Source organism: Bacteroides sp. RTP21281st1_H5_RTP21281_210402, assembly GCF_040918965.1.
In the GTDB taxonomy this organism is placed as follows: Bacteria; Bacteroidota; Bacteroidia; order Bacteroidales; family Bacteroidaceae; genus Bacteroides; species Bacteroides congonensis.
This window is the reverse complement of the sequence record NZ_JBCOWR010000001.1, coordinates 553,118-668,460: the sequence shown is the minus strand read 5'-3', so window position 1 is coordinate 668,460 and position 115,343 is coordinate 553,118. Positions and strand designations below refer to the sequence as shown.

87 protein-coding genes and 2 tRNA genes (2 of these 89 running past the window's edge) are annotated in these 115,343 nt (G+C 44.3%); 63 read left to right on the top strand and 26 right to left on the bottom strand.

The genetic code is table 11. From position 1 onward, the window contains the following. The 12 genes from traM to AB5443_RS02595 form a co-directional block, all read right to left on the bottom strand. A protein-coding gene (gene traM, locus AB5443_RS02650; RefSeq protein ID WP_368113163.1) for a conjugative transposon protein TraM crosses the window boundary here: on the bottom strand, window positions 1-309 show its 5' end (the start). 1,008 nt of this gene lie to the left of the window's left edge; the window shows 309 of its 1,317 coding nt (coding positions 1-309); its start codon is at window positions 307-309; its stop codon lies off the left edge, out of view. Next, window positions 287-583 (bottom strand): TraL conjugative transposon family protein, encoded by a 297-nt coding sequence (locus tag AB5443_RS02645; RefSeq protein ID WP_368113161.1) that lies wholly within the window; start codon window positions 581-583, stop codon window positions 287-289. Before AB5443_RS02645 ends, traM begins: the two co-directional genes overlap by 23 nt. 4 nt (window positions 584-587) lie before the next feature. Beyond that, complete coding sequence (traK, locus tag AB5443_RS02640) at window positions 588-1,211, bottom strand: conjugative transposon protein TraK (RefSeq protein ID WP_004309966.1); 624 nt, start codon at window positions 1,209-1,211, stop codon at window positions 588-590. A 128-nt stretch (window positions 1,212-1,339) separates the two neighbouring features. Then, a complete protein-coding gene (traJ, locus tag AB5443_RS02635) occupies window positions 1,340-2,335 on the bottom strand; it encodes a conjugative transposon protein TraJ (RefSeq protein WP_016278348.1) in 996 nt (331 codons plus the stop codon). Between the two features lie 19 nt (window positions 2,336-2,354). Then, window positions 2,355-2,981 carry a DUF4141 domain-containing protein gene (locus AB5443_RS02630; RefSeq protein WP_007653045.1) on the bottom strand — a complete coding sequence of 209 codons (627 nt, stop codon included), beginning with the start codon at window positions 2,979-2,981 and terminating at the stop codon, window positions 2,355-2,357. A gap of 11 nt (window positions 2,982-2,992) precedes the next feature. Further along, window positions 2,993-5,506, bottom strand: coding sequence for a TraG family conjugative transposon ATPase (locus AB5443_RS02625; protein ID WP_368113159.1), 2,514 nt, complete (start codon window positions 5,504-5,506; stop codon window positions 2,993-2,995). Further along, on the bottom strand, window positions 5,503-5,910 hold the full coding sequence (locus AB5443_RS02620) for a DUF4133 domain-containing protein (RefSeq protein WP_368113157.1): 408 nt from the start codon (window positions 5,908-5,910) through the stop codon (window positions 5,503-5,505). Before AB5443_RS02620 ends, AB5443_RS02625 begins: the two co-directional genes overlap by 4 nt. Next, on the bottom strand, window positions 5,900-7,708 hold the full coding sequence (locus tag AB5443_RS02615) for a reverse transcriptase domain-containing protein (RefSeq protein ID WP_368113156.1): 1,809 nt from the start codon (window positions 7,706-7,708) through the stop codon (window positions 5,900-5,902). The genes AB5443_RS02620 and AB5443_RS02615 overlap by 11 nt, the downstream gene beginning before the upstream one ends. A gap of 618 nt (window positions 7,709-8,326) precedes the next feature. Beyond that, on the bottom strand, window positions 8,327-8,623 hold the full coding sequence (locus AB5443_RS02610) for a DUF4134 domain-containing protein (protein ID WP_004309970.1): 297 nt from the start codon (window positions 8,621-8,623) through the stop codon (window positions 8,327-8,329). 164 nt (window positions 8,624-8,787) lie between these two features. Next, complete coding sequence (locus AB5443_RS02605; RefSeq protein WP_368113154.1) at window positions 8,788-9,450, bottom strand: hypothetical protein; 663 nt, start codon at window positions 9,448-9,450, stop codon at window positions 8,788-8,790. A gap of 2 nt (window positions 9,451-9,452) precedes the next feature. Further along, a complete protein-coding gene (locus AB5443_RS02600; protein ID WP_368113153.1) occupies window positions 9,453-9,881 on the bottom strand; it encodes a DUF3408 domain-containing protein in 429 nt (142 codons plus the stop codon). 1 nt (window position 9,882) lies between these two features. Continuing rightward, complete coding sequence (locus tag AB5443_RS02595; RefSeq protein WP_368113152.1) at window positions 9,883-10,665, bottom strand: ParA family protein; 783 nt, start codon at window positions 10,663-10,665, stop codon at window positions 9,883-9,885. A gap of 560 nt (window positions 10,666-11,225) precedes the next feature. Between AB5443_RS02595 and mobA the strand changes: the two genes are divergently transcribed. From mobA to AB5443_RS02530, 13 genes are all read left to right on the top strand, one after another. After that, on the top strand, window positions 11,226-11,648 hold the full coding sequence (gene mobA / locus AB5443_RS02590) for a conjugal transfer protein MobA (protein ID WP_032535946.1): 423 nt from the start codon (window positions 11,226-11,228) through the stop codon (window positions 11,646-11,648). Continuing rightward, on the top strand, window positions 11,633-12,901 hold the full coding sequence (gene mobB / locus AB5443_RS02585) for a conjugal transfer protein MobB (RefSeq protein WP_368113151.1): 1,269 nt from the start codon (window positions 11,633-11,635) through the stop codon (window positions 12,899-12,901). The genes mobA and mobB overlap by 16 nt, the downstream gene beginning before the upstream one ends. An 18-nt stretch (window positions 12,902-12,919) precedes the next feature. Next, window positions 12,920-14,929, top strand: coding sequence for a conjugal transfer protein MobC (gene mobC / locus AB5443_RS02580; RefSeq protein ID WP_059026292.1), 2,010 nt, complete (start codon window positions 12,920-12,922; stop codon window positions 14,927-14,929). Between the two features lie 58 nt (window positions 14,930-14,987). Then, window positions 14,988-16,334, top strand: coding sequence for an RNA-binding domain-containing protein (locus tag AB5443_RS02575; protein WP_368113149.1), 1,347 nt, complete (start codon window positions 14,988-14,990; stop codon window positions 16,332-16,334). A 295-nt stretch (window positions 16,335-16,629) separates the two neighbouring features. Next, window positions 16,630-17,934 carry a DUF4099 domain-containing protein gene (locus AB5443_RS02570; RefSeq protein ID WP_368113148.1) on the top strand — a complete coding sequence of 435 codons (1,305 nt, stop codon included), beginning with the start codon at window positions 16,630-16,632 and terminating at the stop codon, window positions 17,932-17,934. A gap of 26 nt (window positions 17,935-17,960) precedes the next feature. Further along, entirely contained in the window at window positions 17,961-20,048 is a 2,088-nt protein-coding gene (locus AB5443_RS02565; RefSeq protein ID WP_368113146.1) for a DNA topoisomerase 3, read from the top strand. Between the two features lie 306 nt (window positions 20,049-20,354). Then, on the top strand, window positions 20,355-21,239 hold the full coding sequence (locus tag AB5443_RS02560) for a radical SAM protein (RefSeq protein WP_059026296.1): 885 nt from the start codon (window positions 20,355-20,357) through the stop codon (window positions 21,237-21,239). Between the two features lie 10 nt (window positions 21,240-21,249). Continuing rightward, a complete protein-coding gene (locus AB5443_RS02555) occupies window positions 21,250-21,672 on the top strand; it encodes a DUF1934 domain-containing protein (RefSeq protein WP_025833756.1) in 423 nt (140 codons plus the stop codon). A gap of 19 nt (window positions 21,673-21,691) precedes the next feature. Then, entirely contained in the window at window positions 21,692-23,035 is a 1,344-nt protein-coding gene (gene asnS / locus AB5443_RS02550) for an asparagine--tRNA ligase (RefSeq protein ID WP_368113144.1), read from the top strand. 18 nt (window positions 23,036-23,053) lie between these two features. Further along, window positions 23,054-23,899 (top strand): RteC domain-containing protein, encoded by an 846-nt coding sequence (locus tag AB5443_RS02545; RefSeq protein ID WP_173012380.1) that lies wholly within the window; start codon window positions 23,054-23,056, stop codon window positions 23,897-23,899. A 219-nt stretch (window positions 23,900-24,118) separates the two neighbouring features. Further along, the gene (locus AB5443_RS02540) at window positions 24,119-24,478 is read left to right on the top strand and encodes a helix-turn-helix domain-containing protein (protein WP_004294815.1); all 360 of its coding nucleotides are present in this window, start codon (window positions 24,119-24,121) and stop codon (window positions 24,476-24,478) included. Then, window positions 24,441-26,495: a bifunctional DNA primase/helicase gene (locus tag AB5443_RS02535; RefSeq protein WP_059026300.1), complete on the top strand. Its 2,055-nt coding sequence runs from the start codon at window positions 24,441-24,443 to the stop codon at window positions 26,493-26,495. Before AB5443_RS02540 ends, AB5443_RS02535 begins: the two co-directional genes overlap by 38 nt. Before the next feature lie 414 nt (window positions 26,496-26,909). Next, entirely contained in the window at window positions 26,910-27,431 is a 522-nt protein-coding gene (locus tag AB5443_RS02530; protein ID WP_368113143.1) for a dihydrofolate reductase family protein, read from the top strand. Here AB5443_RS02530 and AB5443_RS02525 read toward each other — a convergent pair. Then, the gene (locus tag AB5443_RS02525; protein WP_025836259.1) at window positions 27,428-27,805 is read right to left on the bottom strand and encodes a helix-turn-helix domain-containing protein; all 378 of its coding nucleotides are present in this window, start codon (window positions 27,803-27,805) and stop codon (window positions 27,428-27,430) included. The genes AB5443_RS02530 and AB5443_RS02525 overlap by 4 nt on opposite strands. Before the next feature lie 172 nt (window positions 27,806-27,977). On the opposite strand from AB5443_RS02525, the gene AB5443_RS02520 reads away from it, so the two are divergent. Continuing rightward, window positions 27,978-28,877 (top strand): radical SAM protein, encoded by a 900-nt coding sequence (locus tag AB5443_RS02520; RefSeq protein ID WP_368113141.1) that lies wholly within the window; start codon window positions 27,978-27,980, stop codon window positions 28,875-28,877. After that, entirely contained in the window at window positions 28,877-29,791 is a 915-nt protein-coding gene (locus tag AB5443_RS02515; protein ID WP_368113139.1) for a dihydroorotate dehydrogenase, read from the top strand. Before AB5443_RS02520 ends, AB5443_RS02515 begins: the two co-directional genes overlap by 1 nt. A gap of 359 nt (window positions 29,792-30,150) precedes the next feature. Here AB5443_RS02515 and AB5443_RS02510 read toward each other — a convergent pair whose 3' ends face one another. Together AB5443_RS02510 and pulA are read right to left on the bottom strand one after the other, a co-directional pair. After that, entirely contained in the window at window positions 30,151-31,224 is a 1,074-nt protein-coding gene (locus AB5443_RS02510; RefSeq protein WP_024986212.1) for a mechanosensitive ion channel family protein, read from the bottom strand. Window positions 31,225-31,267: 43 nt separating this feature from the next. After that, window positions 31,268-33,235, bottom strand: a complete 1,968-nt coding sequence (pulA, locus tag AB5443_RS02505) for a type I pullulanase (protein WP_277131118.1) — start codon at window positions 33,233-33,235, stop codon at window positions 31,268-31,270. A 323-nt stretch (window positions 33,236-33,558) separates the two neighbouring features. On the opposite strand from pulA, the gene AB5443_RS02500 reads away from it, so the two are divergent. The 9 genes from AB5443_RS02500 to AB5443_RS02460 all read left to right on the top strand — a co-directional run bounded on the left by AB5443_RS02500 (window position 33,559) and on the right by AB5443_RS02460 (window position 44,387). Beyond that, window positions 33,559-35,007, top strand: a complete 1,449-nt coding sequence (locus AB5443_RS02500) for an alpha-amylase (protein ID WP_277131116.1) — start codon at window positions 33,559-33,561, stop codon at window positions 35,005-35,007. Between the two features lie 84 nt (window positions 35,008-35,091). After that, window positions 35,092-36,852 carry an AraC family transcriptional regulator gene (locus tag AB5443_RS02495; RefSeq protein ID WP_283139934.1) on the top strand — a complete coding sequence of 587 codons (1,761 nt, stop codon included), beginning with the start codon at window positions 35,092-35,094 and terminating at the stop codon, window positions 36,850-36,852. Window positions 36,853-36,920: 68 nt separating this feature from the next. After that, window positions 36,921-37,283: a DUF488 domain-containing protein gene (locus AB5443_RS02490; RefSeq protein WP_277131112.1), complete on the top strand. Its 363-nt coding sequence runs from the start codon at window positions 36,921-36,923 to the stop codon at window positions 37,281-37,283. A gap of 84 nt (window positions 37,284-37,367) precedes the next feature. Further along, entirely contained in the window at window positions 37,368-38,600 is a 1,233-nt protein-coding gene (locus tag AB5443_RS02485; protein ID WP_277131110.1) for a Cof-type HAD-IIB family hydrolase, read from the top strand. Beyond that, complete coding sequence (locus tag AB5443_RS02480) at window positions 38,597-39,703, top strand: isochorismate synthase (RefSeq protein ID WP_277131108.1); 1,107 nt, start codon at window positions 38,597-38,599, stop codon at window positions 39,701-39,703. Before AB5443_RS02485 ends, AB5443_RS02480 begins: the two co-directional genes overlap by 4 nt. A gap of 27 nt (window positions 39,704-39,730) precedes the next feature. Further along, the gene (gene menD, locus AB5443_RS02475; RefSeq protein ID WP_022140109.1) at window positions 39,731-41,398 is read left to right on the top strand and encodes a 2-succinyl-5-enolpyruvyl-6-hydroxy-3-cyclohexene-1-carboxylic-acid synthase; all 1,668 of its coding nucleotides are present in this window, start codon (window positions 39,731-39,733) and stop codon (window positions 41,396-41,398) included. Between the two features lie 3 nt (window positions 41,399-41,401). Further along, entirely contained in the window at window positions 41,402-42,226 is an 825-nt protein-coding gene (gene menB, locus AB5443_RS02470) for a 1,4-dihydroxy-2-naphthoyl-CoA synthase (protein WP_022140108.1), read from the top strand. A 31-nt stretch (window positions 42,227-42,257) separates the two neighbouring features. Next, window positions 42,258-43,292 carry an o-succinylbenzoate synthase gene (locus AB5443_RS02465; RefSeq protein ID WP_277131105.1) on the top strand — a complete coding sequence of 345 codons (1,035 nt, stop codon included), beginning with the start codon at window positions 42,258-42,260 and terminating at the stop codon, window positions 43,290-43,292. Window positions 43,293-43,301: 9 nt separating this feature from the next. Further along, window positions 43,302-44,387 (top strand): AMP-binding protein, encoded by a 1,086-nt coding sequence (locus AB5443_RS02460; RefSeq protein ID WP_277131103.1) that lies wholly within the window; start codon window positions 43,302-43,304, stop codon window positions 44,385-44,387. Between the two features lie 92 nt (window positions 44,388-44,479). On the opposite strand, the gene AB5443_RS02455 is transcribed toward AB5443_RS02460, so the two are convergent. Both AB5443_RS02455 and AB5443_RS02450 read right to left on the bottom strand, forming a co-directional pair. Beyond that, window positions 44,480-44,782 (bottom strand): hypothetical protein, encoded by a 303-nt coding sequence (locus tag AB5443_RS02455; protein WP_277131100.1) that lies wholly within the window; start codon window positions 44,780-44,782, stop codon window positions 44,480-44,482. Window positions 44,783-45,118: 336 nt separating this feature from the next. Next, on the bottom strand, window positions 45,119-45,682 hold the full coding sequence (locus AB5443_RS02450; protein ID WP_195661918.1) for an RNA polymerase sigma-70 factor: 564 nt from the start codon (window positions 45,680-45,682) through the stop codon (window positions 45,119-45,121). Between the two features lie 183 nt (window positions 45,683-45,865). On the opposite strand from AB5443_RS02450, the gene AB5443_RS02445 reads away from it, so the two are divergent. The 15 genes from AB5443_RS02445 (at window position 45,866) to AB5443_RS02375 (ending at window position 69,019) form a co-directional block, all read left to right on the top strand. Beyond that, window positions 45,866-46,786 (top strand): FecR family protein, encoded by a 921-nt coding sequence (locus tag AB5443_RS02445; RefSeq protein WP_022140102.1) that lies wholly within the window; start codon window positions 45,866-45,868, stop codon window positions 46,784-46,786. A 253-nt stretch (window positions 46,787-47,039) separates the two neighbouring features. Then, on the top strand, window positions 47,040-50,336 hold the full coding sequence (locus tag AB5443_RS02440) for a SusC/RagA family TonB-linked outer membrane protein (protein ID WP_022140101.1): 3,297 nt from the start codon (window positions 47,040-47,042) through the stop codon (window positions 50,334-50,336). Window positions 50,337-50,360: 24 nt separating this feature from the next. Next, window positions 50,361-51,962 carry a RagB/SusD family nutrient uptake outer membrane protein gene (locus AB5443_RS02435; RefSeq protein ID WP_277131097.1) on the top strand — a complete coding sequence of 534 codons (1,602 nt, stop codon included), beginning with the start codon at window positions 50,361-50,363 and terminating at the stop codon, window positions 51,960-51,962. Window positions 51,963-52,002: 40 nt separating this feature from the next. Continuing rightward, complete coding sequence (locus AB5443_RS02430; RefSeq protein WP_277131095.1) at window positions 52,003-52,947, top strand: endo-beta-N-acetylglucosaminidase family protein; 945 nt, start codon at window positions 52,003-52,005, stop codon at window positions 52,945-52,947. A 23-nt stretch (window positions 52,948-52,970) separates the two neighbouring features. Next, entirely contained in the window at window positions 52,971-54,179 is a 1,209-nt protein-coding gene (locus AB5443_RS02425) for a DUF1735 and LamG domain-containing protein (protein ID WP_022140098.1), read from the top strand. Window positions 54,180-54,193: 14 nt separating this feature from the next. After that, entirely contained in the window at window positions 54,194-55,852 is a 1,659-nt protein-coding gene (locus tag AB5443_RS02420; RefSeq protein WP_022140097.1) for a DUF1735 and LamG domain-containing protein, read from the top strand. A 108-nt stretch (window positions 55,853-55,960) separates the two neighbouring features. Beyond that, window positions 55,961-56,692 (top strand): DUF1573 domain-containing protein, encoded by a 732-nt coding sequence (locus tag AB5443_RS02415; protein ID WP_277131093.1) that lies wholly within the window; start codon window positions 55,961-55,963, stop codon window positions 56,690-56,692. A gap of 23 nt (window positions 56,693-56,715) precedes the next feature. After that, window positions 56,716-59,064, top strand: coding sequence for a glycoside hydrolase family 3 N-terminal domain-containing protein (locus AB5443_RS02410; protein ID WP_277131141.1), 2,349 nt, complete (start codon window positions 56,716-56,718; stop codon window positions 59,062-59,064). 117 nt (window positions 59,065-59,181) lie between these two features. After that, window positions 59,182-59,721 carry an RNA polymerase sigma-70 factor gene (locus tag AB5443_RS02405; RefSeq protein ID WP_277131091.1) on the top strand — a complete coding sequence of 180 codons (540 nt, stop codon included), beginning with the start codon at window positions 59,182-59,184 and terminating at the stop codon, window positions 59,719-59,721. 47 nt (window positions 59,722-59,768) lie between these two features. Further along, window positions 59,769-60,758 (top strand): FecR family protein, encoded by a 990-nt coding sequence (locus AB5443_RS02400; RefSeq protein ID WP_277131089.1) that lies wholly within the window; start codon window positions 59,769-59,771, stop codon window positions 60,756-60,758. 174 nt (window positions 60,759-60,932) lie between these two features. Continuing rightward, complete coding sequence (locus AB5443_RS02395; protein WP_277131086.1) at window positions 60,933-64,238, top strand: SusC/RagA family TonB-linked outer membrane protein; 3,306 nt, start codon at window positions 60,933-60,935, stop codon at window positions 64,236-64,238. Window positions 64,239-64,260: 22 nt separating this feature from the next. Beyond that, a complete protein-coding gene (locus tag AB5443_RS02390; protein WP_073348196.1) occupies window positions 64,261-65,862 on the top strand; it encodes a RagB/SusD family nutrient uptake outer membrane protein in 1,602 nt (533 codons plus the stop codon). A gap of 25 nt (window positions 65,863-65,887) precedes the next feature. Next, complete coding sequence (locus AB5443_RS02385; protein ID WP_368113131.1) at window positions 65,888-66,838, top strand: glycoside hydrolase family 18; 951 nt, start codon at window positions 65,888-65,890, stop codon at window positions 66,836-66,838. Between the two features lie 19 nt (window positions 66,839-66,857). Further along, window positions 66,858-67,982, top strand: coding sequence for a DUF1735 and LamG domain-containing protein (locus AB5443_RS02380; protein WP_277131081.1), 1,125 nt, complete (start codon window positions 66,858-66,860; stop codon window positions 67,980-67,982). Window positions 67,983-68,011: 29 nt separating this feature from the next. Then, window positions 68,012-69,019 (top strand): Ig-like domain-containing protein, encoded by a 1,008-nt coding sequence (locus tag AB5443_RS02375; protein ID WP_277131079.1) that lies wholly within the window; start codon window positions 68,012-68,014, stop codon window positions 69,017-69,019. A 71-nt stretch (window positions 69,020-69,090) separates the two neighbouring features. Here AB5443_RS02375 and AB5443_RS02370 read toward each other — a convergent pair whose 3' ends face one another. After that, window positions 69,091-69,567 (bottom strand): Dps family protein, encoded by a 477-nt coding sequence (locus AB5443_RS02370; protein WP_022140087.1) that lies wholly within the window; start codon window positions 69,565-69,567, stop codon window positions 69,091-69,093. Window positions 69,568-69,704: 137 nt separating this feature from the next. On the opposite strand from AB5443_RS02370, the gene AB5443_RS02365 reads away from it, so the two are divergent. After that, the gene (locus tag AB5443_RS02365; protein ID WP_277131076.1) at window positions 69,705-70,631 is read left to right on the top strand and encodes a hydrogen peroxide-inducible genes activator; all 927 of its coding nucleotides are present in this window, start codon (window positions 69,705-69,707) and stop codon (window positions 70,629-70,631) included. Between the two features lie 51 nt (window positions 70,632-70,682). Here the strand turns inward: AB5443_RS02365 and AB5443_RS02360 are convergent, their stop codons facing one another. Further along, window positions 70,683-71,597, bottom strand: a complete 915-nt coding sequence (locus tag AB5443_RS02360) for a DMT family transporter (protein WP_044655614.1) — start codon at window positions 71,595-71,597, stop codon at window positions 70,683-70,685. A 125-nt stretch (window positions 71,598-71,722) separates the two neighbouring features. On the opposite strand from AB5443_RS02360, the gene AB5443_RS02355 reads away from it, so the two are divergent. After that, window positions 71,723-72,403, top strand: a complete 681-nt coding sequence (locus AB5443_RS02355; RefSeq protein WP_022140084.1) for an MIP family channel protein — start codon at window positions 71,723-71,725, stop codon at window positions 72,401-72,403. 131 nt (window positions 72,404-72,534) lie between these two features. Here AB5443_RS02355 and AB5443_RS02350 read toward each other — a convergent pair whose 3' ends face one another. Beyond that, complete coding sequence (locus tag AB5443_RS02350; protein WP_277131072.1) at window positions 72,535-73,254, bottom strand: NigD-like protein; 720 nt, start codon at window positions 73,252-73,254, stop codon at window positions 72,535-72,537. Between the two features lie 176 nt (window positions 73,255-73,430). Between AB5443_RS02350 and AB5443_RS02345 the strand changes: the two genes are divergently transcribed. Further along, window positions 73,431-73,979, top strand: a complete 549-nt coding sequence (locus AB5443_RS02345) for an RNA polymerase sigma factor (protein ID WP_044656479.1) — start codon at window positions 73,431-73,433, stop codon at window positions 73,977-73,979. A gap of 6 nt (window positions 73,980-73,985) precedes the next feature. Further along, window positions 73,986-75,254: an outer membrane beta-barrel protein gene (locus AB5443_RS02340; RefSeq protein WP_277131069.1), complete on the top strand. Its 1,269-nt coding sequence runs from the start codon at window positions 73,986-73,988 to the stop codon at window positions 75,252-75,254. Between the two features lie 534 nt (window positions 75,255-75,788). Here the strand turns inward: AB5443_RS02340 and AB5443_RS02335 are convergent. Continuing rightward, the gene (locus tag AB5443_RS02335) at window positions 75,789-75,950 is read right to left on the bottom strand and encodes a hypothetical protein (protein WP_167511812.1); all 162 of its coding nucleotides are present in this window, start codon (window positions 75,948-75,950) and stop codon (window positions 75,789-75,791) included. A 246-nt stretch (window positions 75,951-76,196) separates the two neighbouring features. Here AB5443_RS02335 and AB5443_RS02330 point away from each other — a divergent pair, with 246 nt between their 5' ends. The 10 genes from AB5443_RS02330 to AB5443_RS02285 all read left to right on the top strand — a co-directional run bounded on the left by AB5443_RS02330 (window position 76,197) and on the right by AB5443_RS02285 (window position 88,731). Further along, on the top strand, window positions 76,197-76,793 hold the full coding sequence (locus AB5443_RS02330) for an RNA polymerase sigma-70 factor (protein ID WP_277131067.1): 597 nt from the start codon (window positions 76,197-76,199) through the stop codon (window positions 76,791-76,793). A 67-nt stretch (window positions 76,794-76,860) separates the two neighbouring features. Next, on the top strand, window positions 76,861-77,841 hold the full coding sequence (locus AB5443_RS02325) for a FecR family protein (protein WP_277131065.1): 981 nt from the start codon (window positions 76,861-76,863) through the stop codon (window positions 77,839-77,841). 162 nt (window positions 77,842-78,003) lie between these two features. Further along, a complete protein-coding gene (locus tag AB5443_RS02320; RefSeq protein WP_073348205.1) occupies window positions 78,004-81,423 on the top strand; it encodes a SusC/RagA family TonB-linked outer membrane protein in 3,420 nt (1,139 codons plus the stop codon). 12 nt (window positions 81,424-81,435) lie between these two features. Next, complete coding sequence (locus tag AB5443_RS02315; protein WP_277131063.1) at window positions 81,436-82,782, top strand: RagB/SusD family nutrient uptake outer membrane protein; 1,347 nt, start codon at window positions 81,436-81,438, stop codon at window positions 82,780-82,782. A gap of 21 nt (window positions 82,783-82,803) precedes the next feature. Further along, on the top strand, window positions 82,804-85,335 hold the full coding sequence (locus tag AB5443_RS02310; RefSeq protein WP_277131061.1) for a glycerophosphodiester phosphodiesterase family protein: 2,532 nt from the start codon (window positions 82,804-82,806) through the stop codon (window positions 85,333-85,335). 11 nt (window positions 85,336-85,346) lie between these two features. Next, window positions 85,347-86,267 carry a glycerophosphodiester phosphodiesterase family protein gene (locus AB5443_RS02305; RefSeq protein ID WP_277131139.1) on the top strand — a complete coding sequence of 307 codons (921 nt, stop codon included), beginning with the start codon at window positions 85,347-85,349 and terminating at the stop codon, window positions 86,265-86,267. Window positions 86,268-86,283: 16 nt separating this feature from the next. Then, on the top strand, window positions 86,284-87,639 hold the full coding sequence (locus AB5443_RS02300) for an MFS transporter (protein WP_277131059.1): 1,356 nt from the start codon (window positions 86,284-86,286) through the stop codon (window positions 87,637-87,639). A 195-nt stretch (window positions 87,640-87,834) separates the two neighbouring features. Then, window positions 87,835-87,999: a hypothetical protein gene (locus AB5443_RS02295; protein ID WP_159436792.1), complete on the top strand. Its 165-nt coding sequence runs from the start codon at window positions 87,835-87,837 to the stop codon at window positions 87,997-87,999. A 68-nt stretch (window positions 88,000-88,067) separates the two neighbouring features. Continuing rightward, complete coding sequence (locus AB5443_RS02290; RefSeq protein ID WP_073348209.1) at window positions 88,068-88,361, top strand: type II toxin-antitoxin system HigB family toxin; 294 nt, start codon at window positions 88,068-88,070, stop codon at window positions 88,359-88,361. A 4-nt stretch (window positions 88,362-88,365) separates the two neighbouring features. Then, a complete protein-coding gene (locus tag AB5443_RS02285) occupies window positions 88,366-88,731 on the top strand; it encodes a type II toxin-antitoxin system HigA family antitoxin (protein ID WP_073348210.1) in 366 nt (121 codons plus the stop codon). An 890-nt stretch (window positions 88,732-89,621) separates the two neighbouring features. Here AB5443_RS02285 and pflA read toward each other — a convergent pair. Continuing rightward, a complete protein-coding gene (gene pflA, locus AB5443_RS02280) occupies window positions 89,622-90,350 on the bottom strand; it encodes a pyruvate formate-lyase-activating protein (RefSeq protein WP_277131055.1) in 729 nt (242 codons plus the stop codon). A 14-nt stretch (window positions 90,351-90,364) separates the two neighbouring features. Continuing rightward, complete coding sequence (pflB, locus tag AB5443_RS02275; RefSeq protein ID WP_044654502.1) at window positions 90,365-92,593, bottom strand: formate C-acetyltransferase; 2,229 nt, start codon at window positions 92,591-92,593, stop codon at window positions 90,365-90,367. Between the two features lie 238 nt (window positions 92,594-92,831). Here pflB and AB5443_RS02270 point away from each other — a divergent pair. Further along, a tRNA-Ser gene (locus AB5443_RS02270) sits at window positions 92,832-92,916 on the top strand. A 79-nt stretch (window positions 92,917-92,995) separates the two neighbouring features. Next, window positions 92,996-93,083 (top strand) — tRNA-Ser (locus tag AB5443_RS02265). 81 nt (window positions 93,084-93,164) lie between these two features. On the opposite strand, the gene nuoE is transcribed toward AB5443_RS02265, so the two are convergent. Genes nuoE through AB5443_RS02250 form a run of 3 tightly spaced genes read right to left on the bottom strand, consistent with a single transcriptional unit; the run spans window position 93,165 to window position 97,349 of the window. Beyond that, on the bottom strand, window positions 93,165-93,641 hold the full coding sequence (nuoE, locus tag AB5443_RS02260) for an NADH-quinone oxidoreductase subunit NuoE (protein ID WP_044653929.1): 477 nt from the start codon (window positions 93,639-93,641) through the stop codon (window positions 93,165-93,167). 18 nt (window positions 93,642-93,659) lie between these two features. Continuing rightward, complete coding sequence (locus tag AB5443_RS02255; protein WP_277131042.1) at window positions 93,660-95,426, bottom strand: NADH-dependent [FeFe] hydrogenase, group A6; 1,767 nt, start codon at window positions 95,424-95,426, stop codon at window positions 93,660-93,662. Between the two features lie 15 nt (window positions 95,427-95,441). Next, window positions 95,442-97,349 carry an NADH-quinone oxidoreductase subunit NuoF gene (locus tag AB5443_RS02250; RefSeq protein WP_277131039.1) on the bottom strand — a complete coding sequence of 636 codons (1,908 nt, stop codon included), beginning with the start codon at window positions 97,347-97,349 and terminating at the stop codon, window positions 95,442-95,444. A 162-nt stretch (window positions 97,350-97,511) separates the two neighbouring features. Between AB5443_RS02250 and AB5443_RS02245 the strand changes: the two genes are divergently transcribed. The 8 genes from AB5443_RS02245 to AB5443_RS02210 all read left to right on the top strand — a co-directional run. Beyond that, entirely contained in the window at window positions 97,512-100,268 is a 2,757-nt protein-coding gene (locus AB5443_RS02245; RefSeq protein WP_277131037.1) for a heparinase II/III family protein, read from the top strand. A 240-nt stretch (window positions 100,269-100,508) separates the two neighbouring features. Then, the gene (locus AB5443_RS02240; RefSeq protein WP_022136956.1) at window positions 100,509-101,054 is read left to right on the top strand and encodes a DUF3575 domain-containing protein; all 546 of its coding nucleotides are present in this window, start codon (window positions 100,509-100,511) and stop codon (window positions 101,052-101,054) included. Window positions 101,055-101,084: 30 nt separating this feature from the next. Then, the gene (locus tag AB5443_RS02235; protein WP_277131036.1) at window positions 101,085-103,118 is read left to right on the top strand and encodes a carboxypeptidase-like regulatory domain-containing protein; all 2,034 of its coding nucleotides are present in this window, start codon (window positions 101,085-101,087) and stop codon (window positions 103,116-103,118) included. Window positions 103,119-103,137: 19 nt separating this feature from the next. Next, window positions 103,138-105,501 carry a membrane protein gene (locus tag AB5443_RS02230; protein WP_044654377.1) on the top strand — a complete coding sequence of 788 codons (2,364 nt, stop codon included), beginning with the start codon at window positions 103,138-103,140 and terminating at the stop codon, window positions 105,499-105,501. Between the two features lie 202 nt (window positions 105,502-105,703). Next, window positions 105,704-109,816, top strand: a complete 4,113-nt coding sequence (locus AB5443_RS02225) for an ATP-binding protein (protein ID WP_368113126.1) — start codon at window positions 105,704-105,706, stop codon at window positions 109,814-109,816. Between the two features lie 192 nt (window positions 109,817-110,008). Then, window positions 110,009-111,421, top strand: a complete 1,413-nt coding sequence (locus tag AB5443_RS02220; protein WP_277131033.1) for a glycosyl hydrolase family 28 protein — start codon at window positions 110,009-110,011, stop codon at window positions 111,419-111,421. A 409-nt stretch (window positions 111,422-111,830) separates the two neighbouring features. Further along, complete coding sequence (locus AB5443_RS02215; RefSeq protein ID WP_022136962.1) at window positions 111,831-112,349, top strand: sigma-70 family RNA polymerase sigma factor; 519 nt, start codon at window positions 111,831-111,833, stop codon at window positions 112,347-112,349. Between the two features lie 43 nt (window positions 112,350-112,392). Continuing rightward, window positions 112,393-115,343: the 5' portion of a TonB-dependent receptor gene (locus tag AB5443_RS02210; protein WP_301424291.1), read on the top strand. The gene runs 301 nt beyond the window's last position; the window shows 2,951 of its 3,252 coding nt (coding positions 1-2,951); the start codon lies at window positions 112,393-112,395; the stop codon falls past the right edge of the window.

Below are 115,343 nucleotides of genomic sequence, written 5' to 3'. Positions count from 1 at the left end.
TTTGCGGCTTATCATCGCTTGTTCGTATGCCTTTTGCTTGTCGGCTATAATCTCGTCCTCTGCGGGCAGGGGTATGTCGGCGTTGAAGCCGCCCACGCTTTCCATGTTCACGTCCTCTTTGCCGGAGGGGGCGAATATCAGGTACATGCACCCGGCAAAGGCAAGGAACATCAGCGGGAAGACTATCATTTTCCTGCGCTGCTGTACCTGTTGGGGTGTCAGTTCCCGTTTGGGCTTCTTTTCCTTTTCAGGCTTCCCGTCCGTCTGCGGCACGGTCGTGCCGTTCTCATTCTTCTGTACTTCTTCCATGTTCCGGTCTGTTTAAGGGGTTGATACTGTTGATTGTGTCATTGCCTTGCAATGACAGTTGTTTGATATGTTCTATTTGCAGCCGCCTGCCGTCCCGTTTCCCGATATTGTATATTGATGAAACGGTGATGTAGATAGACAAGCCGCCGAAAAAGAAGAACATCACGAGGATAACCGCCAGCCTTTTGCCCGGCGTAATCCGTCCGCACATTCGGCGCAGTCGGTCGTCCGCCCAGTCCTGCACCTTTTCGATGTAATTTCGTTTTCTCTCCATAAGGCTATCTCTTGACGGTTTGCAAATCCTTGTTCTCGGTAATGGTGAACGCTTCGATGATGAAGCCGTGCGGGTTGTTGTCGCTCCGTGTGGCATTGAGCAACCGGCACGAGGTCACAAGGCTTCTGACCGTCAGGCTGCTTTCCCGGACAATCAACTGGCGGGCATACGTGTTCACCTTGTAGGGGTACTGGTCGAAGTCGCACTTCACGCTGTCAATCTCCACCGTCTGCGTGACGTTTCCGGAAATCACCCGGTTGTAGTAGCCCTTTTCCGCCAAGTCCTTGTAATAGTTGAAAGCGGTCTTATCGGCGAGGAACAGCGAGCGTTTGATGTTGCTTTCGATAGCCCCCTTGTCGGGCGATAACGTGAAGAAAAGTTCGTGGAAACGCCGCACGTGCGATTTGGCTTCAACGGGTCTGTTCTGTGCCATGTCCTGCGAGAGTGCCAGCATCAGGCTTTTGCCGTTGTCGAGGACGTATATCTTCTGCCGCTGCTTTTCGGCGAAGCTGTACGAGTTCCACACGGCAAAGCCCGTCACCAGTGCGCACAGGCAGATGAATACCAGTGCAAAGAGCCGGATTTGCCGGAAACTCGTTTCGATGTTCGTTAATGATTTAAATTCCATTTTCTTGTATGTTCTAAATAATGTTTTTAAAATCTTTCTATTGCAACCCCTTTGTCAAGGCAGCTACCAAGAGGTTGTCAAAGTAGCTACCAAGTGACGGTCAAGGTAGCTACCGAGTGGAAACCGTCTTATTTGAGTAGTTTCCCGGCTACTTTCCCGGTTGCCGCACCCGTCACAGCCCCGGCGATTGCCCCTGCCCTTGTAACGTTGCGGCTGTAAGCCGATGTACCGCCAGCAGATACCACCCAGCCAGCCACCGAGGGAATGGTGAAGTAACCCACGATGCCGATTATCATAAAGATTACATACACGGTGCTGCTCCCGTCAGGAATGAAATTCGGGTCTGAAAGTTCCTGAATGTCCTTTTGGAGCATCAGCGTTTGTATGCGTGCCAGCACGCTGCTGAACAAGTCCGATACGGGCAACCACAGGTAAATGGAGATATAGCGTGAAATCCACTGGGTCAGCGTGCTTTGGAAACCGTCATAGACGGAAATCGCAAACGCCAGCGGACCCAGTATCGAAAGCACAATCAGGAAAAACGTGCGCAGCGTGTCTATAATCAGCCCCGCCGCCTGAAAGAGCATTTCCAACAATTCCCTGAACCAGTCCCGGACGGACTTCTTGATATTGTAAGCCGCCCTGTCCATGTACATACCCGTCATAGTCACCATGTCGGAGGGCGACCAGCCCAGTTCTTCCAGTTGTCGGTCAAATTCCTCGTCCGATGCGAGGTAAGCCGTTTCGGGGCTTCGCATCAGGGCTTCATATTCCAGTCGGTCTTTCTGCGCCCGGTACTCGTTCATGTCGAAAGTCTGCGTTTCCATAAGCTGGTTGCACCCTTTCACCACTGGCGACAGCACCGTGTTGATAGTCCCCAACACGAAAGTTGGAAAAAACATGATGCACAGCCCCAGCGCAAAAGGGCGCAGGAGCGGGTACACGTCTATGGGTTCGGCACGTGCGAGCGACTGCCACACTTTGGCGGCTACATAGAACAGCGCACCCAGCCCGGCTATCCCTTTGGCTACCCCCGTCATGTTGCTGCACAAGGGCATCATTTCATCGTACAGCACCCGCAACACTTGGTGCAGGTTGTCAAAATCCACTGCTGCTAATAACATAGGCATACCGATTTATATGTTACCAGTAGCGTTCATCCGCCGAGCCGTAGAGAGCCAGCACCCGGTCGGTGTCGTTTTTCTTCTTTGCCCGCAGGTAGGACACGGATATGTTCTTGCGGGTGTAGTAGTTCACGAGGTTGCGGTAGTTAAGCAAACTTCGATAAGCGTTGTCGATGATTGCCAGCCGTTCGGCATCCGTCAGCGACATACCCGTGATGTTCACTACATTTTTCAAGTCCTGCAACACGTCCGAGCTTTCCGACATCAGTTTGGCATAGCCGAACGATATTGCGGAAAGTTCGTCAGGCGTGAAATTCGGGTCTGCCAGCATGTTTTGGAAGTTGCGCACGTAGATTTCGGAGATTTCCGCCACCAGTTCAATGGACTTCTTCACCTTGACACCGCCCTTTACCACGTCATGCACCGCTTTGAGCGCATCGTAATATTTTTTACCCTGCTGGAAAATCTTCTGCGCTTCCATGAAGCCGTCCAGCGTGTTCTTGGCAGTGGTGGAAGTCTGCACTATCTGCTTGGTGGTGTTGATGATACCCTGTGCCAAGTTGCCGGGGTCTGACACCACCCACTGTGCGGATGCCTTGCCGATGAAGCAAAGGCATACCGCCATAAGGAGAATTGTTTTCTTCATGTTCCTAATTTTTAAGTTGTTGATGATTGGGGATTACGTTTGCTTTCCGCAAGCCGCTTGATAGCCAGTTCAAGGTTGCCGCCCAGCTTCTCGGCGAGGGCGAACAGTTCCATTTTCTCGCTTTCCTCTGTCGTGAACGTGTAATATTCTTCCAACGAAACTTCCGTGGCATATACCGCCGACTGCGTGCCGCCCAGCGAGAAGAAAACTTCCTTGTACTTCCGTCCGGGGTGGTTCGCCATGTTGATAGACAATATTTGCGAACGCTCCTTGTCGGTCAGTCCGAGCAGGTTTTGTATGCTGTCGAACTTGTTGAGATATTTTCGCTGGTCTAACAGGATTTTGCAATCGGAGTTGTTGATGATACTCTCTTTCACTATGGGCGAGGAAATAATATCTTCCACTTCCTGCGTTACCACAATCGCTTCCCCGAAATACTTCCTGACGGTTTTGTACAAATATTTTATGTAGTCCGCCATGTTTGCCGATGCAATCGCTTTCCACGCTTCCTCGATTAGTATTAACTTTCTTATACCCTTTAACTTGCGCATCTTGTTGATGAACGCTTCCATGATGATGATAGTCGTTATCGGGAATAAAATCTTGTGGTCTTTGATATTATCCAATTCAAAGACAATGAAGCGTTTATGCAGCAAATCCAGCTCCTTGTCGGAGTTCAGCAGGTAGTCGTATTCACCGCCACGATAGTACGGTTCAAGCACGTTCAGGAAATTGTCAATGTCAAAATCCTTTTCCCTGACGTTCTTCTGTTCAAGGTGTCGGCGGTAATCATCCCGGACAAACTCGTAGAACGTGTTGAAACAGGGCGTTACCGATTTGTCCCCCGTGATACGTTCGATATAGGCACTTACCGCATTGGACAACGCCACTTCTTCCGACCGCTTGGGGGCTTCATCGTCCCGCTTCCATAAAGTAAGGATAAGCGTCTTGATACTCTCTTTCTTCTCGATGTCAAATACCCCGTCTTCGACATAGAACGGGTTGAACGCTATCGGGTTCTCGTTGGTGTAGGTGAAATAAATCCCGTCCTCGCCGTGCGTGCGGTTGTGGATAAGCTGGGACAGCCCCAAGTAACTGTTACCCGTATCTACTAATAGCACGTGCGCACCCTGCTCGTAATACTGGCGCACCATGTGGTTGGTGAAGAAAGACTTCCCGCTACCACTCGGCCCAAGTATAAACTTGTTGCGGTTGGTGGTGATGCCTTTCTTCATGGGCAAATCCGATATGTCGATGTGCAGCGGGCGACCGCTTACCCTGTCCACCATTTTGATGCCGAACGGCGAAAGCGAACTCTTGTAGTTCGTTTCTTCCACGAACAGGCAGAGAGCCTGCCCCAAGAACGTGTAGAAACTTTCCTCTGCGGGGAAATCCGCCTCGTTGCCGGGTATGCCCGCCCAAAAGAGCGTTGGCGTATCGACCGTGTTGTGGCGTGGCTTGCACTCCATTAGTGCAAGCTGGCTTCCCACATCGTTGCGTATGCGTTTGAGTTCTTCCCGGTCATCGCTCCATGCCATGACGTTGCAGTGGCAACGCACCGAGATAAGCCCCTTGCTATGCGCTTCGTTCAGGTACTCGTCTATCCACTCCTTGTTCACTTGGTTGGCACGGGAGTAGCGGGAGAGCGATTGCATATTCCGGGCGGTCTGCTCGAAGTTCTTCAGGTTTTCGGCGTGGTCGTCTATGAAGATGAACTGGTTATAGACGTGGTTACACGACAATAGCACGCCCACCGGAGCGGCGAATGATAGTCGGCAGTCGCTCCGGTCAGTGGACAGCTTCTCAAATCGGCAGTCCGTCCCGACCTTTCCGGGCAAATCTTCCACGTCCGAAAGCGTGTGCAGGCACAGTATATCGTCCCCGACACGCATTTCTTCCGGGTACAGCCCGATGTCTTTCAGGCAGGTAGTGTCGGTTTGCGAGAGCGAGAAGTATTTCTCGATGATGCCCGCCTTTCCGTCCTGCCCGGTGATTTCCGATGCCGCCAGCCGGGTAAGCGTGACAAACCCGCTGTCGTTCATGATGCGCTCGAACTGCCCGACCGCTTCGATGAACTTTGCCGCCGCTTCCTTGTCGGCTATCTCCTGCGGGACAATCCTGCCCCGGCAGAGGGTGGAGAAGTCGCTCTGTCGGCGGCTTCTCTCCCTTGTCGTTTTCGTCAGGAACAGGTAGCAGTAATGGTTCAGGAACGGGCGTTCATTGAAGTGCCGTTCAAAACTCCGGGACAGGAAACTAAGCTCGTCCCTTTCCGTGTCGGGCTGGTAGTTCTCCTTGATGAAGAAGTCCTGCTTGTGTACTATGGAGTAGTCGGGCAGCACCTTTATTGCCTTGTACCATGCCGAATGTATGGCTTCGTACTCGGCACTGGTGACGGTGAACAGTTCGGGCAGTTCCACGCTGAAAGCCACCGTTATGTCTGCATCTTTTGAAATGATGCAGCCGTTCTCCACCGCCAAAAGTGGAAATTTCCTTTCCAGCGTGGTAGCCTTTAATGTATTCCTCATGTTCTTTCTTCCTTTCTTCTTTTGTGGTTGAACAGCCGGGGTATCGCCTTTCGGCTGATAATGAAGCGTGGGTGTCTTTTGCGTGCGGCTGCTTTCATCAGCCCGTGCGTGCCGTACCGTGCGTTGAGCCGGAACGTCTGCCACACGAGCAGCAGCGAAGCCGACACGATGAAACCGATACATAGCCACTGGTTCACGCCTGCCATGAACAGGACGATGAACACCACGAAGACGGCGAGCAAGCCGCCGCAAAAGATAAAGAGGTACTGGCTTTTTAACCGTAGGCTAAGTACCCGGCGCCTTGTCGTATTACTACGGTAGGTTTCCAAGAACTCGCCTCCGAACCGTACGTACACGTCTCCATGTATACGGCTCTCCATTAACATATTCAGTCTATCCACCATGATGTATCTTTTTATGGCAAGGGATACAGACAGCCAATGTCTTCCTCCGACGTCCAATCATTTGGATTTCCCAAGGCTTTTTGCCTTTCAGGTCTTTGAGTTTTTTGACATGATGGATTTCAATATTCCCTTCTGAACCGCATAATTCACATTTACTCGCTTTCAACCGTTCCGTAAGACTGGTATAAGCTGTATTGTAAATTGTGTTTGCCAGATTATCACAATTTGATACTGTTGCGGTGGTTTTACGCTTAAAGCTACCGTTGAAGAAAACTCTCATTTTCCTTTCCCCTTTCTTATTTTCATAGAATACTGCAAAATCCTTGTTATAGCGGTATTTGGCTATGATTCTGCGAACAGATATACGGTACTTTTTTGCAAAAGTCTTATACATACTGTATTGCATGATATATTTGAAAGAGTTAAGATGTGAACTGTTATTAGCAATAGAATAGTAGTTTGTAAAACCTCCTATTTCTGCATTGTAAGCGTCCAATATCTCAAGGTCGTCATTATGAAGCACCTTTGACCTGCTAATCGGTTTCCATTTCTCTTTATTTTCAATTTGATGAATTCTCATCACTTCGTAATAGAGAAGTTTTTTCTTCATAGCTTCCATTGGCATTTCTAATACTACCTTTTTACCATACACTTTAATCAGATTTCCAGATTTCTCACCTCTTTTGGTCATATCAGAGAACTTCCGAACATAGATTTCATATCCGAGGAATTTAGCATGTTCATTACCATGTGTTATCAAAGTTTTTTTCTCTGAAAGGGTAAGTTTCAGCTTATCATAGAGGAAGTTTTTAATATCCTCTTTGATTGTTTCGCTGTCTGCTTTACTCCCAATGACACCGATAATAAAATCATCCGCATATCTCACATACTTAATCCTTTTGTAATTCTCGTCCATCTCATCGACAGAGGGTATCAATCTTTTTTTCTGAATACATCTTATCGCTGTAATCAGTTCTTTCCGAGTAACTTCATTCTCGGTTTTCTTTAGCTTTGTGCCAAGCCACCAAATTTTTCCGGAATATCTTTTGTACTCTGGGTTCATTTTCCGTTTTATGCCTTTATCAAACTTTTCGGCATATTCTTTCATATACTTATCCAGTTTATCCAAGTATATATTAGCCAGAATCGGACTAATAATACCTCCTTGTGGTGTTCCGCTGTACGTTTTATGAAAGACCCAATCTTCGATATATCCAGCTTTTAAGAACTTTCTAATCAACCGAATAAAACGTTCATCAGCGATACGTTCTTTGAGGATTCCAATAAGTACATCATGGTTGATGTTATCGAAAAATCCCTCAATATCGCCTTCGACAAACCATTTGGTTGCAGTGAAGTTTTTCTGTACTTGTATTAACGCAGTATGGCAACTTCGTCTGGGTCTAAAGCCGTGAGATGTATTTTCAAAATATTCTTCGTACATTGCTTCTAACATCATTCTAATTACCTCTTGCACTAATTTATCATCGAAAGATGGTATTCCGAGAGGACGTAGTTTCCCGTTCTTCTTTGGAATATACGTTCTTCTCGCCGGATTTGGTTGGTACGATTCGTTTTTAAGCGCACCAATCAATTTTTCAATACGTTTAAGGCTCATTCCGTCGATTGTATTACCGTCGGAACCTGCCGTCATATTTCCGGGCTTACTCTGTATATTATTGTAAGCCAGCAGAAACATGTCTGCATTGTAAAGAACCCTGTAGAGCCGTTCAAATCTATAATCCGAACATTTGCTATGCTCTGAAAGACTGTTTAATACTTTTTCTGGACTTCTCATGTCTCTCACATTTTCCGTTAATTGTATTAAAGATGTTAACTGCTTCCCTTCGCCATGTACGAGGCTTTCCCTCGCTCGGACTACTACGGAAGCTCCGTTACCGTGCCGGATATTCAGAAGCTAAACTTCATAGCCTTTCGGCATTCCGGTTTAGGTAATCCCCGTTTAGCTCTATGGCAACATAGCTTTGATAGATTGTCGGATACGACTTTCGTCCTTTACTGCTTATTGCAGTCGCGCTGTAACCTGTTCTGCTTCCAATTCTCAAAGGAGGAACTAAAAGTGTTACAGTATGGCGTTAATAACTACCTTCCGCCACAGTTCCGAGTTATACCGCTTGGACTATCGTTCAATCAATCCAGACTTTATCCTCATATCTATCGTTTCATCTCCTGATTCAGTCGCATATTGGTAGTTATATGACTTATCAGTTTATCGGCATGCTACACTCCCTGTCCGGTTTCCCTTTCAGATAAGCCGATTGATGATAGGCTATCGAACACTCGCCTAACGTCTTGCTATTGACGTATTTGCCAAAGAACCTCTACGGGCGCACCCTTGAACTCCACCGGCTTCCCGATACCCCTGTTTACCGGATATTCAGACATAGCCGTTGGTTTAGAGGAAGAACGACCGCAGGATAGTGGCGGCGACAATTAAAAAGATGCACGCCCCGAACCAACTGGCGGCAGTCTTTGAGGTGTCGGGGTCGCCGCTCGAAAATTTGTTATATACTTTTACCCCTCCAATCAAGCCGCAGACCGCCCCGATTGCGTACACCAGTTTTGTTCCGGGGTCGAAATACCCTGTGATTAGGTTCGTGGCTTCGGTGATGCCCGCCTGCCCGTTGCCCTGTGCGTAGGCACTTACCGCAGCGGCAAGGATAGCCGCCGACAAAAAGATTTTCTTTCTCATTGTGATTTGTTTTTTATGCCGGGCGGCGGGTGGGAAGTCCGCCTTTCCCGGCTGGTGAATAATTTGAAATTTTAGTGGTCGGGGATAGTCCCGTTTGTCTGTTTGGTTTTCAGGTTGCCAATCAACCGTAGTCACGTTGCTTCATATTGTTACACATTATTATATTACAGGAAATCGTTCATGTCGAACGCTTCGTGTTCCTTGCTTGTATTGCCAGCTTCGGCAGGGACAGCAGCCGTAGCCAGTTCCGCTTCGTTGCGTCCCAGCAGTTCCGCCACCTTTGCCAGCCCGCCGTTGATGTTCTCCACCACCGCATCGTAGAGGTTCGTTCCCTCAATGCTTGCCAGCGTCCCGGCGGCTTGCCGTTGTTCAACTTCGGTGGGGTTGTCGGCGTTCGCCGTGCGTACCGCTTTGCCCAGTTCGTCAAAGCTCACGCCCGTAGCCCGCCCGGTATCATCGTCACCGTCCATGTACCCGGCTATTTCCTCGTCCTCGTAGTCGGGTTCGTCATTCTCGTAACCGGGCGTTTCTTCCGCTTCGGGTGCTGCTTCCGAAATGTTTTCTTCCGGCTGTCCGTCAGCTTTCGGCGCAAAAATAGTATCATTTTCAGCCGCTTGCGGGATGTGTCCCGATTTGTCCTGCGCTGTCCCGATTAGTCCGCCCTTGTATCGGCTTTCACCTATCAGTGTGTAGCCTGAAACCCCGTTTCGTGGAAGTGGCGCATCATCCGTTCTGCCCGGTGATGTCCGGCTGTCCGTGTAGCGATACCACAGCCATAGGGCGATATAGTACACCAAAAGCCCGGTAAGTATGCAATAGATTACCATAGTTAGACTGGCTTTTGGAAGTTGCTTTCGTACAGGGTGTTTATCTCGTCTTGGTACTGCTCGAAGTGGCGCAGCAGAATGTTTTCCACGTAGCTGCTTACCGTCACCTTGCGCCCGCCTATCACCGTCACGATACGCATCAGCTTCTCGTGGGTTGTGCGGCTCACGTACAAAGGCTGTCGGTCGGTCAGTTCCACTTTCTGAAAGTAGGTTTCCCGGTAGTCACCCGAACCGCCCTTGCGCCTGCGGTTTGTCGTTTTCTCCACCCGCACCGTTTCAGTCTGCCGTCCCTCGTGGGCGGTTCCCGTTTCGCCGCCGGGCTGCGGTGCATCATCTGGCTGGCTCTCCCGCTTGGCGGGTACGCCTTGCGAGATAAGTTCTTTCATGAAATCCTCGTCTATCTGCGGCATCCTGCCGCTTTGCTTTGCCATATCATTGTAATTTGGTGTAGTACACTATTTCGGTTATCAGTTCTTCCAAGTTGCTTCCCCTTACCAGCGGGCGGCTGGCGGGAAAGAGCGTGGAGCGGAACACCGCCTTTTTATCCGCCACCAGTTCTTTTTTGTAGCGTTTGGTATCGGGGATAAAGGTTTTCATCAGCGGCAGTTCCAGTTCCTTAATGGTTTTGTCATAGGCGGTGTAAAGGTCTGTTTTCTCCCGCCCGTCCACCATGTTCCAAAAGAGGTACAGCCCGGCAAGTCGGCAGGCTTCATTCTTCACTAATAGCTTTTGGATAGCCATTGCGAACGACAGGCTGCTTTCCAGCACCACCTTGTCGGCGGAAATGGGGGTGAAGATGTAGTCCATGCCCGCAAGGGAGTTTATCACGCCCTCGCTGTTCACCGTGCCGGGCAGGTCGAAAAAGACAATATCCGGCACGTGTCCGGCGGCTATATATTCGTCAGCCGTTGCAATCGCCTTTTCGGGCGAACTGCACAGTACCGGGTAGGCTTTCTTCCCCAGCCGGGTAAACTGTTCATACGCCATGCGCTTGTAATCTTCATCCGCCCCGACCTGCCCGGCATCCCGCTTGCGCATCCCGGCAATGGAGTGTTGCGGGTAGTCGCAATCGACCACCGCCACATCGTAGCCTTTGAGGTAGTAGAGGTAACTCGCCGCCAGCACGGTAAAGGTGGTTTTGCCGACCCCGCCCTTTTGGGTGGAAAAGGCGACATAAAGGGGTGTTTTCTCGTTTTCCATATTGCTTTCGTTCATTATTGGTTGATTTATTTATTGCTTTCAATCATTCATTCTTTCCATGTTGCAATCTTGAAATATTGAAAGATTGTTTTATTTCAATCTTGCTTTCCTGCTTTCATTCTTTCTTGAAATATTGAAATCCTGCAATCACGTTTTCTTGAAATCATGCTTTCAATCATTCTTGCTTGATTGAAATATGTCTTTCAATCTTTCTTTCAATCTTGAAATCCGATGCAAAAAAAGGGAGAAAAAACGTCCCCTGAAAACCTTGTCCCGATTTGTCCTGCACTGTCCCGATTTGTCCACCAACCGCCTATTTTACAGCATTATAAATCACCGTTACTTTGCAGCGGAGTAACGAACCGCAGGGGGCGCAGGTGTAAAACCGGGCTGGTGGACGCAGGGCTTACCGTTCCACGCTAACCCCAATCCGTCCGTGACGGATTTCGATTTTCGTCAGAAAATAGCAAGGTGTGTTTTGTATGCTACAAAACCGTTTTCCGTGCCTGAAAACGCCTTGCCCCTTGCGGGGGTAAAAATCACTCCGAAGTCGTAATTTTTTAATCCAAAGAAGCATGGAAACAAGAAGAACCAACAAGGGCGGTCGCCCCGCCCTCGCAGACCCGGCGAAGCATCGCCATGTCCTTTACCTGAACGACCGGGAGAACGCCCGCTTCCTCTCGCAGTGGGAGCAGTCGGGCGTCACGAGCAAGTCCCGTTTCATCGCCGCCCGGCTGTTCGGCGAACCGTTCCGGGTGGTGAAAGTGGACAAGTCGGCAGTCGAGTATTGCGCCCGGCTGACCGAATTTTATGCACAATTTAGAGCCGTGGCGGTCAATTACAACCAAGTTGTAAAAGCGTTGCACAGCAACTTTTCGGAGAAAAAGGCACTGGCTTTTCTCTATAAACTGGAGAAAGCGACCACTGAATTATCTATGTTGAACCGTCAGGTTATCGACCTGACAAACGAGTGCAAGGAATTATGGTTGCCAAAATAAGCACGGGCGGCAATATGTTCGGCGCACTGGCTTACAACCAAAACAAGGTGGACAGCGAGGAAGCAAAGGTGCTTTTCTCCAACCGGATGCTGTTGAGCGAGGACGGGAATTTCTCTATCGGCGGGTGTATGCGCAGCTTTGAGATGCAGATGCCCGTCCAGTTATCCACCAAGAAGCCGATACTTCATATCTCCATAAACCCGCACCCGGAAGACGTGCTGACCGACCGGCAGCTTTCCGACATCGCAAGGGAGTATATGCGGAAATTGGGCTATGGCGACCAGCCTTATCTGGTGTACAAGCATACCGACATCGACCGCCACCATATCCACATCGTGGGGTTGCGGGTGGACGAGAACGGCAAGCCGCTGAATGACAAGTTCGAGCATCGGCGCAGCAAGCAAATCACCCGTGAACTGGAAAGGAAATACAACCTGCACCCGGCAGAGCGAAAGGAACGTGCCGAACGTCCGGAACTTAAAAAGGTGGACTATGCAGCCGGGGACGTGAAGCACCAAATCGGTAATACCGTGAAAGCGGCTTGTTACGGCTACCGTTTCCAGTCGTTCGGGGAGTACAAGGCTTTGCTTGCCGCTTACAACGTGTGCGCCGAGGAAGTCAAGGGCGAGATAAACGGCAAGCCCTATCAGGGCATTGTCTATTCCGCCATGAACGACAAGGGCGAAAAGGCGGGCAACCCGGTAAAGGCTTCCCGCATCGGCAAGTCGGTGGGTTATGAAGCGGTGCAGCGCAGAATGGAGAAATCGGGCGAAGCAATCAAGAACGGGAAACTGAAAGAGCGCACCCGGAAGATTGTCGCCACTGCCATGCAGACCGCCCGCAGTCGCAGGGAACTGGAACAGCAGTTAAGGAAGCGGGGCATTGACGTGGTATTCCGTCAGAATGACAGCGGGCGCATCTATGGCGTTACGTTCATCGACCACGACAGCCGGGTGGTGCTGAACGGTTCACGCTTGGGCAAGGAGTATTCGGCGAACGTGTTCGACGAATGCTTTTCGGGCGAAACCGGAAAGATGCACCAGCCCGAAGTGTCAGCACCGCAGCAAGACCAATCCACGCATCAGGAACAGCCGGGCTTCACGCCGAAAGCCGACATCATTCCGGGCGTGGCTTCCGTGCTGGGAGCTTTCGGCGGATTGCTGGGCGGCGGTGCATCAGGCGGTGACGAGCCGCAAGACACCGTCCGCCAAAAGAGAAAGAAGAAAAAGAAGCGCACAAGGCGCATTGACTAACTTAAAAACATTACAATCATGCAACAGGAAGATGATTTGAGAGGGCTTGCACGGGTCATGGACTTTATGCGGGCTGTCAGTATTCTATTCGTGGGAATAAACGTGTACTGGTTCTGTTACTCCACCCTGAAAGAGTGGGGCGTGACCTTTGAAGTGATAGACAAGATACTGTGGAACTTCCAGCGCACTACCGGGCTGTTCTCGTCTGTCCTTTGGACGAAACTTTTTGCGGTGGTGTTCCTCGCCCTGTCGTGCATCGGCACTAAGGGCGTGAAAGAGGAAAAGATAACATGGACGAAGATACATTGCAGCCTTGCGGCGGGTGTCGTGTTGTTTTTCCTGAACTGGTGGTTGCTGGAACTTCCGCTGCCACACACGGCGGATGCCGTGTTTTATATCGCCACGCTGTCGGCGGGCTATATCTGTATGCTCATGGCGGGTACATGGATGTCCCGGTTGTTGAAAAACAACCTCATGGATGATGTCTTTAACACGGAAAACGAAAGTTTCCAGCAGGAAACAAGGCTTATCGAGAACGAGTATTCGGTAAATCTGCCTACCCGGTTCTACTATAAGAAGAAGTGGAACAATGGCTATATTAACGTTGTAAACGTTTTTCGTGCGAGTATCGTGTTAGGAACGCCGGGCAGCGGGAAGTCATACGCAGTAGTAAATAATTATATAAAACAGCAAATCGAGAAAGGTTTTGCGATGTACTGTTATGATTATAAGTTTCCCGACCTTTCGGAAATCGCTTACAATCATTTACTTAACCACTTGGACGGCTACAAGGTCAAGCCGAAATTTTACGTTATCAATTTTGACGACCCACGCAAGAGCCACCGATGCAACCCGATAAACGCCAGCTTCATGTCGGACATTGCGGATGCTTATGAAGCGAGCTACACGATAATGCTTAACCTCAATCGCTCTTGGATAAGCAAGCAGGGCGATTTCTTCGTGGAAAGCCCGATTATTCTTTTGGCGGCTATAATTTGGTATCTCCGTATTTATCAAGGCGGTAAGTATTGCACGTTCCCCCATGCCATTGAACTGTTGAACAAGAAATACGCCGATGTGTTCACCATTTTGCGCAGCTATCCCGAACTGGAAAATTACCTTTCCCCGTTCGTAGATGCTTGGGAATCAGACGCACAAGAGCAGTTGCAGGGTCAAATAGCAAGTGCGAAAATCCCGCTTTCAAGAATGATTTCACCCGCCCTTTACTGGGTAATGACGGGCGATGATTTCTCGCTGGACATCAACAACCCGAAAGAGCCTAAAATTTTGGTTGTCGGCAACAATCCCGACCGCCAAAATATCTATTCGGCGGCACTGGGATTATATAATTCCCGTATCGTGAAGCTGATAAACAAGAAAGGGCAGCTTAAAAGTTCGGTGATAATAGATGAATTGCCCACGATTTATTTTCGTGGGCTTGACAATTTGATTGCCACCGCCCGAAGCAACAAGGTAGCGGTTCTGTTAGGCTTTCAGGATTACAGCCAGCTTACCCGTGATTACGGGGACAAGGAAAGCAAAGTAATCCAAAATACGGTGGGTAACGTGTTTAGCGGTCAGGTAGTCGGTGAAACGGCAAAAATCCTATCCGAGCGTTTCGGAAAGGTGTTGCAGAAACGGCAGAGCATGACAATCAACCAGCGGGAGAAGTCCACCTCGATAAGCACCCAAATGGACAGTTTGATACCCGCCAGCAAAATATCCAACCTCACGCAAGGTATGTTCGTGGGTGCTGTGGCGGACAATTTCGATGAACGGATAGAACAGAAGATTTTCCACTGTGAAATCGTGGTGGACAATGAAAAGGTGAAGCGGGAAACCGCTCGTTACGTGAAGTTACCGCAGATTATCGACTTCACCGACAAGGACGGCAACGACCGGATGCAGGAGGAGATACAAGCCAACTATGACCGCATCCGTCAGGAAGTCCGGCAGATTGTCGAGGACGAGATAACCCGGATTAAGAACGACCCGGAGTTATGCCACCTTATAAAAGAGGAAGAATAACCGATATTCTTTCCTGACAGACAGTATTTTTACTAATTTTGCAGACAAAGAAATGATTATGAACGAAAACCAAAATACGGAATGGAAAGAAAGCTGGCGTGACGAGTATCTGAAATGGATATGCGGCTTTGCCAACGCCACAGGCGGCAAGATATATATAGGTATGAATGACAACGGTAAGGTAGTCGGCGTTGCCGATGCCGACAAACTGCTGGAGGACATACCGAACAAAGTGCGTGACGTGCTGGGTATCATCGTGGACGTGAACCTGCTGGAAGAAAACGGGCTGAAATATATCGAGATTGACGTGCCGCCTTATTCCAATCCTATCAATTACAAAGGTCAGTACCACTATCGCAGCGGCAGCACGAAACAGGAGTTGAAAGGTGCGGCGTTGAACCGTTTTATCCTGCAACGTACTGGCAGGCATTGGGACGAGTTTCCCATAGAGTGGGCAGGCATAGAGGAACTTTCCCCCAACGCATTGAACCGTTTCCGCAAGGAAGCGGCGAGAAGCGGGCGTGTGGACGAAGATGTGTTGAAAGATACTACCGAAAACCTGTTGCACGATTTGCGGCTGATTGACACCCAAACCAACCGCCCGACCCGTGCCGCCTTGCTGTTGTTCCACCCCGACCCGGAACGGTTTGTAACCGGGGCGTATATCAAGATAGGTTTCTTCCGGGATGATAAGGGTAACTTGGAGTTTCAAGACGAGGTTCACGGCTCTTTAATGGAGCAGGTGGATAAGGCAATGGATTTGATAAAGACCAAATACCTGATTTATCACATTTCATACGAGGGCATTTCCCGGCGTGAAACACCGCAGTTCCCGGTGGAAGCTGTCAGGGAGTCACTGATGAATTGTGTGGCACATAAAGACTATGCCAGTGCCGTACCCATTCAGATTAGCGTGTTCCCCGACCATATCACCTTTTGGAACGCCGGGCAGTTGCCGGAAAGCTGGACGACTGAAAAACTTTTTGAAAGCCATCCGTCCTCTCCTTATAATCCGTTAATCGCCAACGCCTTTTTCAGAAGCGGGGATATTGAAAGCTGGGGACGTGGCTACAAGCGTATCTTGGAAGCTGTCAGCGCATACAAGTTGTTGCCGCCCAAACTTGAAATGTTAAGCGGTCTGATGATTACCTATTATACCGATATACGTTCGCAGCTATTGGCACAGCGGGTGGATGAAAGGTATATACCCATTATTGAGTATGCCGCCCAAAATGGAAGCGTTACCAATTCGGACGTTCAAAAAATATTGAACACCAACCGGACTACCGCATATCGTTTGTTACAACAAATGGAAGCGTGGCTGGAAATGCAGGGCGTTACTGGTAAAAGCACTTATTACACAATCAAAGGCTTGCCAAACGCTTCACAAACGCTCCAAAAATAAGCTGTATTTCAGTATTAATTTTGATATATAGCTCATTATTAGCCTATTGACAAAATAGCAAACGTTTCATAAACGCTTCACAAATGGCTCATCCAAAGAGAGTGATTAACTTCGCTCTCTTTTTTTTCGCCCTTTTCAATTCTGCGAATATTGCTCGCAGTAATTACCCCACCCGGACAATTTCAGACAACGCAGGACAAATTCGGACACCTCTTTCTGCCTATCCAAATATAGCATATTTAGTCGCTACCTTTGGGCGGGACTATTCCCGTAACCGCTAAAATTTCAATTATTTATGGCAAACAGAATGACCCCGCCCGCAGAGGGGCAGGAAAAAGACGTGCTGCTGGTCTTGGATAAACAGCAGGGAAAGGTGAGTGCCGTTAAGGGTATCGACAAGGAGGGCAATTTGCAGACCGTGCCGCCGACACACGGCGGCGAGTTCATGCAGGTGGACAAGAACAGCGATGTGTTCAGCAACTTCATTTCCAATTTCTTCCGCAAGTTCCAGGACACTTCCGGGCTGGAACTGTTCAGCGTCAAGGCTTCCGAAGCGGAGCAGGACGCAAAGGCAATCGAGGACAACCACCGCAACCCGACACCGGAGGGCGGCAAGCGGGCTGAAATGCTTCGAGTTCCGAAGCCCGACTTCCACGAGTTCAAGCAGGGCTACCGCTTCGACCCGGCAAAAATCGACTGGGAGAACCTGAAAAAAGTCGGCATCACCGCCGACACCCTGAAAAACACTAAGGACTTCGACCGGGTGATGCGTGGCTACAAGTCCCGCAACACCTACACCGTTTCGGGGACGGTGGGCGGCTTCTACCTCAAACCTACCGATGTCAAGCTGTCTTTCTATCAGGCAAAGGACGGCACGGTAGTACCCAAGCTGCACGGCGTGCAGCAGGACGAGAAACTGTTGCAACGCCCGTTCCATGAACACGGGTTCACCAAGCAGGAACAGGGCAACTTGCAAGGCACTGGCAACTTGGGCGGCATCGCCCGAATCAAAGACCCGAAAAGCGGCGAGCAAATCCCCGTGTTCGTCAGCCGGGACAGGTACACGCACGAACTGGAGTATATGCGGGCTGACAAGTGGAAATGCCCCGACACAATCTGTAACGTGCAAGTCAGCTCGGAGCAGAAAGCCGCCTTTGAAGCCGGGCAAGCGGTGAAAATGGAAAACCTGCAATTCAAGGACGGTACGAAGCGCAGTGCCTATTTGCAGGTCAGCGCAGTGGAGCGTGGCTTGGAGTTCCTGCCGAGGTCTGCCGTCCAGTTCTTGCAGCAGGGACAACAGCCCGCAGAGCAGCAGGTAGCCGGGATAAAGGACGGAAAGGGCGTTGAGTTCAACGGTCATGTGCAGCCCGGCGCACAGGGCAAATCCCCCGACAAGGTGCAGCCGAAAGACGTTACCCCCGCTGCCGAGAGCCGGACGCAGGTAGCGGTCAATTCGGAGGGCAAGACCAACGAAGCCACCAAGCAGGGCAAAGAGCCGTTGAAACAGGGTCAGGACAAGCCCACCGCCAAGCAGAAAGAGAAGCAGGACAAGAGCCTGAAAGCGGACAAACCCAAGAAGTCCAAAGGAATGAAAATGTAATATCCACCATTAAAAAGTAAAGAATTATGATTGCATTGATAGCAGAAAAGCCCAGCGTGGCAAAAGACATCGCCCGCATCATCGGGGCGACCCAGCGCAATGACGGTTATCTTTCCGGCAACGGTTATATGGTGACATGGGCGTTCGGCCACTTAATCCAGCTTGCCATGCCGGAAGCCTACGGCGTGGCGAACTTCCGCAGGGAGAGCCTGCCCATACTGCCGTCCGATTTCCAGTTAATCCCCCGTCAGGTAAAAGCGGAGAAAGGCTACAAGGCAGACCCCGGCGTGCTGAAACAGTTGAAAGTGATAAAGGAAGTGTTCGACCAATGCGACAAGATTATTGTCGCCACCGATGCCGGACGTGAGGGCGAATTGATACACCGCTACATCTATAACTATTTGGGCTGTACCAAGCCCTTTGTGCGCCTGTGGATAAGCAGCCTTACCGACAAGGCAATCCGTGAGGGGCTGGATAACTTGCAGCCGGGAGAATGTTACGATAACCTCTACCTCTCTGCCAAGTCCCGCAGCGAAGCGGACTGGCTGGTAGGGATAAACGCCACCCAAGCGTTGAGCGTAGCCGCCGGGCAGGGTGTGTTCTCGCTGGGCAGGGTACAGACACCCACGCTCGTGATGATATGCAGCCGCTATTTGGAGAACAAGAATTTCGTACCCGCCAAGTTTTGGCAACTCAAAATCCATACCGCCAGCGGGGGAATAAGCTTCACCGTCCAATCTACCGCCAAGTGGGAGCAACAGCCCGAAGCCATAGCCGCCCTGCAACGGGTAAAGGATGCCGGGCGGCTTTCCGTGAAATCCGTCGAGAGGAAAGAAGCCAGCCAAGAACCGCCGCTTTTGTACGACCTTACCACGCTGCAAAAGGAAGCGAACACGAAGCTGAACTTTTCGGCTGACAAGACGCTTTCCGTAGCACAAAGCCTGTATGAAAAGAAAGTGATGTCCTACCCGAGAACCGGAAGCCGCTATATATCGGAGGACGTTTTCGATGAAATGCCGGAGCGTGTCGCCCTGCTGGGGCAATACCCCCGCTTTGCCGGGTATGCCGCTGGGCTGGACGGCACACCCCTGAACCGCCGCAGCGTGAATGACGGCAAAGTGACCGACCACCATGCCTTAATCATTACCGAGAACCTGCCCGGCGAACTAACCAAAGACGAGCGGGCGGTTTACGAGCTGGTAGCCGGGCGTATGCTGGAAGCCTTTTCGGGCAAGTGCGTGAAAGACGTTACCACCGCCGTGTTATCGGCGGGAGATACCGATTTCACGGTAAAAGGGTCTGTGATGAAAGTAACCGGGTGGCGTGCCGTGTTCGGCGAGCAGGAAACGGGCGGGGATGAAGAAGCCGCCAGCTTACCGCCACTCCAAGAGGGCGAAAGCCTGCCGATTTCCAACGTGGAACTGTTGGAGAAGCAGACCAAGCCGAAACCGCTGCACACGGAAAGCAGCCTGCTTGCCGCAATGGAGAACGTCGGAAAGGAACTGGAAGATGCCGAACTGAAAGCCAGCCTGAAAGATGCCGGGATAGGCACGCCCGCCACCCGTGCGGCGATTATCGAAACACTGTTCGCCCGCCAGTACATCGTGCGTGAGAAGAAGAACCTTGTACCCACCGACAAGGGGCTTGCCGTTTACAAGATAGTCAAAGACAAGAAGATTGCCGATGTCGAAATGACGGGCATGTGGGAAACCGCCCTTTCCAAGATAGAAGCGGGAAGCATGGATGCCGACACGTTCCGGAAGGGCATCGAGGTGTACGCAACGCAAATTACCGCAGAACTGCTATCGGTGCAGCTATCTGTCGCTACTGGTGAAACCTGCCCCTGCCCGAAATGCGGCAGCGGGCGCATCCTGTTCTACCCGAAAGTGGCGAAGTGTTCCAACGTGGACTGCACGCTTACCATATTCCGCAACAAGTGCGACAAGCAACTGACCGACAAACAGATTGTCGAACTGGTGACGAAACGCAAGACCGGGCTAATCAAGGGCTTCAAGGGCAAGAACGGCAAGGCTTTCGATGCTTCGCTTGTGCTGGACGAACAGTTCAATGTCGGTTTTTCATTCCCCGAAAAGAAAGCGAAACCAAAGAAATAGCCTATCTTTGCTACTGAAATTTCATTGTGATAGGTTTTGCAACTTATAATAATTGAAATTTTAGTGGTTGCGCCCGGCGGGAACCGGGCGCATTTTCAAAAAACTTTTCAATTTTTTCTGTTATAACTTCCTAATATACAAAAAGAGTTACCTTTTTGTAACTATCTTACTGTCTTGTAACTTCTTTTTTTATACTAAGTATATTTATATCTTTGCAATCGAAAAAGATACTTAATATATCATGTTTACCGCATTGGTATATTTGTTTAGTGTCTAAATACATTATTAACTAATAAAAAAAGAATTATGCACTACACTGGAACTATTTGGCGACCGCCTTACGAAGCATACTCAATGCTCATTCAAGTAACGGCTGGATGTACTCACCATTCCTGCAAATTTTGTACTTTATACGAAGATTTACCTTTCAAATTTAGGCTATCACCAATTGAAGAGGTAAAATCGGATTTAAAGGAAGCAAGTTATTATTATAGACACGCACAAAGGGTGTTTTTCACAGGTGCAAACCCATTTGTACTTAGTGTGAATAAGCTTAAAACACTTGCGAAAATGGTACATCAATACTTTCCTGCTTGTCAGAGTATAGGGTGTTTTGCACGAATTACGGACATTACCCCTAAATCTGTTACAGAATTAAAAGAATTGCGAGAACTCGGATATGATGGAATTACAATCGGAGTTGAAACCGGATATGATGAATCTTTGATTTTCATGAGAAAGGGATTTCTATCAAAGGACATCATTGAGCAATGTAAGAAATTGGAAGAAGCAAATATTACCTATAACTTCTTTTATTTGACAGGAATTTATGGTAGTGGAAAAGGCAAGATGGGGGCAAAGGTAACAGCAGAAATTTTCAATCAGCTTCATCCGCAAATAATTGAATCTTCAATGCTTACAATTTATCCAACTTCTGAACTGTATAAGGAAATACAGGCTGGTAACTGGAAAGAAGAAACTGAAATTGAGAAGTTGGAGGAAATGAAGACTTTGATAGAAAATCTTAAAATTGATGCTCGATTTGTAACGGATGGGGCATCCAACTTAATTCAAGTTAGAGGCAATTTGAAAACAGATAAACAAAAAATGATTGCTTTTCTAAAACAACAAATAGCAGAGCAAGACGAAGCTTATTTGAGAAGCTATCGTGAAAATCTGCCACATCTATAAAATCTATCTAATGAAAGCGGATATTAGAGTTATAGTAAAAGGTGTTCAACAATATGCTGATTATATTGACGAGATAGTGACTAATGCTATTGGAAAATATTCTATTGTTAATGGTCTGCATATTGTTGAATATCGAGAACTATGTAAAGGTGGACATATCATTGAAAACAAATTGGTAATCAGTAATAAATCTGTTTGTTTATACCGAAGTGGAAGTTTGTTCTCTGAAATGTCTTTCATAGAGGGAGAATGTACGGAATCTGATTATATTAATACAGATGGAGAACTCAATGTAAAAATCAAAACATTGTCTTATCATCCTACAATTGGTGATAACAATATTCATATTGAGTTGAATTATGACTTATTCATAAATAACCAGTTCCTCTCGAATAACTCCCTTACCATATTTGTTAATGAAATGGCATTGTAAACTATAATATTATGACTTTATGAAAATAAGAATAATTGATTTGTTGAAAACAACTACCTATAATATTAATGTAAGCGTAAACGGCTGGGTACGAACGCATAGACAAAGTAAAAACATTAGTTTCATTGCAATAAATGATGGTTCAACTATTCATAATCTGCAAATTGTGGCTGAACATGAAAAGATAAAAAAAGATTTTCTTAAATTGGTAACTACCGGAAGTGCCATTCGGGTAGATGGTATGTTTGTACTATCTGCTGGAAATCAGCAGCATGGAGAAATAATAGCCCAAAATATAGTTTTATATGGCACTGCCGACCCACAGGAATATCCTTTACAAAAAAAAGGACACTCGTTAGATTTTTTGCGGAATATTGCTCATTTGCGGATGCGAACAAATATTTTTGGAGCGATATTTAGAGTTCGTCATAATTTAGCTTTTGCTATACATAAATACTTTCATGAAAAAGGTTTTTTCTATTTTAATACTCCCATAATAACTACATCTGATGCAGAAGGAGCAGGAAAATTGTTTGAAGTAACAACGGGTGATAATCAAGATTTTTTTGGTGTCCCGGCGAATCTAACTGTATCAGGGCAATTGGAGGGTGAACTGGGGGCTTTGGGATTAGGGGCTATTTACACATTCGGACCAACTTTTAGGGCTGAAAACTCGAATACTTATCGACATTTAGCTGAATTTTGGATGGTGGAACCCGAAATGGCGTTTATTGACATCAACGATAACATGGATTTAGCGGAGGACTTCTTGAAATATGTAATTCGCCATGCTATTGAAGCGTGTGAAAGTGATTTGATTTTTTTGAATAATACAGTAAATAGTGGTTTAATCGAAAGGTTACATTTAGTAGTAAATAACAAATTTGTTCGATTGCCATATTCACAAGCAATAGAAATATTGAAACAATCAAACAGAGAATTTGAAATTCCAATAGTGCAAGGCATGGATTTAAGCTCTGAACATGAACGTTTTTTAGTTGAAGAATGTTTTTGTTGCCCTATCATTGTTACGGACTATCCTAAAGAAATAAAAGCTTTTTATATGAAGTTGAATGAAGACGGTAAAACTGTACGAGCAATGGATATTTTATTTCCACAGATAGGAGAGATAATAGGAGGTTCCGAGCGTGAATCAGATTACCTGAAATTACGCCAGCGAATGGAAGAATTGGGTATGAATGTGAAACAATTATGGTGGTATCTTGAAACACGAAAGTTCGGAACTGTTCCTCATGCAGGATTTGGGTTAGGATTTGAAAGATTAGTGTTATTTGTTACAGGAATGTCAAATATTCGTGATGTGATACCATTTCCACGTACACCGAAAAATGCCAATTTTTAAATCTTTTAAGTTTGAACGGTGCAAAAATACATCAATGAAATATTACTTCGCATTAATGAAGAAATGGAATTGCGTGGTATTGATGAGAATGTCAATACAGAAGATGCATTATATATGATAGACGTTATACGTCCATTGTTTGAAAAATTGCGGGAAATGACTATCGCATACGAATTTCAGAGTGAACAAGAAGAAATTCATTTTTTCAAAGAAATAAAGCCAGATATTCTTGGTAGGTACATATTCTTTCATAAAGTTGTTAGAATTGAAATGAAACGTCCTATTGGCAGTGATGATGTACAGAGAGAATATCTTCATAGCCAATTAAATAGTCTGAAATATTTTTTTGACCAAAATCTTGATTTTTACCAGTATTACCGTTCAAGAGCAACGCATTTAGATACTTATTACTTTGTTCGATATAAAAGTAACTTTCGGTTATGTTTAGATTGCAATTTTTTGGATAAAGACCCTGCTTTTTCAACCGGTTTTGACTATAAAGTGGCAAAAATATTATCTAATGAAATGTTGCGCATATATTTAAATCGCCAGTTACAGTTATTAGATAGAAAAACGCAGATTGCGGAAATACGAACTTCGCTTTCAGATTTTAGTTTAAAATGGACTGGCTCGAAATCTGAAGCAATAGAATGGGGATATGGATTGTTTGCTGCAAAATCCTTGAATTATGGAAATGCTACGATAAAAGAAATTATGGCGTTTATCGAAGCAGCATTTGGCATTGAACTGGGAGATTACTATCGAACCTATTTAAGCCTTAAAAATCGAAAGAAAGACCGAACTGCTTTTTTCACATTCATAGTAGAGCAACTGCAAAAGCGTATGGATGATGATATTCTGTAGATAAAATATTTAGCCTATTAGAAAACTACCATGTTATTAGCAACTTGGTAGTTTTTCTTTTTATACAGACTGGCAATATGAATAGGACTGAAATATGCGATTTTCTCTGAAATTCACTCCAAAAGACATTGAAAATAATTTCAACCAAGTTGATATAATCTTGTATTTTTTATCTTACAGAAAGATGCAATTTTGCGGAAAATCAATTAGTTATCATTTATGGAAATAATAACATTCGAGTCCAAAGCCTATAAGGAACTGGACAACAAGATTACCGCTATTGCCGATTACATCTTCAACCATGCGGAAATGGCAAAGCAAAGTGAAGAAGATATGTGGGTGGACAGCTACGAGGTTTGCACGTTTCTGAAAATAAGCGAAAAGACCCTGCAACGCCTGCGAGTGTCGGGTACTATCGCCTATTCCAACATCAGGGGACGTTATTTCTACAAGGTCAGCGAGATACGTAGGATGCTGGAAGAACGCCTGATAAGGAGCAACAAGGAGAACATCGACAACCTGATAACCAACCACCAACTGTATGCTAAGGAAAGAGGAAATCTTAGAAAGAACAAGTAACGGGCTGGCGGTATTCAAACACTACCTGCCCGGCAACTGGCGCATAGGTCGCAACTTTCTTAACCCGCTGTACGAGGACAGCAAGGCTTCCTGCAACATCTACTTCGACCGTCATAGCGGTATGTATAAAATGAAAGACTTCGGTAATGACAGTTACAGTGGCGACTGTTTCTTCTTCGTGGGGCAGCTAAAGGGGCTGGACTGTAACCGGGCGGCTGACTTCGTGAAGATACTGGAGATTATAGACCGGGATTTGGACTTGGGGCTGGCTTCTGACACTCCGGTTTCCGTTTCTCCTGTAACCGTCCGCCGGGCAGTGCCGGACAAACCCGAAGAAACAACCGAAAAGCCTGTCAAGCCCTACCAGTTTCGGGAACAGAAGTTTCCGCTTGCCGAACTGGTGTACTGGCAACAGTATGGCATCACGCCCGAACTGCTGGAGCGTTACAAGGTCTGTTCGCTCCGGGAGTACCACAGTGAAACGGCAGAGGGGAAACCGTACACCTACACTTCATCGGTGGCAGAACCCATGTACGGCTATAAAGGCAAACAGCACATCAAGCTGTACCGCCCGTTCTCCACGCCCCGCTTCCTCTACGGCGGCAACTTTGGCGAAAACTACTGTTTCGGGCTGGAGCAACTGCCCGCCAAAGGTGACACGCTATTCATCACGGGCGGCGAGAAAGACGTGCTTTCGCTGGCGGCACACGGTTTTCATGCTATCTGTTTCAACAGCGAAACGGTAACTATCCCGCCTACGCTGGTTTATCGGCTAACATTCCGTTTCAAACACATCATCCTGCTTTTCGATATGGATAAAACGGGCAAAGAAAGTTCACGCAAGCAGGAAAAGCTATTGGAAGAATTTGGCGTGAAACGCCTGTTACTCCCACTTCCGGGAACGAAAGAGGAAAAGGATATTTCCGACTACTTCAAAGCCGGGAACACCCGTGAAGATTTCCTGAAACTTTTTATCGATTTTTTAGACAACCTGTATAGCGACACATTGATTATGCTAAAATCGTGCGAGATAGATTTCAACAACCCGCCCGCCAAAGCGCAAGAGATTATTTCGGCGGGTGACGTTCCGTTAGGAACACAAGGCAACCTGTTCGGCATTACCGGGGGCGAGGGAACGGGCAAGAGCAATTATGTAGCCGCAATTGTAGCGGGCTGCATCTGTCCGGCTGGTGCGGAAGTAGATACGCTGGGCGTACAGATAACCGCCAACGGCAGGCACAAGGCGGTTTTGCTCTATGATACCGAACAGTCGGAAGTACAATTGTTCAAGAATGTAAGCAACCTGCTGACACGCGCCAAACAGCCGGACAAACCCGATGAACTGAAAGCATTTTGTCTGACTGGTATGTCACGTAAGGAACGTTTACACGCCATAGTACAGAGCATGGATAAATTCTACTACCAGTACGGTGGCATCCAGTTGGTCGTCATCGATGGCATCGCAGACCTTGTTAAGAGTGCCAATGATGAAGCGGAAAGCGTGGCGGTGATAGATGAACTTTATCGGCTGGCGGGTATTTACAACACCTGTATTCTTTGTGTTCTGCATTTCGTTCCGAACGGCTTGAAGTTACGGGGACATTTGGGCAGCGAGTTGCAGCGCAAGGCGGCTACAATCCTTTCGATAGAGAAAGACGATGAACCCGCCCAGTCGGTGGTAAAAGCTCTGAAAGTAAGGGACGGAAGCCCGTTGGACGTTCCTTTGATGCTCTTTGCATGGGACAAGGAAGCGGGGATGCACGTGTACAAAGGGGAGAAACCCCGTGAGGAAAAGGAGAAGCGCAAGGAAAGGGAACTGGTGAATGTCGCACGTGACATCTTCGGTCGGCAGACACGCATCACCTATATAGACCTTTGCGAGCAGTTGCAGCAGGTCTTGGACATCAAGGAACGTACTGCAAAGAGTTATATCCGCTTCATGCGGGAAAGGGACATCATCACCAAAGACACGGCAAACCAAAGTTTCTTTGTTATAGGTTCATATAATCTTCAATAGAACATAACAACCCATAAACGTATGGACGAAACTTGTGTGGTTCATGTGTTTGTGTCCTGCCATGTTGTGATAACACGGCAGGATTTCTATTATTTGCAAGGTTATTCCAGTGATTTTTACTACTTTTGCAAAAGTAACATAAGAAAATAACGGCGATTGAACAGCTTCGGCTGTGATTTCGTCTTTATATATAACATATACGTTCGCCGAACGTCCCAATGCGAAAACTGGCACTTTTCAAAACGAGGGGATATTCAGCGCAGGATATGCTATGTTTTATCATAGCGTGGTCTTGCCTGTTCCTCGTTTGGGTATTGCCAGTACCTCGCATTGAAGCAGTGTAAGAGCCACGCTTCTTTTTGGGGGCATTGGCGGGCAGTTATCAAAGATTATTAACTGTTAAAACCAATATTTATGGGGCAGATAAAATCATTTATAGCACTATCTCTTGACGGTTTTATTGCGTCTGTCGATGGAGAATTGGATTGGATTCCACAAAGCGTAAGGGCGATACCTAAAAGTTTATTTGAAAATGCTTCTTGCTTATTAGTCGGTGCTAATACATACAATTATCTTTTTGAGCATTTAGATGGGCAGGTTTATAAAACAAAGCCTATTTATGTCGTTTCACATTCCGATTATAATATACTCCCCAATAGCAATATTTCATTTCTTACTGAAAAGCCATTGGATGCAATAAGAAGATTGAAGCAACACCATGAAATATTAGTCATAGGAAGTGCTAAATTATTAACGGAATTAATTCAATTGGAATTATTGGATGAAATAACTATTTGCCATATTCCGGTTTTTGTAGGAAAAGGAATAGGCTTTATCGGAGAAACATTTGGTTCTTATTGGCAGTTAGTAAAATGTCAATCAAATAAGGGCGTAATATTTGCGACCTACAACTATAAGAAAAAGCAGGATGGTTAACTATCCTGCTTTTTCTTTATTGATTCCATTTTATTACGATGTTTCAAGATTTCATCGGAATGTTCCAATGCCCATTGAATAATTCCATCTAAAGGCAGCATAAGACTTTCACCAAGTGGTGTAAGGCTATACTCTACTTTAGGAGGTATTTCGGGGTATAATTTACGATTTACCAACATATCCGCTTCTAATTTTTTCAATGCTGTAGTCAGCATCTTTTGAGATATGTTAGGAACATTGCGCATTAATTCATTAAAACGCATTGTCCCATTTTTTTGCAATAAGACCAGTATTCTTAAAGACCATTTATCACCAAAACGGTCTATAATGCCACACGCTGGACATACCGCTTCTCTATAATGATTTTCTTCCATATTTTTTTATCTTTAAATAATTGTCAATCAACAAGAGTTACCTTGTGGTAAGCATCTTACCTTTATGTAAGTTCTTTTTTTATACTAAGTAACTTTATATCTTTGTTTGCGCAAAAGTAACTAAATATATTGGAAATACAAAATTTGGTGTGATTATAAAATGGATAAATCAATGGAATTAAAAAGAATGCAATTTACTGGTTCTGTTTGGAGACCGCCTTACGAAGCAAATTCACTATTGCTTCAAGCCACTATAGGATGTTCACATCATAGGTGTAAATTCTGTAGTTTGTATAAAGACACGCAGTTTAGAGTTGCTTCCCGTAAGGAGGTTGAGAGGAATTTAGAAATAGCCCAGCTATATCAACCAAAAGCACGAAGAGTATTTTTAACTGGTGCAAATCCGTTTGTACTTAGCTTTGAAAAACTGAAAATACTTGCCACTTTAATAAAAATATATCTTCCGGAAGTGCAAAATATCGGCTGTTTCGCTCGAATTAGCGATATAAAACAAAAGACAATAGAGCAATTGATGGAATTACGTCAATTAGGATATGACCGGATTTCTATCGGGACAGAAAGTGGAGATGATATTACGCTGTCACAAATGAATAAAGGGTATTCTGTTATGGATATTGTTGAACAATGTCGAAAATTGGAGAATGCTGGTATTGAATATAATTTCACGTATTTGATTGGACTTGCAGGAAAGGGGCAAGGGGAGCGCAATGCTATTAATACGGCTGATACCTTTAGTTTGTTGCATCCGTATATTATCAATGTACTTTCTTTAACCGTATTTCCCGATACAGTTCTTTATGAGGAAATAGGAACGGGGACATTTGTTGAAGCATCGGAATATGAACGGATAGAAGAAATGGAAATGTTTATTGAACGATTCCAACCGTCTAATTGTGTTCATCTTTTAGCAAACACTGTATCTAATCCCATACCTTTTATTGGAGTTCTACCCAAAGAAAGAGAACGGATATTAAAAGAAATACAGTCCATTAAAAATAATTTCAGGGAAGAGGATTTAAGAGATTATCGTAAACGCATAAAATCGTTATAATGGCAAAATTAGAAACAAAAATAAGTGGTATTGATTTTAAAAATCCTGTAACAGCTGCATCGGGAACTTTTGGATATGGAACAGAGTTTTCAGATTTCTTTGATGTATCTTTATTAGGAGGAATATTTGTAAAAGGAACAACGCTATATGCGCAAGAGGGTAATCCGTACCCTCGAATGGCGGAAACTCCATCAGGAATGTTGAATGCAGTTGGGCTTCAAAATAAAGGTGTAGATTATTTTGTGAATAATATATATCCAACAATAAAAGACATAGATACAAATATGATTGTAAATGTTGGAGGAACGACCATCGAATCTTATGTAAAATGCGCAGAGAAAGTAGCCACATTAGATAAAATTCCGGCAATAGAGTTAAATATAAGTTGTCCGAATGTAAAACATGGAGGTATGGAGTTTGGAGTAACAACTAAAGGTGCAGCATCCGTTGTTAATGCAGTCAGACAGGTTTACAATAAGCCGTTGATTGTTAAGCTATCCCCAAATGTAACAAATATTGCAGATATTGCTAAAGCTGTAGAAGATGCAGGGGCAGACGCTATTTCTATGATAAATACAATTATGGGGATGGCTATTGACATAAATTCTCGTAAACCTATCTTATCTACTGTAACTGGTGGGTTGTCCGGCTCTTGCATCAAACCTGTTGCATTACGAATGGTTTGGCAAACATATAAGGCTGTTAAAGTTCCGATTATAGGTTTAGGTGGAATATCATCATGGCAAGATGCTATAGAATTTTTCCTTGCTGGCGCTACCGCTATTCAAATAGGGACATATAATTTTATAGACCCGACTATAAGCCTAAAAGTAATAAACGGCATCAATTCATATCTTGACGAAAATGGTTTTTCTGATATACAGGATTTGACAGGTGCATTAGGAGAGATTTAAGCCAAAATCTTAGTGCAAGGTGCAAGTATATATTTATATATATAGCTTGCACCTTGCACTAACCGCAGAATATTTATATTCAATGATTTGCATATTCCAAAAGAAAGTCATATCTTTGAACCCGAAAGTTAGGCAGACAAACAGCGGTCAAAGTCAGACAGGCTTAACGGTTGAAAATCGTTACTGTTTCGTTACCTATTTGAAATTTTGAAAGCAAAGTAGCTGATATATAAGCGGTTAGAGTCGTAGGTTCAAAACCCTCCCTCTCCGCTGAAATAGGATATAAAACAAATAAAGAGGATGTCCTTCAAAAGGCATCCTCTTTATTTGTTTTGCTACATAGCTAGGATAACTATCTTTTATTTTGAAATTTTGCCATTATCTTCCGGCTCATCTTTTTGTATATAAACCGTCCGTGTTGGAAAAGCAAACTCAAGTCCTGCCTTATTGAAAGAAGCCAGAATCTCCGTATTCATATTCGAAGTCACTCCTAATATATCCCCTTGCTTCTTAATATAGTAGATATACATGATACCTAGTGCGGAGTCGGAATATTCCGTAAAGACGGCAACCACATCCGATGGACTGGAAGATACATTTTCCACTTTTTGTGGAAGAGCTTTTAAAATTGCCAAAGCCTCTTTCATCTTTTCGGCAGTTGTGCCATACGTCAGTCCGAGATTCAGAACGACCCGTCGCATCGGTTCGGAAGAGATGTTGATGATAGAAGAGTCGGTAATCTTATAGTTCGGGATAGTGATGATACGTTTATCATAGTTCATAATTCTTGTGCTCCGGATGCCTATATCGATTACTGTTCCTTCGATACTGTCGAAACGAATGGTATCTCCGATATTGAAAGGCTTGTCTGTCAGAAGGGTGAAGGCACCGAACACATTCTTTACCGTGTCTTGTGCTGCCAAAGCGAATGCGATACCACCGATACCCAGGGTTCCCAATAATGCGCTGATATTTACTCCGACATTACTCAATGCCATCACAAGACCGATAATCCAGACAACAACCAAGATTGTCCTTTTAATAATCGGCAGCATTTTATTATTCTGACCGTCAGAACGGCGTCCCCAGTAAACTTGAAGCAAACCGCTGAACAAACGGGCGAATACCCAAGTGATATCCAATACAATCAGAATACGGTAAATGTTGTCTACTACTTTCACGAAGCTGTCCGGATATACCAAACGATGAATAGCTATCCAGATACCCAGCAGAATAATTGCAAACTTGAAAGGCGGTTCGAGAGAATAAAAGATAATATTATCCAGTTGATTCTTAGTCCGGTCTGTTAACGGTTTAAGTACTCTTTTGCTTAATAGCGTTATCAACTTTACAATAACAATTGCGGCAACAATAATAAGTATGGAAATGATCCAGTTCTGAACGGAATTTCCCCAAATTTCATATTCAAACATATTCGACTTGATTTTAATTATACATCATGATCATTATTTTAACTTAGTTTCTATACAGAATCAAGGCGGAAGAAGCCGCGATAGCTATATCGCCACCAGACAAATGCTCTTGGCTGTCCAATTTGATTTGTCCATCTTTGCAAAAAACTATCCAGTCTTGCTCGGGCAGGTGGACAATTGCTTCGTTCCGATTACCATTATAAGCTACTAATATTTCTTTCCATTCATCTCCATTAGCATATTCGCCCAATGTATAAGCAATTACACCGGAATCACCCGTGTCAAGGAAATGAAGCCATTGTTCCAATCCCTCTACTGTTGGAATACGAAAGGCGGGATGCGCTTTACGTAGTGCGATCAGTCCTTTTATATAGTCGAAAAAATCACGGTTCTTGGCTTTCAAAGCCCAGTCAATTTGGTTGACAGCGTCTGATGACTTGTAGCTGTTCGGTTCTCCTTGCTTATCTTGCATGATTTCTTCGCCACCACGGATGAAAGGGATTCCTTGTGAGGTCAGAAGTACTGTATGTATCAATTTGTCGATAGAGGGTAATTCCTCTTCAGCATGTTCGCCCTTTACGGATAGCCTCAATTTGTCTACCAAAGTGTATCCGTCATGGCACGACACGAAATTAATCATTTGCGAAGGAGCCCCGGCATAAGGACCATCACAATAAAGCAATCCGTCATAGTCTACCTGCGGGTGCTGCGTGCCGCCGACGATACCATATTTAACCGGTTCGAAATGCCCGTTTATATTTCCGGAGGCATATCCGGGTTCTTGTTCGTCGAAGGTACTTCCTTTCAGTCCGTCCCGAAACTCATCATTAAATACGGCAATACCTTCCATCCGTCCGACATTCTCCTTTACTGCCCGCTGCTCGAAAGGCAATGGGGAATCTGCTGCTACCCAACCTTCACCGTAAACGAAGATTGTCGGGTCAATTTTCAGCAGTTCCTCTCTCAAGTGGTTCATCGTTTCAATGTCATGTATCCCCATAAGGTCAAACCGGAAACCATCGATATGGTATTCTTTCGCCCAGAACTTTACAGATTCGATGATATAACGGCGAACCATTTCGCGCTCTGATGCTGTCTCGTTTCCGCAGCCGGACGCATTGGAATAAGACCCGTCAGGATTTTGACGGTAAAAATATCCGGGGACGGTCAGTTCGAAATTTGAATGATCGGTGGAAGCGGTATGGTTATATACCACGTCGAGTACAATGCGGAAGCCGTTCTGATGTAGGCTCTTCACCATTTCTTTAAACTCACGGATGCGGGTGACGGGATTAGCCGGGTCGGTGGAATAACTTCCATCAGGCACATTGTAATTTTTCGGGTCATATCCCCAATTATATTTATTTTCTTCCAGTCTCGTCTCATCTACCGTGGCGAAATCAAATGAAGGCAGGATATGGATATGTGTAACGCCCAGTTCTTTCAAGTGATCTAAGCCGGAAGTTTCCCCTTCGGGTGTCTTGGTTCCGGTTTCCGTCAGAGCCAGGAACTTTCCTTTATTCTTGATGCCCGAATTCGGATCAATACTAAAATCGCGATGATGCAATTCATAGAGAATAATGTCGGAATACATCTTCAGTTCGGGGGGCTGGTCGGACTCCCAATCTTCCGGATTCGTTTCATTCCAGTCGATTACAGCCGCACGGTTACCATTGATACCGACAGCTTTAGCCCAAATGCCGGGCGTTTCGTCCAGCCATTTGCCGTCTTTCTTTATTTGGAAGGTGTAGAAAGAACCTTTCAGGTCACGGTCGACATTGATACGCCAGGTACCATCCTCTGCCATGTCCATATCCAGTTGTTCTTCCTTTTCTTCACCTTCGCCGGCGGGGTACAGGTTTAAACGAACCCTGTCCGCGCTCGGCGCCCAAAGTGTAAAAACGGATTGTTCGGGTGTATAGACCAATTCGAGATCATTTCCATCATAGCATGGATATTTGTCATACGACTCCAATTGGTCTGCGGACGGATGATTTTTTAATTTTCTCATACATTCAATTTTATATTAATACTGTTTAAAATAATCAATGCCTATGTGGCGTAAATGAACTGGTATGTTCTTGTTTGGTATGATGAGAAACAACAGAACAAACAGAATTTATTGCTGTTATCCCGGTAAATATGGATATAAAAAGGATTATTAAGATATTTTTCGTCGTTGCATGAATCATACTCTTGAACTTTCTGCTGTTTAGCATTTGTTCGTTCGGTTTATGGACAAATTCCTACCATTTTGCTAATAATTCATACTTGTGAAGGAACTTTATTCTATTGCAACTTGTTTTATACTCGTCAATTTAAAAAAGATAGCATATGGAAAATGGTGTAATGATGCAGTATTTTGAATGGAATCTCCCGAATGACGGGAAGTTATGGAAACAATTAAAAGAAGACGCGTCGCATCTTCATGACATTGGTGTAACCGCAGTCTGGATTCCACCTGCTTATAAAGCCGACGAGCAGCAGGATGAAGGATATGCAACTTATGATTTGTATGACCTGGGCGAATTTGAACAGAAAGGGACAGTACGGACAAAGTACGGTACGAAGGATGAACTGAAAGAGATGATTGGCGAATTGCACAAATATCATATTGCGGTTTATCTGGATGTAGTGCTGAACCATAAGGCAGGCGGTGATTTTACCGAAAAGTTTATGGTCGTGGAGGTTGACCCCAAAGAAAGGAACAAGGCGTTGGGCGAACCGTATGAGATACAGGGCTGGACCGGATATAGCTTCCATGGACGTAAGGACAAGTATTCGGATTTTAAGTGGCACTGGTATCACTTCTCCGGTACGGGATTTGACGACGCCAAGAAACGTAGCGGAGTCTTTCAGATCCAGGGAGAAGGAAAAGCCTGGAGCGAGGGAGTGGACAATGAGAATGGCAATTATGACTTTTTGTTGTGTAATGATATTGATTTGGACCATCCTGAGGTTGTATCCGAACTGAACCGTTGGGGGAAATGGGTTACCGGTGAACTTGGACTCGACGGATTCCGGTTGGATGCTATCAAGCATATGAAAGACCAGTTTATCGCACAATTTCTTGATGCGGTGAGAAGTGAACGGGGAGATGATTTTTATGCCGTAGGTGAATATTGGAACGGTGACTTGGAAACACTCGACGCCTATTTGGAAACGGTAGGGCATAAGGTGAATTTGTTTGATGTCCCGTTACATTATAATATGTTTCAGGCAGCACAGGAAGGTAAAGAATATGATTTGCGGAATATCCTGAAGGATACACTGGTCGAACATCATTGTGATTTGGCTGTGACATTTGTCGATAATCACGACTCGCAGTTGGGAAGTTCGCTGGAGTCCCAAATAGAAGACTGGTTCAAACCGTTGGCATATGGTCTTATTCTCTTGATGAAAGATGGTTATCCTTGCCTGTTTTATGGGGATTACTATGGAATAAAAGGAGAGAAATCCCCGCATACCAAGATCTTGGACATATTGTTGGACGCCAGAAGAAAATATGCTTATGGCGACCAGGTTGAATATTTCGATCACCCCTCCACTATCGGTTTTATTCGCACAGGAGATGAGGAACATACGGGTTCGGGACTGGTCTTTTTGATGTCCAATGACGAAGCCGGCAGTAAAACGATGAGTCTGGGTGAAGGTCATAAGGGTGAGATATGGCACGAAATAACCGGAAGCATTCAGGAAGAAGTAACTTTGGATGAAGAAGGGAACGGTGAATTTTCCGTTGATGCCCGTAACCTGGCTGTTTGGGTAAAGAAGGCAATTTAGGTTGCTTAAAATTAAATTCCTTCTTGCACTTTTTATAGAAAATACATACCTTTGGATGCTGAATGATTAAACACGTAAGATTTTATGCGTTTTTGGGTATGTATTTTAGTGCTTTTATTTGTACACAATCAATTTTCGAGGGCTGATAAAACTATACATAGTGATTCTCTCTATACTGAAAAGTATATCAGGGATATTTATATCTCTGATTCTAAGCGAGCTCTGCAATTACTGGACGAAGCGGAGAACAGGAAAACAATATCTTTGCGGGTTATAAACGAATTGCGTAGTTTGTCATATAGTAATATGTATATGAACAAACTCGCGTTTATGTATGCGAAAAAAGCTTATCTGCTTGATTCCATATACCAGAAAGACCCGGAACACATGCTGAAAATGACAGTTTATTTGGCTGAGTTCTCGGCAATGATGAGCAAGTATAATGAAAGTATGCATTATGCATTAGAGGGAATCAGACAGGCACAAGAATTAGGAAACAGAGAGGCTAGAGCCAGATTGTTTTTCTGCATGGGAGAGAATAACTGGAGATTGTCTTTTAAAGACAAGGCATATGATTATTTCGATCGGACTATTGAATTGCTGCGCGGGTCGAAGGAGAAGCGTGAAATGATGCTGCTTTCATACTATTATGGGGCGAAAATGGGGTTTCTGATGAATGATTCCCGAATCGAAGAGGCTCTGGAAGTAGGTTTTGAACGTGAGAAACAGATTGAACGGCTCAAAGCATTGCCTCAAATCCCTGAAGCTTATGTGGACGGCCAATATAGTTATTTGTATTCCAAGCTGGCCTATATTTATTGCATGGAGAAGAAATATGGGCAGGCGGAACAATATTATCAGAAATACTTGTCAAAGAAAGAATCACATACTCCGGATGGAAAAATGTACTCGCTTCCTTATTTGATGCTTTCCGGACAATATGAAAAAGTCATAGATAATTGCAAAGATTTTAAGGAGCTGATGAGGACCCAACAAGACACTCTGAATGAACAATATCTGACTGTTCTCCGACATGAAGTGAAAGCATACTTGGGTATGCATAAATACAAGGAAGTAGCGGAGATACGTGAAACGATTTTAGCCATAACGGACAGCATCAATACCCGAGATAGGAATAATGCCGCATTGGAACTGAATGCAATATATGGCGCCTCAGAAAAAGAAGAATATATCAACGAACAGGCTTTTCAACTGAGAATCAGAAATATGACTCTCTGGTTCCTTGCATGTATTGTTGTGCTGACTTTGTTTATTGTATGGCGTTTGTGGCGTTTCAATCATATAGTCGAGTATAAGAACAGGACGCTTGCCCGGCTTATAAACGAGAAATTCGCCAATAGGAAAGACGGCAACCAGTTGTCGGAAGCATACGGACAGCAAGCTGTCATATCGGAGATAGAACCGGAATTAATCTCATCCGAAGAATTGGAAGAACTTTCGGACGACGAAACAGGTGAAGTCAGCGGGGAAGAAGAAGAGAACAGGAAGATATTTCAGGAATTGAATCAGATAGTCCTTCAGAAACAGTTATTTCTTTCATCGGAATTGTCAAGGGAAGACTTGGCGCATATAGTACATCTGAATAACGCACGTTTCGCCCGGATGATTCGTGAATGCACAGGGACTAACTTTAACGGGTATATCAATGAATTGCGTATTACTTATGCTATCAAATTGATGAAGCAATATCCCAATTATACGATACGTGCCATAGCGGATGAATCCGGATTCAACAGTACACCGATATTATATAATCTTTTCAAGAAAAAAACTGGCATGACACCCTACGAATTTAAGAAAGCACAGGATTCGCTTAGGGATTAAGAGTTCCCGGTAAACAATTCTCGGCTTTTTCGGTTTATTACTATAAAGTTAATTAAATAAATATAGTAATGTTACAAGTTAGGATAAAGCGAGTGTACGAGGATTTTTCAGAAACAGACGGATACAGAGTATTGGTAGACAAGCTATGGCCACGAGGCATTAAAAAAGAATGGCTGAAATGTGATTATTGGGCAAAAGACATAACACCGTCCGCTGCCCTGCGTAAGTGGTTCCACGAAGATATACCGGGACACTGGAATGATTTCTCCGTCCTGTATCAGAAAGAGCTGGACGCGTCTCAGGCAGTGACCGATTTTCTGTCCCTTATAAAGCCGCATCCGGTGGTGACACTCCTCTATGCATCTAAAGAACCCGTGTACAATCATGCCCGGATACTCCGTGATTATTTGGAAATGCGTCTGAAAGAGTGAAATTAAAGTAATTTTTATCTGTTTACGCTTTCTGTCGTTCACTCAATTTCCTACCTTTGTAATCTAAATCAAAATCGTGTAACCATGAAGTATAAATTATTGGTCCTGGATGTAGACGGAACACTGCTTAATGATGCGAAAGAAATTAGTAAACGTACACTGGCCGCCTTGCTGAAAATACAGCAGATGGGAGTACGTATCGTGCTGGCTTCCGGCAGACCGACTTATGGTTTGTTGCCGCTTGCCAAGTCTCTCGAACTTGGAAACTATGGTGGCTTTATCCTTTCTTATAACGGTTGCCAGATCATCAACGCACAGAACGGGGAAATCCTGTTCGAACGTCGTATTAACCCCGAAATGCTGCCTTACCTGGAAAAGAAAGCCCGCAAGAATGGCTTCGCTTTGTTCACCTATCATGATGATACGATCATAACGGACTCTCCTGAAAATGAACATATCCAGAATGAAGCCTGGCTGAATAACCTGCAAGTGATTCGGGAAGACGAATTTTCCGCCGCCATTGATTTTGCTCCTTGCAAGTGCATGCTTGTCAGCGATGACGAAGAAACACTTGTCAGCCTGGAAGAACATTGGAAGAGACGCCTGAACGGTGCTTTGGATGTCTTCCGCTCCGAACCGTATTTCCTCGAAGTAGTACCTTGTGCCATTGATAAGGCGAATACCTTAGGTGCTCTGATGGAAGTATTGGGCATCACGCGTGAAGAAGTGATTGCCATTGGTGATGGCGTGTGTGACGTAACCATGATTCAATTGGCAGGACTGGGAATAGCTATGGGACACTCACAAGACTCGGTGAAAGCTTGTGCCGACTATGTGACCGCTTCGAATGAAGAAGACGGAGTGGCTCTTGCTGTCGAAAAAGCCATTATCGCTGAAGTCCGCGCAGCGGAAATCCCCCTTGACCAACTGAATGCACAGGCACGCCACGCATTAATGGGAAACCTGGGTATCCAATATACCTATGCTGACGAAGACCGTGTAGAAGCTACAATGCCCGTAGACCATCGTACACGCCAGCCGTTCGGAATATTGCATGGCGGCGCTACTCTTGCGTTGGGAGAGACGGTTGCCGGACTAGGGTCAATGATTCTTTGCCAGCCTGACGAAATTGTAGTAGGAATGCAAGTCAGTGGAAACCACATCTCTTCTGCCCACGAAGGAGATACTGTGCGGGCAGTAGCGACCATTGTACACAAAGGACGTTCATCCCATGTATGGAATGTAGACGTCTTTACCTCAACCAACAAACTGGTGTCTTCCATACGGGTAGTCAACAGCGTTATGAAAAAAAGATGATTGACGAAGAAATAAGTAATCTGACAACTATTGATACATTCATCCGGCAACAACAACCGTTTGCCGTTTACCGTATTCCCGGAGAGAAAACCCCTCGTTTGTTGACACAGGCCGGGGGGGCTGTCCGCTTGATCTATGACCTCAAAGACCTGGACGGGCAGCGGGGATTTGTCATCGCCCCGTTCCGGGTGAGCGAAACATGTCCGATTGTGCTGATACAATCGGAGCAGTGGGGACAACCACTGCCAATTGACGAGGATACGGACGAAGAACAGGAAAAAGCCCGACAACTGCAAGGACAGGAGACATTCCTGAATACTTGCACGGAAAAGTATGCCGCCTGTTTTCATACATTTATAAATGCCTTGCGTGACAAGACTTTCGACAAATTAGTGCTTTCCCGTGAACTCACTATCGGTATCGGTCAGACGCCGGATTTCTCTCCCTCATCCGTTTTTCGTGCGGCTTGCAAACGTTATATCCATTCCTATATATACCTGTGCTATACCCCTCAAACGGGTATCTGGCTCGGCAGCACCCCCGAAATCATCTTGTCGGGCGAAAAAGACGAATGGAACACGGTGGCACTGGCCGGAACGCAACCTTTGCAGGACGGCAAATTACCGCAAGCATGGGATGAGAAGAACCGGAAGGAGCAGGATTATGTAGCATCCTATATCCGCCGGCGACTTCTTTCATTAGGCATCCGTTCTACGGAGAACGGACCTTATCCTGCCTATGCCGGAGCATTGTCGCATCTGAAAACCGATTTTCATTTCTCCTTGAAAGATAATAAGGATTTGGGGAATCTTCTGAAAGTTCTGCACCCGACGCCTGCCGTGTGCGGGCTTCCCAAGGAAGAAGCCTATCAATTCATATTGGAAAACGAAGGTTACGACCGCCGTTACTATTCCGGCTTTATCGGATGGCTCGACCCCGACGGAAGGACGGATTTGTATGTGAACCTGCGCTGTATGCATATCGAAGACAAGCAACTGACCCTTTATGCCGGCGGCGGATTACTGGCGTCTTCGGAACTGGACGACGAATGGCTGGAAACGGAAAAGAAGTTGCAGACCATGAAACGGCTGATAGCTTATTAATCACTAATTCACTAATCACTAACCATCATGTACACAGATAAGAAGAACATACTCCAACTGGTTGCGTTGCTTCAGGCGCACGGGATTACTAAAATTGTATTGTGTCCGGGCAGCCGTAACATACCTATCGTGCATACCTTGTCCAACCATCCTGATTTTACCTGTTATGCGGTGACAGACGAAAGGAGTGCGGGGTATTTCGCCATCGGGCTTACGTTGAATGGTGGCAAGCCTGCTGCAATCTGTTGCACTTCCGGAACGGCATTATTGAATCTCCATCCGGCTGTGGCAGAAGCCTTCTATCAGAATGTTCCTCTGGTTGTCATCTCTGCCGACCGTCCCGCAGCCTGGATAGGGCAAATGGACGGACAGACACTTCCGCAACCGGGTGTATTCCAATCACTGGTCAAAAAGTCAGTCAATCTTCCGGAGATTCACACGGATGAAGATGAATGGTACTGCAACCGCCTGATAAATGAAGCCCTGCTGGAGATGAACCATCACGGAAAGGGGCCGGTTCATATCAATGTCCCAATTTCCGAACCGTTGTTCCAGTTTACGACGGATACCCTGCCCGAAGTACGTGTCATCACGCGTTATCAAGGCTTGAACGTCTACGACCGTGATTACAACGACCTCATCGACCGGATGAATAAATATCAGAAACGGATGATTATTGTCGGTCAGATGAACCTTATCTATCTGTTTGAAAAGAGATATACCAAATTATTATATAAGCACTTTGCCTGGCTGACGGAGCATATCGGCAATCAGACTGTTCCCGGTATCCCGGTGAAGAACTTCGACGCGGCGCTCTATGCTATGCCCGAAGAGAAAATAGATCAGATGTCTCCCGAACTGCTGATTACTTATGGCGGGCACGTCGTCTCCAAACGATTGAAGAAGTTCCTTCGCCAGCATCCGCCCAAAGAACATTGGCACGTATCGCCGGACGGTGAAGTGGTCGACCTCTACGGTGCATTGACTACCGTGATTGAGATGGACCCGTTCGAATTCTTGGAAAAGATAGCGAGCCTGCTCGACAACCGTACTCCTGAATATCCCCGTGTGTGGGAGAATTATTGCAAAATCATCCCCGAACCGGAATTTGCCTATTCGGAGATGGCGGCTGTCGGTGCATTGATAAAGTCCTTGCCGGAATCATGCGCCTTGCATCTGGCAAATAGTTCGGTCGTCCGTTATGCCCAGTTATATGCCATTCCCTCTACGATTGAAGTCTGCTGCAACCGGGGGACGAGTGGCATTGAAGGTTCGCTTTCTACGGCTGTCGGCTATGCGGCGGCTTCTGATAAGCTGAATTTTATAGCCATCGGGGATTTGAGTTTCTTCTACGACATGAATGCGTTGTGGAATGTGAATGTCCGTCCCAACCTGCGTATTCTTTTGTTGAATAACGGTGGCGGGGAGATTTTCCATACCTTGCCGGGGCTGGATATGTCGGGCACTTCGCATAAGTTTATCGCGGCTGTTCATAAAACGTCTGCCAAAGGTTGGGCGGAAGAACGGGGATTCCTTTATCTGCAAGCGGAGAATGGCGAGGAACTGGCTGAAACCATGCAGATTTTCACTCAACCGGAAGCGAAGGAACGCCCTGTCTTATTGGAAGTGTTCACCAACAAGAACAAAGACGCACGAATGCTGAAAAATTATTATCACCAATTAAAACAAAAATAGATTATGTCAACACAAAGAGAGTGGACAACTATCAGAGAATACGACGATATTCTCTTTGATTACTATAATGGAATTGCCCGTATCACCATCAACCGTGAACGTTATCGGAATGCATTCACCCCGACTACTACTGCCGAAATGAGTGACGCGTTGCGCATTTGCCGCGAGGAAGCGGACATAGACGTGATTGTTATCACCGGAGCCGGAGATAAAGCCTTCTGTTCGGGCGGTGACCAGAATGTGAAAGGACGTGGCGGTTATATCGGCAAAGACGGCGTTCCCCGTCTGAGTGTGCTGGACGTGCAAAAACAAATCCGTAGCATTCCGAAACCGGTGATTGCCGCCGTGAACGGATTTGCCATCGGCGGCGGGCACGTACTCCATGTGGTATGTGACTTGTCTATCGCTTCGGAGAATGCCATCTTCGGTCAGACAGGCCCTCGTGTAGGCAGCTTTGACGCCGGATTCGGCGCGTCTTATCTGGCACGTGTCGTAGGACAGAAGAAAGCCCGCGAAATCTGGTTCCTCTGCCGGAAGTACAATGCGCAGGAAGCCCTGGATATGGGCTTGGTGAATAAGGTAGTCCCCTTGGAACAACTGGAAGACGAATACGTGCAATGGGCGGAAGAAATGATGCAGCTCAGCCCGCTGGCTTTGCGCATGATTAAAGCCGGACTGAACGCCGAACTGGACGGTCAGTCAGGTATCCAGGAACTGGCAGGTGACGCGACATTGCTTTATTATCTGACGGATGAAGCTCAAGAAGGAAAGAATGCGTTTTTGGAGAAACGCAAACCGAACTTCAAGCAATATCCTAAGTTCCCATAAACCATGCGGAGCACTCAAATATTTACATCTGATGGATTGCAAAATTCAAATAACTCCCCGCTTGCTCCATTTCAAGCAACCGGCAGGAACCTCACGAGGTACGTATACAACACGAAAAGTCTGGTATCTACATCTGACTTCTCCCGATTTTCCGGGTAGGGTAGGGATAGGGGAGTGTGCTCCTCTACCAGGACTTAGCTGTGATGATCTACCCGATTACGAAGATATATTGGAAGATGCCTGCCGGGAAGTGGAAAGGCAAGGCGGAAAGGTGGACGTTGACGCTTTGCGCAAATATCCTTCCATTCTCTTTGGGCTCGAAACGGCTGTCCGCCACTATAATGCAGGCGGTTGGGCTATGTGGAATTCAACTTTCTCCCGTGGAGAAGCCGGAATACCCATCAACGGCCTTATATGGATGGGAGATTACAATCAAATGTTGACACAGATAGAAACGAAGATGAAGACCGGTTTCCGCTGTATCAAACTCAAAATCGGTGCCATCAACTTTGAAGAAGAACTGGCCTTGCTCCGTCATATCCGTGCCTGTTTTTCTTCAAAAGAAATAGAATTGCGTGTAGATGCAAACGGTGCTTTCTCTCCGGCTGATGCAATGGATAAACTGAAACGGCTGTCCGAGCTTGACTTGCATTCTATAGAACAACCTATCCGTGCCGGACAATGGGACGAAATGGCACGCCTGGCTTCCGAATCTCCCTTGCCGATAGCTTTGGATGAGGAATTGATAGGCTGCAATACTCCGGAAGAGAAACGAAAGCTCCTTGCCGACATTCATCCCCAATATATCATCATCAAACCTTCCCTACATGGAGGATTCACCGGTGGAAACGAATGGATTGACGAAGCTGAAGAACAACAGATCGGCTGGTGGATTACTTCTGCTTTGGAGTCAAATATCGGTCTGAATGCCATCGCCCAATGGTGTGCCACCTTTGATAATCCGTTGCCTCAAGGCTTGGGAACAGGACAACTTTTTACGGACAACGTAGAAATGCCCCTTGAAATAAGAAAAGACTGTTTGTGGTTTTGTAATGACGCAATTTGATAATGCCCGATGATATTTGACCGAAAACAGCAATTTTTGCTATTGGAAGGGAAAGAATATACTTCTGAAGATATAGCCCGGTTTGTAGCGGAAGGAGCGGAAAACTATCCTTCTGCCATATGGGATTTATATCTTTTCCTGAACGAATGGTTCAATGATTCTCCTGTCATAACCGTTCATACTTCGGGTTCCACAGGTACGCCGAAAGAACTGGTTGTACGCAAAGACCAAATGATGCAAAGTGCACGCCTGACTTGCGAATTTCTGAATCTGCAAGCGGGAGACGCTGCTTTGTTATGTATGAATCTGCGTTATATCGGAGCGATGATGGTAGTAGTACGCTCTTTGGTGGCAGGGCTGAATCTGATAGTGCGTCCTGCTTCCGGCCATCCTCTCTCTGATATAAGCGAACCTCTGAAATTTGCGGCAATGGTTCCTTTGCAGGTTTATAATACTCTTCATGCTCCCGAAGAGAGAGAACAGTTGAAGCAAACGGAGATTCTGATTATAGGTGGCGGAGCAGTCGATGAGGCTTTAGAAACTGAGATAAAATCTCTCCCGATAGCTGTCTATTCCACTTACGGCATGACTGAAACATTATCCCATATAGCGTTGCGCCGCTTGAACGGAAATTCTGCGTCCGAGCATTACTATCCTTTTTCTTCAGTAACATTGTCTTTATCTCCCGAAAACACATTAGTTATTGAAGCCCCTCTTGTCTGCGATGATATTTTGCAGACCAATGACATTGCACGTATCTATCCCGATGGCAGTTTCATTATTTTAGGTCGAAAAGATAATGTTATCAATAGTGGCGGTATTAAGATTCAGGCAGAAGAGGTGGAGAAGTTACTTCGTCCTTTCATTCTTCAGCCATTTGTCATTACTTCAGTTTCAGACCCTCGTTTGGGACAGGCGGTGACCTTATTGTTCGAAGGCCAGTTGGATATGGAAGAACTAAAAAATAAGGTGCAGGAGATACTGCCACCTTATGAACGTCCTAAATATATTCGGATGGTGGATTTAATTCCTCAAACGGGGAATGGTAAAATCAACCGTATCGAATGCCGCACTTTAGCGGAGAAGCTATTGTAGTCGTTATACTTCTTCTATTCGTGTCAATTCCCATCCGCAGAATTGCATAACGATGCAATTTTTTTGTTCTGTTACATATTTTATTATGAGCCTTACAACACTAATGTGGCTATCTCAGGCGATAAAGTAATCGTTTTATCTTTATTGATGATAATAATATTGGCATTATACAGTGAATTTATTATTTCTTTATAAGTGATTGCTCCCATACTTCTCCCTCTACTAGAAGAGTTTTCATTTTCATTTCTCATATTCTCATGATTATTAGTCAATGGGTTAAAATAGACTGAAATAGGGAATGAGAAATGTTTTCGGATATAGGCATTTCTCATTCTTTTCTCATGCTTTATTCCTAAAAACGGGTATTTCTCATGCTCATTATCATCATTTCTCATTGTAGTTGTATGGCAATCTACTGCTATTTTACGCCTGAATCATTAATAGAAAAGTTATTCTTCATTAAGGGTAAACTTGTTTTGGATTAATTGCAAACTTGCTCTTCACCTATCATAAACTATAAATGCAAGCTTTGATTATATAAATGCAAGCTTCATTTTTATAAATGCAACCTTTGATTATAAAAATAAAGCTTTCATTTATAGTTTATGATTAATCGAAAGTAACTTTAGATATAAAGGATTGGAAGTTTACTATTAACCAATAGCAACTTTTCTATTAATACTTTTCAGATGAATAAGTAATAGTTGGGATGTGAAGATAAGGTGGAGATGTTATGCACGGTAGAATAACAAAAGCAACAACGGCAAATAATCTTTAAGTTCTTCCCGCAAAAGTTCCATTGTCTTTTGTTTGTAGCGGTTGATGGATTTTACACTGAGATTCATCTCTTCCGCAATCTCTGCGTGTGTTTTACCTTCAAAGAAGCTTTTCATAAATACTGTACGATAATTCTCAGGAAGTTTATCCAATGTTTCGTATAGCATCCGGTACAATTCATCGAGTGTATATATACTATCCGGCTCTAATTCATAAACAGGCGCTTTCTTTTGTATATTTTCAGCATAACTCCATTCATGTTCCTGATGCTTCAGGAAGTTCAGGCAACTGTTTTTCACGCACATTTTGATGTATCCCAATGCGGTGTCCGATTGCAGGACGAAAGAATCCGTATCCATCTTATCCCATAATGAAGCGAATACGTCCGATACAATGTCTTCGCGTGTCTCTTTATCATCAACAAACCTTTTTGCATACAGGCAGAATGGGGCGTAATACTCCTCATAAAGTCGTTTGAAAGAATGTTCTCTGGTATGTTTTGAAAAAGATAGTTTCATTATTTAGAGATTCTGTGGTTTTTCATTCTGCTGCAAATATATAATAAGATAATTGAGAAAACATTATTTTGAACTTTTTTTTCTTTTCTGCAAAAGAAAGTTCACTTTTCCTGTCCCTTTTGAAAACTTCGATTGTACTATTCATATAATTGCAATTAAAAAGACTAGAATTTGGAAGAGAACATGGAAAATATGAATCCGGAATCATTGCTCCGTAAGGCACAAGCATTGGGAGATGATATTAAAGAAATGGAGTCCATTGACGTAATGGGCGCTTATCGTCAGACACAGGCCAAAATAAAAACGAACAGGAGAAAGGACATGTATAATCAGTTGATGCGCTATGCTGCATTCTTGACTATACCTTTGTTGCTCACCTCGTTGCTCTTCGGATATTTATATTTTGATGGAGCGGATGAGGAAGAACAATACGCAGAGGTTACGGCCGCTACCGGTTCGGTGATACGTTATGAACTGCCGGATCATTCTGTAGTGTGGTTGAATGCCGGTAGTACATTGCGCTACCCTACGGTTTTCAGAAACGATAACCGGAATGTAGAGTTGAAAGGCGAAGCATATTTTGAAGTAGAGGCAGACAAGGAACGTCCTTTTTATGTAAACACATCGAATGGGCTGAAAGTATATGTATATGGTACAAAGTTTAATGTTACTGCCTATGATGACGATAATTATATAGAAACAGTACTGGAGAAAGGTAAAGTAAATGTGATAACCCCCAATCAGGAAACAATCGTATTGGCTCCCGGCGAGCATTTACTTTATGATAAACAGAGTCAGAAATCGAAGAAAAATACAGTAGATGTCTATGGAAAAGTAGCTTGGAAAGATGGAAAATTGATATTTAGGAATGCTTCGTTAGAAGAAATATTCAAACGTTTGGAACGGCATTTCAATGTGGATATTCAATTTGACAACAAGGCCGGAAAAGAATATAAGTACCGTGCGACTTTCCGGACAGAAACTTTATCGCAGATATTGGATTACCTCGCCAAGTCGGCAGCTTTGAAGTGGAAGATTCAGGAGTCTGAACAACAAACAGACGGTACACTTTCAAAGGCCAGAATAATAGTAGATTTATATTAATAACAACCCTTTAAAATTCAAATAGCCTATGAGATGACACATCAACAATGAAAAAAAGGAAGAAAGCTGCTACCAACAGCTATCTTCCCCTGAAATTTTAAGATTCACGGTACAGGTCTAGCAAACATTTACCCGAATCAAACCATAGTTCATTTAGTAATAAACTTTAGTTAGCCACAAATGTATGAAAAAAAATCATTCATTTATTGCATTATGTCCAAAATATGCTTTAAATCTAAAACTTCCATTAGTTATGAGGATTAGTCTGACACTACTGTTTGCGGTAGTATTCCAACTTACAGCCAAGGATGCATATGCCCAGCGGACACGGGTTGCCATTTCGATGAGCAATGTATCCGTGGAACAAGTGCTGAATAAAATTGAAGAAACTTCTGATTTTGTATTCCTTTATAATGATAAGGCGATTCAGAAAAACCGGATTGTTTCCGTTAATAATAAATCGGGAAAAATCATGGATATTCTGGAAGATATATTTAAAGGTACAAATATATCTTATACCGTAATTGATAAACAAATCATCTTGTCTAAGTCTGACAGTACCCATCAAGGTGGTAAGTTTATTCAGGTGAAGGGTACTGTAAAAGACGCTTCGGGTGATCCTTTGATCGGAGTAAATGTGAAAGTAAAAGGCGCTGCGGCAGGAACAATATCTGATATAGACGGTAATTTTACCCTAAATGTTACGGAAGGGGATGTCGTGGAATTCTCTTATGTCGGTTATACCCCCAGGACGGTGAAGATAACGAATAATAATCCGTTGAGAATCATTCTTCAGGAAGATACAAAGACTCTGAACGAAGTAGTCGTTACCGCTTTGGGCATTAAAAAAGAGGCAAAGTCATTGTCTTATAATGTCCAGCAAATCAGCAATGATGAAATCACCCGTATCGCTGACGCCAACTTCGTGAACAACCTGAACGGTAAGGTGGCGGGTGTCACTATCAACTCTTCTTCTTCCGGTGTGGGTGGTTCTTCCCGCGTGGTAATGCGTGGAACGAAATCTTTGAACGGCAATAACAATGCGCTTTATGTCGTAGATGGTATCCCGATGATTGATATGAGCGCCGCTTCCACCCAGCCGTCCGATTCGTTCGAGGGGGCAGGCCAGAGCGGTGATCCTATCGCCGGCATTAATCCGGAAGATATAGAAAGCATTTCTGTGTTGAGCGGCCCTTCCGCTGCCGCCCTCTACGGTAGCGCTGCCGCCAACGGTGTAGTGATGATTACCACAAAGAAGGGGAAGGAAGGACGTACCTCAGTCTCTATTTCCAACAATACCACCTTCTCAGCCCCTCTTGTATTGCCTGAATTTCAGAATACATACGGGCAGACGGAAGTGGGCAGTTATTATAGTTGGGGAACGAAGCTGAATACCCCGAGCAGTTATGATCCCGCCGACTTTTTCCAGACCGGCGTAAACGTGACGAACTCGGCCAGCCTTTCTACGGGAACGGATAAGAACCAGACTTACGTGTCTTTGGGAACGACGAACGCGAAAGGGATTATTCATAATAATAACTTTGAACGCTACAATGCAACGGTGCGCAACGTTTCGAAGATGCTGAATGATAAGTTGACCCTTGATCTCAACTTTATGCTTAGTTCTGTGAAAGAGCAGAATATGACGGCACAGGGACTTTACTATAACCCGTTGGTTGCGCTCTATTTATTTCCTGCGGGTGATGACTTCTCTAAAGTTCAGGCTTACCAGCGTTATGATGCTGAGCGTAACTTGTCGACCCAGTATTGGCCTTACAGCACCAATCTGGCTTTGCAAAATCCATACTGGATAACAGAACGTATCAAAATGCCGAACCATAAGAACCGTTATATGGCTACCGCGTCTGTGAAATATGACCTTACGGATTGGATCAATGTAACGGGCCGTGCCAAGATGGATCGGAATAACGAACGCCGTGAACGTATGTACGATGCCGGAACCAATACTTTATTTGCTTCTAAATATGGTTATTATTCAAAGAGTAATATTGAAAGCCAGCAAGTGTATGGAGAATTATTGCTGAACATCAATAAATACTTTCTTGAAAACACCTTTAACCTGACATTCAATGCGGGTGCAAACTTTGAGAATAATGATTACCGGTCTGATTATTTCGGTGGAAAATTAAAGTCCACGGCCAATCTGTTTACCTATGGCAACGTGGATACTACCGAAAAGAACCTGGCTAACCAATACGGCTATAATTTGAAGAAACGTGCTGTATTCGGCAGTGCGCAGGTCGGGTATAAGTCAATGATTTATCTGGACGGGACATTCCGTAACGACTGGTCGTCTACATTCAAGGGAACTGATACGTCTTCATTTCCTTATGGTTCGATAGGGCTTTCGGGCATTTTGACGGATATATTTCCTATCAGCACGAACATTATGCCTTATATGAAGGTGCGTGTTTCCTATTCCGAAGTGGGTAACTCTCCTGATGTTTTCCTGGCAATCCCTACTTATAAACTGGTGGACGGAGTACCTGTAACGATGAGCCGCCGCCCCAATCCCAATCTGAAACCGGAGCGTACAAAGTCTTGGGAAGCCGGTCTGAACTTTGTATTCTTTGATAATAAACTGAAGCTCGACGCTTCTCTTTATCACTCGCGCACCTACAACCAGTTCTTTGAACGCACCCTGTCGTCTACTACCGGATATACGTCGGAAGTTGTCAATGGTGGACGTGTGGATAATAAAGGCATAGAACTGTCGTTACGTCTGGATAATAAATGGGGAGATTTCGGATGGAGCTCTTACCTCACTTATTCTTTAAATAAAAATAAGGTGGTGGAGTTACTGCGTAATTACGAAGATCCGTATACCCACGAGCTGACTTCGCTAGACCGTATTGACATGGGCGGCACCAGCATGTATAAGATGATATTGACGGAAGGCGGATCTATCGGTGATATTTATGTCAACACATTGCGGACAGACGAACACGGGGCTATTTATGTCCATCCTTCCGACCAGGTGATAGTCACTCAGCCTGATGAGTTTATCAAGGCGGGCAACAGTGCCCCGAAGTACAATCTGGGTTGGGGAAATACCTTTACTTACAAAGGGCTTTCTTTGGGATGCCTGTTCACGGCACGTGTGGGAGGTATCGTCGTTTCTCAGACGCAGGCGACGATGGATGCTTTCGGGGCTTCCAAGGTGACGGCCGACGCCCGTGATAATGGCGGGGCTTTGGTGAACGGACGTCCTATCGGCGCGGAGAATTACTATACGCAAATCGGCGGCTCCGGTGCTCAGGGGGGTATTGGTTCTATGTACGTGTATAGCGCGACTAATGTCCGTTTGGCGGAATTATCGGTAGGATATGACATTCCCATCAATAGATATGTGGATTGGATTAAGGGCCTGAATGTGTCATTTATCGGAAAGAACCTTTTCTTCCTCTACCGGAAAGCACCTTTCGACCCGGAACTGACGGCAAGTACCGGAACTTACTTTCAGGGCATTGATATGTTTATGTCGCCAAGCTTGCGTAATCTCGGATTCTCAGTGAAGGTCAATTTCTAATCAAACTTTTAAATAATAGAAGATATGATATTAAACAAAATATTATCATGGAACAAAGTTTCTGTTTTAGGAATTCTGTTTGTTCTATTCAATACTACTTCATGCATTGATTACGCTGATAATGTCAATCCGAATGAAGTTACTGAAGAAATGATGGGAGTGGATAATCTGAAGACAGGTGCTTTCTTTTCCCAAATGTTGCGCAGGGTGATTATCGTCAGTGACGGGGACAAACTCGACTCCGATTACCAGATTGCCCAGAATTTGTCTCATGACCTTTACTCCGGCTATATAGCCGCCACATTAGGTTCTACGAATCATAACGGACAGTATAACTTTCAGGATCAGTGGCTGAATGCTACATTCGACTATGCCTTTACCGGAATAATGGCTCCCTGGGCAAGTATTCACCAGATTGCCGTTGAGCAGGGACTGGCGGAAGTGGACGCGTTGGCAACAATCGTGAAAGTGGCAGGTATGCACCGTATTGCCGATACGTTCGGCCCTATTCCTTATGTGAACTACGGTTCTTCCAGTTTATATGATGCTTTGGACAAGGTTTACGCCAAGTTCTTTGAGGAACTGGATAATTCGATAGAAGTTTTAGGCAATTATGTGAGCGGTAACAGCAATGCGAAGTTAATGAGTGATTATGACCATGTTTACGGTGGAGATGCGGAGAAATGGGTGAAGTTTGCCAATACATTGCGCTTGCGTCTTGCCATGCGTGTGGTTTATGCGAATCCTACCCTGGCGGAACAGGAAGCGACAAAGTCTGTCCAGTCCGTCTACGGTCTAATCGGGAGCAAAGCCGAGCGTGCCGAATTATCCCATAACACATTGGAATATCATCATCCGTTGCACGAGATTGCATATAACTTCAACTCGGGCGACTGTCGTCCGGGTGCTTCTATCGTCTCTTATATGGATGGTTTGAATGACCCGCGTATCAGCCGCTATTTTACGGTGGCGGGAGATGACGACGCTTATCATGGAGTACGTATCGGCATCACTTCCAGTAATATGAGCAACTATCAGGGTGATAAAATCTCGAACCTGAATATTGACCGCGCTTCTACTCCTGTCGTATGGATGACGGCCGCCGAATCTTACTTCCTGCGTGCCGAAGGTGTATTGCGCGGATGGGACATGGGCGAAGGTACGGCCCAGTCTTTCTATGAAGAAGGGGTGAGGGTTTCATTTGAAGAAAACAATGCGGGAAGTGCTGCTGCGTATCTGGCAGACAATGCATCGACACCGGGTTCTTTCAGTGATAACGTAGGTAGCGATAATTATACATTCACCAGTAGGGTGACTCCTGCATGGGACAGTAGCGCCGGATTTGAAGGAAGCCTGGAACGTATCATTACGCAGAAATGGATTGCAATCTATCCCGACGGCCCTGAAGGATGGAGTGAATATCGTCGTACGGGGTATCCCGAATTGATTCCGGTAGTGCGGAATAGTAGTAACGGTACGGTAGATACTGATTTGCAAGTCCGCCGTCTGCCTTATACCCGCGACGAAAAGAGTAATAATCAGGTCGGAGTGAATAGCGGTATTGCCGCCTTGGGTGGCCCGGATACCGGTGGAACGAAACTTTGGTGGGATCAAAGAGCACGCTGATCGAAGAATGGAGATAGTTTAATTCTAAAAACTAATTACAATGAAGACAAAAATAACAAGTTTGCTGACTTCCGTCATCGGTACGTTTCTTTTCTGCGGTTGTGATACGGACGTTGAACCGTTGGAAATCCAGAAGCTGAAAACTTACGATGAACAATATTTTCAGAATATACGCGAGTTTAAGAAGACAGACCATGAGATAAGTTTTGCTTATTATGAGAACTGGTCGCCCATTGAAGGTGTCACTGGATACAAAGACCCTGCTTCGTGGGGTGAACGTATGGTGGGATTGCCCGACAGCATTGATATCGTAAACCTGTGGATGGGCATACCTACCGCCGAAACCCACCCGATAGCATATCAGGACATGAAGTACTGTCAGGAAAAACTGGGGACGCGTTTTGTAATGCATGGTGATGCTTCCCATTACAGGCATCAGTTCACGGTAGATGGCGTGGATTACAATATGAACGGTCAAAGTCCCGATGATGAAACGATGGCCGCTTATGCAAAATGGATTGTGAATCAGGTACTCGAACCGGGACTTGACGGTGTGGATATAGACTATGAAGGTTGGGGTGGAAATGACCTGGTACGGTTGGTAGAGGAACTCGGTAAATATTTCGGCCCTAAAGGTGAGCAGCCCGATAAGTTGCTTATCGTCGACTATTTTAATACTACACCGCCGACTGCTACAGAACCCTATTGTGACTATTTCGTGAAGCAGGCTTATAGCCATCAAGGTGTGGGAACGGGCGTCCCGAATGGCTTTCCTTCCGAGAAGATGATTTATTGCGAATCATTCGGCGTGCAATATCTGTATGGTGGCGAACTGCTGAATTATGCAAGATGGGAACCAAGTACGGGGCGTAAAGGTGGTTGTGGAGTGTTCTTTCTCGGAAGAAATTATTATTCCGCGTCAGGCATACCTTATAATGAATTCCGTCAGGCTATTCAGATAATGAATCCTGCAATAAATGAATAAGTAATGAATAAATAAGAAGCATGATGAAAACATATATATTTAACAATTATTTATTGGGAGTGATATTGGGAATATCGGTTCTGGGCTGTACTGAAGGTGATAAGTTCGACTATGGAAAGACAGTCGTGCTTGTTACGGGAACTGAAACGACGCCTATTGCCAAATTCCTGGTAGAGGACACTCCGTCCACTTATCTGGTGACCGCTTCTGCTACTGATAAAGTGGAGAAAGATGTGAATGTGAAATTTGCCATTGACCCTTCGCAAGTGGAAGCGTACAATCAGGAACATGGTACGAAATATAACAGTATTCCCGATGGAGTCGTGACATTAGAGGGAGCTGACGCGGTGATTCAGGCCGGCAAGTCATTCTCAACGCCGGTTACTGTAAAAGTGGTGTCTACGGAAGGGCTGTCGGATGACCTTATCTACGTTATCCCTGTCACAATGGCACAAGTGGACGGGCTTGAAATACTCAAACCGTCGAAGACGATATTCTTGCAGCTTTCACGCTATATTTATTTCACTTCGTTGAATATCAGCAACACGAATCTTTATAGCAACTTTGTTTTTGATGATGAGAAGAAGCTGCAATTGTCCAACTTCACGTATGAGGTAAAATTCTATTCTCAGGAATGGCATCAGATAGCCCGTATGTGTGCGTTTACATCAAAAGACGAGGAACGTTCGAGCATGCTCCGTTTTGGAGAGGAAGGGATGGATACCAATGCGCTGCAATGGGTGAGCCCGAGCGGTAGTATTGTTTCTTCTACGCGTTTCAGCACCGACCGGTGGTATTCGCTTGCGTTGACTTATGATGGCAGTAAGCTGACAATGTATGTCGACGGGGTTAAAGATGCCGAGGGGGATGGTGACGGTCTGTCTGTAGACTTCCAGCGTTTCGAACTGGGTATGTCGTGGACAAGTTATCGTGGTTCGCAGTATTTCCGTGGCCGGATTGCGGAGGTTCGTGTCTGGAATCGCGCTTTGCGTCCTGCCGAGATCCGGATGGGGCTTTGCAGTGTGGAACCCCAATCGGACGGACTGGTGGCTTACTGGAAAATGAACGAGGGAGAAGGGCATATTTTCAACGATGTGACCGGTAATGGCTATGATATGGATTGGACAAAAACAGCCCGCGAGCTTAGTGAAGGAGCCGGACTGACCTATAATCTGGATTATAGTTCGTCTATAGCATGGGACAGGGATGATAACAACAAGTGTATGCAATAATAAAGGCAATGATTATGAAATGGAATAAATATATTTTTACTCTCTTGACGGGGGTGCTGTGCCTTCAGTCTTGTGACAGTGAAACTTATGATGTGGAAGGCAATCCCAATAATCTGATTTATTTTATACCGTCTGCTCAGGGAAACATTTCTACTTTTAACGTGGACTGGACATCGAGAGGTGCGGTAGGAGATGAAGTCGTGGTGAAATTGCCGGTGAAGTCGACCCGTCAGGCTGAAAATACGATGATGGTGTACGCGGAAGTGGATAATTCTTTGGTAAACTCTTATAATACGGCCAACGGCACATCTTATGAGGCTTTTCCGTCCGATGTGTACAGTATTGTAAAATCTGCGGCTACTATTGAGCAAGGGAAGACTTTATCTGTTGACTCGATAGAAATAAGAGTTCCGGGGGAAAACTTTGTAACGTTGGACAAACCGGCTTATTTGTTGCCTGTCCGTTTGGCCAAAGTGGAGGGTAACGGCAAGATTTCCGTACAGCATAATACAATTCTGGCTGTCGTGAACATAACGTATCCTGATGAAGCCAAACTGGATGTATCCATCACGAATGGAAGCAATATGGGGACATCGGTTCTGGATATATCCGCATTGCCTGCTTCTTATACTTTTACTGTTTCCGCGACGGGCAATGCACGGCAGGATGAAACTATAACTCTGGAAGTGGACAGGTCTTTGGTCGGGTATTATAACACAAGTAAGAATACCAGTTATATTGCTCTCCCTCAAAACGCGGATGTCACGGTGACGGGACTGGAAGCGGCGATTCCTTGGGGAGAGAAGCAGTCCTCGGAGATTAAGGTTACATTGAATTCCTTGAATAATCTGGAGATGGGAACGACTTATATGTTGCCGGTTACGATAAAAGAAGTGTCCGGTGGTTTACAGTTGAAAGAGAATTATACTACCGTTTACTTGCTTCTTGATTATATTGACCCGAACTCGAAATTTATAGCTTTGGATATCAGTGATTATGAATGTTACAGTAACTATTATTTCGCTGAATCTTTGCAGAAAGAACTGACAAACTTTACATATGAGATCAAAATCCACGCAAACCAGCTCAGTGGAATGTCACGTTTCTTTGCCTTCAATGGTTCTAATACAGTGATGTTCCGTTTTGGAGAAGGTGGAAATGCCACCCGCCTGCAATGTGTCACGGGAAAAGGAAATTTCTTTGCCAATACGTCTTTTGAGACAGGTAAGTGGTATCTGCTTTCGTTGACTTATGATGGAAGTAAATTTACCTTCTACGTGAACGGAGTGAAGGATTACGAACTAAATGTTTCAGGCTATTCGACCCTTTTCAAAGGTGTTGAAATCGGAATGTCCTGGGCAGGATATCCTTCTCAACAGACCTTCGACGGCAGTATTTGTGAAACACGGATTTGGAACCGTACATTGGCCGAAAGCGAGCTCGCAGCAGGCCTATGTGGTGTAGAACCTGACTCTCAAGGCTTGCAGGCTTATTGGAAGATGAATGAAGGCGAAGGTCACATCTTCTATGACTACACGGGCAATGGATATAATATCGACTGGTCTGATACTTGGCGTTGCCTGACGGAATCAGCGCCTGACCCGGGCTCACACCTGACTGACAGGCATAACTATATCGGTTGGGACAAGCGTGACAGTAATGTATGTAAATAACAACTAGGCATGAACAATGGGAGGACGAAGTCTTGTTTTATAAATGGGCTTTGTTCTCTCTTAATTATTGAATGGACAAAGATGAATATTCAATCAAAAAAGTATTTCATGAAAATAACAGTATCATCCGTACTCTTTCTTTTATTTTTATCTTTCCCCTTATTGGCGCAAGAGCCACGGGCTTCCAAAATACTTCAATTTGAGGAGCGTGTTTTTGATTTTGGTGAAATAGAGGAGCAGGATGGAATCGTATCCCATGAGTTTACGTTTAGGAATACCGGTACGGAAATGGTTTATATCAATGGAATGAGCACAGGCTGCGGCTGTGTGCAATATGAATTCCCGAAAGAGCCGGTTCGTCCCGGATCTTCAGGTAAAGTGAAGGTCAGTTATGACCCGGCATACCGCCCCGGCTTTTTCAGCAAGGAAGTTGTAGTCTTGAGTAATAGTAATACCAATTATAACCGTATATGGGTGAGGGGGACTGTCATCCCCTGCCGGCATCCGGTTGAGGAAAATTATCCTTATGACTATGGCGGCGGATTATGGATGAACTTCAAGGTAATGCTTTTCGGAACAATGGACGAAGGAGATACGAAAATGATGAATCTGCAATTTGCCAATGATACTGATAAGGATATGAGGCTTTTCTTTGTAGTCATAGGTGGTAATACGGATATAAAGTTTACCAGTCCTCAGACTTTGAAGGCAGGTGGGGAAGGGGTGATGCCGGTTACTTATCACTATTCGGGTCGTTTTCCTGCTATCACTCGTGTGTATCTGGTGATTAATGGAACGCCTTCGGCTACTCCTCTTACGGTAAAGGTTGAAACAAAATAAAGGACGTTATATAGTATAGTATGATGATAAAACGATTGTATATCCTGATAATGGCGCAGATTGTTGGTGTCCAACTCTTTGCCCAACCCTCTTCATTGCAAGTTGCTTATAAGAATCCTGATTTGCCGGTAGAAACGAGAGTTGCGGATTTACTTTCCCGCATGACTTTGGAAGAAAAAGTCGGTCAACTGCTTTGCCCTTTGGGTTGGGAGATGTACGAGATAGATGGAACTGACGTTCGTCCTTCCGACAAATACAGGCAACTTGTCAAAGAAAGAAACGTAGGAATGCTTTGGGCAACCTATCGGGCTGACCCGTGGACAAAGAAAACATTGGAAAACGGACTTAAACCTGAATTGGCAGCTAAGGCAGGAAACGCGTTACAAAAATATGTAATTGAGAATACCCGTCTGGGGATTCCTGTCTTCCTCGCGGAAGAAGCCCCTCATGGGCATATGGCTATTGGAACTACTGTCTTTCCTACCGGCATAGGAATGGCGGCAACATGGGCTCCTGAATTAATTAAAGAGGTAGGGCGGGTCATCGCTAAAGAAATCCGTTCCCAGGGCGGGCATATCAGTTACGGGCCTGTGCTTGATTTGACCCGTGATCCTAGATGGTCGCGTGTGGAAGAAACTTTTGGTGAAGACCCTGTGTTGAGCGGTACTTTAGGAGCTGCTATGGTTGCCGGACTAGGTGGCGGCAACTTGTCACAGGAATATGCTACCATAGCTACTTTGAAGCATTTCCTGGCTTATGCAGTGCCGGAGAGCGGGCAGAATGGTAATTATGCGTCAATAGGCGTCCGGGAGTTGCATCAGAATTTTCTACCCCCTTTTCGTCAGGCAATAGATGCAGGAGCGCTATCCGTAATGACTTCCTATAATTCAATAGATGGTGTTCCCTGCACGTCAAATCATTATCTGTTGACTCAACTGCTGCGTAACGAATGGAATTTTCGTGGATTTGTAGTATCGGATTTGTATAGTATAGAAGGGATTCACGAAAGTCATTTTGTGGCTCCGACCAAAGAAAATGCCGCGGTACAGGCTGTTACGGCAGGCGTAGATGTGGATTTGGGCGGAGATGCTTATACGAGCCTTTGTCATGCGGTTCAGAGCGGGCAAGTTGACGAAGCGGTAATTGATACGGCCGTCTGCCGGGTGTTGCGGATGAAATTCGAGATGGGGTTGTTTGAACATCCTTATGTCGATCCGAAGATGGCAGCGAGGGAAGTACGTAGCAGGGAGAGCATTGAATCGGCACGGAAAATAGCTCAGGCTTCTATCACTCTGCTTGAGAATAAGAACTCCATATTGCCTTTGCGTAAAGATATTAATAAGATAGCCGTCATTGGCCCTAATGCTGATAATCAGTATAATATGTTAGGAGATTATACTGCACCCCAAGAAGACGGGAATGTAAAAACCGTACTTGACGGGATTGTTGCCAAATTATCTCCATCGCGTGTAGAATATGTGAAAGGCTGCGCTATCCGTGATACCACAATAAATGAAATAGAGAAAGCGGTCGAAGCTGCCCTGCGTTCCGAAGTTGTAATTGCAGTAGTGGGGGGCTCTAGTGCCCGTGATTTTAAAACGAGCTATAAGGAGACAGGAGCGGCAGTTGCGGATAAAGGCAATATCAGCGATATGGAATGTGGTGAAGGGTTTGACCGTGCCACTTTGTCTTTACTTGGCAGGCAGCAAGAATTATTAGAAGCCTTGAAGCGGACAGGAAAGCCCTTGGTTGTAGTTTATATTGAAGGTCGTCCGTTAGAAAAGAATTGGCCGGCAGAATATGCTGACGCACTACTGACCGCTTATTATCCCGGTCAGGAAGGGGGAAATGCCATAGCTGATGTCTTGTTCGGGGACTATAATCCGGCAGGCCGTCTGCCAATTACCGTACCTCGTTCGGTAGGACAAATACCTGTATATTATAATAAGAAAGCACCTCAAAAACATGATTATGTAGAAATGTCAGCATTGCCATTGTATGCTTTCGGATATGGACTTAGCTATACAACATTCGAGTATTCGGATTTGCAAGTCACTTCTACATCTCCTTATCATTATGAAGTTTCATTTAGGGTGGAGAATACAGGGAAATATGATGGTGAAGAAGTGGCGCAACTTTATATAAGAGATGAATATGCTTCAGTTGTACAGCCAATGAAGCAGTTGAAGCGGTTTGAACGTTTTTTCTTAAAGAAAGGAGAGAAAAAGCCAATTACTTTCACCTTGACAAAAGATGAACTCTCCATTATCAATCAGAAGTTGGAAAAAGTTGTTGAACCTGGAACCTTTCAGATAATGGTTGGTTGTTCTTCGGATGATATCAGATTGAAAGATTCTATTTTAGTAAGATGAGTAACTGACGTATATTCATTTTTCTAAAATAACTTTTATTGCTGCTATTATTTGTTTTTTTATGCAAAAGCATCTACTTTTGGCTTTTATAAAAATGATAATAACCGCAAATCTCTGATGACACATATTGGTGAACAAGAAAAGAAGAAGAAATTCGAGCAATTTTTCATTCTTACTTTTCCGAAGGTAAAGGCTTTTGCATGGAAGATTTTACATTCGGAGGAGGATGCTGAAGATATTGCTCAGGATATATTTGTCAAGCTGTGGGATAATCCGGAAATATGGGAGAATAAAGAGACATGGGATAGTTATATCTATACGATGGCCCGTAATCAGATTTATAACTTTTTGAAACATCAGTCGGTAGAGCTTAGTTATCAGGAGAAGTTGTCTCAGGAAGATGCGCCTTCTTTTGAATTTGATACATACGACAAACTTTATGCAAAGGAACTGCAACTTTTGATAAAGCTTACTTTGGATAACATGCCGGAACAACGTAGAAAAGTGTTTTCTATGAGTCGGAAAAACGGTATGAGCAATCAGGAAATCGCTGATAGACTGCAACTTTCTGTCCGTACAGTGGAGCGCCACATCTATCTTGCACTACAAGAATTAAAAAAAGTCATCTTAATTGCATTTTTTTTCTATTTCGGTTGAGTAGTCCGTTTTAGCAAGTTGTCTATATTATATAAGGCAAATCTAAAATGAAGAATTATATTCAAAAAATTATCAATGTATTCACAGCTTCCGGGCATAGTGAGAATGTAACCAAAGAAGTACATCAATGGTTATTAGATGAAGAACATGCTGATGAGAAAGAGGCGGCATTGAATACATTATGGAAAGAAACAGAAGGAAAAGTTGATTCAGGCACATGGACTTCTTTAGAAAATGTATATAGTAAAATCGGTGTATCTGCCGGTACTAAAAAACAGTATAGGTTATTTCCCTGGAAATATGCGGCAGCAGTCGCTGTGTTTGTTGTAACTGTGTCCGGTACCTTCTGGTTGACAAGGAATGCATTTAATGAGAAGACAATCGCAATGATTGAACAATATATTCCTGATGGCAAAACACGTGAGTTGGAATTACCGGATGGTAGCCGTGTCCATGTAAATTCCGGAACACTACTGCTTTATCCGGACGCCTTTAAGGGAGATACCCGTACTGTTTATCTGGTCGGTGAGGCTGATTTTAAAGTAAAGAAGAATCCGGATAAGCCATTTATTGTACGGTCTGCGAATATGTCTGTAACAGCTTTGGGGACGGAATTTAATGTAGCCGCCTATCCGGAAGCTCCGGAAATTGTTGCTACCTTGATTCAAGGTAAGGTAAAAGTGAGCTATGAACAATCTGATAATTCTTATATTTTGAATCCGGGGCAACAGGTAATTTATAACCGAAAAACTGCTCAAAGTAAAATTGCGGATGCTAATCTGGAAGATGTGACAGCTTGGCAGAGAGGACAGATCGTATTCCGCGGAAGTACAATGGAAGAGATTTTGCAGACTTTGGAAAGACGTTTTGACATAACTTTCCAATATAGTACAAGCTTGTTCACTAACGATAAATATAATTTTAGCTTTAGTGCGAATGCAGATATTGAAGAAGTGATGGAAGTGATGAAAGAAGTCACCGGGAAGTTCACTTATAAGATGGATAAAAATATTTGCTATATGAAAATTGTGAGATAGAACAAGATAGTTAATTGTTTAACCTTAAAACACATCATTATGTAAAAAAGTATCCGGAACAAGGATGCCGCCTGGTTCCGGATATGAAATAAGTCTTTTAGTATTAAAAAGTAAAATACTAGATTTTTGATAGAATTAATATTATGAGTTTAACACTAAAAACGCTACGAAGATATGAATTTATATCTAAAAACAGCTAAAAGTACAATAATTATTTGCTGTTTGTTTATATTGCAGACGACAGCATTCGCTCAAAGTAATATTCGTATTACTATAAAAAAAACAGAAATCACTTTACAAAATGCATTGGTTGAAGTTGAAAGACAATCCAAATTATCTGTCGCTTATAATCAATCACAACTTTCGGGTCAAAGACAATTATCTTTGAATATAGTAAACCAGCCATTAGAGTCTGCTCTAAAGACAATTTTGAAAGGTACGGGATTTTCATATAAATTGACTGATAAGTACATCATGATTGTTCCTGAAAAAAAAGAGACGAACTCGCAGGCTTCAAAGACTGTAAAAGGGAAAATTGTTGATGAGAATGGCGAACCTTTGATTGGTGTGAATGTGGCGGTAGATGGAACTACTACAGGAACCATTACTGATTTTGATGGGAATTTTTCTATGTCAGCCTTTGCTAATTCCACTTTGAAAGTTTCTTATATTGGCTATGCCACTCAGTTAGTCGCCGTTTCGGACAAGGAATTTTATAGTATTACTATGCGTCCGGATAATGAGGTGCTGGATGAGGTCGTAGTTACCGCTTTGGGCATCAAGCGCGAAACGAAATCTCTGACGTATAATGTACAGGAGATGAAAGCGGCGGATCTTACTACCGTAAAGGATGCCAGTTTCATGAACAGTCTGGCAGGTAAGATTGCCGGTGTGACTATTAATCAGAGTGCATCAGGTATTGGTGGTTCTACCCGTGTTGTAATGCGTGGTTTGAAATCTATAACGAATGACAACAATGCCTTATACGTGATTGATGGTATTCCTATGTCTTCTATGCGTTCTAATCAGGAAAAAAGTTTTTATGAGAATGCAGACGGAGGGGACAGTGACGGGATTTCCAGTATAAATCCGGACGATATTGAATCAATGTCCGTATTGACGGGTGCGGCGGCTGCCGCGCTTTATGGTTCGCAAGGTGCGAATGGTGTTGTTTTGATAACAACAAAGAAAGGGGAAGAAGGAAAACTGAGAATTAATTACTCGAACGATACTCAGTTTATGAGCCCTTTAGTAATGCCGGAGTTTCAGACTACTTATGGTTCGGTAGAAGGTGAGTTTGCCAGCTGGGGAGCTAAGAAGAATGCGACATGGGAACCTAAAGACTTTTTTCAAACAGGTTTCACAGAAACTAACTCTATAGGTTTGTCCGCAGGTAATGACCGTAATCAAACTTATTTTTCGGCAGCGTCGACCAATGCACGTGGCATTATACCCAATAATACTTATAACCGGTATAATTTCACATTGCGTAATACGACTGAACTAATTAAAGATAAGTTGACATTGGACATGAGTGCTTCTTATGTTATAACGAATGATAACAACATGATGTCTCAGGGGCAATATCATAATCCGCTTGTTGCATTGTACCTTATGCCTAGAGGAGATGATTTAAATAAGTATAAAGTATATGAACGTTATAATAGTGAGAAATATTATGATGTGCAATACTGGCCTTATGGTAATCAGGGAATGGCAATCGAAAATCCTTATTGGATCGTAAATCGTGAGAATATGAGTAATCATAAATCACGTTATATGTTCTCGGCAAATTTGAATTATAAAGTATTTGAATGGATGAACGTTGTGGGGCGTATGCGTGTAGATAATAGCAATGACACGTACGAACGTAAAATAGCAGCTTCTTCCGATCAATTATTTGCATCAGAATATGGTAATTATATGAACATGAAGTCAGGATATAAGAACACCTATGGAGATGCAATGATCCAAATTAATAAGCGTTGGGAAAACTGGGGAATTACAGCCAATGTGGGAGGCAGTTTCAACCATCAGACTTATGAGATGACAAATTATGAAGGACATCTGGCTACTGTTCCGAACTTTTTCTCGTTCAATAATATAAGCAAGAATGGGGCGAACACTAAAGCTGAACAGGCAGGATATATTGATAATAATCAAGCTGTATTTGCAACTTTTCAGTTAGGATATAAAAGCTGGGCATATCTGGATTTAACTGCCCGTAATGACTGGTTCTCTACTTTGGCTAATACTGATAATGAGAAAAGTGGATTTTTCTATCCGTCGGTAGGTATATCTGCTGTTGTCAGTGAGATAGTCGATTTGTCGAAAGTATATATTTCCTTTTTAAAGGTTCGGGCTTCATATAGTGAGGTTGGTAATCCGCCGATGCGACAGATTACAATGCCGACATATACAGTCAAAGATGGTGTTATCAATACTTCCTCAAGATTATTGAATCCGGATTTGAAACCTGAACGTACAAAATCTGTTGAAGTTGGTATGAATCTAAGAATGTTCCAGAATTTACTGAATATTGATTTTACCTATTATAACAGTAATACTTTCAACCAGTTTATCAACTATACTATGCCGCCAAGTACAGGTTACAGTAATTACATGCTGAATGGAGGAAAAGTGAATAACTGGGGTATTGAGGCACGTTTGGGTATCAATACCAATCTTGGACCTGTAAAATGGAACTCCAATCTGACCTTTACAATGAACCGTAATAAGGTTGTTTATTTATTACCCGGTGGTGCTACCAATCCGATAACAGGAGAACCTATCTCTATCACGGAAATAGAACCTTTCAACCCACAAGGTAGCTATAAAATGATAGTGAAAGAAGGAGGTACTTTGAGTGACATTTATGTGACGGGGCTAAAGATGGACTATTTGGGAAATATTAAAGTGGATGCGAATACCGGTGCGATAGAAGCCGATTCGAACACTTGGATAAAAGCAGGTAGCACGGCACCTCGTTTTAACTGGGGGTGGAATAACAGTTTTAGCTGGAAAGGTATTAATTTAAGTTTTCTGATTGATGCCCGTATCGGTGGGGTCGGCGTTTCGGCTACACAAGCGAAGATGGATTACTATGGGACTTCTAAAACATCGGCTATAGTACGTGATAATGGGGGAGTGAATATTAATAGTGGACGTGTGACCGCGAAGGATTACTATAATGTGCTTGGTAATGGTTCGACCGGAGTTTTGGCTAATTATGTATATAGTATGACAAACGTACGACTTAGGGAAGCCACTTTAGGATATACATTCCCGACTAAATGGTTTGGTAACCAGATACAAAACCTGACAGTGTCACTCATTGGTAAAAATCTGTTCATGTTCCATAATAAGGCGCCTTTTGATCCGGAACTATCGGCTTCTACAGGTACATATTATCAAGGGTTTGACTATTTTATGCAGCCGAGTGTACGCAGCATTGGGTTTAGTGTGAAGTTCCAATATTAATAAACCAGAAAGGAATAATACAATGAAAAGACTAGGAAAAATAAGACATGCAATGTGTGCATTGGGAGTAGCTGTGCTGATCACTTCCTGTACAGACAATTATAAAGAATGGAATACCAATCCAAATGAGGTTCCTGAAGAAATGTTGGTTGGGCTGATGAAGATTGGAAACTTCTTTCCCGCTATGCAGATGGATGTGATACCGACCAGTGATGTGGATGCTAATGAATTTCAACGTGCTCAAAATTTGTGTGGTGATATGCATTCCGGCTATATGACTCCAATTGGTACATGGGGGACGAGTTCTGCTGTTCATTACAACTTGCGATATGATAAATGGAATGATGTCGCTTTTGACGTAGTGTTCACGAAAGTAATGCCTGCCTGGAAGCAAATCCGGGATAATGGGAAGGATAAATTCCCGGAGGCTTATGCCGTTGCACAAATCTTGAAGGTAGCAGCCATGCATCGTGTAACAGATATGTATGGTCCTTTGCCTTATTTACAATTTGGCCATGGGGGATTGGAAACTCCTTATGACTCGCAGGAAGAGATATATAAATCATTCTTTATTGATTTAGATGAAGCTATAGCGGAGTTACAGGACTATATCGCTATTCATCCGGGTAGTAAACCTTTAAGTAAATATGATCTTGTGTATGGAGGTGATTTTACTAAATGGTTGAAATTTGCCAATTCGTTGAAATTGCGTTTGGCTATGCGTACATATTATGTGAATGGATTTGAAGTAAATGGAAAAACATCACAGAAATTAGCGGAAGAAGCCACAAAAGCCGGAGTAATTACAGAAAATGCTGAAAATGCTTTGTTGCAGTCTGGAAACGGAATCTCAGTATTCCATCCTTTGAAGATTTGTTGGGATAGTTATTCGGATACACGTATGGGGGCTGATATTGAGTCTATAATGAAAGGATATAGTGACCCTCGACTTTCTAAATACTTTCAGCAATCTGAATATGGGGAAGCCGGTGATAAATTTCATGGTGCCCGGTTAGGAGTGAATGTGACGGATAAGAAGAATTATTTAAAGCTATCTTCTCCGAACGTATTTGCTGAAACGCCAGTCCAGTGGATGTGTGCTGCGGAAATCTACTTTTTGCGTGCAGAAGGAAAACTTCACGGCTGGGATATGGGTGGTGAAGTTGAAGAATTATACAACGCAGGTATTACGAAATCTTTCGAACAGTGGGGTGTTGCTTTGGATGATTACTTGACGAGAGGAGATACTTATAAGCCTGTGCGGTTTACTGCACCAGCCGGAACTTCTGGAAGTGTGGCTGCTGCATCTACGATTACTATTGCATGGAATAAAAATGATAGTGATGATAAGAAGTTGGAACGTATTATCACTCAAAAGTGGATTGCTATGTTCCCGGAAGGTCAGGAAGCATGGAGTGAGCACCGTCGTACCGGTTATCCCAAGCTATTTAGTTTGTATGGAACAAATGCCAGTGCAGGTCAAGTAGAAAGCTCCGGGCCACGTCGTATTCCATTTCCATCTACAGAGTATGATACTAATACGACAGAGGTAAATAAAGCAGTGACAGATTTTCTTGGTGGCACTGACTATGGAAAAGTTAAGTTATGGTGGGATAAAAAATAATTATTGTATATTTAATTTGATTACTATGAATAAAATAATTAATAAAATATTTTGTTTTTTCGTATTAGCTACTGTATGGGTGGCATGTGATACAGAAATAGAAAATATTCCTCTTCAGGTGCCGTTAGAGCGGGATGCCCAATATTATGAGAATCTGAGAGCTTATAAAAAAACGAAACATCAAATGGCTTTTGGATGGTTTGGAGGTTGGAAAGCAACCGGGACATCTCCTGTGAAATATTTGCGTAATTTGCCTGATAGTGTAGATGTAGTATCTATCTGGGGAACATGGCATAGCTTGACGCCATCTCAAATGGAGGATTTGCGTTATATACAAGAAGTGCACGGAACAAAAGTGACATTTACTATATTTTCTCATAATATGGCAAACTTTCCGGGCAATTTTGAGAATATAGCCGAAAATATTCCGGCCGCAGCCAAAGCGCTGGCAGATAGTATCTTTAAATATGGATATGACGGCATTGATTTTGATCATGAATGTAGTGGGAATGATTTGTTTAATAATTCCGTGAATATGACTACATTATTAAGAGAAATGCGTTCGAATCTGGGGGAAGATAAACTTATTTGTGTGGATGGATTTGTTGAGAAAATAACGGAAGAAGGCTGGGAATATGCTGATTATGCGGTTGCGCAGGCATATAATACTAAATCACCGACATCGTTACAGAATCGTTTTAATACAGTCAGTAAATATTTGGCTCCCGACAGATTTATAGTGACGGAAAACTTTGAAGATCACTGGGCTACAGGAGGAGATAAGTATTCTGATCCGGAGTTAGGAGTTATTCCATCGTTGATCGGTATGGCACGTTGGCAACCGAATAATATAACAGAAGGACAACATAAAGGCGGTGTGGGAAGTTACCACATGGAGTATGAGTATAATCATACGGATATTGAATATAAATATCTTCGTGAGGCTATTCAGATCATGAATCCCGCAAAGAAATAATCTCTAAAACTAAAAATATATGAAGGCGAAATACTTATTATTAACTATATTTTGGGTTGGTATATTGTCAGCTTGTACGAATGTAGAAACATTCAAAGATGTTTTGTATTTTACCGGTACAGAAGATTCTCCTGCCGTTAAGTATACGATAGATGGGCCGGCTGAAATTGGAGTGACAGTCTCTGCTTCTTGCCAGGCTACGAGTGATCAGACTATAAGAGTACGGGTAGATCAGGATAAACTCGAGGGGTATAATGCATTGTATGGTAAGAAATATAAAATGGTCCCGACTGAAGACTACATGTTATCTAATGATGAAATTGTATTAAAGGCGGGTGAGAATATTTCAGAGCAATTGATTTTTTCTTTGTTGAGAGCTTCTAATTTTGAAGAAGGGGTTACCTATTGTGTGCCTTTAACCATTACGGATGTAACCGGTGGTATGCCTGTATTAGATTCTTCCCGAACGGTTTATCTTGTATTAAATCAGGTGATGGTTGTCAATGCTGCTAATCTTTCTAGAACGAATATGCAGCTTCCTTTTGAAAGCGATCCTTCGCTGGCTGCTGTTCCGCAAGTTACAATGGAAGCAAGAGTCAAGGTTAATAATTTTGCTTCTAGTAGTCCGTTTATTAGTACGGTAATGGGGGTAGAAGAAGAGTTCTTATTACGATTTGGAGATACAACTATAAAGCCGAATCAGATACAATTGGCTGGTGGTGGTTTTCCAGTGACAGGAAAGACTGAATTTGAAGTTGATAAATGGTATCATCTTGCAGTTGTATTTGATGGTTCTACGATTAAATTATATGTAAATGGTGAATTGGATGGACAAGTAGATGCGCCACGCGGTCCTGTTATCTTGTGTGGAAACACAGATAAACGTAGATTCTGTATTGGTTCTTCTGTGAACTCCCGTTATTTGGATGGATCTATAAGTGAGGTTCGTGTGTGGAAGAGGGCCTTAACACAGAATGAAATTCAGAATAATATGTGTTATATTTCTCCTGATTATTATCAGGATATGGTTGCCTATTGGAGATTCAATGAAGGTGGTGGCTCTGTAATTAAGGACTGGACTGGTAATGGCTGGGATATTAGCAGATCTCTGAATTGGACAGAAGGAGTACGTTGTCCGGAATAAAAAATGAAACAATCAACTCACAGTTAAGTATGAAAAAGAAGTTATTATATTTTATGTTTGCTGCAGTTGCTTTATGCGTAGCTTGTGGCGATGAGGATGAAACTTTTCAAAGAGAAGGGGTGGAAAATCCGGTAACCGGAATATCCATCGAGAACGAGTTTCTTGAAGATGGAGTCATTAGGATTGAAGGGGTGGGGACTACCACTACTCTGCAGATAAATGTTACTCCAGAAAGTGCAGAAGGATCGGCAGGGTATTCCTTCAGGTTTAGTACAAGTGATGCGAAGATTTTTACGGTGAATCGAGAAGGAACAGTCGTTGGTGTTGCGCCGGGTGAGGCTGAACTGACTGTTACGGTTGTAAATGATGCAAATGTTGCTCAACTGGAAACAAAATGTAGAGTAAAAGTAATATATGTTGCAAAGGTTGAGAAAATTGAAGTGGCTGATGGAAAAGAAAAAATGATTCTGAAAATAGGTGATACTTATGATTTGGGAGCTAACCTAACTGTATTGCCGGATGATGCTGTGGACAAATCTGTATCTTATGTTTTAAAAGAGGGACATGGAATCATTTCATTAGAAGACGGCGTGATTACAGCTCTTGATTACGGAAAGGCAGTGGTTGAGATAACAGCTAATGATGGTAGTGGAGTTTCAACGGTACTTACAGTAACAGTGAAAGATATACCGGATTCGGATGTGTATTTAGAATTTGGAGCAATAGAAGTGCTTCCGATGGGGAAATATCTGATTTTAAATTTTTCTAATGGTGATAGCAATAACAAGGTGACAATAGCATTAAATCAAATGGCTGAGTTATTGCCGGGAGAATATTCTAAGACTCAAATGTACCTTATTCTTTCGTCTGTTACACTAGATGGTTCTAAACGAAATTTGGATACTAATGATCCTGGTTCATTTACTGTTAAGTATAATGAAGAGACTAATATGTATAGTATTACGGGTGTGCTTAAATTAAAGTCAAATGGGACATCTGTGAACACAGTAGGATTTGATTATTCAGGTTCTATATAATATTTAAATTTCCCCTCGTTACAGATATTTGTAGCGAGGGGAAATTTTTAATCTAAACCTTTTTTTCTAAATTACTTGCTATTATAAGCCACCAACATCCAAACCAACTTTTCCTGTTCTTTCAGATAATCGCTCATCATCGAAACGGTTACCTCGTCTCCGGCTTGTGAAGCGATAGACAGAATCTTGCGTTCTTCACCGATCAGATAACTGATAGACTGAAGGATGCTGTTCAGTGCTTCATCTCCATTGCTCACCTTGTCCACTTCATTGATACCGGCAACTTTCAGATAATCACTGAACTTATTGGCAGGAGTGCCGCCCAACATCAGGATACGTTCTGCGATTTCGTCCACCTTTTCGGCAGTGTCGTCATACATCTTTTCGAACTGGCTGTGGAGAACGAAGAAGTTATGTCCTTTGATATTCCAGTGGAAACCGCGAAGATTGGTGTAATACACTTGGAAGTCAGCTAATAGTTGTTGCAAAGATGCTACTACGTTGTTTGCTCCCGATTCGTTCAATTTGATAAATTCTAAAGTCTTCATAATCTTATTGTTTTTAATGATTTATATTAATTTTCTTTTTTTCTGTATGACAAAGATAAGGCGAAAATTGCTTGCTGTCAAACTGAAAATTTCTATCTTTGCATAGATACAATCTATAACATCAAACAATTTGATAGATGACAATACAACAATTGGAATACATATTAGCCGTTGACCAGTTCCGGCACTTTGCCCGCGCAGCGGAACACTGCCGGGTGACGCAACCTACATTGAGCGCCATGATTCAGAAACTGGAAGATGAACTGGGAGTGAAGCTGTTTGACCGGACAATGCAACCTGTTTGTCCGACAGCTATCGGGCAAAAAATAATAGATCAGGCTCGTGTGATTCTGGCGCAAGCAGCACTGGTAAAGGAAATTATCAGTGAAGAAAAGCAATCATTATCCGGCGTATTCCGTTTGGGAGTATTGCCGACAATTGCACCCTATCTGCTTCCGCGCTTCTTTCCGCAACTAATGGAGAAGTATCCCGAACTGGATATCAGAGTTACGGAAATGAAGACCCAAGACGTCCAACAAGCATTGCATGCCGGAGATTTGGATGCAGGAATCATAGCCAGTAAACTGGAAGATACGTTCCTTACAGAAGAAACACTGTTTTATGAGCAGTTTTACGCTTATGTATCCAAGAAAGAACCCTCTTTCAAACATGACCTTATCCGCACTTCCGATATAACCGGTGAACGCCTTTGGCTACTGGATGAAGGGCACTGTTTTCGCGACCAACTTGTCCGCTTCTGCCAGATGGAAGTAGTGAAAGTCAATCAGATGGCTTATCGCCTGGGAAGTATGGAAACCTTTATGCGCATGGTGGAAAGCGGAAAAGGTATCACTTTTATTCCCGAACTGGCAGTATCCCAGTTGACAGAAGAACAACGGAAATTAGTACGCCCGTTCGCCATCCCGCGCCCGACGCGTCAGGTTGTACTGGCTACAAGCAAAGATTTCGTGCGTCACAGCCTTCTCTGCGTACTGAAAGAAGAGATAAAAGCGGCGGTACCTAAAGAAATGCTGGCCTTACAGTCTATCCAATGTTTATTGTAACTCCATGCTTGTAGTCCATGCAATGTTTCTTATGACCTGTCCGGATTCCTTTTATGCTCTAATCTTCTTAAACCATTGACCTATCTCAGCTCCTTTGAAATAAATAATCAGGGAGCTGACGATAATAATCATTCCTGCCACCGTACTGAATGTCGGATATTCGTCAGGGAGCATAATCCAACTCAATACCGCACCGAGAATCGGATTAATCAGCCTGCACATATTAATATCGCTGACCTTCGCTCCCTTACTTTGCAGAGCGATAAACCAAAAGCTGAAAGCAAAGACAGAAATAAACACCAGAATACCAAGACTGATATAAAATCCGCCCGGTTTTCCGATAAAAGAATGATAACCTTCCGTACCCAGTCCTACCATATATATCAGCAGACCACCGAAGAACATCTGCACAGCATTCAGGAAAATAGGATTCACCTTTCCCTTATCTTCCGAAACGGAGATGGCGGAATACCCTTGAAAAATAATACTAAGCAGCAATAACACAATACCTGTGATTCCCTTCCAATCGAGCGGTGCGCCGTCACTTCCCATTCCTATAATAAGGAACAAGCCGATGAGACTGACCACAAGACTGATAATTTTATGGATATTCAGCCTGTCATTACTAGCAAGCAGATGCGCCAGTAACACATTGATAAGCGGAGTCATCCCCATGATAATGGACGAGATAGCCCCGCTCACAAAATCCACGCCGAAGTAGAAAGCCGTGTATCCCATAAACATATTGATAAGAATCAGGTTCATAAACAATCTGCTGTGCTGACGTATTTCCTTCCACATCCCTTTGTGCCAGGTATAGGCGAAGAGAATGATCCCCACGGTAGTAAAACGGATTCCGGCAAAGTTCATCGGAGTAAAATCGTAGCTCAGTCCCTGTTTGATAAATGGATTGACTATAGCCCATAAAACAGAGGCCAATATGGCATAAAAAAGTCCTTTTTTCATTCGGTGTAATTTTCTATATTCGAAAAATGCCGCAAAGTTAGTCATAATTATACATATAGACTTTGATTTCCGCAGTAAATTATTTATTTTTGAAAAATAATACATTAATAAATTTTTGATTAGTTATGAAAAAGTACATTGCAGAAATGATTGGAACGATGGTGCTCGTCCTTATGGGATGTGGTAGTGCCGTCTTTGCAGGTGGTTTGGCCGATACAGTAGGCGCTGGCGTGGGAACGATCGGTGTGGCTTTAGCTTTTGGTTTGTCCGTAGTGGCAATGGCATATGCTATCGGTGGTATTTCGGGCTGTCACATTAATCCTGCCATTACATTAGGAGTATTCCTGAGTGGACGTATGAATGGAAAAGACGCAGGGATGTATATGGTTTTCCAAGTGATAGGAGCTATTATCGGCTCGGCTATTCTTTATGCTTTGGTGTCTACCGGAGCTCACGATGGCCCGACGGCAACAGGTTCGAACGGTTTTGGTGAAGGAGAAATGCTGCAAGCATTTATTGCCGAAGCAGTGTTTACATTCATTTTTGTATTAGTAGTCTTAGGTTCTACCGACCCGAAAAAAGGCGCAGGCAATCTTGCCGGACTCGCCATCGGTCTTACCTTAGTACTGGTGCATATCGTATGTATTCCCATCACAGGTACATCTGTCAATCCGGCACGTAGTATTGCTCCGGCATTGTTCCAGGGTGGAGAAGCCCTTTCACAGTTGTGGTTGTTCATCATTGCCCCGTTTGTCGGAGCGGCTTTGAGCGCGGGCGTATGGAATTATTTGGGAGATAAGAAATAAACTTTCTTTTCAAGAGGATAAAATAGCGAAGTATAAAAGTAAGAAGGGCGGGAGTTTCACAACTACCGCCCTCTTTTGCGTAATTAATATATAATATTAAAAAAGAGTGTCTTTCACATTAGATTAGCAGATTAGGGAAATTTCACTTCATATGTTTTTATTCCGCCATATAGAGTATTAACACGGATTCTTAGTCCTTTCTTTCCTTCCATCTGTTCCTTGATCTCATCCAGTTTGAAGGACACATACCCTTCGCCTAAAGTCTGTGGATAATCCCCTTCACTGTTGTGACGGAATTCCAGGTTGATATATTCATCTTCCGCATCCTCTTCGTCCGCAGTAGGAGCCGGCACAGGATTATTGATAACCAAATTCAGGAAATGCTTCTTATCTTCGCTGTGCGTGCCATAATATTGGAATTCAATAGTCAGATATTTCTTATCCTTATTAATCCACATATAGGTAGCGTTGATTTTATCGTCTCCTATTTTTTCTTCCGTATTTTCTTCATCATCCATGGTGACGATATCCTTGGTCAGAATTTCCTTGATTTGCTTAACCTGCACATTGTAGTCATATCCGCCCACCGGTTCTTCCAACTCGTTGAACATGACAAAGGCACGCTGTCCGTCCGCAAAATCTGCGCCATTCCATCCTTGTCCGTTACTCGGATACATCTTTTTTCCATCATCCAAGGTGAAATAAAAATCCTTGCTATCCTGGCTGATCATATTTATTGTGCTGATAACCAATAGGTCGGACGGACTGTCATCGTCGTCCAGACAAGACTGGAAAATCGGCATTGTGGTCATAATAGCAAAGATAAAGGCAATGAATTTAAATTTCTTCATATAATAAACTAGGTTTTAGATTGATTAATATTACTGCTTTGTATTCAGAAAATGCACGATAACCAAGAATATTGCATCTGCATCTGTTAAAGAAACAAAAGTGGCAAAAGAGTTGTTCTCTCTATGCAGTATTTCTATCTTTGCTGCATTTATAAGGTAAACACGTGTATAAGCGAATGGAAGAATTAGAGTTGTCGGAACAATGCAGGCAAGGAAACAACCGGGCCCGCAAGGAACTGTATGAGCAGTATGCGGGGCGTATGCTTGGCATCTGTCTGCGCTATACCGGCGACCGTGATACGGCCCAGGATCTGCTACACGATAGTTTTATAAAGATATTCGACTCTTTCGACAAGTTCACCTGGCGGGGTGAAGGCTCCCTGCGGGCCTGGATGGAGCGGGTGGTAGTCAACACCGCTTTGCAGTATCTCCGGAAGAATGATGTAATCAATCAGGCAGCGTCATTGGAAGAGTTGCCCGAAGAATATGAAGAGCCGGATGCTTCTGATGTAGAGGCGATACCCCAAAAAGTGTTGATGCAGTTTATCGAAGAACTGCCTGCCGGGTATCGTACAGTGTTCAACCTTTATACTTTCGAGGACAAATCACACAAAGAAATCGCTCAAGTATTAGGTATTAATGAGAAATCTTCGGCTTCGCAACTGTTTCGCGCGAAGACGGTATTGGCAAAAAGAGTAAAAGAATGGATAATGCATAATGGATAGATAGAGATGGAAGAGAAAGAATTGTGGATGAATAAGTTGAAGGAGAAGCTCGCGGATTATTCCGAGCCGACACCTGCTTCCGGTTGGGAACAACTGGAGAAAGAACTTATGCCCCCCGTGGAGAGGAAGATATATCCTTATCGAAAATGGATGATGGCGGCTGCGGCTGTTATATTGTTAGCTGTTGTTTCGTCAGTAAGCCTGTATTTCCTGGGGACACCTGCCGCGGATGAAATGCGTCATATACAAACACCGGCATTGGCTTCTACTCCCGATGTCTTGCCGGGCGTGCAACAACCGGATGTACAAGGAACTTCCGTTGAACCTGTCCTGCGTCCCGTTGCCCGTGAAAACCGGTTGGCAAAAGTAGACCGGAATATCTCGGAACATAAGATGCCGGTAGATGAACCCGCCGTGAAAGATGAACCGGCACTTGTAGTAGAAGAAAAAGACCCCGGAACAGTCATCAATGAGGGAGAACCGACCGAAGAAACAAATGCCGGTCAAACTCAGACTCAGACGAAAGATAAGGAACGACCGACTGCGGGCAACAGGCCACGCCGTCCTTCCGGCAGAGATAAATATCATATCCCGACTGAGAAACCATCTTCCCGGAAAGGAACATGGTCAATGGGACTTGGAGTAGGGAATTCGGGTGGTGCTTCTTCAGAAGTAGGTTCGGGCGCGTATCCTTATATGTCCCGCGTCAGTATGCTTTCTGTATCCAACGGTTTGATGGAGATTCCCAATGACCAGACTTTGGTCTTTGAGGACGGAGTACCTTACTTGCGCCAGGCCAAACAGGTAGTCGATATCAAGCATCATCAACCCATCTCTTTCGGATTATCCGTCCGTAAAGCCTTGGGCAAAGGCTTCTCTCTCGAGTCCGGTCTGACTTATACGCTCCTTTCTTCTGACGCTAAATTGGCGAATGACGACCATCAGATAGAACAGAAACTTCACTATATCGGTATTCCGTTGCGTGCCAACTGGAACTTCCTTGATAAGAAGCTCGTTACTTTTTATGTATCCGGTGGCGGTATGGTTGAGAAATGCGTGTATGGAAAGCTCGGTTCCGAAAAGGAAACGGTGAAACCTATGCAATTCTCCGTGTCCGGTGCGGTAGGTGCACAGTTGAATGCTACCAAACGTGTCGGTATCTATGTAGAGCCGGGTGTCGCTTATTATTTCGATGATGGTTCGGACATTCAGACTATACGTAAAGAGAATCCGTTCAACTTCAATATACAGGCAGGTATCCGTCTGACTTATTAATTCGAATAATAGTTATTCAAAATAATCATATTGGTTAATAAAGAAATTCTCGATTTGTTGAATCAAGTCGGGATTTTCTTTTAGTGCTATATTGTTGATGAGCATGTATGCACTCTTCTCTATATTTTCTTTGTGATAGAAAACTCTGTCGCTAAAGTAGGTTGCTACAATTCTTGAATAGACTCTGTATCTTTTGGTACACTTCGTATCTTCATTAAAACCGTTGGCTCCAATAAAACCAAATGAAGCTTTGGAATTTTTTTCGTAGATAGAGAGCATTATATTAATACAGGTATTAATGATCCTTCTCGGCTCGAAAGTATTGGTCATTATTCTATACTTATTATGAGATAATCTATGATTTTTCTGATAGAACTTTATTGCATAGATACTGCATTCGTATTGCTCTACCCTGACAATATAAACTAAATTCGACTTAGTGGATTTGAATCTGTATAATGATATAGATAGAAATCCATCCTCATTTCCTTCATCTTTTTGGATGAAGAAGAATGGATATGCGCTTTCTAACATTTAGAGGAGGTAAGGATATACTGGAATCCTTCTTTTATTTAGTTCTTCTTTGGATACATCAGACAATACAAACTTTTTCCCGTCATCAATTTTTGAGGGATTGATTTTATTCTTCTGCTTTTGAGAAGAAATATTTTTTTGTTTTGTTTTGATATTACCCATTCTATTTAATCTTAAAATTACATTTTTTCCTTGATAACGTAATCCTATTGCAAAGATAGGAAAATATCCTTGTATGCTGATAGAACATTGGATAATCCGGGAAGTTAATTAACGATTTTTGGACTTTAGGAAAAAGAAATATATGCAGAAACCTTCCCGAAAAATCGGATAATTGAGAAAATATTAATAATATTGTCACCTGTTTCAGACCAACAGTAACATACCTTTGTCGCAAAACTCTAAAATATGATTGACTCTACTGCTGAAAAACTTTTATTAATCAAGTTAAAGGAAGGTTCTTTTCAGGCATTTGAAAAGTTATATACGATGTATAGTGGCAAACTGTACAATTTCATTATGCGGCTATCTTCCGGAGATCGATATATGGCTGAAGAAGTGGTGCAGTCCACTTTCATCCGTATATGGGAAGTGCGTGCAAAAGTAGATTCCGATGCTTCATTTATATCTTTTCTCTGTACGATAGCCAAAAACTTACTGATGAATATGTATCAGCGTCAGACCGTTGAATATGTTTACAATGAATATCTGCTGAAAAGTGGGGTAGACCGTGACTCGCAGACAGAAGACGATATTGACCTGCGTTTCTTGAACGACTATATCGACTCATTGGCAGAGGAATTACCGGCACAGCGAAAGAAAATCTTTATCTTGAGCAAGCGTCAGAACTATACGAATAAGGAAATCGCCGGGATGATGGGAATTTCCGAAAGCACAGTCGCCACACAATTATCGTTGGCTGTGAAGTTTATGCGTGAACAGTTGATGAAGCATTATGATAAGGTAATTGCGCTTTTGCTCGCCTTTTTTGTTAATGAAATGTAATTGTAGTACACCTTTTTGGATAGTAGACAGGATGAAAATGTATACTTGTAAATAAGCAGGAAAGAAGATGGATAAGATATATTATAAGGAACTGATTGAAAAGTATTTCGAAGGAAATATAACGGATGCTGAGATTAAAGAACTCTCCGATTGGATAAAGAACGACCGCCGCTTACAGAACTGGTGGGAAGAGGAATTTTCCAAATCGAGTGCAGATATTAATCCGGTGCTGCGTGACAAACTCTTTGCCCGTATCAAAGAAGAAACCCAGGGCGAAGGGAAAATCCAGGGCGAAGAGAAGCCAAATACCATCCGCATGAATCCCTGGAAATGGGCAGCCGCCATCGTTTTACCCATTTGTATCGCCTTCTTTACCTACTATCTTATAGATTCTTCCCCAACAGCAGGAGCCCCCTTTGTAGTAAAAGCCAATAAAGGCGACAAAGCAACCATCGAACTGCCGGACGGAACGAATGTCGTTCTCAATTCGGCTTCGCAACTAAGCTATCTGAATAACTTCGGAGAAAAAGTGCGTCGTGTGCAACTGAATGGTGAAGCCTATTTCAAAGTAGCCCATGATGAAAAACACGCTTTTATTGTGCAGGTCGGAGATTTGGAAGTGAAAGTACTCGGCACTTCTTTCAACGTATCAGCCTATGAAGATGCCAAAGACGTGACAGTAGTTCTGTTGGAAGGAAAAGTAGGCGTCTATGCACAGGAAATGTCGCATATCATGAAGCCCGGTGACAAAATAGAATATAATAAAGTCACTCATAAGATAACAACCGCCCAAGTACATCCGAATGACTACATTGAATGGACGAAAGGAAATATCTATTTCGAGAAAGAATCTTTGGAAAATATAATGAAAACCCTTTCACGTATTTATGACGTAGAAATCCGTTTTGATTCCAGTAAACTGCCTAATGAATATTTCACCGGAACGATACCGGGCGGTGGCATACAGAATGCCTTGAATATTCTCATGCTTACTTCACCTTTCTATTATGAAATGGACGGTTCGGTGATAGTTTTGAAAGAGAAATAGTAAGTAAAATATAAAATAAAGCCATTCCGCAGCCCATTACTAAGGAATGGCTTTTTTATTCCCGGTATCGAATAAGTTAACGAGAGTTAAAGTCTGATAGGCGATTGGACGAGCGGGTATAGCAGTCTGTATACCTATCAAACAACTTAAAAGTTTTGATATATGAAGCACAAAACAACCTTTGAAAAGCTCCCTCAAACAAACGTGGGGAGAAGTAAGAACTGGAAAACACTGCGGGCTCTATGTCTGCTATTGTTTCTAAGCGTCTCTTTTGCCGCTTATTCCCAAATAACAGTAAGCGTGAAAGACATCTCTTTGAGAGCCTCTTTAAAGAAAATCGAGCAAGTAAGCAATTACAAGTTCTTCTACAATGAGAGCCTTCCGGAGTTAAACCGGAAAGTATCACTCAATGTGAAAGATGCAACGATTGCTCAAACCATGCAACAACTTTTAGGAGGAATGGACTTGGCGTATAAGAAAGAGCAAGACAATGTGATTGTATTGATTCGCAAAGCCCAGGACAAATCTATAACTAAAAAAGTAACAGGCACCGTTATAGATGAAAAAGGAGAACCTATTATCGGAGCGAGTATTGTGGTCAAAGGCGAGTCACATGGGACGATAACAGATTTCGATGGAAAATTCACATTGGCAGATGTACCGGAAAAAGGTATATTGACAATCTCTTACATAGGGTATAAGACAGTTGATATTGCTACCACAGGCCAATCATTAGTGAAAGTCGTACTTCAGGAAGACAGTAAAATGATAGACGAAGTCGTTGTTGTCGGCTACGGAGTCCAGTCACAAAAACTGGTTACAACTTCTATCAGTAAAGTAAAAATGGAAAATATAGATCAAGGTAATGACTATAATCCGATTAAAATGCTGCAAGGACGTGTAGCAGGCGTCAATATCTCTTCTGCTTCCGGCACTCCCGGCGAGACACCTAATGTAACCGTTCGTGGTATCGGTTCCGTCAGCGGGGGAAGCTCGCCACTTTATGTGGTCGATGGTATCCCCAGTGAAAAATATCCCAATTTGAATCCGAATGACATTGAAAGCATGGAAGTCTTGAAAGACGCTTCCGCCGCTGCCATCTATGGTTCGCGTGCCAATGCCGGAGTCGTGTTGATAACCACCAAATCAGGTCAGCAAGGCAAGACAAAGATAGAAGTGTCCGGCCGCTACGGATTCGCCTATCTGGCCAGCGACATTGAAATGGCCAATTCAACGGAATATATGAACACCATGCAAGCCGCTATTGATAATTACAATGTACAAATGGGGGCCAACCTTCAATTATATGTTCCTTCCCATATTCAGGAAACCAATTGGGTGAAAGAAATATCAAGAAAGAACTCAAAAACAGGTACCGGCTCCATCAGCATCTCCGGTGGAAATGAAAAGACCACCTTCTTTGCTTCTTTAGGCGCTAATACTCAAGAAGGATATCTGAATAAGAGCAGCTATGACCAATATAATATGCGTGCCAAATTCACACATAAAATAAACAACCTATTCAAACTGAATATGAATCTGGCAGGTTCGGCCAGCCGTTCAGACCTGTTGGAAGAAACAAGTACCAGTCTGAAAGTCCTGCGTACGGCACGTGAAGAACAACCCTGGTATTCACCCTACAAAGAAGACGGAACATCCTACAAAGTGAATGGTACGGATATTCTGCGCCACAATCCCGTAATGCTGATAAATGAAGAAGACTGGGTAGCCAAGAAATATCAACTATCCGGTGTGTTCAGCATAGACGTCACCCCCTTCAAAGGATTCAAATATACACCGACCGTAAGCGTATATGGCATTTTGGATAACACCTCTAAGAAACTGTCGGACAAGCATGACGCCCGCAAAAACAGCAGCGGTTGGGGAGCATTGGCAGAACAAAAAGATCAAAGTTTCCGCTATGTGATAGACAACATATTCTCTTACAACAATGAATGGAACAAACTGATTTATTCCGTCATGCTGGGACACTCGTTTGAGAAATACACTTATGAGCAATTCGGCGCAAAGAGTGACAACTACGCCAACGGCGCATTTCCTTCTTCCAACTTTGATTTAATCAATGCAGGCCCCAATATCTATGCCGGAAACATCAGTTATACCTCTTACGCTTTAGAATCCTATTTCGGGCGAATCGCCTTGAACTGGGACAACAAATATATACTGAATGCCTCATTGCGTAGTGACGGTTCTTCCCGTTTTGCAAAAAACAAGAGATACGGTTATTTCCCCTCTGCCTCTTTTGCGTGGCGGGCATCCAATGAAGGATTCTTCCCGAAAAACAAATACGTCAATGACGCCAAGTTAAGACTAAGCTGGGGTATGACAGGAAGCATGGCAGGAGTGAGCAATTATGCTCCGCTGTCACTTATCAGTGCGGGCGGCGCTTCTTACAACGGTTCTGCCGGATTCCAGATTTCGCAGGACGCCCGTGCCCTGACTTGGGAGAAAGCCAGCCAGTTCAATATCGGATTTGATATAGAAATGTTCCAGTCCCGCCTGACTCTGAACGTGGATATGTTCTATCAGAAGACCACCGACCTGCTGTTCAAGAAACCGGTCAATGCAACCACCGGATATACCACTTTGCAGTCCAATATCGGTTCATTGGAGAATAAAGGGCTTGAGTTGGCTTTGAATGGCAAAATCCTTACCGGAAAATTCAAATGGGATTTGGGAGGAAACATTTCTTTCGTGAAAAACAAGTTACTTTCCCTGATTGAAGGAAATGATATGTATGTAGTTCCCAGTAGCGGAAGTAACCTTTTGGGAGGTTCGATGCACGCATTGATTAACGGACAGCCTATCAGTACATTCTATATGTTGAAGATGGAAGGCATCTACCAACGTGACGACGAAGTGCCTGCAAAACTTTATGCTAAAGGCGTACGTGCCGGTGACGTGAAATATTTCGATTATAACGAAGACGGTGACATCTCCGATGCCGACCGGATGAACGTAGGAAAAGCCATCCCGGACTTTTACGGAGGTATCACTTCCAACTTCTCCTACAAAGGTTTCGACCTGTCTCTGTTCGGACAATTCTCGGTAGGCGGTAAAGTGATGTCGGCATGGCGGGGAGTGAACGGCTCCGAAGGTACTGACCACCTAGGGCTCGCACTGTCGAATGTGAAAGTAAGCGACCGGGGCGAATCTGTGGAACAATACTTTAATGTAAGCAAAGAAGTAGCCAACGGATACTGGCGCGGAGAAGGCACAAGCAACACGATTCCCCGTCCTGTACGAATGGGAGTGCATACCGGATACGATTATGACTACAACGTGCAGACCTCAACACGTTATTTGGAAGACGCTTCCTATTTTAAACTGAAAACAGTAACCTTGGGTTACACATTGCCGGAATCAGTTGTAAAGAAACTCCGCGTAAATTCATTAAGAGTCTACGTTTCGGCAGATAATCTGCTGACCCTCACCAAGTATTCCGGTTATGATCCCGAAACATCATTCTCCGGCAGTCCGGGTGATTCAAATTATGGCGTTGACTTCGGTCTGCAACCCGTGTTGAGAACATTTATTTTTGGTCTGAATCTAAACTTTTAAAAACATAGATGTATGAAACGATACTATACTATAATCAACTATTTGCTGTGTAGCATTTGCCTTTTGTGGATAACGGCTTGTTCAGGTATGCTGGACGATATGCGGCCTAAGGATCAGATACCTCAAGATATGTTGAGCGAATCCGATTTGGAAAAATTATTGAATGGAGTGTACGCCGAAATGGAAGAACTTGTATTTAAGTTCTATATGGACGGTGACGTAAAAGGCGAGAATTTCAAGGCAGGCCCCGGCTTCTCTATGAACGACCCGATGTCGATGGCTCCTAGTTCCAAAGAGGTTTTGAGCCAGTGGCAGAAATGCTTCACCACCTTGAAGCAAGTAAATTTCCTAGTCGAAACATACGAAGCGTCCTCTAATAAAGAAAACCTGGTAGTGAAGCAGACAGGCGGTACGGGATACTATTTCAGAGCCTTGATTTATTATCATTTAGCCACTCGTTGGGGTGGAGCACCTATCTTGCGCAAGCGTACCTATGATGTCGTACCCATCTCTCCCGAAGCAGAAGTATGGAGTTTTATCAGAGAAGACTTGACGAAAGCGGAAGGGTTATTGCCAGAGTTTACAGACCGTTTTTATGTATCTCTTAGCGCTTGTGACGCACTGAATGCCAAAGTATGCCTGTCTTTGAAAGACTATACGAACGCAGCCGCTTATGCCGACAAAGTGATTACAAAATCAAATTTTGCGTTGAGCGCTACATCAACTGATTATGCCAATGCCTTTGTTTCCAACAGCAGCAGTAAAGAACTGGTCTTTGCGCTAGCCAACAAGCGCAGTACAAGTCTGCTGCTATTCTACCAAACGGTGAACGACATCGACCCCACCTGGGATTATTCTCCCTCTGCCGACTGTTACGGACATCTTTACGATGATACAGCCGTCAAGAAACAAGATATACGTGCAAAAGCCGTGTTTGGCGCAGATAATAGCCGCATTATCAAATTTCCGAATGGAAGTACCGGTCAGTTTGTCACTAATGAACAACCGTCACAGACTCCGATTGTAGTTACCCGCGTGGCAGAGATGTATCTGATAAAAGCAGAAGCACTGGGAGCTGTCAACGGACTGTCTACACTGAAAGAATTTATGAACAAACGCTACGCCACCGTTTCGCTGCCCTCAAGCATGACTGATGCTGAATTTCAGAACCAGATACTTGATGAGCGTCACCGTGAACTGTATGCGGAAGGTCAGCGATGGTATGATTTGAAGCGAACCAACCGCTTGGACTTGTTTTCTTCCTTGAACGGCAGAAACTACCTGATGTATTATCCCGTTCCCCAGTCGGAACGCGACTTGGCGGGAGAAGAAAACTATCCTCAAAATCCAGGCTATTAATTATCTTAGAAAGAACAAAGTATGAAGAATATAAAAATAGTTACAACGTTTTTCATCTGTTTGCTGCTACTTTCGGCATGCTCGGATGATTGGAAGGAAAATGCGCTGACAGCTAAATTTACTTTTGACAAGACAACCTACTATGTAGGTGAAGAAGTCTGTATCACGAATGAGACAGTAGGCGGAGAAGGAAATTATACCTGCCAATGGGATTTAGGGAATGGGGAGACTTCAACGGAAGTTGCTCCTAAAGTGATTTATGAAACGAATGGGGCATATACAGTGACTTTGCACGTCAAAGACGGCAAAGGAAATTATGCGATGGCTCATAAATTGCTGACGATTGAAGCAGAACCTCTGCCCGAAGTCGGCAATGTGAAACTGAAGTGGGTAGGTGCTCACGTACTGGGCGAAATACGTTCTACGGCTCCGGCAGTCAGTGATGATAATAGTGTATATATGACTTCCAATGACCATTATTTGCGGAAATTCTCGGCCGCTACCGGTGAACAATTGTGGGAATTCGACTTGTGGACATCTGCCGATGGTGATTCTCCGTCCGGCAACACGCATACCACTCCGAGTATTGATACGGACGGTACTGTGTATGTAGGAACAGGCGACACGAGCGGCAAAGTAGGGCGTGTATACGCCATCAATCCCGATGGAACAAAGAAATGGGTAGTTGCCGGAGATGCAGAAAAAGGCTTTTGGAATAAAGGACAGGCTTCCAAACCTCGTATTAATTATCTGACTTGTGCGATTGGAGAGAATCACATCTATATGGGGAATGGCGGCTCTACGGGCTCTGTGCTTGCTGTCGATAAGAGCACCGGTTACAGAGTAGGTTATGTGGCAAACGCAGATAATTCCGGCGGCCCTTCGGGTGGAGTATCTGCCGGAATGGCATTGGCGAACAACACATTGATTTGGTCAGGCGGAAAGAACGGATTATTCGGAGCGTCGGCGTCTGCGCTGAATACAGGTGGTAATGTGATGTGGGCATGGCAAATATATAGTTCGGGAAATGATAAGCCTGCGGAAAACATGAATGCTTCCGTAGCTGTGGACGCTGCCGGCACCATATACGGAATTGCCACCTTCCCGGGCATAGGAAGCAGCGCATTTGCTGTTGGAAGTGACGGGGTCGAAAAATGGCGTACTTCGTTAGGAAATGTAGGGACGCTGGATCAGGGCGGCGTTGTGATAGGCTTGGATGGAAGCGTCATTGTGACCGTAAAACGTGCTCCGGGTGAAGCCACGGGAGGAATCGTTGCGTTATCTCCTAATGGAGTAATTCAATGGCATTACGGTGTGCCGGAAGACGTCAGTGGATGTGCGGCAATCGACCAGGCCGGTAATATTCATTTTGGAACACAGTCCGGTAATTATTATATCATTAAACCCGAAGCCTCGGAAGAACAGCTAATCTTGAAAAAAGACTTGGCCGCATTGATTAGCGAGAGCGATTCTCCTTTAAAAGATAATTGGGAAGCGGGTATCGGAAAAATCTGGAGTTCGCCTACCATCGGGCCGGATGGAACGATCTATATTGGCGTTACTCATACAGTAGATCCATCGAAGAGTGTCCTGGTAGCTTTGGAAGATGAAGGTATAACCGGATGTGCAGCTTCGGCATGGCCGATGAAAGGAAAAGACAGCCGTCACTCCAGTGCACAATTGGGAGGTTCGGGAGAGAATCCGGGAGGTGAACCGGGCGGACAACTGCCTATTACAGGGAATCTGAAGACTGATTTAAAAAACTTGTTTGATGATAGTTCCTACAAGGTCTGGCTTTGTGCCCATCGGGCGAACACGCAGAAAGGTATAACCAATGGCATACCGGAGAATTCATTGCCTTCCATAGAGTATGCAATTAATGTAGGAGTAGAAATGATCGAGCTTGACGCACGTCCCACTTCTGACGGAATATTGGTACTGATGCACGATAATACGATTGACAGAACCACCAACGGAAGCGGCGCGGTAGGAGATTATTCTTATCAGCAGTTACAGCAGTTCTATCTTAAAGATGCAGCGGGGAATCTCACAAACGAGCGGATCCCCACTTTAGAGGACGCATTGAAAAAAGGTAAAGGAAAGGTTTATTATAATTTGGATATAGTCAACAAAAACGTTGCCGTAGCGACAATAGTGGCATTGCTTAAAAAACTCGACATGGAAAACGAAGTTCTGCTCTATGTCTCAAACAACCGTAATTATGCATATGATTTGAAAGCGGCGAACGGCAGTCTCTTACTGCATCCGATGGCAAAAGCTTCAGATGATATTACCTATTTTGCTTCATCTTACACGGACAATGTGCAAATGATGCAACTTTCCACCTCGGATGCTCTTGCGGGAGCGATGACGGAAGACATTAAATCCAAAGGCTGGCTTCTATTCTCCAATATCGTAGGAGCGAATGATACGAACATGTTGTCGGACAACTATTCGGGTCTGGTAGGCATGATAAACAAACGCATTAATATCGTACAGACCGATTATGCTGAAGTGGCAGCCAAGTATTTGAAATCCAAAAACTATAGATGACAAAAATGAATATGAAGAACTACCTGATAATAGGAATTATTTTGCTGTTTCCTTTCCGCTTGTTTGCAGATGAACCGGTGAAGGCAATTTATGCAAAGATAACGAATCCTGATGATAAAGAAATAACCGTAGTCGCTCATCGGGCGGACTGGCGTTTTGCACCTGAAAATTCACTGGCGGCGATAGAGAGTTCTATCCGGTTGGGAGCCGACGTCGTAGAACTGGACGTTCAGAAAACCAAAGACGGACAGTTGATTCTTATGCATGATAAGACTTTGGACAGAACGACTACCGGAAAAGGTAAGGTTGCTGAGTGGACACTGGATTCCATCCGGACGCTCCGTTTGAAGAATGGTGCCGCTTTGAGAACCAAACACCGTGTGCCTACATTGGAAGAAGCATTATTGACAGCCAAAGGGCGCGTTATGGTAAATTTGGATAAGGCTTATCCGATATTCGATGAGATTTTCCCCATTTTGGAGAAAACCGGAACTGTTGGACAGATTATCATGAAAGGGTCGAAGCCTGTTGCGGAAGTGAAAAAGGATTTGGGAAAATATTTAAACCGGATCCTATATATGCCAATCATACATTTGGATCGACCGGGAGCTATGCGGCAAATAAATGATTTCATGAAAGAACTTCACCCGGTAGCCTTCGAATTGTTGTTTGAATCGGATACTTGCCAACTCCCCAAACAAGTGAGGGCTAAACTTGAAGGAAAAAGTAAGATTTGGTATAATACTCTTTGGGATACGATGGCAGGCGGACATGATGACGATAAATCGTTGGAAAATCCGGATGAAGGATATGGATATTTGATAGATAAACTTGGAGCGACAATCATTCAGACCGACCGTACCGCTTATTTACTGGAATACTTGCAAGCTCGTAAAAAACGTAATGAACATAAGATAGATGTCTTTCATTAATATGTAAACTTCAGTTATGTCATTTAAAATAGTGGACTTTTATAAAATCTCTTCCCCTCTAGTCGGGGGAGAGACTGATTCCGAACGTTCTTCCCGCTTTAAGCGTATCCGTTGGGCTACTTTTTTGTCGGCTACTACCGGATATGGCATTTACTATGTTTGTCGTCTTAGTATGAACGTTGTGCGCAAACCGATTGTAGAGGAAGGAGTATTTTCCGAGACTCAATTAGGAATCATAGGATCTTGCCTGTTTTTCGTGTATGCGGTAGGCAAACTGACGAATGGATTTCTTGCCGACCGTAGTAATGTACGGCGTTTTATGTCTACCGGACTATTGTGTTCCGCTTTGATAAATCTATGTTTAGGTTTCACCGGTTCCTTTTATGCTTTTGTCGTACTTTGGGGATTGAATGGTTGGTTTCAGTCAATGGGAGCAGCATCCGGAGTGGTTTCGCTCACTCGGTGGTACAGTAGCAAAGAACGCGGTACTTTTTACGGCTTCTGGTCTGCCAGTCATAATTTGGGTGAAGCATTGACCTTTATTTCCATAGCCTTGTTAGTCAGTTGGATGGGGTGGAGATATGGGATGATTGGAGCCGGTGTCATTGGGATATTAGGCTTCTTTATGATGCTTGTTTTTATGCGTGATACGCCACAGAGCCAGGGATTCTTGTTGGACAAAAAATCTTCTCCTGTGGACTCTCATTCTTCGCCGGCTAAACAGACGGAAGATTTCAACAAAGCTCAAAAAGCAGTTTTGAAGAATCCCGCAATTTGGATTTTGGCTTTGTCAAGTGCATTTATGTATATCAGCCGCTATGCTGTGAACAGTTGGGGCGTTTTCTATCTGGAAGCTCAAAAGGGCTATTCTACGTTGGATGCCAGTTTTATAATCTCAGTCAGTTCTATCTGTGGAATCATTGGTACGGTATTTTCAGGTATCATTTCCGATAAAATGTTTTCCGGCAGTCGTAATATTCCGGCTTTGGTATTTGGGTTGATGAATGTAATAGCTCTCTGTCTGTTTCTCTTGGTTCCGGGGGTTCATTTTTGGATAGACGTGTTGGCAATGGTGCTGTTCGGTTTAGGCATTGGAGTTTTGATTTGTTTTCTGGGTGGTTTGATGGCAGTGGATATTGCTCCCCGCAACGCGTCGGGTGCAGCTTTGGGAGTAGTCGGCATCGCCAGTTATATCGGAGCCGGACTGCAAGACGTGATGAGCGGTATTCTGATAGAAGGGCAAAAGACTGTTCAAAATGGCGTTGATGTTTATGACTTTACCTATATCAATTGGTTTTGGATTGGTGCGGCATTGTTGTCTGTTCTCTTTGCTTTGTTGGTTTGGAATGCAAAATCAAAAGAAGTGAATTAAAAGTGAGTACATTAGGTTAGAAATAAAGTCTTTGTTTTCGAGGTATTGGTCGCCATTCCGGGAAGTAAGTAATGATTGCTTTCTTCCTGGAATGGCTTTTTTATAATCAATTAAATAATAGTTTTATGGAAAATTCATGTAATGATGAATTGTTTTGTTCATTGAAAAACGAACTTCGCAAAGTAATGCACAAATATGTCTGCCACTATCGAATATCAGGGAGACCCGAAACGATACATTTTCGTAGTGTTGGCCGCTATCGACCACGGCCGTCTTACGTATGACGGAGTAGCGAACTACGAACAGACTTTCTGTTCTTTGATACCTGTAATTGATTATTGCTTTGTTGTTGGATTATGAATGTTAGAATAATATTTTGAAAAATAGAATTATAATTTTATCTTTGTCACATGAAAAATGAGTAACTAATGAGAATATTTACTGAACAGGCATTAAAAGAATATGCAGAGAAGCATCCCGATTCAAAAGTCGCTTTGCAAGAATGGGCTGTTATAGTCAAAAGAAGTGAGTGGACTTGTTTCGCTGATATAAAGAAAACTTTTAATAGTGCTGATAATGTAGGTAATCAGCATTATGTTTTCAATATTAAAGGAAACAATTATCGGTTGGTGGTAGTTATTAAGTTTACTGTAAAGTTTGTATATATTCGCTTTATTGGTACTCATAAAGAATATGATAAAATAGATTGTTCTAATATTTGAAAGTATGACAAAGATAGAGAACCAAACCCAATATGAATGGGCTGTAAAAAGAGTAGAGGAGCTTCTTCCGTTAGTGAAAGATGATACTCCTTTGGATGACCCTAACAGCATAGAGTTGGAACTTCTTTCTAATCTTGTTGCTGACTACTCCGAAGAACATTTTTCTTTGGGAGAACCTTCACTTGTCGATGTCCTGAAACTTCGTATGTACGAGATGGGACTTAATCAAAAGTCACTATCTCAGTTAATAGGAGTCAGTCCTTCACGTCTTAGTGATTATATTTCGGGAAAATGTGAGCCAACATTGAAGGTGGCTCGTGAGATAAGTAGGAAATTGAATATTGATGCTAATATTGTGTTGGGAGTATAGCTTCGAACTTAACTTTAAAAAGATGGCGGGAAATCTGAAAAAGACAGTTGTGTTTTCAGATTTCCCGCTGTCTTTTTGAAGAAGAAAAAGGCAAAAAGTGAGGGGATTGAGGGAGAATTTATAATATTTGTGTTTGTTTTAAAAGAAAATATAGATAGGTGTATTGGAAATGAATGAAGTCAGTACTAGAGTAAGCAAAGACATGTACTTGATTTGCCTGATTCTCCTATATCATCCAGTTGAATGTAGTACTTGTTACAGTCAAGTCTTCTATACATTTTCTCATGATTTTGCCTATCCGAATATATAATACAAAAACTGCTTTCAGCTTCTGGTTTATGCTCTGAAACTCCTTGATAGGAGGGAATGTGGCTGAAAGCAGTACCCTGAAAGGAGGGGATTCCGCCTTCAGCCGTATTTTATGCCGATGGACACTCACCAATGTGTGAGCAAAAGTTTATTGACACGTCGGCAAAATTTGCTAAGATGTCGACTGAAGGAATCTGACATGCCGGTAAAGGATCGTTGATACGTGGGCTGGTATTTACTGTTCCAGGAAATAGGGAGTTATGTAAAATAGAGGGTCTGTTTAAGTAAAACAGACGCTTTGTTTGGATAAAACAGACGCTCTATTTTCGGAAAATAGACCTTTGGTTCAGTATGGACGTTTATGCAGACTCTAAAAATAAATAGAAAAACTTTCCCTTTGTTTTCAGGGGTGGCTTCAGCCAAATAGCTCGATGAAATGGAAGATTTAGGAAGAAACTGAAGGCTGAATGCTGTTTTGTGAACTTTTTATTGGATATGGTTTATATCTATAATATAGGTTGTCGGATAAAAAACATTTGTCATGATGTATGTTGTCTTTTATCTATTTATTACTGTGGTGGTTAATTAACCACCACAGTAGCAAAATACTCTTTGAATACTCCCGCAGCTTTTTCAAGCTGTTCGGGGGTATTTTCTTTTACGTCTTTCAGCTTGTATTCCTGCTCCATGGCTTCGTACTTGTGTACGCCCAGTGTATGGTAAGGCAGGATTTCTACCCGCTGAATCATCTTATACTTTCCCAGTGCCTCTCCCAGTCGGCGGATATCCTCTTCGAAATCGCTGTATCCGGGCACTAATACATAACGCAGCCAAAACGGTTTTTCGTTCTCTTCGAGCCATGCCGCCGTGCGGATGGTCTGTTCGTTGCTTCTTCCGGTCAGCGTCTGATGGCGGGCGGGGTTGAATTCTTTGATGTCGAGCAATACAAGGTCGGCCAGTTTGAAAAGCTCTTCTACATCTTCATTCCAGATGCCGCCGTTGCTGTCTATGCAGACATGAATCCCTTTCTCTTTCAGCTCGCGAACCAGCGGGACAAGCGCTTTCGCCTGAAACGTAGGCTCTCCGCCCGAGAAAGTGACTCCGCCGCGCTTGCCGAAGAAAGGACGCTGGCTCATGGCCATGCGGATGATTTCTTCCGGTGGGGTAGGCGTACCGCCTTTGCCGGCTATCGTGTCGGGATTGGCACAATACAGGCAGCGGAAGTTGCAACCCTGAAGAAAAACGACGAGCCGTAAGCCCGGCCCGTCGAATGTTCCCATACTTTCGTATGAATGTACGTTTATCGTCATATAGAGTAGATAGATTACATACGTTCGTGGAAGCTACGGCTGATAACTTCCAATTGATGTTCGCGGCTCAACTTCACGAAGTTTACGGCATAACCGGAAACACGGATGGTAAGCTGCGGATATTTCTCAGGATGTTCCATGGCGTCATAAAGCATATCACGGTTCAGAACGTTAACGTTCAGGTGGTGAGCGCCTTTGGTGAAGTAACCGTCCATCATGGTAACCAAGTTATCAATACGGTCTTCTACGGTTGCTCCCAGTGATTTCGGAACGATAGAGAAGGTGTTGCTGATACCGTCTTGTGAGTCGCGGTAACGAAGTTTCGCTACGGAGCTCAAAGAGGCGATAGCACCGTTCTTGTCGCGTCCGTGCATCGGGTTGGCACCCGGAGCGAAGGCAACGCCTTTGGCACGTCCGTCGGGAGTAGCACCGGTCTTTTTACCATACATCACGTTGGAAGTGATGGTCAGCAGAGACAGGGTAGGACGGGCATTCTTGTACACCGGCAACTTCTTCAATTCTTCGCTGAAGAAATATACCAGGTCAACACCCAGGTGGTCTACCTTGTCATTGTCGTTACCGAAACAAGGGAATTCGCCTTCGATGTCAAAACCTTCCGTCAGGCCGATGTCGTTGCGGCGGGCGGTAACTTTGGCGTACTTGATGGCCGAGAGTGAGTCGAGCGCGATGGAAAGTCCGGCTACACCGTAAGCAAGGTTGATGCGCGGGTTGGTATCTACAAGAGCCATCTGTGCTTTCTCGTAGTAATACTTATCGTGCATATAATGGATAATGTTCATCGCTTCGTTGTAAACACGGGCGATTTCAATCAATACCTTCTTGTAGTTGCTCATTACTTCTTCAAAGTTCAGCGTGTCACTGGTCAGTACAGGGATGTTTTTCACCATGACCGTACCTGTGTTTTCGCAACGTCCGCCGTTGATGGCAAGCAGCAGGGCTTTAGCCAGGTTGCAGCGTGCGCCGAAGAACTGGATTTGCTTTCCTATCTCTTGGTAAGATACGCAGCAAGCGATTCCGTAGTCGTCCGACTGGCGTACTTCGCGCATCAGGTCGTCGTTTTCGTACTGGATGGATGAAGTGTCGATAGAAACTTTGGCACAGAATTCCTTGAAACCGTCCGGCAGTTCCGGGCTCCACAGTACAGTCAGGTTCGGTTCGGGTGACGGGCCGAGGTTGTACAGTGTTTGCAGGAAGCGGAAGGAAGTCTTTGTTACTTTGGTACGTCCGTCGTTGAGACGTCCGCCCAGAGATTCGGTTACCCAGGTCGGGTCGCCGGCAAAGATGTCGTTGTATGATTGCATGCGCAGGTGGCGAACCATACGCAGTTTGATGACAAACTGGTCTATTAGTTCCTGTGCGAAAGATTCGGTGATAGTTCCTTTGCTCAATTCATATTCCATATAGATGTCGAGGAAGGAAGAAACGTTACCCAGTGACATAGCTGCACCGTCTTGTTCTTTCACGGCGGCAAGGTAAGCCATGTACACCCATTGTACGGCTTCCTGTGCAGTGTAGGCAGGACGGCTCAGGTCGAGTCCGTAGTATTCGCCCATTACCTTCATTTCTTTCAGCGCCTTGATTTGCTCTGCCACTTCTTCGCGCAGGCGGATGCGGGCGTCGGTCATCGGGCCGGTCAGGTTACGCAAGTCTTCTTTCTTGGCTTCAATCAGTCGGTCGATACCGTAAAGAGCCATACGGCGGTAGTCGCCGATGATACGTCCGCGGGCGTAGTTGTCAGGAAGTCCGGTAAGGAATCCCAGTGAGCGGAACGAGCGGATTTCTTCCGTATATACGTCGAATACTCCGTCGTTGTGCGTCTTGCGGTAGTGAGTGAATATGTCTTTTACGCGGTCATCTACTTCCACGCCGTTCTCGTGGCAAGCCTTGCTCACTACGTTGATGCCGCCGAAAGGCTTGATGGCACGCTTCAGCAGTTCGTCTGTCTGCAGACCGACAATCAGTTCGTTTTCCTTGTCGATATATCCGGCTTTGTGGGAAGTGATGGTAGATACGGTAACATTGTCAAGAGAGCGGACGCCATTGTTTTCTCTTTCTTCTGCCAATGCTTCGAGGCAGCGGTTCCATACAGCTTTTGTGCGTTCGGTGGGGCCTTCGAGGAATGAAGCATCTCCGTAATACGGAGTGATGTTATGACTTACGAAATCCCTTACGTTGATTTCGCTGCTCCAAAGACCGTCTTTAAAGATCTTATTTAATTCCATAAATGATAAAATTAGAGGTTGTAGTTATCCTTTTCTTTAGAGCGCACAAAGTTACAATCATTTTTCATATAATCAGCATAAATATGCTCTATTTTATGCTTTTCAACATAAAATACCTAGATATTGCTATCCTTAGGAAATCTTCCCGAATTTTTTTTGTGGAAACTCTTGCATGTTTAAAAAAAGTTCGTACCTTTGCACCGCTTTTAACGAAAAGCACTTCTGAAAAGGAAGTTTTGGAGAGGTGGCAGAGTGGTCGATTGCGGCGGTCTTGAAAACCGTTGTACCGCGAGGTACCCGGGGTTCGAATCCCTGTCTCTCCGCTGAGAATAGCAGCTTTGAAGCTGCTATTTCTTTTGTGGAAAATATATTTCCATTGTCTGTTTTTTTATTGAAAAACAAGGAGAGGTGCTCGAGTGGTTGAAGAGGCACGCCTGGAAAGCGTGTATACGCCAAAAGTGTATCACGAGTTCGAATCTCGTTCTCTCCGCTTTTTTTTTCTCTGTTGTTAAAAAATGTTTTGAAGCGGCTGCCTTGATTTTTCAAAGCAGCCGTTTTTTATTTGCGGCATTTATTCCAACTCCTCGATAATCTTCTTCACATCTATCGGTTGCAGTCTTCCGTACACTTTTTCACCAACCATCACCACTGGAGCCAATCCGCAGGCGCCTACGCAGCGCAGGCAGTCCAATGAGAACTTCCCGTCCGGGGTGGTTTCGCCGACTTCGATGCCCAGTACGCGTTTGAATTCTTCGAGCAACTTCTCGGAGCCGCGCACGTAACATGCCGTACCCATGCAGACGGAGATGGGATGTTTCCCTTTCGGAGTCATGGTGAAGAAGGTGTAGAAGGTGACCACTCCATACACTTTCGATACGGGGATATTGAGTTTGGAAGCAATGATGCGTTGCATCTCTTCGGGCAGATAGCCGTGCAGGTGTTGCGCTTCGTGCAAAATATTGATTAGTTCGCCCGGGTTGTTTCCGTGCTTGTCGCAAATCGTTCGGACTTGTTCTGCCACATCGCAGGCTAGTTTTATATCTGACATAATACTCTTCGTTTAAAGTTAATCCATAGATTTGTTGAAATAATGCGTGTGCAATAGCATTTCCGATTTCTCGCCCAGAGGTTTGCCGAGATATTCTTCGTACAGTTTCTTGATATACGGGTTGTCGTGCGACTTACGCAGCGGTTTGTTCGCGTCTTCGCGGTAAAGGGCATTGGCGCGTGCGTATAAGACTTCCGAGTTGCCGTGGTGTAACGGCTGCCCACCACCGCCGATACAACCACCGGGGCAAGCCATAATTTCGATGACGTGATATTCGTTGTGCCCGTTCCGTATATCTTCCAGTAGATGGCGGGCGTTGCCTAGTCCGTGTGCGATGCCTACTTTGAGTTCAAAACCATTCAGGTCGATGGTGGCGCGGCGGACACCGTTCAGTCCGCGTACTTGTTCAAAATTCACATTCTTGAGAGGTTCACCAGTATAGATTTCGTAGACGGAGCGCAGGGCGGCTTCCATCACACCGCCTGTGGTGCCGAAGATAACGCCGGCGCCTGTCGATTCGCCCATCGGGTTGTCGAAAGGACTGTCCAGTACCAGGGGGAAGCCAATGTTGGCTCGTTTAATCAGCCGTGCCAGTTCGCGGGTGGAGATGGAGTAATCTACGTCGGGGATGCCGTTTACTTTGAACTCGTCGCGGTCGCATTCGTATTTCTTTGCCAGACAGGGCATGATGGATACGACGACTAACTTCTCCCTGGGGATTCCCATTTTCTCCGCCCAGTAAGATTTGGCGATGGAGCCGAACATCTGTTGCGGGGAGCGGGCGGTGGAAGGAATGTCGAGCATATCCGGGAAATGATGCTCGAAGAAGTTCACCCATGCCGGGCAACAGGAAGTCAGGATGGGCAGGCGGACGGATTTGTCTCCGTTGAGATAACGTGTCAGACGGTTCAGGATTTCAGAACCTTCTTCCATGATGGTGAGGTCGGCTGCAAAGTCGGTGTCGAATACATAGTCGAATCCCAGTTCGCGCAGGGCGTAGACCATTTTTCCGGTTACCAGTGTGCCGGGAGGGAAACCGAATTCTTCTCCCAGGGCGGCGCGTACGGCGGGTGCGGTCTGTACGATGACTGTTTTGTTCGGACTGGCTAAGTCGTCGAGCAGGCGGTTGGTGTAGTCTCGTTCGGTTAGCGCACCTACCGGGCAGACAGCTACGCATTGACCGCAATAAGTACATTCACTCTCTGTCATCATCCGGTCGAAAGCGGGAGCTATCGTTGTGTTGAAACCGCGACGGATGGCACCGAGCGCTCCTACCGTCTGCACATCGTTGCAGACGCTTTCGCAACGGCGGCAGAAAATACATTTGTCCATGTTGCGGACGATGGAAGCGGTGATTTCCCGTTTGCGGGGAGACAGTTCGCCGCCATTGAAAGGCATTTCGCGGATATTGAAGCGCAGTGCCAGCGTTTGAAGCTCGCAGTTGCCGCATTTCGGACAGGTGAGGCAGTCGTTCGGATGGTCGGAGAGGATAAGTTCGGCCACTACCTTGCGGGCGTTCATCACACGCAGGGTACTGGTCTTTACTACCATTCCTTCCGTGCAACGGGTGGCGCAGGCAGGAGCAAGGTTGCGCCGTCCCATGACTTCCACCACGCAGATGCGGCAGGAAGCGGGATTGTTTTTTATACAGGTTCCTTTCAGGTCGATGTGGCACAAAGTGGGTATGTTGATACCGATTTTTGTGGCGGCTTCGAGGATGGTGCTTCCTTCGGGGACGGTGATAAAGTGACCGTCTATTTGGAGTGTAATTTGTTTTTCTTCCATAGTGAACAGATTATTTTAGCAGACAAGAATAGCTTTAAATTTACAGCGTGCCAGGCACATTCCGCATTTGATACATTTGTCGGGGCTGATAACGTGCGGTTTGCGTACCAGACCGATGATTGCGTCGGCGGGGCAGTTCTTGGCGCACAGGTGGCAACCGATACAAAGTTCGGGATTGATGGTGTAAGTCAGCAGGGATTTACACTGTTTGGCACGGCAGGTCTTGTCGCGGACGTGTTCCAGGTATTCATCATGGAAATTGTCCAGCGTAGACAGAACCGGATTCGGGGAAGTCTGCCCCAGTCCGCAGAGGGCGGTATCCTTGATGACTTGTCCCAAAGTGGCGAGGGTATCGAGGTCTTTCTCTGTTCCCCTTCCTTCGGTTATCTTGTTCAGCAGTTCCAGCAGGCGTTTGTTGCCGATGCGGCAAGGCGTACATTTTCCGCAGGATTCTTCTACGGTGAAATCTAGGTAGAAACGGGAGACGGATACCATACAGTCGTCCTCATCCATCACAATCATACCGCCGGAACCCATCATGGAGCCGGCAGCCAGAAGATTGTCGAAGTCGATGGGGGTATCCAGATGCTTCTCTGTCAGGCAGCCACCCGAAGGGCCGCCGGTCTGCACCGCCTTGAATTTCTTTCCGCCTTTGATGCCGCCGCCGATTTCGTAGATTACTTCGCGGAGCGTAGTTCCCATCGGTACTTCAATCAGCCCTACATTGTTTATCTTTCCCGCAAGGGCGAATACTTTCGTGCCTTTGGAACGTTCCGTTCCGATGGCTGCGAACCATTCGGCGCCTTTCGTCAGGATGATGGGAATGTTGGCGAGTGTCTCTACATTGTTCACGTTGGTAGGCTTTCCCAAATAGCCGGATTCGGCGGGGAAGGGCGGTTTGAGGGTCGGTTCTCCCCGTTTTCCTTCCATGGAGTGAATCAGGGCGGTTTCTTCTCCGCAGACAAATGCGCCTGCGCCGTAACGTATCTCGATGTCGAAACTGAAATCTGTTCCTAAGATATTGTCTCCCAACAGGCCGTAGTTGCGGGCTTGTCCGATAGCTATTTTGAGCCGGTTGATGGCAAGCGGGTATTCGGCGCGGATATACACCAGTCCTTTGCTTGAGCCGATGGAGTAACCGCAGATACACATGGCTTCTACGATGGAGTGTGGGTCGCCTTCCATGATGGAACGATCCATAAACGCGCCGGGGTCGCCTTCATCGGCGTTACAAACCACGTATTTGATGTCCGATTGCTGTTTGTGGGTAAATTCCCATTTCAAGCCTGTGGGGAAACCGCCGCCACCGCGTCCGCGCAGGCCGGAACGCTTGATGAGGTCGATTACGTCCGTCGGTTGCTTGTTGAGAAGGCAGTCCGCCAGGGCGTGATATCCTTCGCGGGCGATGTATTCTTCGATGTTTTCGGGGTCGATAAATCCGCAGTTGCGCAGGGCGATGCGCAGTTGCTTCCGGTAGAAATCCATATGTTTGGAGTCGCTGACGGTGTGCTCCGTTTTAGGGTCTATGTACAGCAGTCTTTCTATTTTCCGGCCGCCGATGATATGTTCGGTGATGATGTCTTCCGCGTCCTCGGGGGTGACTTGTGTGTAAAATGTATTGTCGGGGATGATTTTCACGATGGGGCCTTTTTCGCAGAAGCCGAAGCAGCCCACTGTGATGACTTCCACTTTGCCGGCGATGCCGTTCTTTTCGATGGCTGTCCGGAGACTGTCCGTAATGCCTTGACTGGAAGAGGCTTTGCACCCTGTACCGCCGCAGATAAGAATCTGGAGATGCTGTGCGCCGGACGCCAGTCCGCAGCACTTCTCTGTGACTTTTTCATTACTTTCTTCGCGCAATGAAAGTTTGTGTTCCGCTCTCTTCCTGATTGTAGCCAAATCATGGATAGATAAGATTTTCATAAGTATCAGAATTGTTAGTAGGTTTTTTGCAAATATAATTCTTTGTTTGGAATAAAAGCATAGTTTCGGACAAATAAAAACAGTCTTTGCCGATCGGATTAGGTAAATAAATCTCTATCTTCGTATTTAATAGGTATTAAACCTAAAAAAGATAATTGAAGTATGAGACGAATTTTACTGGGACTGTGTTTTCTATCCTTTCTGAACAGTGCATCCGGACAAGAGATTCCCTTGCCGGAAAAGATGCCGCAGGAGCATCCGCGGGTGCTGACTACTCCGGCGGGAAAACAGGAAACATGGAAGCTGATTAAAAAAGAAGAATGGGCGAAAGATGTTTTCAATAAGTTGAAGGAACGGACGGAAGTTTATACGAACCTGACGGATGCTCAACCGTCCTGGCTGCTGTCCCGCCTGGCGATGTATTGGAAGTCTCATGCCACGGAAGTATATGTAAAAGGTGAAACGTTCGACCATGCGGGCGGCGGGAAAGCTCCTTATCCTACGGTGCGCTATACGGGAACGCGTGGAACGGCTGCCACTCACGGTCGTCCCAAGTTGGCGGATGTCGTGCCTTATGATGATGACGAGAGCGGGAACGTCACTTTCTGTAATAATGCCCTTCCCAATCGTCCGATGGAGAGTGTGCATCCGTCCAAGACCGGACGGAATATCGAAAGCCTGAACTGCGAAATTCTGGGAATCGCCCGTGACGCCGCTTTCCTCTATTGGATGACGGACGAAGAGAAGTTCGCCAAACTTGCCGCAGGTGTATTTGATACGTATATGACGGGTATTTATTACAGAAATGTGCCTGTCGATTTGAATAATGGTCATCAGCAGACATTGGTGGGATTGACTTCTTTCGAGGTAATCCATGAAGATGCACTTCATATCGCTGTCCCTTTGTATGATTTTCTGTATAATTATCTCAAGGCTAATTACCCGGACAAGATGGAAATCTATGCCGGAGCTTTCAAGAAATGGGCGGATAATATCATTGCGAACGGTGTGCCCCACAACAACTGGGATTTGTTGCAGGCACGTTTCATTATGAATGTAGGCCTGGTATTGGAAGACAATAAGGAATATGCCGACGGAAAAGGACGCGAATATTATATCGACTATGTGATGAACCGTTCCAGCATTCGCCAGTGGAGTCTGACACGTCTCGCGGATTATGGCTTTGATTCCAATACGGGGATTTGGGCGGAATGTCCGGGATATAGCAGTGTGGTAATCAATGATTATGCCAATTTTGTGAATCAGTTTGATACGAACCTGCAATATGATTTGGTGAAAGCGATGCCTGTATTGTCGAAAGCGGTGGCGACCACTCCCCAATACCTGTTTCCTAACCGTATGATTTGTGGCTTTGGGGATACGCATCCGGGATATTTGAGTACGAACTTCTTCATCCGTATGATACAGAACGCGCAGGCAAACGGGAAGAAAGAGCAGGAAAACTATTTCACCGCTTTGCTGAAATGCTTGCATCCGGATTTTGGAAATGATAAGGCGGAAAAGAAGAATGTGCGGGTATCTGTCAATTCGTTCTTTGAAGACAAGCCGCTGACGCTAAATCCGAAAGTACAGCCGGGAAAGATAGAGGATTATGTTTCTCCTTTATTTTATGCTCCTAATGTGTCATGGCTGGTACAGCGCAACGGTATGCATCCGCGCAACAGTCTGATGATTTCGTTGAATGGCAGTGAAGGTAATCATATGCATGCCAACGGTATTTCAATGGAGCTTTACGGAAAAGGATATGTGCTTGGCCCGGATGCGGGCATCGGGCTTTTCCTGTATAGCGGACTGGATTATGCGGAATATTATTCTCAATTCCCCAGTCATAATACGGTTTGTGTGGATGGAGTATCGAGTTATCCGGTGATGAAAAGTAATCATTCTTTTGATTTGCTTTCTTGTTTTCCGGCATCGGCGGAACCGGGCAAGGAGTTTACGTCCGTCACTTACAGCAACCTTTATTTCCGTGAACCGGAAAGCAGGGCAGACCAGACCCGTATGATGAGTATTGTCACCACCGGTGCGGAGACGGGATATTATGTCGATGTATTCCGCAGCCGGAAGGAAAAAGGGGGAGATAAGATGCACGATTATTTCTATCATAACCTCGGACAGTCTTTGACATTGACGGCGGCAGATGGTACTGACTTGAATTTGCAACCCACGGAAGAACTGGCTTTTGCCGGTGCGCATCTTTATGCTTATTCCTATTTATATGATAAGAAAATGGCTGCTACCGACAAGGATGTCAAAGCGACTTTCACCATAGATATGAAGGATAAAGGCGGTGACGACATATATATGAATCTTTGGATGAAGGGTGAACCGGAACGCGAAGTCTTTACGGCATTGTCGCCAATGACTGAAGGATTGAGCCGTACACCGAATATGCCTTATAATATAAAGGAGCAACCGACGCTGACTTTTGTTGCCCGGCAGCATGGTGAAGCTTGGAATCGTCCTTTTGTTTCTATCTATGAACCGAGCACGAAGAATGAGCCGTCCGCTATTCAATCCGTTTCTTATTTTGATGCGGAAGAATCTGGCTTGAAAGACTTTGCAGGAATTTGCGTGAAAAGTAGGAACGGGCGTGTAGACCATATATTCTCTCTGTCCGACGCAGTTCATACTGCTACTTATCAAGGAATGAAAGTGAAGGCGGACTATGCAGTTATCAGCAATGAATATGCAGGAAACCGGACGTTATTCTTGGGGAACGGAACGCAATTGGTTGCGTCCGGAATAATGATTCAGACTGACAGTGCCGCTAACGTGTTACTCGAAAAGAAAGAAGGAAAATGGTATATTATTTCTTCTGCTCCCTGCACGGTCGTTATTAATGGCAAAAAGGTGAAATCCGGTGTTGAGCCGAAACTTACATTGCTGCGTATCTGATGTTTCATTTATAAGAAGAGAATTTGTATATTTTATGCGCAATATGGTATATTGCGGTTTAAGATGGAGAAATGTTGCAATAAAAAACAAAAAAAGCGTATTTAAACGTTTTTAATGCTATATTTTTTCTATTTTTGCGGCTTCTTGTCCAAGTTGTATATAATATGGACAAGAAGCCCTTTTTGTGGGTGAATATTTTAGTGGGAAATATTTAGTGGGAAATAAATTATGGTATATGTGATGAGAAATGGTCGCAGGGCATTAGCTGCGTTATCATTTCTACTAGTATGTTGTGGCGTACATGTGCACGCGCAGCGGGTAGCTGTAAAGACAAATGCGTTGGGTTGGCTCACTGCCAGTCCGAATGTAGAAGCAGAGTTTGTATTGGGTAGTCACGTCTCCCTGAATATGGGGATTGCTGCGAATCCAATCAGTAAAGACAACTTTAAAACGACTTTCACGCATTTTCAGCCTGAAGTTCGTTACTGGCTAAATCGTCCGATGGTGAGCCATTTTCTTGGGGTCACCGCTTTCGTGAATAATTTTAATATGATGGTGAAGGATGTGCATCACAAAGGCGATGCATACGCCGCTGGGTTGACCTATGGGTATGCATGGGTACTGGGCAACCATTGGAACATCGAAGCAACTGCTGGTGTGGGTGTAATGCGCTATCGCCAGTTCAAGTATGATAAGGGTGCTCCGAAACCGGGCGCGGTCAATGATAGCAAGACTACCATTGCGCCTGTCAAACTGGGGGTATCCTTTGTTTATATTATCCGATAATTAGAGAACATTAGCTAGTCAGAAAAGAGAATGAAAATCAATTTGAAACGTGATAGATTAATAGGTGTGCTTCTCATGGCGATGATGTTGGTCGGCATGGATGCATCCGCCCAACGTATCCGTGTGCAAGGACATATCACAAACCCGCAGGGGAAAAGTGTGCCGAATGTGAATGTGCTCAATCCTGTCAATGACGAACGTATCGAAATGTCCGATGAGGATGGTCGTTATAGCGTATTGGTGGAAAAGAACGGCTCGTTGAAGTTTACATGTGTCGGTTATGAGGACAAGACGGTGAAGGTGGCAGGAAAACAGATTCTTGATGTTGTGCTGAAAGATGCTGTCATCGAACTGGATGAAGTGACGATTACTTCCAAGGTAAAAGATAAAGTGATTCCGGAGCCGACGGACATCGAAATCAAAGGTAATTATTTCCATCTGAAAACCCGTGTCCCGGTGCCTAAGGAAATGTTTAACTCGCATCGCCGGTTGGTATTGCAGCCTTCCATTTATGATGTGACACTCAAAAAACGCCTGTTGATGCGTCCAGTGGTATTCGACGGTGGTACTTACAATACGACGCAAAACCGGATGTACGATTATGATTTGGATAAAGACCCTCTGCATGAATATATTCAGGTGAAAACGACTTCTTCGCGCAAGGGAGATGTTATCGCTTATCATGATTCTATATACATAGAGTATCTGCAACATGATTACCGTGCGGATGTGCATCTTGCAATGGAGAACTATCGGAACATCATTTATCGTGATTCTTTCTCCATTGCACGCGGAACTGTCAACCCGCTGCGTTTCCTGGAGTATAAGTTTTCCGCTTTCAATCTGACCGATGAGAAGTATCTTCCGAAACCTGTCATGCAGCTACGGGATACGAAAGGTGAAGTGAATCTGACATTCTTGGTAGGTAAAGCCGATTTGGACGACAAGAATCCTCAGAACCAAGTGGAACTGAACCGATTGAACCAGGAACTTCGTGCTATTGAGACGAATCCGGATGCTTCATTGAAGAGTTTCCATATCACGGGTGTGGCTTCGCCGGACGGTTCATATGAAAGAAACTTGCAATTGGCAAAACTGCGTACGGACAAAGCATTGGAGCGTATCCTTTCACAACTAGACCCGGAAACGCGCAAGCTGCTTGAAGTGAAATCGGATGCGGCGGTCGCTTCTTGGAAGGAAGTGGCGGAATTGCTGAAGAAAGACGCTAAACCGGAGATTGCCAAGGAAGTAGAGGATTTAATCAAGCAATACGAATCTGTTCCTTACCGCTTGAATAATGTATTGAAATCGAAACCTTTCTACAAGGAAATAGCTGCTACCTATCTGCCTAAACTGAGAAAGGTGCAATATACGTACGGTTATTCAATCTTCCGTTTCCTGACTGACGATGAGATTAGGGGAATTTACAACAGGAATCCGAAGGAGCTGACCCGTTTCGAATATTATCGCATGATTACGATGGCGAAAACTTCTGACAAAAGGGAGAAGTATTGCAGGGAAGCCCTTGAACTTTACGATAACTTTACGTATGCAGCCAATGAGCTGGCAGTGGCGACGATACAGAAAGACGCTCCGGATTCGCGTATTCTCGAACCGTTTGTCAGCAAAACCGCGCCGGTAGAGTTATTGTCCAATCAGGCTATCGCCTTGCTGCACGAAGGAAAATATACAAAGGCGGATTCTGTCCTGACATTGGTTCCCGAAGGAGCTGTTTCTGAGGATTTGCAGGCAATCGTACAAGCTTTGGCAGGTTACCATAAAGATGCTTTCGAAAAGGTGGCGGCTACCAGTCCTTTCAATGAGGTGGTGATGTTGCTGGCGATGAAGAGAAATGAGGAAGCATGGGAAAAGATTTCTGCCATGAATGTGACAACAGCCCGCGAATATTATGTGAAAGCGATTGTTGCCAACCGTTTGGAGAAAGTGGGTGAAGCTATAATGAGTATCGAGAAAGCCCTTGAATTAGACCCATCCTTACTGGAAACAGCAAGAGTGGACGGTGATATTATTGACTTGCTGCCGGAAGAGCAGAAACTTAAATAATGATAATACAGAGTAAACGATGAATATCCTCAGAATCAAAAATAAATATGTGGCGGTGGCGTTATTTCTGATGCTTGCTGTCACCTTACAGGCACAGGATTATGGTGCATTGCAATATATGTTGCAGAAAAGACCTGCGAATGAGAAGTTTGAGAGTAATAAGTTCAATGAACATCTCTTTTTCTCTGCCGGTATAGGTCCGTATAGCTTGCTTTCGGGTAAGGAGGCCCAGGACGGATTAGGTATGACTGCTCGTCTTTTTATGGGAAAATGGATTACTCCGGTTCACGGACTCAGGATAGGGGTGAACATGGGGTATTTACCGTCGAAAATATATGATTCTAAAATAAAGATGGGTGGCGGTAGCCTGGATTATCTGCTGAATATGTCTTCCTTGGCATATGGGTACAATCCGAACCGTCGTTTTGAGTTATTTGGAATAGCTGGTGTAGAAGCCGGTTATTCTAAGGTTGGTGATAATAGTGAACGTTCTGAAAAATATCCGAATCTGAAAGGTGGGGGTGAATTTTATTATGGTGCCCATATTGGTTTACAGGGCAATATACGTCTTTCCCGTACATTGGACTTGTTTGTAGAGCCACAGATAGGATGGTATAATGATGTTTTGGCACATAGGGGAAGTTGGAGAAATTATCAAGTGGGAGGTTCGGTTCTGGTTGGTCTGACATATATGCCTGCCGCTCCGATGGGTACTAAGATTCATTTTGATGAATTTGATAACAGTTCGTTCCAGAATCATATGTTTATCTCTTTGTCCGGTGGTATCAGTACCCTGAAAGTTTCGGGAATCAAGAATACAATTAAAGGCTTGGGCCCCCAGTTCTCTGCCGGAATCGGTAAATGGTTCAGCCCTTCTTCCGGTCTGCGTCTGTCCGGGACGGTCGGTTTTTCGGATACACCTGCCGGTAGTAAGAACAGATATTTCAAACATATTGATTTGCATGCGGATTATATGTTGAATCTCAATAATGTTCTGTGGGGATATGATGAAGATAGGGTCTTTAATTTAATTGGTATTGCAGGAGTTAATCTGGCTGGGACAAAAGGGGTGGAGAATTCTGGCAAGTACGCTCCGGGGATAGGAGTAGGCGTACAAGGAAGTTTCCGTCTCAACCGTTCCATGGATTTATTTATAGAACCTCGTCTCAATGTTTATCACAAGAGATATGCAGGCGGGTGTGGATTGCGTGGTACAGACCAGCTTGGAGAATTGAATTTAGGTTTGACTTATCATACGATTGACCGTGCGGCACGTCCGAAGAACGGATTCTCAAACAATCATATCTCAGACAATCTGTTTATGACTTCAGGAGTTGGTCTGCAAATGTTTTTGAATAAGAAGAATTTTGAAAACCTCAGTTCTTTAGGTCCGCAGGCTTCTGTCTCTCTTGGTAAGTGGCTGACTGCTTATTCCGGTTTGCGTCTGGTGGGTACGGGCGGGTTCTTTACGAACTATCTAGTTCCCGGTGATATTAAAGAGGGCAGACTCAGACATATCAGCGTCAGTGGCGGTCTTGATTATTTGTGGAATATTACGTCTACCATGGACGGTTACAATCCTGACCGTATCTTTGATTTCATTGCTTCTGTGGGTGTCAATCTGGCGTATACCAATAATTCAGACCATAAGTTTCAACCAGGCATAAATGCTGGCATACAGGGGCTATGGCATGTGAATGACTTTCTCGGTCTATATATCGAACCGCAAGTCAGAATGTATGGAGACAAGTTCATCGAAGGAAACTTGGGTTTTATGCAGAAAGATGTATTGGTAGGCGTCAATGCCGGTTTCCATTACCGCTTTGTTCCTTATTCAAAAGCAGCCAATCGCAGTGTGTTTGATAAGGATGACAAACGTTACTTCATATCAGGGGCACTCGGAATGGGTAGTTTGCTGGTTGGTAACAAGGATTTGGTGAAGAACGCAGGTGTGGAAGCGAAAGGAAGTTTTGGCAAATGGTACACTCCGCTGTCTGCATGGCGTATCAACGGGACAATCCTGTATAAGTCGAAAGCGCAGAATAAATTACCTTTGCATTATGCCGGTTTAGGGATGGACTACATGATGAGTTTGGCTACGTTAACAAAGGGGTATAGTTCCGATCATGTGATAGATGTCGTACCTTTTATGGGAGTCACTGCCGGACTGTCTCGTCGTAACGGAGAGTTTCAGGTAGTGCCGGGACTGGATGCCGGTGTGCAGTTTAAACTGCGGGTAGCCTCTTCCGTCTATTTGTATGCCGAACCTAAGGTGGGTATCCGTACAGATACATACGATGGTATCAAACAGGGAAAACCTGATTACGTAGCTTCTATGGTAGGCGGATTGTTGTACAGGTTCAAGATGCCTACTTTCCAATAAAAAAGCAGATAAGAAAATATTTATAGGTAGGGTTGCACAATACTGATTCAATGATTGTGCAACCCTTTTTGTATTCTATGGCTTCGGGTGGAAAAACAACTCTGCTTAAATAAAGTTAAAACAAAAAACAGGAAGGGGTATTTTGTACTAGCTTTACGTAGATGATTAAAAAAATAAGTTTGTCATCCAACTGGTTATTTGTATGAAAGCACCTCATATCCTGCTTGTTCTTCTGTTTTCTGTCTTGTGTTCGGTGAAACTGAATGCGGAACAATCTCCCTATATCTTTCGTCATATCGGAGTGGCTGACGGTTTGCCCGATAATTACGTGAAAAGTGTGTTTGAAATCCCTGACGGACGGTTGGGGGTAAGAACTACAGTCTTGTTAAGTTTATATGACGGCAATCAGTTTACCAGCTTTCCTTATAATTCGCGAAGCAGGTATCCGATAGCCTATCATCATGCTGTTCCCGAACAATACATTGATGTGCATAACCGATTATGGATGAAAGAACGTGGCGGACTCCATGTCTTTGACTTAACGACCGAACGATATATTGCCAATGTCGATTCCTTGTTGCAGGACTTTGGATTGACTGCCAAAGTCTCCGATATGTTTATTGATTCGGAACAACATTACTGGTTTGTTACTCCACAGTCTTCTGTCTATATGTATGACGAAAGGAAGAGAAAGTTGAAGCTGATTTGTGCCAGGGATGAGTTTATTGAATATTACGGAACATTGCAGAATGTAGAAAGTAAAGGAAACTGTGTGTGGATGATTCATGAAAAAGGTGTCATACGGTGTTATGATACAGAACTAGGACGATTCATCCGTCAGGAGGATTTTCTGATAGGAAAAATGAATCCGGGTGACCGTGCTGTCATAAAGATGCTGGATAATGGCGATTACTGGTTAATGTGGGACTGGGGGATAGGATATTACAGCAGTCAGGGAAAGAGATGGCAGGAAGTTTTTACCACTCCGCGGGACAATTATACCATACTGACTTCCATCTGTGTGGACAAGGAAGGCAATGCTTGTGTCGGTGGCGTTTCTCAAGGTATGTATAGGATTATGCGCCATAATCTGTCCGTTACCCGGATGAGGGACATTCCGTTGCATACAGGTGGAACGATACACAACGATATTCATAGCTTGTTCTTTGACTCCGGAAGCGGAGCTTTATGGCTGGGACTTTTCAGTCAGGGGATATGCTATTATCATCCGAGTATGGATAACTTTCCTCTTTACAACCGGACGAATACTTATGGGAAATGGAATAATGAAGATGTCTGTGCCTTTGCGGAAGATGAACAGGGAAATATTCTTTTGGGCACTCTTGGCGGGCTTCATTTATATGACCCTTCTACAAAGAGAGTGACTGTTCCCTATAGGGAATTAGACCATCAGATTTGTTGGGTGCTTTACAAGGATAGCAAACAGCGTATCTGGGTGGGAACTTATCAGGAAAATCTGTATTGCATTGACAAAGGTAAAGTAAGGCTGTATTCATATCCGAGCGGAGGCTATCAGCAAGATCCGGACTTCAGGAATATCCGCGCTATTATTGAAGATAAGAAAGGGCGCATGTGGATCAGTGTTTACGGTGGTGTAGGAAGTCTGGATGTGAATACCGGTAAAATAACCTTGCTGGTCGAAAAACATCCTGAACTGAAAGAATATAAAACGGCTGACGCACTGGCACTGGACAATAGTGGCAGACTGATAGTAGGAGCATATAATGGTTTATATATCTATGATCAGGAGACGGATCAAGTCTGGATTCCCGAACGGGACGAACCATCCAACAAACTGTTTATCCATGACAGCAACAAATATAATTGTATCCTGAATGACAGTCGCGGCCTGCTGTGGTTCGGCACTCAATATGCGTTGAATATTGTAACTCCTGACAAGCAATTATATACACTTCAGGAAGGGGACGGACTCCCCAATGCTACCATACAAGGTATACAGGAAGACAATAACCATGATATATGGATTTCTACAATAAACTCTATCTGCAAGATAAAGGTTGACAAACAAGGCGTGGATTATGTTTTCCACGTCGTATCATTTCCTATCGGAACAGGTTCGCAACAAGATGATTTATTTGATTTCCATTCTTTGAAAGCGAGAGACGGGAAAATCTATTTCGGCAGGACAAACGGCTTTAATGCCTTTAATCCGGAGAATGTGTTCTACGATAAATTTGTGAATCATCCGGTTTTCACCTCATTGAAGCTGTTCAATACATCCATTACTCCCGGGACGTACTATAATGGATGTGTTTTGCTCGATAAAGCGGTAAATTACGCTCGCAGTATCGAATTGGAGCATGATGAGAACTTCATAACACTGGATTTCTCAGGCGTAAATTTCTCCAATCCTTCTCATACTTTCTTCCGTTACCAATTGCAGGGATCCGATAAGGAGTGGATAGAAGTTCTTTCCGATAACGGGCAAGGACGGGCTGTTTATAACAATCTCTCTCCGGGTGAATATGTGTTTAGGGTATCAGCAGCCGGAAATGATAAACTCTGGGGACCGGAGTCTTCATTTTCCATTGTTATCGATCCCCCGTTTTGGGAGACATTGATGGCGCGTATCATCTATTTCGTACTTTTTTGCGCCTTGTTATATGGTCTTGTCATATATATGAATAAGAGGAACCACCGGAAGTTGGTGGCTATGCAACATGAAGAAGCCCAGCGGCAAAAAGAAGAATTGAACCAGATGAAGTTCCGATTCTTTACGAATATCAGCCATGAGTTACGTACCCCGCTGACACTGATTATTACACCTTTGGAAATCTTGAAACGCAAGATTGCGGACGAGTCGGTCAACAGGCAACTGAACACCATATACCGGAATGCACAGGAACTTCTGACGTTGGTAAATCAGTTGCTTGACTTCCGCAAACTGGAGATGAAAGGCGAGAAAATGCTCCTGATGAATGGAGATTTGGAAGAGTTTGTCTCCTCTGTTTATAATAGCTTCTGTCCGGTCGCGGTAGAAAAGAAGCTGGATTTTACGTGTCTGATACCCCATCAATCACTCTATATGTATTTTGATAGGGATAAAGTACATAAGATTATTAATAATCTTCTCTCCAACGCATTTAAGTTTACCCCGGAAAACGGAAAAGTCACCTTGTCGCTTTCCGGGGAAGAGAAAGAAGGCAGACAATATGCAATGATAAGCGTATCGGATACGGGTGTCGGGATACCGGAAACTGAATTGCCTTATATCTTTGACCGTTTTTATCAAGTGAGAAATTGGGAAGAAGAAGAAAAACCTGGCAGTGGTATCGGACTTCATCTTGTCAGGGAGTATGCAGTACTGCATGGCGGGAAAGTAACAGTTGAAAGTCATTCGGGACAAGGCTCTACATTTACTGTGTATCTGCCGGTAGATTTAAAACCGGAAGGGGAACAGCTTGAAACAGTGGAATCGAATCCTGCGGAAAGTGAAAGAACGGACGAGACACAGCAAGAAGCCGCTTTCCCGTCACAGGAGAACAGTGATGACCGGAAAAGGCTGTTGATTGTCGAAGACAACAAGGAATTCCGCACCTTCCTGAAAGAGCAATTGGAGGAATTCTATCAGGTGTTGGAGGCAGGTGATGGTGAAGAGGGGGAACAGTGTGCGATTGACAAGAATCCGGATTTGATAATCAGTGACATCATGATGCCTAAGGTCGATGGTATCGAACTGTGCCGGAGAGTCAAGACCAACGTGCAGACATCGCATATCCCTGTTATCCTGTTGACCGCACGAACGGCCGATGATATAAAGATTAATAGTTATGAAGTAGGGGCTGATTCTTATATGTCCAAGCCGTTCAACTTCGATATGTTGATGGTGCGCATTGAGAAACTGATAGAGCAACAGGAGAAAAGGAAGCAGGAATTCAGTAAAAACATAGAAGTCAATCCAAGCTTGATTACTATCACTTCTGTTGACGAGAAACTTATTCAGCGTGCTTTGGAATATATCGAGAAGAACATGGATAATACAGAATATGCAGTGGAAGAATTAAGCCGTGATTTAGGCATGACCCGCATGAATTTATACCGGAAGTTACAATCCATCACCGGAAACACCCCTTCCGACTTTATAAAAAGCATTCGTCTGAAACGGGCGGCGCAGCTTCTTCAGGGAAGTCGGTTGACGATGGCCGAAGTTGCAGACCGCGTCGGATTCAGCTCGGCAAGCTACTTCACAAAATGTTTCAAGGAAATGTTCGGGGTGACGCCCACCCAATATGCAGAGATGCATTCCGGGGACGAAAAGCAGGAATATAAATAGAAGACGGAAATATATTTGAGTAAATCTCCTTTATTGTTCGTAGTGGGCAATAAAGGAGATTTTTTTTTGTGCATTTGTTACCAGTTTACCAGCTTCTGTTACCAGTTTACCAACCTTACAGACATGGAAGGCGTAGCTTTGCAATTGTCTTCAATAAATAAAATAGATTAAAATATTAAATAGTTTAGTGAAATGAATATGACAGGATTTCTATCAGGTAAAAGAAAATGTTTATTGGCGATAGCTGTTGCGTTTTCAACATTCGTGAATGCCCAATTGGCGACTTATCCGGCAGGATTAGACACCGGCATGCCGCATAATGACGATTATACCGTCAAAGTACGTCAAGTAGGTGGGGAGTGGAAAGATGTATTCGAATATGAAGTTCATGTGGATATGGATAAAGTACAGTCTGCTTCGATGGTACAGTTTGATATGGGTGAGCCGGTGGAAGTGATGGTGAAAAAGAACAATGGCTTGATTCAGGATGTGAAAATCCGTCCGTTGGCAACAGGAATACAGCATACGGTAAATTCCAACGTTATATATTTCACACTGACAAAACCTCAATATCTCTCCATTGAATTCAACGGTGACCGTTTGCACAACCTGCATTTATTGGCCAATCCTTTGGAAACGGAAACCTACACCGAAAGTCGGGACAATGTGATGTACTTCGGCCCCGGCATTCATCTGCCTAAGGATCTGCCGAATACGGAAATACGGATTCCTTCCAACACCACGGTTTATCTGGCTCCCGGAGCCGTCGTGAAAGCCAAGCTCCTGGTTGACAAAGCGGAAAATGTGCGCATCATCGGACGTGGTATTCTCTATCATTCCATTCGTGGAATAGAAGTCACTCATTCTAAAAATGTGTTGATTGATGGCATTACGGTAGTGAATCCCGACCATTATACGGTATTCGGCGGGGAGGCTACCGGACTGACCATTAAGAATCTGAAGTCTTTCAGTTGTAAAGGCTGGAGTGACGGTATAGATTTGATGTGTTGTAATGACGTATTGATAGATAATGTTTTTATGCGGAACAGCGATGATTGCATTGCTATTTACGCCCATCGTTGGAATTATTATGGCGGAAGCCGCAATGTAACTTTACAGAACTCCATCCTTTGGGCGGATATCGCTCATCCAATTAATATTGGCGGGCATGGAAACCCGAATGACGCCATAGGTGAAATAGTAGAAAATATAACTGTCCGCAATGTCGATATTCTGGAACAGGATGAGGACGACCTGCCATATCAGGGGTGTATGGCAGTAGATTGTGGCGACAAGAATCTTGTCCGTAAAATCCTGTTTGAAGATATACGTGTGGAAAATATCCAGGAAGGAAGATTGTTTCATATTAATGTCCGTTTCAATCCCACGTATGACAAACAGCCCGGACGTGGCATTGAAGATGTCACTTTCCGCAATATCACTTATAATGGATTGGGTGAAAATCCTTCTTTGATAAAAGGGTTCGATAAAGAGCGTGGCGTGAAGAATGTGACTTTCGACAATGTGATAATCAATGGAGTGAAGATGAAGAATACCGATGGCTTTATCACGAATGAACATATAAAGAATATCAAAGTACGATAACCTGCTGTCTGTCATGCAGAGTATTAACAGATAAGTTCCCCGGCATTAAAGGTAAACTTCCTTTCTTCCGATACCAAACTTTCTTTTGCTTAAGTATAAACTATAAACGCAAGTTTCATTTATAAAATCAAAGCTTGCAATTATATAAATGAAACTTCCGTTTTTATAATCAAAGCTTGCATTTATAGTTTTCTCTTTGATCGGAACAACTTTGGAGTTAAGGGAAAGGAAGTTTGTCATAAGGAGCTAATAACTTTTCTGTTAATAGATAAGATGATAGATAAGGGTACTCTTTAGTTTGGTTAATGCCCTATGTTACCCCTTTTACAGGTTTTGTTACTACGTTACCATCCTAAAATACACTTCAAGCATACTTTTGTGGTATCGTGAAACGGATAAAATGAGTGCTATGAATAATACTACAATTACATTAGAAGATTTCTTCTCGGAATGTTATCTCCAATACTATGACATTATCAAGAGATACATTACTTTTCGTATTGACAACTCTTATGAAGCGGAAGATTTGGTGCAAGATGCTTTTGTACGTTTATGGGAACATAGGGCATTTGTGAATAAGGAAACAGTTCGTCCGTTGCTTTTTACTATTGCACGGAATTTGGTGACAGACAAAGTTCGCCGCTATTATAAAAAAGCGGAACTTCTCTCTTATATATATAAGGTACAAGAGGCAAGCCGGAATACGACGGAAGAAACAGTCTGTTCCAATGAGCTTCAACTATTGCATGGCCGGGCAGTGAACAGGCTTCCCGGCAAACGCCGTCAAATCTATGAACTTAGCTTTCGTGGAATGCCTTCGCCTGTTATTGCTGACAAACTTTCTTTGTCCGTCCGCACTGTTGAAGGACAGTTGCTGCTTGCCCGAAAGTCGGTACGGAATGTGTTAAAACAGCAATTGGCCGGCTGATTTTAAATGAAAATATACTAACTTCAATTATTAAATTAATATTATGAGAATTAAACCCAGTTTCTTATCTAGTAAAAGAGCCGTCATAGTTTTAGCTATGTTGGTAGGCGGTTCATCCGGTACGTTGCTTCTGGCAAATGCCGGTGTAGAAGAAAACTTGATTGTTGCTCAAACGGGGAGAACAGTCAAAGGAGTTGTTACAGACCAGAATGGTGAGCCGTTAATTGGTTGTAATGTCGTTGTCGTAGGTTCGCAAGAAGGAGTGATAACAGATCTTGATGGAAAATTCAGCTTGAAAGTGTCCGATGGGGCAAAACAGTTGAAGGTTACCTATATCGGATATGTAGATCAGGTTGTAACTATCGGCAATAGCCCGGAAATAAGGATCGTGCTGAAAGAAGACAATAATGCATTGGAAGAAGTGGTTGTTGTAGGTTACGGAACGCAGAAGAAAGCTACACTGACCGGTTCTATCGAACAGGTGAGCGGCAAGACGCTGGAAAGCCGTGCGGTGACCAATGTCGGTCTGGCCTTGCAGGGACAAACACCGGGTCTGGCGGTGACGCGTTCGTCCGCCCGTCCGGGAAATGAAGACTTGAAGTTCCAGATTCGTGGTGCCACATCCGTCAATGGGGGCGAACCGTTGGTGATTATCGACGGTGTTCCTGCTTTGAACGGCTATTCCTTTCAGAATATGAACTCGGATGATATTGAAAACATCAGTGTCCTGAAAGACGGTGCCGCCTCTATTTATGGTGCGAAAGCCGCCAATGGTGTAATCCTGGTTACCACCAAAAAAGGTAAGGGGAAAGTGAGCGTTGATTACAACTTCAATATGCGTTTCAATACGAATGGTATCACGGGATTCTCACCTTCCATGTCGGAATATGCCCAGATGTGGCTGGCTGCCAATAAGGAAGAAAAAGTTCCCGAATGGTGGGCATGGGTTTCGCAGGAAAACATGGAGCGGATGGCTCAAGGGATTGAAGGTATTTATCCTACCCAGTATTATGGGGATATATTTATCGGCAATGCCAACCGTCTGGATGAGATGTTTGCCACCCGTTTTTCCTATCAGCACAACTTGAGCATTTCCGGTGCTACGGACAAATCCGATTTCCGTATTTCGGCTGCTTATGCCGATAATCAGGGCAATCTGGCTACAGCGTACGACGGACAGAAACAGATAAACCTGCGTCTGAACTATGGCTATCAATTAGCCAAATGGATGCGCCTGGAGACAGGAGCCAGTCTGGTAAATACAGAAACCGAGTCTCCTTCAGTGGGATTGGATAATACATTGTATGGCAATGACATGCCTTTCTTCCCAGCAAAGAACCCTTACGGACAGTGGTACGCCAATTTTGGCAATGTGGGCGACCGCCAGTCGGTTGCCGCAACGAGCGACGGCGGCCGGGATAACAAGAAGTCCTTGACGACCCGCATAGACATGAAGGCAATCGTTGATATCTGGAACGGTATCAGCTTTGAAGGTATGGCCTCTTTTCAGAACGAGGAATTCCGGCGTGAGCGTTGGGTGACTCCGGTGCAGACTTACGACTGGTTCGGAAATCCCGCCCAACAACTGGTCAACGCTACCGTGACGGGACTGAATACCACAGACCCTTCGAATCTGGATCATAATAATCCGGGATACCTGACCGTTGCCGAGAATTATTTCTATCAATATTATTCCGCCCTGTTGAAGTACAACAAGACATTTGCCGACGTGCATACTATATCTGTCCTGGCAGGTATCAATGCGGAAAAGAAACAAGTGAAGAAATTGGCTGCCGGCCGCAAGGACTTTGAGAATGACGGAGTGTATGACTTGAATTTGGCAGACGGTACGCTTCAGGGAAACAGTGGTGGAAAGTTCCAGAACGGCACTTATTCGTATATTGCCAAAGTGAACTATGATTATGCGGAAAAGTATCTGATTGAACTCGTGGGGCGTCGTGACGGTAACTCCAAATTCGCCGACGGCTATCGTTTCCAGAATTATGGCTCCTTCTCTTTGGGCTGGGTGTTTACACAAGAGAACTTCATCAAACCCGTATCTTCTTTTATCGGTCTGGACTTTGGTAAGGTGCGTTTGAGTTATGGTAGTTCCGGAAATGATGCCGGACTGGGTGATTATGACTATGTGTCAACTGTTAATCAGGGAACTACGATATTGGGCTCGCCAGCCGGATCCCTAATTTCTACTTCATTGAACAATTCCGGTTTGATCAGCCTGACAAGAACATGGGAACGTGTCGAGCAGAAGAATATCGGTGTTGACCTGAATTTCCTGAATAACCGGCTGGTATTCAACTGGGACTATTTTATCAAAGAAAATAAAGGCATGTTGTCCGAGGTTTCATATCCCGCCCTCTTGGGAGGCCGGGCGCCTAAGACGAACAGCGGTCATTTGCGTGTAAGAGGATGGGAAGTATCCTTGACATGGCGTGATCGTATCAAAGATTTCTCCTATTTTGTTACGGCGAACGTAAGCGATACGCGCAGCAAATTGATGGAACTGGAAGGAGCAAATACAATCAAAGCCGGAAAGAATGAAACATTGAATGGCTATCCGCTGAATGCTTACTTCTTGTATAAGACGGACGGTTATTTCCAGTCGCAGGATGAGGTGAACGCTTATTATGCGAAATACGGTGGTACGGGAGCGTTGTCGGCTTTGCCGGCAGGCGGTAGCACGGAACTTCGCCCGGGTGATGTCAAACGTCTGGATATGAGTGGCGACCGTTCCATTTCTGCCGATGGTGGTGCTTCCAGTGACTTGATTTATATGGGAGATGGAAATGCACATTATTTGTTCGGTATTACGCTTGGCGGTTCGTGGAAAGGTTTTGACTTTAACGCCTTGTTCCAGGGAGTTGGAAAGCAACTGATTATGAGACAGGGCTGGATGGCCTATCCGTTTGCAACCATCTATACCAATCAGAATTCAAAATTCATGGGAAAGACCTGGACGGAAGACAATCCGAATGC

Coding starts and splice junctions, on each gene's coding strand:
- AB5443_RS02245 (WP_277131037.1), top strand. CDS start 97,512: ATGAGACGAATTTTACTGGGACTGTGTTTTCTATCCTTTCTGAACAGT.
- AB5443_RS02365 (WP_277131076.1), top strand. CDS start 69,705: ATGACAATACAACAATTGGAATACATATTAGCCGTTGACCAGTTCCGG.
- AB5443_RS02230 (WP_044654377.1), top strand. CDS start 103,138: ATGAATATCCTCAGAATCAAAAATAAATATGTGGCGGTGGCGTTATTT.
- AB5443_RS02430 (WP_277131095.1), top strand. CDS start 52,003: ATGAAGACAAAAATAACAAGTTTGCTGACTTCCGTCATCGGTACGTTT.
- mobC (WP_059026292.1), top strand. CDS start 12,920: ATGCAACAGGAAGATGATTTGAGAGGGCTTGCACGGGTCATGGACTTT.
- AB5443_RS02410 (WP_277131141.1), top strand. CDS start 56,716: ATGATAAAACGATTGTATATCCTGATAATGGCGCAGATTGTTGGTGTC.
- AB5443_RS02310 (WP_277131061.1), top strand. CDS start 82,804: ATGAAGAATATAAAAATAGTTACAACGTTTTTCATCTGTTTGCTGCTA.
- AB5443_RS02535 (WP_059026300.1), top strand. CDS start 24,441: ATGCTAAGGAAAGAGGAAATCTTAGAAAGAACAAGTAACGGGCTGGCG.
- AB5443_RS02320 (WP_073348205.1), top strand. CDS start 78,004: ATGAAGCACAAAACAACCTTTGAAAAGCTCCCTCAAACAAACGTGGGG.
- AB5443_RS02555 (WP_025833756.1), top strand. CDS start 21,250: ATGAAAGCGGATATTAGAGTTATAGTAAAAGGTGTTCAACAATATGCT.
- traK (WP_004309966.1), bottom strand. CDS start 1,211: ATGGAATTTAAATCATTAACGAACATCGAAACGAGTTTCCGGCAAATC.
- AB5443_RS02225 (WP_368113126.1), top strand. CDS start 105,704: ATGAAAGCACCTCATATCCTGCTTGTTCTTCTGTTTTCTGTCTTGTGT.
- AB5443_RS02570 (WP_368113148.1), top strand. CDS start 16,630: ATGGCAAACAGAATGACCCCGCCCGCAGAGGGGCAGGAAAAAGACGTG.
- AB5443_RS02520 (WP_368113141.1), top strand. CDS start 27,978: ATGGAATTAAAAAGAATGCAATTTACTGGTTCTGTTTGGAGACCGCCT.
- AB5443_RS02390 (WP_073348196.1), top strand. CDS start 64,261: ATGAAAAGACTAGGAAAAATAAGACATGCAATGTGTGCATTGGGAGTA.
- AB5443_RS02325 (WP_277131065.1), top strand. CDS start 76,861: ATGGATAAGATATATTATAAGGAACTGATTGAAAAGTATTTCGAAGGA.
- mobA (WP_032535946.1), top strand. CDS start 11,226: ATGGAAACAAGAAGAACCAACAAGGGCGGTCGCCCCGCCCTCGCAGAC.
- traJ (WP_016278348.1), bottom strand. CDS start 2,335: ATGTTATTAGCAGCAGTGGATTTTGACAACCTGCACCAAGTGTTGCGG.
- AB5443_RS02335 (WP_167511812.1), bottom strand. CDS start 75,950: ATGGGTAATATCAAAACAAAACAAAAAAATATTTCTTCTCAAAAGCAG.
- AB5443_RS02435 (WP_277131097.1), top strand. CDS start 50,361: ATGATATTAAACAAAATATTATCATGGAACAAAGTTTCTGTTTTAGGA.
- AB5443_RS02450 (WP_195661918.1), bottom strand. CDS start 45,682: ATGAAACTATCTTTTTCAAAACATACCAGAGAACATTCTTTCAAACGA.
- AB5443_RS02645 (WP_368113161.1), bottom strand. CDS start 583: ATGGAGAGAAAACGAAATTACATCGAAAAGGTGCAGGACTGGGCGGAC.
- AB5443_RS02500 (WP_277131116.1), top strand. CDS start 33,559: ATGGAAAATGGTGTAATGATGCAGTATTTTGAATGGAATCTCCCGAAT.
- AB5443_RS02355 (WP_022140084.1), top strand. CDS start 71,723: ATGAAAAAGTACATTGCAGAAATGATTGGAACGATGGTGCTCGTCCTT.
- AB5443_RS02540 (WP_004294815.1), top strand. CDS start 24,119: ATGGAAATAATAACATTCGAGTCCAAAGCCTATAAGGAACTGGACAAC.
- AB5443_RS02560 (WP_059026296.1), top strand. CDS start 20,355: ATGCACTACACTGGAACTATTTGGCGACCGCCTTACGAAGCATACTCA.
- AB5443_RS02510 (WP_024986212.1), bottom strand. CDS start 31,224: ATGTTTGAATATGAAATTTGGGGAAATTCCGTTCAGAACTGGATCATT.
- AB5443_RS02460 (WP_277131103.1), top strand. CDS start 43,302: ATGATATTTGACCGAAAACAGCAATTTTTGCTATTGGAAGGGAAAGAA.
- pflB (WP_044654502.1), bottom strand. CDS start 92,593: ATGGAATTAAATAAGATCTTTAAAGACGGTCTTTGGAGCAGCGAAATC.
- AB5443_RS02420 (WP_022140097.1), top strand. CDS start 54,194: ATGAAATGGAATAAATATATTTTTACTCTCTTGACGGGGGTGCTGTGC.
- AB5443_RS02405 (WP_277131091.1), top strand. CDS start 59,182: ATGACACATATTGGTGAACAAGAAAAGAAGAAGAAATTCGAGCAATTT.
- AB5443_RS02330 (WP_277131067.1), top strand. CDS start 76,197: ATGATTGACTCTACTGCTGAAAAACTTTTATTAATCAAGTTAAAGGAA.
- AB5443_RS02625 (WP_368113159.1), bottom strand. CDS start 5,506: ATGAGGAATACATTAAAGGCTACCACGCTGGAAAGGAAATTTCCACTT.
- AB5443_RS02215 (WP_022136962.1), top strand. CDS start 111,831: ATGAATAATACTACAATTACATTAGAAGATTTCTTCTCGGAATGTTAT.
- AB5443_RS02315 (WP_277131063.1), top strand. CDS start 81,436: ATGAAACGATACTATACTATAATCAACTATTTGCTGTGTAGCATTTGC.
- AB5443_RS02350 (WP_277131072.1), bottom strand. CDS start 73,254: ATGAAGAAATTTAAATTCATTGCCTTTATCTTTGCTATTATGACCACA.
- AB5443_RS02495 (WP_283139934.1), top strand. CDS start 35,092: ATGCGTTTTTGGGTATGTATTTTAGTGCTTTTATTTGTACACAATCAA.
- AB5443_RS02255 (WP_277131042.1), bottom strand. CDS start 95,426: ATGGAAGAAAAACAAATTACACTCCAAATAGACGGTCACTTTATCACC.
- AB5443_RS02235 (WP_277131036.1), top strand. CDS start 101,085: ATGAAAATCAATTTGAAACGTGATAGATTAATAGGTGTGCTTCTCATG.
- AB5443_RS02385 (WP_368113131.1), top strand. CDS start 65,888: ATGAATAAAATAATTAATAAAATATTTTGTTTTTTCGTATTAGCTACT.
- AB5443_RS02465 (WP_277131105.1), top strand. CDS start 42,258: ATGGATTGCAAAATTCAAATAACTCCCCGCTTGCTCCATTTCAAGCAA.
- AB5443_RS02415 (WP_277131093.1), top strand. CDS start 55,961: ATGAAAATAACAGTATCATCCGTACTCTTTCTTTTATTTTTATCTTTC.
- mobB (WP_368113151.1), top strand. CDS start 11,633: ATGGTTGCCAAAATAAGCACGGGCGGCAATATGTTCGGCGCACTGGCT.
- AB5443_RS02290 (WP_073348209.1), top strand. CDS start 88,068: ATGAGAATATTTACTGAACAGGCATTAAAAGAATATGCAGAGAAGCAT.
- AB5443_RS02295 (WP_159436792.1), top strand. CDS start 87,835: ATGTCTGCCACTATCGAATATCAGGGAGACCCGAAACGATACATTTTC.
- pflA (WP_277131055.1), bottom strand. CDS start 90,350: ATGACGATAAACGTACATTCATACGAAAGTATGGGAACATTCGACGGG.
- pulA (WP_277131118.1), bottom strand. CDS start 33,235: ATGAGAAAATTAAAAAATCATCCGTCCGCAGACCAATTGGAGTCGTAT.
- AB5443_RS02565 (WP_368113146.1), top strand. CDS start 17,961: ATGATTGCATTGATAGCAGAAAAGCCCAGCGTGGCAAAAGACATCGCC.
- AB5443_RS02440 (WP_022140101.1), top strand. CDS start 47,040: ATGAGGATTAGTCTGACACTACTGTTTGCGGTAGTATTCCAACTTACA.
- AB5443_RS02250 (WP_277131039.1), bottom strand. CDS start 97,349: ATGAAAATCTTATCTATCCATGATTTGGCTACAATCAGGAAGAGAGCG.
- AB5443_RS02340 (WP_277131069.1), top strand. CDS start 73,986: ATGGAAGAGAAAGAATTGTGGATGAATAAGTTGAAGGAGAAGCTCGCG.
- menD (WP_022140109.1), top strand. CDS start 39,731: ATGTACACAGATAAGAAGAACATACTCCAACTGGTTGCGTTGCTTCAG.
- AB5443_RS02480 (WP_277131108.1), top strand. CDS start 38,597: ATGATTGACGAAGAAATAAGTAATCTGACAACTATTGATACATTCATC.
- AB5443_RS02575 (WP_368113149.1), top strand. CDS start 14,988: ATGAACGAAAACCAAAATACGGAATGGAAAGAAAGCTGGCGTGACGAG.
- AB5443_RS02600 (WP_368113153.1), bottom strand. CDS start 9,881: ATGGCAAAGCAAAGCGGCAGGATGCCGCAGATAGACGAGGATTTCATG.
- AB5443_RS02490 (WP_277131112.1), top strand. CDS start 36,921: ATGTTACAAGTTAGGATAAAGCGAGTGTACGAGGATTTTTCAGAAACA.
- AB5443_RS02300 (WP_277131059.1), top strand. CDS start 86,284: ATGTCATTTAAAATAGTGGACTTTTATAAAATCTCTTCCCCTCTAGTC.
- AB5443_RS02515 (WP_368113139.1), top strand. CDS start 28,877: ATGGCAAAATTAGAAACAAAAATAAGTGGTATTGATTTTAAAAATCCT.
- AB5443_RS02305 (WP_277131139.1), top strand. CDS start 85,347: ATGAAGAACTACCTGATAATAGGAATTATTTTGCTGTTTCCTTTCCGC.
- AB5443_RS02605 (WP_368113154.1), bottom strand. CDS start 9,450: ATGGTAATCTATTGCATACTTACCGGGCTTTTGGTGTACTATATCGCC.
- AB5443_RS02285 (WP_073348210.1), top strand. CDS start 88,366: ATGACAAAGATAGAGAACCAAACCCAATATGAATGGGCTGTAAAAAGA.
- AB5443_RS02240 (WP_022136956.1), top strand. CDS start 100,509: ATGAGAAATGGTCGCAGGGCATTAGCTGCGTTATCATTTCTACTAGTA.
- asnS (WP_368113144.1), top strand. CDS start 21,692: ATGAAAATAAGAATAATTGATTTGTTGAAAACAACTACCTATAATATT.
- AB5443_RS02395 (WP_277131086.1), top strand. CDS start 60,933: ATGAATTTATATCTAAAAACAGCTAAAAGTACAATAATTATTTGCTGT.
- menB (WP_022140108.1), top strand. CDS start 41,402: ATGTCAACACAAAGAGAGTGGACAACTATCAGAGAATACGACGATATT.
- AB5443_RS02455 (WP_277131100.1), bottom strand. CDS start 44,782: ATGAGAAATGATGATAATGAGCATGAGAAATACCCGTTTTTAGGAATA.
- AB5443_RS02615 (WP_368113156.1), bottom strand. CDS start 7,708: ATGAGAAGTCCAGAAAAAGTATTAAACAGTCTTTCAGAGCATAGCAAA.
- AB5443_RS02485 (WP_277131110.1), top strand. CDS start 37,368: ATGAAGTATAAATTATTGGTCCTGGATGTAGACGGAACACTGCTTAAT.
- AB5443_RS02400 (WP_277131089.1), top strand. CDS start 59,769: ATGAAGAATTATATTCAAAAAATTATCAATGTATTCACAGCTTCCGGG.
- AB5443_RS02610 (WP_004309970.1), bottom strand. CDS start 8,623: ATGAGAAAGAAAATCTTTTTGTCGGCGGCTATCCTTGCCGCTGCGGTA.
- AB5443_RS02360 (WP_044655614.1), bottom strand. CDS start 71,597: ATGAAAAAAGGACTTTTTTATGCCATATTGGCCTCTGTTTTATGGGCT.
- AB5443_RS02425 (WP_022140098.1), top strand. CDS start 52,971: ATGAAAACATATATATTTAACAATTATTTATTGGGAGTGATATTGGGA.
- AB5443_RS02595 (WP_368113152.1), bottom strand. CDS start 10,665: ATGAACGAAAGCAATATGGAAAACGAGAAAACACCCCTTTATGTCGCC.
- AB5443_RS02370 (WP_022140087.1), bottom strand. CDS start 69,567: ATGAAGACTTTAGAATTTATCAAATTGAACGAATCGGGAGCAAACAAC.
- nuoE (WP_044653929.1), bottom strand. CDS start 93,641: ATGTCAGATATAAAACTAGCCTGCGATGTGGCAGAACAAGTCCGAACG.
- AB5443_RS02220 (WP_277131033.1), top strand. CDS start 110,009: ATGAATATGACAGGATTTCTATCAGGTAAAAGAAAATGTTTATTGGCG.
- AB5443_RS02445 (WP_022140102.1), top strand. CDS start 45,866: ATGGAAAATATGAATCCGGAATCATTGCTCCGTAAGGCACAAGCATTG.
- AB5443_RS02525 (WP_025836259.1), bottom strand. CDS start 27,805: ATGGAAGAAAATCATTATAGAGAAGCGGTATGTCCAGCGTGTGGCATT.
- AB5443_RS02380 (WP_277131081.1), top strand. CDS start 66,858: ATGAAGGCGAAATACTTATTATTAACTATATTTTGGGTTGGTATATTG.
- AB5443_RS02345 (WP_044656479.1), top strand. CDS start 73,431: ATGGAAGAATTAGAGTTGTCGGAACAATGCAGGCAAGGAAACAACCGG.
- AB5443_RS02530 (WP_368113143.1), top strand. CDS start 26,910: ATGGGGCAGATAAAATCATTTATAGCACTATCTCTTGACGGTTTTATT.
- AB5443_RS02375 (WP_277131079.1), top strand. CDS start 68,012: ATGAAAAAGAAGTTATTATATTTTATGTTTGCTGCAGTTGCTTTATGC.
- AB5443_RS02620 (WP_368113157.1), bottom strand. CDS start 5,910: ATGGTGGATAGACTGAATATGTTAATGGAGAGCCGTATACATGGAGAC.
- AB5443_RS02630 (WP_007653045.1), bottom strand. CDS start 2,981: ATGAAGAAAACAATTCTCCTTATGGCGGTATGCCTTTGCTTCATCGGC.